Below are 115343 nucleotides of genomic sequence, written 5' to 3' on the forward strand. Positions count from 1 at the left end.
CCTCGGCTGCTCCTGGAGACCGCTATCTGATAGCTGGCCGACCGCCGCTCGATTGCTTTTCTGCATGCCGACCTCCATATCGTGCCGTGCCGGTGCATGACCGGCTGTTGCTGGATGCGCTGATGCCGGAATTGCCTGAAGTCGAAACTACGGTGCGCGGCCTAGCGCCGCATCTGGTCGGGCAGCGCATCCATGGGGTGATCCTGCGTCGGCCGGATCTGCGTTGGCCCATTGCCGAGCAGATCGAGCGCTTGCTCCCTGGAGCTACCATCACGCACGTCCGTCGACGTGCCAAGTATCTATTGATGGATACCGATGCCGGCGGGAGTGCGTTGCTGCATCTGGGCATGTCCGGGAGCTTGCGTGTACTGCCTGGAGACACGCTGCCGCGCGCACATGATCATGTGGATATCAGCCTGCAGAACGGGCGTGTGCTGCGCTTCAACGACCCGCGACGGTTTGGTTGCCTGCTGTGGCAATCCGACACGCAGGTGCATGAGCTGCTCGCTGCGCTAGGTCCGGAGCCATTATCGGAGGCATTTACTGGCGATTATCTCCATGCGCTATCGCGCGGTCGTCGCGCTGCAGTCAAAACCTTTCTGATGGATCAAGCAGTGGTTGTCGGCGTGGGAAATATCTATGCCGCTGAGAGCCTGCATCGTGCGGGAATCAGCCCCTTGCGCGAGGCTGGAAAGGTGTCGCTTGATCGATACCGGCATCTGGCTACTGCGGTGAAGGATATTCTGGGATACGCCATCCAGCGCGGCGGCACGACATTGCGCGACTTCATCAGCCCGGACGGGGCACCTGGCTATTTCGAGCAGGAACTAACGGTCTACGGCCGCGAGGGTGAGCCCTGCAAACAGTGCGGGCGGGCCTTGAAACACGCAACGATTGGACAACGCGCGACGGTGTGGTGCAGCAGTTGCCAGCGTTGAGGTATGGCAGCACCTTTTAAGCAGTTCCTGCTGCCTCCCGGATCAGATCGATCTTCGCGATCGATGTGCGGCCTCAACGGATAAGCAGCCGGCCGGGCGATCAATGGGTCCACCTTCGCAGTAACAAGATGCAAACGGCTAGTTTCCACACGTGCACCACGCCACAATCGATACGTCCTGCATTTGGAACTGCGTTATGCCCATGTCACGGCCTCTTTTGATTCCTTTGGTAGCTGGCGGGGCATTGGCGCTATTGCTTCCTGGCAAGGCACATGCGGATGAGTCCGCGAAAGCTGGCCTCGCGCCAGTAGAACGTATCCAGTTGCACAACGATGCAGTGGAGCTGAGCGTCACGCCGGCATTCGGTGGCCGTGTGCTGTCCTTCAGCCTGCGCGGGCACCCTAGTGTGTTGAAGATCGGAGCAGCAGTGGATCGCCAGCCTGCACCTACGGTGTCTGCCGGCGCAGGCGATGTTCCGTATCTCGGTCACGATGTGTGGGTGGGGCCGCAGAGTCAGTGGTGGTTGCATCAGCAGGTCAACCTCAAGCGCAAGGCCGCCGCCGCGGTGTGGCCGCCGGATCCGTATCTCTCGTTGGCCAGTACGCGGGCCGTTGTACGTGGACCGACCGAGGTGAGCCTGCAGGGCGAGCCCAGCCCGGTGACGGGCGTGCAACTGAGCAAGCGCATCGCCCTGTCTACAGCGCGCGCCGACACGGTTGAGGTGCAAGCCACGGCGCGCAATATCCGCAAGGATGCGATCGCCTGGGATCTGTGGTTCAACACCCGCGTTGCGGCGAATACGCGGGTCTTCGTACCGGTGGCCGATGCTGGCGATATTCGGGTGCAACCGCCGAGCGAGCCAGGGACGGTGCCGCCCGTGTTCGGTCACCATGCGGGAGTTCTGGCGTTGCGTGCCGACGTACGCGATGACGGCATGGTCCAGCGCGGCAAGGTGTTGCTGCAGCCATCGGCGGGCTGGATGGCCGGCTTTGCCGGTGCGCAGGTGCTGGTGATCCGCTTTGTACATCAGCCGTTGGCCGCGATCCATCCGGAACAAGGACAGGTGGAACTGTACCTGGAAGCCCCGCCCCTGCATCCCGACCAGGGCTTGCTGGAAATGGAGGTGCATGCACCGTATCGCCAGCTCGCGCCAGGTGCGCAGATGCAGGCGCAGGAGCAGTGGACGTTGCTGCAGTACAGCGGGCCGGACGATGTGCAGGCGCAGCGGCGCTTCCTGTGCAGCAAGGCGACAGAGCTGGCTTTGGACAATGCGTGCGACGCCGCAGCTGCGGCGCCTTGACGCACGCACGCGCGTCCACGCCGGGCTTGTGGCTATGATGTCGCCCAATTCCCGATCAGATCGATGCGCATGCAACGACGCCACTTCCTGAAGAATGCCGCTGCCGCCTTGGCCGCGCTCGGTTTACCGGCATTGCCGCAGTGGGCGTTGGCTGCCAAGGCCGTGGGGCTGCGTCGGCTCGGGCAGCCGCAACCATTCGACTATGCGTGGCTCAAGGGGCAGGCGCGTGCGCTGGCCAAGGCGCCGTACAAAAGCCACAAGCAGGTGCTGCCGGGGCCGCTGGAAGCGTTGAACTGGGATCAGTATCAGTCGATCCGCTATCGGCAGGACCACGCGTTGTGGGCCGACGGCAATGGCAAGTTTCAGGCGAAGTTCTTCCACCTGGGGCTGTACTTCCACACCCCCGTGCACATCTACGACATCGTCGATGGCAAGGCCCAGCAGCTGGCCTACGACCCGGCTGCGTTCGATTACGGCAGCAGCGGGCTAGGCGGCAAGCAGTTGCCGAAGGATCTGGGCTTTGCCGGCTTCCGGCTCAACACGCGCAAGGACACCGATCGCGACTTCTCGGCGTTTCTGGGCGCGAGCTATTTCCGTGCGGTGGGCAAGGAAGGCCAGTACGGGCAGTCGGCGCGCGGGCTGGCGATCGATACCGGCACCGGTGGACCGGAAGAGTTTCCGGACTTCATCGCCTACTACCTGGAGCAACCGGCCGACGACTCCGACACCGTAGTGGTCTACGGCCTGCTGGATTCGCCCAGTGTCGCCGGCGCCTACCGCTTTGCCATCACCAATGGCGACGTGCTGGTGATGGATATCGACAGCGCGCTATACCCGCGCAAGGCCATCGAACGGCTCGGCATCGGCCCATGCACCAGCATGTACCAGGTCGGCGAAAACGACAGCCGGATGGATTGGGACTGGCGCCCGGAGATCCACGATACCGATGGTCTGGCGATGTGGACCGGCGGTGGCGAATGGATCTGGCGGCCGCTGTGCAACCCGCCGCATCTGCGCTTCAACATGTTTGTCGATGAAAACCCGCGTGGGTTCGGGCTGTTGCAGCGCGACCGCAATTTCGACCATTACCAGGACGACGGCGTGTTCTACGAGAAGCGCCCGTGCCTGTGGGTGGAACCGAAGAGCGGTTGGGGCAAGGGCTCGGTGCAGTTGGTCGAGATCCCGACCGTGGACGAGACCTTCGACAACATCGTGGCGTTCTGGAACCCGCAGGCCAAGCCGCAGCCGGGACAGGAGCTGTTGATGGGCTACCGGTTGTATTGGGGCGCCCAACCGCCGGCCAGTTCGCATTTGGCGAATTGCGTGGCCACCCGCACCGGATTGGGCGGCATCGTCGGGCAGAAGCGCAGCCATTTTTCCTGGCGCTTTGCGGTGGACTTTGCCGGCGGCGACTTGCCTGGGTTGGTGAAGGATGCCAAGACCAAGGTCGAAGCGGTGATCCAGGTGTCGCGCGGCACCACGGAGATTGTCTCGGCGCGGCCGTTGCATGAGCTCAAGGGCTATCGGGCCATGTTCGACCTGGTGCCGCCGGATGACAGCATGCAGCAGATCGATATCCGCCTGTACCTGCGCGCCAATGGCAAGCCGCTGACCGAAACCTGGCTCTATCAATGGACGCCGCCGCCGGTGAGCGAGCGCAAGATCTATTGAGTGTGTGTCGGTGCGCACGCGAGTGCGTATCGCGCGGTTTCGTCTGCAGCGCGACGTCTTTGTAGAGCGATCCCGGGCGATCGAAGCTAGAAGCGAGGATGCTGCAGTGATCTCGGCGCGGTGAGTGGATCGCCGACATGCGTGCGTCTGCCGCGACGGCGACGGACCGTCGCTCTCCCAGCCATGCGTACGTGTTGCGCGGCGGAGGCGAGCAATGCCTGCGCCTGCCGTACATCTCGCCGATCAGGCCTGTGCTGACACCAGCGACCGACATGCGATCTCGGACATGCTGCGTCCGCCAATGCGCCCATGCACGCCGCGTCCTTATGTGTTGTGCGGCGCAGGAGAACAGTGCCTGCGCCTGCCATACATCTCGCTGATCAGGCCTGGCTGACACCAGCGACCGACATGCGATCTCGGGCATGCCGCATCCGGCGATGAGCCGTTGCACAGCGCGCCGATCAGGCTGGGATGACGCCAATGACCGACATGCGATTTCGGACATGCTGCGTCCGCCGATGCACCCATGCACGTCGCGTCCTGGAGTGATCGCCACACGAGAACCTGCGTGTCTCCAAAACGCTTGTCTGTGAACGCGTTTCCGGAGCGCAACCGAACTGCTGCAGGACGCGATCGCCGCCGTGGGGCGGTATCGCCGGGTTTAAGCACTCAGGCCGAGGTGGTGCCGCTGACCAGGTGCATGCGCGCACGGGGTCGTGCGCAGGCCAACTCCACGCGGAAGCAGGTGCCGTTCTTGCCGCTGGTGATGCGCAGCTCGCCCTGATGCGCCTGTGCGATCTGCGCGGCCATGTGCAGGCCCAGATCCACTTCCGGCACGGGGCGGCCGGCGGTGTGTACGTGGGTGGAGGCGTGCAGCACATCCAGCCGGCGTGGGTCGATGCCATCCAGATTGCAGACCTCGATGCGCAGGCGGCCCTGTTCGGTGACCGCGACCGCCTTGATCAGCGAACTCTGCTGCCCCTGCACCACCGCATTGATCATCATGCTGCCGAACATCTGCGCCAGACGCACCGCATCGCCATGCACGGGTTCGTCGATGGCCACGTGCGTGGACAGCACCTGGTTGGGATAGGCGGCGCGGGTTTCGTCGACGACCTGCGACAGCGCATCGAGCAGGTCGCTGCCGCTGCCGTAATCCAGCTGCAGCCAGTCGCGCTCGATGCCGCGCGCGAAATCGGAGGCGAAATCGATCAGTTCTTCCATGCGCTGCAGGCTGCGTTGCAGGCAGCGGATGGCGCCGCCCTGGCGCTGGTTGAGTGGGTCGATGGCGAGCATGTCCACCACCGCATGCATGGACTGCAGCGGATTACGCAGGTCGTGCCCGAGGATGCCGATGAACTCTTCGCGCAACCGCGCCGAGGCACCGGCGCGGCCCAGTTCGCTGCGTGCGCGCCGCGATTCCTGCGCGCTCTCTTCGGCGCGCTGTTCGGCCTGGATCTGCGCGGCCAGCAACTGCGCGAGCAACTCGACCTTCTCCACCAACTGCTGGTCCATGACCCGCGGTAATGGGTCCAGCGCGCACAAGGTGCCGAACACGCTGCCATCGTCGAAACGGATCGGCACCGAGACGTAGCTTTCAAAGCCATACAACCGCGGCGATGGGTGGTCGCGATAGACCGGGTCGTCGGAGGCATGCCCGAACCACACCGCGTTGCCCTTCACCCGCACGCTGTCGCAGAAGGTGGTGGCCAGCGGCAGCTCGTCGCCCGGCATCAGACCGAAGGACAACTCGTCGCGCACCTGGCAGGTGATCCAGCGCGCCTCGGTCACCCGCGCGACGGCGGCAAAGCCCATGCCGGTGAGGCGGGTCAGGATATTCAGCACATCGGGGACCGACGATAGCCGGCCAACACGCGCGATATCGGCGCGTAACTCGGGAGGAAGCGTACCCATGTGTGCCTCCCGACAAGTGGATGATCGCCAGTTTACAGGACTGCAGTTGGGCCTGGTTACGTGCCAAGCCACTGCAATCGATGTCAACGATACGCCTTGTCGGCTGGTGCCGGCGATGCCGCTGCGAATGCATGCCTGCATAGGTTTAGCGATGCGTTCGCAGCGTATAGCTTGGCGCCAATGCGCGCTGGCGATCAGGGATGCGGCTACGGATGGTGGCGGCGCTACCGCAGCTGCCCAACGGCGCTGTGACTCCGCTGCGCTGACCAAGGCGACGGGTGATTCGTGTGTTCGTGCCCCCCGCCATCTACCGCTTACGGCGACGCCACGCGACGTGTGGCGGAATGAGCGGGCACTACCCGGCGCAGGCCGGACGGACCGACGCTGCGGTGTCGCCAGTCGGCAGGATGCCGGTTACTCAGGCGTCGGCAGATGGCAGCGGCAAGGCGATTTGCAGTGGGTCGATGCGACCTTCGCCGCGCATGATCTTCTTGAACTCGGGGCGGCTGACCGACACGTAGCGCTCGTTGCCGCCGATCTCCACTTGCGGGCCGTCCTGCACCGCATGCCCCTGCGCGTCCACGCGCACGGTCATGGTGGCCTTGCTGCCGCTGTGGCAGATGGTCTTGATCTCCTCCAGCTCGTCGGCCCAGGCCAGCAGGAACTGGCTGCCTTCGAACAGCTCGCCGCGAAAATCCGTGCGCAGGCCGTAGCACAGCACCGGGATACGCAGCCGGTCGACCACCTCGCTCAACTGCCAGACCTGTGCACGGCTGAGGAACTGCGCCTCATCGACCAGCACGCAATGCAGGGCGCCCTGGGTGGCGATGTCGCGTTCGACCAGCTGCTGCAGTTCGGTGTCGCGATCAAACGCGCGCCCGTCTGCACGCAAGCCAATCCGCGATGCGACCACGCCGCTGCCGGCGCGGTGGTCGAGTTTGGGGGTCAGGATCAGCGTGCGCATGCCGCGTTCGCGGTAGTTGTGCGCCGACTGCAGCAAGGTGGTGGTCTTGCCGGCATTCATCGCCGAATAATAAAAATAGAGCTTGGCCATCGGGCGATTTTACCGGGCCGGGCGGATGCATGCAGCGCGCGCTATTGGTGAATGCTGCCGCGCGGCCCAACGCAGGCGGGCGAGGGCTGCTGCCGTGCCGCCGTACCTGCAGACCTGGTGCGACAGAACCATTCCCCTGCCGACCTGAATCCATCGCGCCGGCCAGCCCGGGGCCGCCCCGGTACAATGGCGCGCTCTGTCGGAAGCCTCTATGCACGGTCTCAATCCCCCGCAAAGCGCCGCGGTGCTGCACTGCGAAGGTCCCTTGTTGGTGCTGGCCGGTGCCGGCAGCGGCAAGACGCGCGTGATCGTGGAAAAGATCGCGCATCTGATCGCGATCGGCCGCTATCCGGCCAAGCGCATCGCCGCGATCACCTTCACCAACAAGTCGGCCAAGGAAATGCGCGAGCGTGTGGCCAAGCGCATTCGCGGCGATGGCGCCGATGGCCTGACCATCTGCACCTTCCATGCGCTGGGGCTGAAGTTCCTGCAGATCGAGCACGCCGCTGCCGGCTTGAAGCGCGGCTTTTCGATCTTCGATTCCGACGATGCTGCCGCGCAGATCAAGGACCTGATGCATGGCGCCAAGCCCGACGCGATCGAAGATGCCAAGAACCTGATCTCGCGCGCCAAGAATGCCGGCTTGTCGCCGGAACAGGCGATGGCCGCTGCACGCAGCAACCGCGAGAAGGAAGCCGCCAGCCTGTACGAGCGCTACCAGGCGCGGCTGACCACCTTCAATGCGGTGGACTTCGACGATCTGATCCGCCTGCCGGTGCAGATCCTGGAAGCCAACGAAGAGATCGTGATGGGCTGGCGCGAGCGCATCGGCTACCTGCTGGTGGACGAGTGCCAGGACACCAACGATGCGCAATATCGCCTGCTGAAAATGCTGGCCGGGCCGCGCGGCAACTTCACCTGCGTGGGCGACGACGACCAGAGCATCTACGCCTGGCGCGGCGCCAATCCGGAAAACCTGCAGCAGATGGGGCGCGATTACCCGGCGCTGGAAATCATCAAGCTGGAACAGAATTATCGCTGCTCCAATCGCGTGCTGCGCGCGGCCAATGCGCTGATCGCGCACAACCCGCACGAGCATTTGAAGACGCTGTGGAGCGACCAGGCCGACGGCGAACGTATCCGCGTGTGGGAATGCCGCGACAGCGAGCACGAGGCCGAAAAGGTCGCTGCCGAAATCTCGTTTCTGGGCACCGCCAAGCAGGTGCCGTGGAGCGATTTCTGCATTCTGTTTCGCGGTAATTTCCAGTCGCGGCCGCTGGAAAAAGCCATGCAGCTGCTGCGGGTGCCGTATCACCTCACCGGCGGCACCGCGTTTCTGGAGCGGCAGGAGGTCAAGGACGTGCTGTCGTGGCTGCGCCTGATCGTCAACCCCGAGGATGACGCGGCGTTTTTGCGCGCGGTGCAATCGCCCAAGCGCGAAGTGGGGGCGACCTCGCTGGCGCGGTTGGCCGAGCTGGCCAGTGCGAAGTCGGTGCCGATGTCGCGCGCGGCCGAATCGATGGGCGCATTGCAGCACCTGCCGCCGCGCGCGGCCAATGGCCTGAGTGCCTTTACCGATATTCTGCGCGACATGCGCGAGCACTCGGCGAGCATGCCGGCCGGCGAATTGGTGCGGACGCTGGCCGACAAATCTGGCCTGCTCAACGACCTGCGCAATCAATCCAAAGACGAAACCGGCTTCCAACGCCGCAAGCGCAACCTGGACGAGTTGGCCGAGTGGTTCGAGGGCGGCCCACGCGGCGCGAGCGCCAGCGATCTGGCCGCGCAGCTGGCGCTGTTGTCGCGCAACGACAAGGACGACGGCGGCAACCAGGTGCGCATGATGACCATGCATGCGTCCAAGGGGCTGGAGTTCCGCTATGTGTTCATCGTCGGCTGCGAAGACGGTGTGCTGCCGCACGAAGTGAGCCTGGAAGAAGGCAATCTGCAGGAAGAGCGCCGGCTGCTGTATGTGGGCATCACCCGCGCCAAGGAGCAGCTGTGGATGAGTCACAGCAAGCTGACGCGCAAGTTTGGCGAGCATGTGCGGCTCAAGCCGAGCCGGTTCTTCGATGAGATTCCGGCCGAAGAACTGCAGCGCGATGGTGCCGACCCGGTGGCCGATGCCGAGCGCAAAAAAGAGCGCGCCAGTGCCGGGCTGGCGGCGATCCAGGCGTTGTTCGATTAGTCGCGGCTGATCAAGCCACCGTGCTTGTCGTCGGGTGGGCGCGGCCGGTGCGTGGTTAGCGTTTGGCACCTCGGTCTGGCACGCGCCAGCGTATTGGCGGCGGTGTGCCGACCGTTCCAGGCGTGTCATGCGCTTCAATACGCGTGAGAGTGGCTGCTGTACGGATCCGCACACTGCCGCATTGCTAAGGGCGGCAGCGCAGTAACCAGTTGTCGAAAGCCTGGCGTTTGCTGCGCGCGGAATGGATTGTGACCGTCTACATTGATGTCGACATCGACATCGACATCGATATCTACTTCGACGTGCCAGGTTGGCGGCGCGTGTATGCATGGCGCGGTTCGTCTGCTGGATGATTGCCGGTCCCACCTGGCTGTAGCGCGCGCTGAGGCTTGCCAGCGCCACAACCGCACGGCAGTCTGGTTTTCCCTGCTGCAGGAGTGCGCTGTGACTGTCGTGATCGAAACCCCGCGCTTGCGCTTGCGCACGCTCGATCCCGAGCGCGATGCCGATGCGATATTGACGCTGGTCAACGACCCCGGCTTTATCGCCGGCATCAACGACCGCGGCATCCGTACCCGCGAGCAGGCGAGCGCGCATCTGCGCGAGTGGGCACAGGCGCATCACGACATGTACGGGTTTGCGCATTGGGCACTGGAGACGCGCGACGGGTCCACCTTCATGGGGACGTTGGGTTTGTTGTGCCGCCACACCTTGCCGGTGCCGCATCTCGGCTTTGCACTGTTGCCGGCCTATCGCGGCAAGGGCTATGTGCGCGAAGCCGGGCGTGCGGTGCTGGATTACGCACGCGATGGGCTGGGGCTGACCCAGCTGTGCGCGATCGTGTCGCCGGACAATGCCGCTTCCATCCGCGCGCTGGAAGCGCTGGGGCTGCACCGCGAGGGCCTGCGGGTGTTGAGTCCCGGCACCGATGCGCTGGCGTATTACACGATTAACCTCGCTCCCGCCGACATGGACAGCACCCCAGGTGTGCGGCACCCTGCCGGCCTGCCTCCGACTGCATAAGGACACCCGCATGCCGCTGCTGGTCAATGCCTATTCCACGTTGCGCGAACCGCGCTGGCCGGACTTTCTGCCCCACGACGCCGTGCAGCATCGCGACCATGCCGACCCGGAGCTGGCCAACCATCTGCATGGCTTTGTCGGCTACGTGAATCAGGCGGGCGACGGGCAAATGACCCAGTCGCGGTATCACCTGATGCGGCATGTGCAGCGGGTGCGGCAGCACTTCAGCTTCGAGGTCGACGACAGCGCGTTTGGCGATCTGGCGCAGTGGGCCGAGCAGGCCAATGCGGTGTGTTTTCTGGCCGATGGCAGCGTGCGCGACCCGCAGGGACGGGTGCTGATCAGCCAGGGCGAACCGGCGCTCGATGACCAAGCGCAGGTGCCGTACCCGCCGGACGCGCTCGAGCGGCGAGCGCATCATCTGGCGCAGCTGAGCGCACAGGGCATCCGCGTACCGCCGAGTTTGCCGCCGGTGGCCGGTGGGGGCGAAGCGCGGGTGCGCGATGCGACGGCGGTGACGCAACGGATGCTGGCGTTGTTTGCGGTGGCCTTGCGTGCGGAGATGCTGGCCGCCGGCGATGTGCCACCGGCGTTGGAGGAGGTGGAGACACGCTTGCCCGGCGTGACGGCTGCGCTGTCGCCGCAGGAGCACGCTTTCTTCGTCGAAGCGCACCCAGAAGCACAGATGCTGGCCAATTTTGGCTGGCGTTACGAAAGCCTGGCCGTGTTGCAGTGGGCGCTGGGCCTGGCCGACAGCTTGCCGCAGCCGACCGCCCTGTGCGACGTGCCGTTGGCCGCGCAGCGCGCGCTGGAGCATGCGCAGGCGCCTGCGCGCAAGTTGCTGACGCTGCGGCCGCTGCCCGAATTGCTGGATGCGTTGGACCTGCATCTGCGCCTGCACTGGGCCGTGCGCCAGGCCGGCCAGACCCAGCAGGCACCGCCGGCCGGCATCGTGCCCGGCGTGGTGTACGAGCGCCATTACGCGCTCAACTGGCTGCTGCACTTCGAAGATGCGGACTGGGACGAGGTGGATACGCCGACCTGAGCGGAGCGAGCACCGATCACGTCGGGGCTAAGAGCGGCTAACAAAACGTAGCGAGCAGTCGTCAGGTGGGTGTGGACGGCGCGGAGGAACCGGAGTGTACGGGTGGTACATGAGGATTCCGAGCACCGGCCGCGCCCGCCTGGCGGCTGCACAGTAGTTTTGTTAGCTGCTCTAAGCGTCCCTCAAGGGATGCATCCGCATGGCGTTGTGGCGTCGCGCCTGCCATGGCGTGTGGTTCTCACACGCGCCAGGCAAGCGCTGAACAACGCGTCCGTGTGTTCTCGATCAACACCGCTGGCCATCTTCACTACGCGCAAGCGCTTGATGTTCAGCAGGGAAGGCCGCCGCGTTTGAGCGACATCCCAGGTTCCCCGTCATGCCACGCGTTGTTCGGACCTTCCCTAGCCGAGGAAGGACATGGCATGGGTCAGCGAGCGGTCGGTTTGCAGATCCAGCACGCGGCCGTGCGCGTCATGGAACAGCAGATGGCCGGATTGCTCGCGCACCTTGACCGTGCTGCCCGCAGGCCAGTCCAGCGACGCAACGATGCCGCCGTCATGGTGGCGCACCACCAGATAGCGCGAGCCGTGCGGCCAATGCAGGCCAACCAGGAATCCCGCTTCAAGCGCCACCACGCTCGATGCATCCGGCGCGCCGAATGCGGCACTGTGTTCGTGCAATCGGGACTGACGGGCGCTGCCGATGTGCTGGTAGTGCAGGTAACTGTCGCCATTGGGATCGACGCGCACCTCCGTTTGCTGTGCGCTGCCGAGCCGATGCGCGAGCACAGGCGCTTGCGGGTCCACGCGCAGGGGATCGCGCGCTTTGAGGCGTCGCGCGGGCAGGCTGTAGGTCCAGTCCTCCAGGTGCTCGCCGGCCTGCACCAGATACACCTCGCAATCGCTGAAGAATCCCGCCGCAATCACCGGCCCGGGCAGGTCGCCGACATGCCACAGCACGCTGTGCAGATCCTTGTCGGTATCGACCACCAGCAGCCGGTTGTCGACCACGATGCTCCAGCCGATTCCGCTGTAGCTGGGCGCGGCGTACTGCAGTGCGAGCTGGCCAAGGTCGCGCACCGCATGGGTGATCAAATCCAGCCGATGCACGGTGGACACGCGCTCGCGGGGCGCGATTACCAGGGCGACCTGCCCGCTGTCGGCGATGACCACGCCAAAGGCAGGCGCCGGGTAGCGCCGCAGCAGGCGCCCGTGTGCGTTTACCACCGCCGCGCCGGCTTCGCCCAGGGCCAGCAGATAGCGGCGACCCGGGAGTGCAGCCACATCGTGGATGGCCGCCAGGCCGGCCTGCGGTGCCTGCAGTCGTAGCGGGGTGGCGCTGTCCCAGAGCTTGGATTGGCTGGCCGCGACGTGTGGTTTGAAGGTTGGAATATCGGCGCTGAGCAGGGGGTCCTTGGCCAGTTTCAGCAGCGTGGTCAGATCGCCGACGGACAGGCTGTTGCGGGCGAACGCATGATCGGCGGCAATCGCCGGCAGCAGTTGCCGCGCCAGCTGTTGCAGCGAGCGGTTGGGGGCAGCATCCACCAGCAGCGCGGCTGCCATGTCGCTGCGCGGTGCGGGATCGGCAGTGGGGTCTGCAAGCGCGGCGATGCGGTCTGCGTAGTGTTCCAGCGTGTCCGGCAACAGCTGCGCGCGCTTGACCAGCGCGCGTGCGTGCAGCGTGCTGCCGGCCTGTTCTGCGGCCAGCAGCCACTGCGCGGCCTGGTGGCGCGCGTTGTGCAACGGCCACACCGCGTCCACGGCGGCCAGCCAGTCGCCGGCTTGCACCAGCGCCTGGCCCCAGTCCAGCCGCAGCGCGTCGGCCAATGCGCGATCGGTACCTTGCAGCAGCTGGATGGCGGCGGCAAAGGCGCCATCGCGGCGCGCGACCTGCACCGCACGCGCGTGGTCGCCGGCCAGCATCAGCAGCCGGATGATCATCGCCGCCGACATGTCCCAGCCCAGCGCCAGCTCCGCGGCCTGTTTGTAACGGGCGTGCTTGACCAGATAGTCGAGCGCTTCCTGGCGCGCATTGAGCAATTCGGCCAGCACGAACACCGCACGATCGATCTGGCCCTCGCGGTCCAGCCGCGCGAAGGCGCTGCGATAGGTCGCGCGCAGATGCGCCTGCAGCTCTTCGCCCAGGCCGATGCTGGTGCCGGCCCCGCGCGTGCGCGACAGACTCAGGTCGCTGCGCCGCTGTGGCACCCCGAACGCCTGCCCCAGGGATTCGCCCAGGCCATCGAGCGGCAGCGCGTTGCGCAAGGCTTCGTCCAGAGCGCCGTTTTCGAACTGGCGCAGCATCCGGCGCATGTAGGCGCCCTGATGACGTCCGACCAGGCTGGCCATGCGTGAGGCAACCAGTGCGCGGGCCAGCCGCGTGCGCCAGGCCGATACCGATGCAGCGCCACGGCGTGCCGGCACGGTTGTGTTCTGCCCGGTGGCGGTGCCGGCGCCAGACGCTGCGGATCCGTTCGATGCCGGTGCGTGCTCGCGGCTCAAGGTGCGCTGAGCGCGCGTCAGCAGGCGTTGCCACAGCGTGGTGTTCTGCACGGCGGGGCGCTGCGTCTTCAGCGCGTGCAGGAATGCATCGCGCTCTGCGCTGGCTGGCGGGACGGCATTGCCCAGCAATTGCCGCAGCGGTTTGCCGCGCAGCCGGTCCACCTGCAGCGGTGGCTCGCTCGGGCTGCAGTCGTAGGGCATGTGCAGCGGGTAGCCAGACACGTCGATCGCCTCGGAAGGATCCAGCGCCACCGCGTGTTGCCACTGCAAGGCGATCACCTGGGCGCCATGGACCAGGCCGATATCGGCGGGGGGCAACTGCGCTGCCTCGGCGGCGGTCAACGCGCCCGAGAACAGGCCGCCGTGCACCTGGCACAGCGCCAGGCCGGGCGCCTGCTCGCAGACCAACGCACGCGGCGCGGCGAAGCACAGCACATCGCCGTCGGCAAAGCGCAGTGCCCGGCTACCCGGTTGCCAGGCGCAGACAAGCCTGGCCAGGCGTTGTTCCGGGTTGAGCCACGCTGCCGAGAACCACAACGCCGACACCATCTGGCTGCCGTGCCACAGCGGGTAGCGCACGCTGCTGCCCGCATTGTCCGTGCGCGCGGGGCTAGTCATGGCCGGGTTGCTCGGCCTGGCCTTGCACGACCATCAACGGGGTCAGCCCGCCATCGCCCAAGATCCACGCCTGCCCCTGCAGGGTCACCAGTGCGACCCGCGCGCCATCGCTGGACACTGCCGCAGCGCTGATCTCGCTGGCGGCGCGATGCAGTGTCCGCCGGCCGCTGGCCCCGATGGCGAGCAGCGCGCGACGATCGGCGCGCAGCACCAGCAGCAGGCTGTGCTGCGGCGCGTCCGGGTCGCCGATCAGGCCGATCGGTCGGTCGCCGGACGCCACGATCGCCTCGAATTCCTGAAAGCCGTCGGCCGGGCCCCCGTGCAGCACCCGGTAAGCCAGCGAGCGGTCCCCGCCGGCCTGACGGCTTGCCAGTTCGAGGGCGATGGCGCCACGCCATTGGTCCTCCTGGACCAGGTTGCGCAGCAACACGACCGGCGGGCGCGACCCCAGCGCCAGCTGCAGGATGAGGTCCTGCTTGCCGTTGCGATGCAGGCGCAGCACCCGCAGTTCGCCAGCGACATGGGTGGCGTAGATCGCGTGTTCGGCATCGCCTTGCGCCAGCGCCACCACCTGCCCGGCGAGCTCGCTGCCTTGCGCAACCCGCTGCCGCTGGTTGGTATCGCGCGTCCAGGTCATCAGCCGGCCGTGCTGGTCCCACAGCAGGAACCGCTGTGGCTTGCCGCCGCTGTTGAGCCACACGCATGGACGCAGCCGCACCTGGCCGGGTGCGGGGCAGAGGCTCTGCCCGCCGGCTTCGATGGAGCCGTGCATGCCATCGAGATTCCAGAACGCGGCCTGCTCCCCGAAAGCGACGATGCCGCCCACGTGCTTGTTCTGCGCCGTCAGGCACAGCGGCTGACCGCCCTGCGCCCATTGGTGGTAGCGCGGCGCCGCCCGTTTGGGGATGTCGGCGGGCTGCACCTTCACCATCGCGCTGCGGTAGCCGTCTGCCAGCAGCAGCGCCACATGGCTGCCGTCCGGGCTGAACAGCGGCGCGTGGCGCAGCGAAAACTTGCCTTTGACCACGTGGTTTGCGGTGTCGGCTTGGGCGGGGCGTTGCGTGTCGGTGAAGTGCCCAAGCAGCAGCTGCCTGGCGGCCATGCTGGCAGGCACCGGCAACAGGCTGCTGCGGGTGCCGTGGCGCGTTTGCAGCACCACCTGCAGATGCGCATCGGCCGCAGGCACGATGCTGGCCTGGTGGTGGAATGGCGCCGCACGCACCGGTTGCGCGCCGATCCACCAGCACTCGCTGGTGGTCGGCATCGCGCTTGCCCACTGCGTGGCCCAGGCCTGTGCGTGCTGCGGGCCGGCCGCCTCGAAGGTGCGGCCCTGCAGCAGCTGTTGCAGCCGGGCAGGGCTGTCGGCGTCGTGCAGGTCGCCGGGCAGATGCGCCAGGCCCCAGACAAAACGCGCATTGGCGGCCTGTGCACGGCGTGCCAGCAGGATCCACAACGCGATCTGTGCCAGACGCGGCGCGCCCCATTGCGCCGGACCGGCATCGAAGATCGCCACCAGGCGCGCATCGCGCGCGCGGGTCTGCATGCGGGGCACCAGGAACAGGTGCTCGGCATGCGCGGCGCGGCGCAGGAATTCTTCCGGCAGTGCGTCGGCCAGTGCCCACTCGCTCAGCAGCAGGTGGTCGTAGCTGCCGCGCCGACGCAGGTCGTCGATGCCGTCCGGTTCGCTGTCGCCATCGCGGCGGCGCAGGCTGTCGCGGCCGAGCAGGGGGTCCAGACGCAACAACCAGGTGCCGAGCTGGGAGGCGATGTCCGGGTCGAACCAGTCCAGCCACAGCCGCCAGGCCTGTAGCGGGGCGGGCACCTGCAGCGCGGCGCTCACGCGGCCTCCCAGCGCTGACGGATCTGCGCCACGACCTCGGCACGCGCCGGCAGCAACCGGTGCAGCGGCAGCACCAGCGCAGGTGATCGCAGCAGCAGCAGCGGCTGCGGCCCGTGTTGGTGGCGCAGCGCACGCTCCAGCAGTTCCAGCGGAAGCGCGGGGCGTTCGGCGGTGGGCAACCACAGGCCAGCGGCGTCCGCGCGCGGTGCCACGTACTGCACGCCGTTGGCCCAGGGCAGCTGCGGCGCAGGGCCGGTCAGCAGCAACGTCTGCGCGGTGGCGGTGACCAGCAAACCCGCGCCGTCGGGCAAGCGCGCCCATGCCGCCAGCAACGCGCGTGCGGCCTCGCCCACGCCGATCACTCCTTGCGGGGCGACCGGCAGCGGCTCGTCCTGCCACGACCAGGTCACGCGCCGCTGCCGATCTGCTCGATCAGGCGCGTGCGTTCGTGGGCCAGCTCGGCCGGCAGCGAGGCGGCCGTGAAGTTGGCATCGATCTCGCGCAGCAAGGCTTCGGCCATGGTGCGCAGGGCCGGATTGTGCTGATCCTGCAGGCAACACTGGGCCGCCTCCACCAGCCGCGCAGTGCGCGAGAGCGGTTGCAGGGCGGCTTGTTCGACGGCCGCGCGCAAGGTGGGATTGGCCGCGGCGGCCAGGGTGCCGCGCAGCAGGTCCTGCGCGCTGGCTTGCTGCGCGCGCGTGGGCAGCACATAGAACAGCGGCCACAGATCGGCCTCGCTGGCCTGGGTGCGTCCGGCCAGCACGCAGGCGGCGGCGATCAGCCGCTGGGTCTTGACCAGTCGGCGGTCCGACAGCTGCATGCCTGCGCCGCGCAATGTCCGGATCGCTGCGGCGAGCGCCGTGCGCGCGCCCTCCATGTCCACTGCACGTGCCTGTTCGCACAGCAGGTCCAGATCGGCCAGCCCGGCCACAGGCTGCAGCGGCGCACGCTCGGCCTGCCATCCGCCGGCCAGCAGCGCTTCGAGCTGATGGTCTGCCACCGGGTCGACGAACAGATGCAGCAGGAAGCGGTCGCTGAAGGCCGCCAGCGCATCGTCTTCCGGCAGCGCGTTGGCCGCGCCCACGCACAGGCGCAACGGGCAATGCAGGTCGGTCTGGCCACGCCGGAAGCGGCGTTCGTTGAGCAGCCCGAGCAAGGTGTTGAGGATGGCGGTGGAACCCAGGAAGACTTCGTCGAGGAAGGCGATGTCCGCTTCGGGCAACATCCCGGTCACATCGGTCTGCACGCTGCCCTCGCGCAGTTTGCGCAGGTCCACCGGGCCGAATAATTCAGCCGGTTCGGTGAAGCGGCCGAGCAGATATTCGAAGTAGCGGCCGCCCAGTGCGGCGGCGACGCGCCGCACCACCGCACTCTTGGCGGTGCCCGGCGGGCCGATGATCAGCAGGTGTTCCTGCGCCACTGCAGCGAGCACGATCAATTCGGCCAGCTGATCGCGCTCGATCAATCCGTTGGTGGCGGCCTGGACGGTGGCGCGAATGCGCGCGGCGGCGGGATGGGCATGCATGCGATCGGTCCTTCGAACAAAACGTGCGGCGCGGTGCAGGCACCGGTGACCGCCTGTGGAACGGGCAATGGAACGGTGGCGCATGGCATTAACGAGGTTGCCATGACCGTGCGGTTATCCTGTGACCTCACCGAGCCAGGGAGGCAATGCAATGACGATCGGCGAGTATTCGGAATTCTATCGCGGCAAGCGCGTGGTGGACTTCAGTGTGGACCAGCCCGCCAGCGGCGGCGACGTGGTGTACCGGCTGCGGCAGGAGTACGAAAGCGAAGGCAGCCAGGCGGAGTTGCTCGACACCCTGCTGGCGCAGGTCGACCCGGCCAGCATCCAGGCATTGATCATCGGCCCGTGGCGCGAATCCTACGAGGAAGGCCCCAGCGGCTATCTGCAGCGGCTGATCGAACGCCGTGACGAACTGACCGCGCTGCGCGCGCTGTTCGTCGGCGACATGGTCTGCGAGGACTGCGAGGTGTCGTGGATCATCCAGACCGACTACACCCCGCTGCTGGCCGCATTTCCGGCGCTGCAATCGCTGCGCGTGCGCGGTTCGTCCAAATTGGTGCTGACCCCGTGCACGCATATGCAGCTGCAGGAACTGGCGATCGAATGCGGTGGGCTGCCGTCTGCCATCGTGCAGGCGATCGCCGACTCCACGCTGCCGGCGCTGCAGCACCTGGAGTTGTGGCTGGGTGTGGAAGACTACGGTTACGACGGCGATCTGGGCACCTACCAGCGGCTGCTGGCAGCCATCGGCCCGGAGCGTCTGCGCTATCTGGGGCTGCGCAACGCCGCCAACACCGACGAATTGGCCACCTGGCTGGCCACCCAGCCGTGGCTGGGCAGCCTGGACACGCTGGACCTGTCGCTGGGCACCATCGGCGATGTCGGGGCGCGTGCCCTGGTCGAAAGCACGCAGCTGGGCCAGCTGCAGCGGATCGATCTGAGCCACCACTACATTTCTGCCGATTGGCAGGCCCGTCTGGCGACGCTGCCGGCCACGGTGATCCTGGAAGAGCACGAAGAGGAAGACGAAGACGAGCGCTACGTCGCTGTCTCCGAATGACGTGAGCGCGCATTGGGTGTTGGTGGGGCCGCAGGGTAGCCGCAGGATCGCCGCCCTACAGCAGGCATTGCAGGCGCAGGGGCAGCCCGCGGCGACGGTGTTCGACTATCTGCAGCTGCTGGACACCGCCGCGCCGTTGCAAGACTGGCTGGCGCGGCATCCGGCCGCGCTGGTCAAGCTGGAATCGCCGGGCGAAGCGCCGGCGTTGCATCAAGCGCTGATCGTGCGTGGTTGGCATTGCCTTGGACAGCCAGGGCCGGCACCTGCGCCATTGGCGCATGGCGAACTGGCGCATCAGCACCTGTGGCATGCCGGGTTTGCAGACCTGCTAGCAACCTTGCCGGCGGCGCGCTATCTCAATCCACCGGCCGATCTGCTGGCAATGACCGACAAACTTGGCTGCCAGCAGCGCTTGGCCGCGGCAGGGGTCAGCGTGCCGGCCCTGCTGGGCACGGTCGACAGCTACGCCGGCCTGCGCGAATGCTTGCAGGCCAGCGGCTGCACCCAGGCATTTCTCAAGCCGCGCTACGGCTCCTCCGGTGCCGGCGTGCTGGCGTATCGCTGGCACCGCGATGGACGCCAGATCGCCAGCGGTTCGGCCGAGCTGGTGGTGCAGGACGGCCAGGTGCGCGTGTTCAACGCCTTGCGCCAGCGCCGCTATACCCGCACCTACGAGATCGCGCCGCTGGTCGATGCGATCGCCGCGCAGGGCGCTTACCTGGAGCAGTGGATTCCCAAACCGCGCGCGCCCGGCCTGCCCGGTTATCACTACGACCTGCGTGTGGTCGCGTTTGACGGCGCAGCGCGGCAACGCGTGGCGCGTGCCAGTCGCGGCCCGTTGACCAATCTGCACCTGGGCAACCGGCGCCTGCCGGCGCAGGCCTGGCAGAGCGCCGACGTGGATGCGGCGGTAGCCAGCACCGTGGCGCAGGCGGCCAGCGTGTTTGCCGACTCTCGCATGATCGGTTTCGACCTGATCCAGCGCGCCGGGCGCTGCCATGTGCTGGAGGCCAACGGCTTTGGCGATCTGCTACCGGAACTGCGCTGGCAGGGGCGTACCACCTACGAAGATCAGGCGGCACTCGGCGCCGTTGCCGCCGCCCCTGGCATGACCGCCGACACGCGCCAGGAGGGTCTGCTGCATGGCTGAGCTGCTGCCGGACATGCGCGCCATTGTCGGTGCGCACGACATCGTGCTGATCACCTTGGATACGCTGCGCTACGACGCTGCGCAGCGCTGTTTTGCGCGGGGCGAACTGCCGGTGCTGGCGCCGTATCTGCCTGCCGACGGCTGGGAGCGGCGGCACACACCGGGCAGCTTTACGTATGCGGCGCACATGGCGTTTTTCGCGGGGTTTTTGCCGACTCCCGCGCGGCAGGGACCGCATCCGCGCCTGTTTGCGCTGGCCTTCGATGGCAGCGAAACCATCGTTGCGCAGACCCAGGTGTTCGCCGACAGCGGCACTATCGTCGATGGCCTGGCGCGCTGCGGTTACCACACGCTGTGCATCGGCGGCACCGGCTTCTTCAACAAGCGCAACGCGCTGGGCGCTCAGTTGCCCAGCCTGTTTCGCGAAAGCCACTGGTCGCCGGAGTTTGGCGTCACCGCCGCCGATTCGACCGAGCGCCAGGTCGCGCTGGCCTGCGCACGTCTGGGCGACCCCGCGCTGCGCGAGACCCGCTGTTTTCTGTTCATCAACGTTTCGGCCATGCATCAGCCCAATTGCCATTACCTGCCCGGCGCGGTGCGCGACGACCTCGATAGCCACTGCGCCGCGCTGCGCTATGTGGATGCCGCGCTGGCGCCGTTGTTTGCCGCACTGCGCGCGCGCGGCGGTGCGTTTGCCATCGTCTGTTCCGATCACGGCACTGCCTACGGCGAGGATGGCTACCATGGCCATCGCCTGGCCCACGAGGTGGTGATGACCGTGCCTTACGCCCATTTCCTGGTGACCCCATGAGCCTGCCTTCGTTGGCCGAATTGCTGCGCCAGCCGCCGTATCAGGCCTATTCGTACTCGTATCCGCACAAGACCAGCTACCGGCCGCTGCAGCCGGCCGTGCCGTTGTCGCAGGTCTGGGCCGACGAGCCCCGGCAGGCACTGTTTTTGTACCTGCATATTCCGTTCTGCTCGTACCGCTGCGGGTTCTGCAATCTGTTCGCATTGGCGCGGCCGGCGCCGGCGCAGGTGGAGGCGTATCTGGCGCAGATGGAGCAGCAACTGCACGCCACCGTGCAGGCATTGGGCACGCACCGCTTCGTGCGCTTTGCGATGGGCGGCGGCACGCCGAGCTATCTGGATCCGGCGCAATTGCAGCGCGTGTTCGACATGGTGGACCGCCACGCGACGATCGCGCTGGACACCATTCCGGCCGGCATCGAGGTGTCGCCGGAAACCGTCGATGCCGAGCGGCTGCGGGTCTGCCGGCAGGCCGGCATCGATCGGGTCAGCATGGGCATCCAGAGTTTCAGCGCCGCCGAAGTGAGCGCACTGGTGCGGCCGCAGCAGCGCGACACGGTGGAGCGGGCGATCGCCATCATTCGCGCCCAGGACATTCCAACGCTGAATCTGGATCTGATCTACGGCATCGCCGGGCAGACCGTGGACAGTTTCCTGGCCTCCATCGACAGCGCACTGCAGCATGCGCCCGAAGAACTGTATCTGTATCCGCTGTACGTGCGTCCGATGACCGGCTTGGGCCGGATCGAGGCCAAGAGCGGCGGGCGACGCAGCTTTGTGCTGCAACCCGAGCCGCTGGACGAGCGCCTGGTGCTGTACCGCGCCGGCCGCGACCATCTGCTGGCGGCCGGCTACACGCAGGTGTCGATGCGCATGTTCCGCGCCCCGCATGCACGCGACAGCGACGCGCCGGTGTACTGCTGCCAGAGCGATGGCATGGTGGGCATCGGCTGCGGCGCGCGCTCGTATACCGCCGGCCTGCACTACTCCAGCGAATACGGGGTGAGCCGGCGCTCGGTGGCGGAGATTCTCGAGCACTATCTGGCGCGCGATCCGGCCAGCTTCGCCTGCGCCGACTACGGCATTGCGCTGGATGCCGACGATGCCATGCGGCGGCATGCGATCCAGTCGCTGTTGGTGTTTCCGGGGCTGGACTGCGATGAGTTCCGTCAGCGCTTTGGCCGCGATTGCCTGGAGGCGTTGCCACAGCTGCAGGAGTTGCTGGCGTTAGGGCTGGCGCAACGGCACGGAGCGCTGCTGGCGCTCACCGCCGCAGGCATGGAGCGGGCCGACACCATCGGCCCGTGGCTGACCTCGGCGCCGATTGTCGAGCGTATGCAGCAGTACCAGGTCGGGTAAGCGGCCGATGCATCTGTCATTGCTCTATCGCGGCCGGCTGAGCAGCTGCAACTACGCCTGCGATTACTGCCCGTTCGCCAAGACCTACGACAGCCCCGCCGCGCTGCGTCGCGACGCGCAGGATCTGGCGCGGTTTGTCGGCTGGGCACAGGCGCAGACGCGGCCGTTGTCGATCCTGTTCACGCCCTGGGGCGAGGGCCTGGTGCGGCGGCATTACCGCGAGGCGATGGTGCAACTGAGCCAGCTGCCGCAGCTACGCCGCGTGGCGATCCAGACCAACCTGTGCACGGGCATGCGCTGGCTCGACGCGGCCAATCTCGACCGCCTGGCGCTGTGGTGCACCTACCATCCCAGCCAGGTGACGCGCGCGGCCTTCCTGCGGCGCTGCCAGGCGTTGCGCGACCGCGGCGTGCGCCACAGCGTGGGCATGGTCGCCGCGCACGCGCACATGGACGAGATCGAAGCGCTGCGTGCGGCCTTGCCCGACACCACGCCGATGTGGCTCAACGCCTTCGATCCGCGTCCGCCCGACTACTACACGCCCGAGCAGGTGCAGCGCTTGAGCCGGATCGATCCGCATTTCGGCTACAACCTCGCCCCGCCGCCCAGCTTCGGCGCGCCCTGCCTGACCGGCGAATCGGTGTTGTCGGTGAATGGCGACGGCACCGTGCGGCGCTGCCACTTCGTCGATACGCCGCTGGGCAATCTCTACGACGGCAGTTTCGCGACGCAGCTACGTGCCCGCAGCTGCCCCAATGCCCGATGCGATTGCTTCATCGGCTATGCGCATCGGCCGGACCTGCCGTTCCAGGCCGACTATGCAGGCGGCGTGCTGGAACGGGTGCCGGCGACGGCGTGAGCTGGCCACTGCAGACCGGTGATTCGTCCCGGAGCGGCTGATAGCCGCTGACGCGCGTTCTCCGGCGGAGTGGATGCGCGAAGGAACCGAAGTGCATACGTGACGCTGCATCGAAGACTGCGGCGTGCGCCCTGGCCTTCGCGCACGAACATGTCGATGGTCTGTTCGATGCGTTCGGCAAAACGGTCTTCGCTCCATGGCAGGAACAGCTCGGCCTGCAGGAACGGGTACACCGTGCAACCCAGCCGGATCAGACCGGCGCGGCTCATGCGGCGGTTGTTCTGGAAGCAGCACGCCACCCACGACGCGGCGGCGCAGTCGCTTCAATCCCCGCGTTTACTCGCCCAAGCGGGTACGCAGCTCGGTCACCTGCTCGCGCAGTTCCTGCAGCTGCTCTTCCAGACTCTGCACCCGCGCTTCCAGGGCGGCGGTGTCGGCGCCGCGTGGCGTGCTTTCGCGCGTTGCGGCTGCGGCCTGCAGCGCGTCGAGATCCAGCTCGCCACTGAGCAGATGCGCATAGCGCTCTTCGCGCTGGCCGCTGGCGCGCGGCAGTTGTACCGCCAGGCTGCGCTGGATCAGCCGGTCCAGGTGATGGCGCACGTCGTCGGTATCGTTGAAGCGGGCCAGCCGCTCGCTGCGCGCGAACAGCTCGCCCAGGGTCTGCGGGCCGCGCAACAGCAGCAGGCCGATCAGGGCCACTTGCTGGCGCGTCAGATCCAGCACGCTGCCCAGCCGGTGTTCGTAACGTTCTGCACGCGAGGAGAACTGCTGGCGCACCAGTCCCAGGGTTTCCAGCTGGCGCAGCGCGTGATGCACCACGCCGGTCTGCAGGTTCAGCACCGGCTCGCGCGCGGTCTTCTGGTTGGCGGCCACCTGCGCAGCGTTGACGGTGAGCGGATAAGCGTCCGGGGTGGTCGCTTCCTTTTCGATCAGGCAACCAAGCACGCGGGCCTGAGCGGCATCGAGGACGGGCGGTGGCGAGGTCTCTGTCATGGGTGGCTCCAGGGGCGATCAGCCCGCAAGGATATGCCGATCCGGCATCGGCGTTCTTCGGTCCCTGCGATCGTGCAGCGTGGCGCGTCGGTATGGACACGCCATTGCGGCGCCGGAGCCGGCAGCTGGCGCGCGCACAGGGACGCAACCAACGCCGCCATCCGGCCACCGGCCGTCGCACCGAAAACCCGGATCGACCAGGCCAGCGGCGGTGTGCCTCTGCGGCTCTCGAACGCAGCGCCTTCGGCAGCGGCGAGCGGTGCGGCGCGAACCCGCTAAAATTGCGCTCTTCATTACCGCTCCTGTTCTGGTGGATGCCATGCGCCCCTCGCTTTACGCACCGTTGTCCTTGCTCGCCTGCACCGCGCTGGCCTTGAGCGCCTGCAAGCCTGGCCAAGAGGAGATGGGCCAGCGTGCGCAAGCCGCTGCCGTGTCGGCCAACGCGGCAGCCAGTGCCGCTGCGGCGAAACAGGCCTCTACGCCCACTGCCAACACCGCCCCAGCCGGCGACGACAACCTCAACGCGGTGCTGTGGATGCAGCGCTCGGAGGAATACCGTGCGGTGGCCGAGCAGACCTACCGCGCTGCGGCGGACAAACTCGATACCGCGCTCAAGCAGCCCAATTGGGATGCGCTGGTGCCGGAAGAACGCGGCAATGCCGCTACCGGCCTGAAGCCGGCAGTGGTGCTGGACGTGGACGAGACCGTGCTGGACAACTCGCCCTACCAGGCGCGCCTGCTGCGCGATGGCAAGGAGTACGACGAATTGAGCTGGGACCAGTGGGTGGCCGAGAAGAAGGCCAAGCCGATCCCCGGCGTAGTGGATTTCGCCAAGGCCGCCAACGCCCGTGGCATCACCCTGATCTACATCTCCAACCGCGCCGTGCACCTCAAGGACGCCACCCTGGCCAACCTGCGCAGCGCCGGCCTGCCGGTGGCCGACGACAGCGTGTTTCTCGGCCTGGGCACGGTGGTGCAAGGCTGCGAGCAGAACGGCAGCGAGAAGAACTGCCGTCGTCAGCTGGCCGGGCAGACCTACCGCGTGCTGATGCAGTTCGGCGACCAGCTGGGCGACTTCGTCCAGGTGACCGCCAACACCAGCCAGGCGCGCGGCGCGTTGCTGCAGCAGTACCACGACTGGTTCGGCGAGCGCTGGTGGATGCTGCCCAATCCCAGCTATGGCGGCTGGGAGCCGGCGCAGTTCAACAACGATTATTCCCAACCCCGGCAGACCCGCCACGACGCCAAGCGCGCCGCACTGGAGCTTGCACGATGAGCCGTCCCCCCTTGCCGCTGGCCGCGCACGAGCGGCTGATCTTCGCGTTGGACGTGCCCAGCCATGACGAGGCGATCGCCTGGGTGGACCGCTTGGGCGACTCGGTGGCCTTCTACAAGATCGGCATGGAGCTGCTGGCGTCGGGCGAGTACTTCCATGTGCTCGATGCCTTGGCCAAGCGCAACAAGCGCGTGTTCGTCGACCTGAAGTTCTTCGACATCCCCGCCACCGTGGCCGGCACCATCCGCCGCCTGTCGCAATGGCCGGTGAGCTATTGCACCGTGCACGGCTGGCACGCCGGCATGCTGCAGGCCGCCGCCGAGGCCAACCAGGGCGACATGCAACTGCTGGCAGTGACCGTGCTGACCTCGATGGGGCGCCCGGACCTGGCCGCCATGGGCATCGACCGCGAACCGGTGGACGTGGTGGTGGAGCGCGCGCTGGCCGCCCAGGCCGCCGGCATCGACGGCGTGATCGCTTCCGGCCAGGAAGCCGGCCCGATCCGCCGCGCCACCGGCCCCGCCTTTTCGATCGTCTGCCCCGGCATCCGTCCCGGCGGCCCGGTCGGCGACGACCAGCAGCGCACCGTGGGCGTGGCGCAGGCCTTCACCGATGGCGCCGATGCGATTGTCGTCGGCCGGCCGATCCGCCTGGCCGCCGACCCGGCAGCGGCGGCCGCCGCCATCCAGGCTGAAATCCGCGTAGCGGTCGGACAGCACCGGGAATGACAACACGCGTGCCGTACGCCAGCGCATGCGCTGCTAACAAAATCAACAAGTTAACCAGGTAGAATTAAAGTGTTGCTTTAACGTTAAAGTCTGGTTAGCATGCCGCGTCCGATGTCAGTCGGAAGCTGTGCCACTCATTGTCCACCGGGCTTGTCCCGGTTTTCGAAGGGATCGGGCCTTGTGCCCGATCCTTTTTTTTGGCCGTCGCCCGGCGCAGATGCGCCGCTGCCACCCGACTGCGCACCGTGCTGGGGGCGGCGTCTTCGGCACGATCGCACGCAACTCCTGCATTGCCTCGCCAAGGGCGTGAAGCGCTCGCCCGGTACCGATCGCTGCAGCGGCGGGCGCTCACCGCACCGGCGCGGCCTTGCAATAGCGGTCGATGAACTGCTGGTGGGTCGGCATGACGTCCACGCAGTGGCTGATGGTCTGCGCCACGCTGGCCAGGAAGCCTTCGGCGTCGGTGTCCGGTACCTGGTCCACCAGCGGGTGGTAACCGGTCGGCAGAATGCCCTGGCCCACCATTACCTGCACCCAGCTGATCTCGGCGAACATCTCTTCGGCATTGCGATAGAACCGCCCGCTGTCGCGGAACAGGTCCAGCGTGGCCTGCAGCTCGGGGGTGATCGGCATGGTCCGGCAATGCCGCCAGAACGCGCTGTCGTCGCGCTCGGTGGCGTGGTAATGCAGCAGCAGGAAATCGCGGATGCGGTCGAACTCGAACGCCAGCCGGTCGTTGTAGCGCTGCACCAGCACCGGGCTGATGCCCTGCCGCGGAAACAGCTCCAGCAACTTGGAAATGCCGGACTGGATCAGATGGATGCTGGTCGATTCCAGTGGTTCCAGAAAACCGCTGGCCAGGCCCAGCGCGACCACATTGCGGTTCCAGCACTGCTTGCGCCGGCCGGTGGTAAAGCGCAACGGGCGCGGGTCGCCCAAGGGCGCGCCATCCAGGTTGGCGAGCAAGCTGGCGGCGGCTTCGTCGTCGCTGATGTGCGCGCTGGAATACACGTAGCCGTTGCCGGTGCGGTGCTGCAGCGGGATACGCCATTGCCAGCCGGCTGCGCGCGCGGTGCAGCGCGTGTACGGCGTGGGCGGGCCGATCTTTTCGCAGGGCACGGCCAGCGCGCGGTCGCACGGCAGCCAGTGGGTGAAGTCGTGGTAGCCGGTGTGCAACGCGTCTTCGATCAACAGGCCGCGAAAGCCCGAGCAATCGATAAACAGATCGCCGGCGATGACCTGGCCGGACGCCAGCTGCAACGACACCACGTGGCCCGACTCGGGGTGCAGTTGCACCTGCTCCACCATGCCTTCGATGCGGCGCACACCGCGCGCTTCGGCAAACCCGCGCAAGAAGCGCGCGTACAGCGAGGCATCGAAGTGATACGCGTAGGCGATGTTGGCCAGCGGCGAAGTGGCCGGCACATCGCCGGCCGAGGTCATGAACTTGCCGCGCGCCGCGGCCACGGTATTGAGCGTGTACGCGCCCAACGGCTGCGCTTTGCCGCGTAGCTGTTGCCTGATCCAGTATTGATGGAATGGCAGCAGCCCGAGCGGATGGCCGATCTGTGTGCCGAAACCATGGATATACGCGCTGCCCGGGCGTTGCCAGTCGACGAATTCGATCCCCAGTTTGAAGCTGCCCTGGGTCTGGCGCACGAACTCGGCCTCATCGATGCCGAGCAGGTTATTGAAGGCCTTGATGTGCGGCACGGTGGCTTCGCCGACACCCACGGTGCCGAGCTGCTCGGACTCGATCAGCTGCACGTTGAAGGTGGGGCCAAGCACGCGCGCGAAGGCGGCGGCCGCCATCCAGCCGGCGGTGCCGCCACCGACGATGACGATGTTGCGAAGTGGAGCGGGGATCATGCCTGCACGTTCCTGATCGAGAGAGGACGGACAAACGAACGGGGCCAGCTGGCCCCGTTGCGAAGACCACACGCGCAGCCGCACGCGTGTGGCGATGACGCTCAATCAGAACTTGGCGCCGACTTCCAACACCACGCTGCGCGGCACGTAGTTGATCTCGCCGCTGGTGTTGAGGCTGATATCCGGATCGAACTGCCCGTTGCTGCCGAAGCTGTTATAGGAATACGCGCTGTAGTTCTTGAAGTTGAAGGCATTGAGCAGGTTGACGCGCGCCGACATCTTGAAGTCGCCAACAACGGTGAACTCCTTGGTGGCCTGGAAGTCCACCGTGCGGTAGCCCCAGATATCGCCACCGACCAGGAACTTGCCGCTACCCGGCGGCGTGACGCCCACCTGCTGGCAGGTCGCACCATCGGGATCGGTGAAGCCGAAGCAGGCGATCGTGTTGATCGGCTCGGGCGTTGCCAGTACCAGCTTGGCACCCAGCGTCACGCCCCACGGGCCATCGATCGAGCCGGAGGCCACAAAGCGATGCGCGGACACCGCGTCGGATTTGACGAACGGATAGTCGCGAATGGTGGCCTTGTCGAAGCCGTAAGGCTCGTCGATGTTGCGGTTCTGGCGCGCGCTGGTGTGCGTGTAGGACAGGGTCAGGCCCCAACCGGATTCCTTGGTGTACGGCTTGTCGGCCGACAGCAGCACCTGGCTGTTGCGCTGCTCCAGGCCGTTGGTGCCCAGGATGGTGTTCTGATAGCCCGGCACCGGCTCGCCCCACGGCACATTGCCATTCTGGAAGTACGAACCATCCGGGTAGCGGTTGATCAAACCCATCGCAAACCCGTCGTAGCTCAGCACGCGCTGGAAGGTCACATCGGTCAACCAATCGCCCACCTGATTGGTGATGCCGATGCTGTACTGATCGCTGTACGGCGTCTTGAGCTTGTTGTTGAACATAAACAGCTCGGCGCTGCCACTGACACCGGGAATGGTGTTGAGCTGATCGATACCGTTGAGATAGCGCGGGTCGAATGCAACGCAGGAGCGATCTGCGCGATAGCACTGGCCTGACGCCGGATTTTCGAAATACACCGCGACCGGCGACAACGCCGCCTTGCTGGTTTCCAGTGCCAACTGTTCGAACAGATTGCGGTCGTACGAGCGCGCCGCACCGCCGTGCAGGATGGCGCTTTCATCGCCGAAGAAGTCGTACGAGAAGCCGAAGCGTGGCGCCCAGGCATCCTTGAAGTTCTTGCGGTTATTGCCGGTGCTGATGTAGTCGGCCACGTTGATGCCGCTGGGCAACAGGCGGTTGGCCCACGGTTGGCCCGGGTTTTCGGCATCGTTGGCGTAGAGCGCGGTGACAAAGTCCGGCGAGGTGACGAAGTTGGTGTAGGCCGGGGTGTCTTCGTAATCCCAGCGCACGCCGATGTTGATCATCAGCTTGTCGGTGGCGGCCCAATCGTCCTGCAGGTAGATACCGTACTGCTTGGACGGCGACACCACCGTGGCGCGCTGGCCCGGCGTGGTGTACGGCGCCACGAAGTCCACGCGGTACGGCGTGGACTCCACGCTGCCACCGTTGACGCGATAGCTGAACTGCGGGTTCACCGCCGCGGCGTCCTGCGAGGTCAGCTCGATGTCCTTGTAGTTCACACCCATCTTGATGGTGTGTTCGCCGTGCCACTGGAAGCTGGTGAAGGTCAGATCGTTCTGGATGAACCAGCCTTTTTGACTCTTGCGCTGCGCATTGAGGCCACCCGCCGAGCCGGTGGTCAAAAAGGTGCGCTCATCGATATCGGTGGAGCCGGCACGTGGCTGGAAATACGTATAGACGATGCCGTTGCCCAGCGTGCGCGGGGTCGGATTGTTCTCCGAATTCTCGGTGCCGACAATGACTTCGTTGAACCAGTTGTCGGCGCTGTGCTGCCAACGCAGATTGGTGCGCTTGTCCTTGTTGATCTTGTCGGTGGCCTGCGCCAGCGTATTGGTGCCGCCGACATTGGCGGTCTGGGTTTCGTCGCGGTAGATCGTGCTCAGCTCGATGCGATCGCGGTCGGTGGGTTCGAAATCGATCTTGCCGAAGAACAGGTCTTCTTCGAACGGCATGTTGGCCGGGCCATACTGGCTGGCCAGGTTGGACGGCAGCTGATTGACGAAGGTGGCCGCCTCTGCGCTGGGCTGCACGCTCTTGGGCGCAACGTTTTCCTTGCCCTCGTAGGCAACGAAGAAATGCATGCGGTCCTGGATGATCGGCCCGCCCAACGCAAACCCGTATTCCTTGGTCTGCGAGTCGATCTTGCCGTTGTCTTCCTCGTCGGGCCGCTTATCGCGCAGATCCTGATCTGTGTAGCGATAGAACACTTCGCCGTGCAGCTCGTTGGTGCCGGACTTGGTGGCCGCGGTGATCGCCGCGCCACTGATCTGGCCGTATTCGGCTTTGTAGTTGGAGGTGATCACCTTGTACTCGCCAATAGCGAGCTGCGGGAACGGATTGCCTTGCGTGTCGCTCTGGCCGGCGACGCCGCCACTGCGCACGTAGCTCTTCTGGCCCACGCCATCGATGTACAGATTGCCGGCACTGGCGTTGGACGCACCGCCGCGCAGCTTGGTGTTGCCGTTGCCGTCCACCTGAAACACCATGCCGGGCACTGTGTCTGCAAACTCCAGGAAGTTGCGCGTGGCTTGCGGCAACTGCTGAATCTGGCGCAGCGACACCGTGTTCCCCACCTCGGACGTCTTGACGTCGCGAATCATCGGCGCGCTGACCGTCACCGTCTCCAGCGTGGTCGCATCGCCGGCCGGTGCAGCCGTCTCGGTGCCCAGGTCGACAGTGGCGCTGGAGGCCACCGACAAGGTCACCGTGCGGCTGACGCCGTTGGACTCGACCTTGTAGGTACCCGGCTGCAACCCGACGATGGTGTAGTTGCCGTTCGCATTGACCGGCGCACGACGCACCGAGCCGGTGGCGATATTGGTGACGACGACTTCGCTGCCGCTCTGCGCGGAAGCGACCTGGCCGCGCAACGTGGCGTTGCTGGACTGGGCCATGGCCGGGGTAGTGGCGAACAACGAGGCGGCCAGGGCGCAGCACAACAGGCTGCGTGCCGGCAGGGTGGAGACGGTGCGGTGCTTCTTCATGACTTTCCCCCTCCCAGGGGTAAAGCGCGAACCAGTGGAGTGACTGGCGCGTCGAGGTTGGTACTTTGATGTGAGTGAGACGGGACAACGGGCAACGCAACAAACAACAGCAACTGCAAACAAAAACGGAAAAGGCGCAAACGTTGCGGGGCGCAGCGCGCAGTCAGTGCGCTATACGGGATGCGTCGCGGCATGCGCCGCACCGAACCAGTAAGCGTTACCAGTCCAGAACGGCGCGATCTCCGTGCGCGGGAAAACAGAAGCGTGCGACACCTGCGATCTGCACCAGTCGGTGGTGCAGATCGCGGGGCCGGCTTACCAGATGATGCGGGCGCTCATGAACAAGGTACGGGGCGGGGTGGAGATCGCGCCGTACTGGTTGATGCTCACGCGCGGGCTATACACGCCGGCATTGCCCCAGTCGATGGCGTACTGGTCGTAGTTGCGGAAGTTCAGCGCATTTATCAGATCGCCACGCACCTGCACGGTGAGTGCATCGGTGACATGCATGTCCTTGGACAACGACAGATCCAACTGGCGCGTACCGAAGATGTCGCCGCCGGCCAGGAACTTGCCGCCCGGTGCATCCACCGACACGATGCGGATGTTGTCCGATGTCGGGCCGCCGTACTGGTCGAACGACACCGCCTCGTTGCGCGGCGCCACCGTGGCCAGGGTCAGCTTGGCCGAGGCGCTGATGCCCCAGAACAGATCGTAGATGCCGGTGAGCACCAGCCGGTGGCGCGGCACCGAGTTCAGATCCAGGAACGGGTAGTTGGCGATCGTCGCCGCATCGAAGCCGTACTGATCGTCGTTGCCGCGGTTACCGCGTGCGTGCGAGAACGTGTAGGCGGCGGTCAGGCCCCAGCCGCTTTCCTTGGTGTAGGCCTTGTCGGTGGACAGCAGCAGCTGCGCAGTCTTGGTTTCGACACCGTTGTTGCCGATGATCAGGTTGCCGAAGCCTTGCGGCGGCTGGCTCCACGGCTGCGCACCGGCCTGGAAGAAATCGCCATTGGGAAAGCGATTGCCCAAGGTCAAGATCAAACCGTCCTTGCTGTGGATGTACGACACCGTCGCCGAGTTGCTCCACTCGCCCACGCGCGTGCGCAGGCCGAGCGAATACTGGTCCGAATACGGCGTTTTCAGATCGTTGTTGAGCAGGTCGATCTCGCCGTTGCGCACACGTGCATTGACCAGGCCGCCCAGGCTGTCCGGGTTGCTGACAAAGGACGGATTGAAGTTGGTGCAGGTGCCGGCAGCCGGGGTGCAAGCGGAGGATTCGACAAAGCGGACGGTGTACTGCGACAGCGCCGACTTGACCTGCTCCAGGCCCATGATGTCGAACAGATTGCGGTCGTAGCTGCGCCCGGCGCCACCGAACAGCACCAGCGATTCGTCGCCACGGAAGTCGTAGGAAAAGCCCAGGCGCGGCGCGAAATTGTTGTTGTCTTGTTTGCGATTACGGCCGTTGCTGATGTAGTCGTTGATGTTCACGCCACCCTTGGCCAGTTGTTCGGCATAGGTGGCGCTGACCGCCGGGTTGGTGCCGGGGCCGTTCAATGCGGCGATCACTTCCGGCGGGGTCACGTTGTCCAGGTAGGACGGAATCTTTTCGCCATCCCAGCGCACACCGATGTTCAACTGCAACTTGTCGTTGACGTCCCAATCGTCCTGCAGGTACAGGCCCAGCTGTTTGCTGGTGGTGGTCACCGACGGCGCGGCGCCGGCAAACGGCAGATTGAAGCGCACCTGGTAGGGAATGGGCGCAGTGCCCGCGCCATCGGTCACCGCGTAGTAGAACGACGGGTTGGCCGCGGAATTTTCGCTCTGGGTCAACTCCACTTCCTTGTACTTCACGCCCATCTTGATGACGTGGCTGCCGTGCCACTCGATGTTGTTGAAGGTCAGGTCGTTCTGGAAGCTGGGGCCTTTTTGTCCCTTGCGCTGAATCGCCAGGCCGCTGGTGGCATCGTCGTTGAGCAGCACATCGTCTTCGGCGATGCCGCGTGTGTACACGGTCTGGCTGCCGATGGTGTAGGCGGTTGGGTTGAACAGCACGTCTTCATACGACACCCGTGCTTCGTTGACGTAGTTCTCGCCAAAATGCTGCCAGCGCAGGTCGTAGCGTTCTTCGGAATTGAGATTGGTCTTGGCGGCGATGGCGGTGTTCTGGTCGCCCACGCTGTCGCGGCTTTCTTCGTCGCGCACCTTGGCGGTGAGCTCCAGGCGGTCGTTGTCGCCGATGTCCCAATCGATCTTGCCGAAGTACAGGTCTTCGTTGAACGGACGGGTGACCGAGCCCAGGCGGCTTTGCACGCCGGCCGGCAAATCGTCGCGCAGTGCGCTGAAGGCGTCCGGCACCGCAACCGGGTTGGCCGAGACTTCAAAGCCCTTGCCTTCGTAGCTGAAGAAGAAGTGCGCCTTGTCCTGGACGATCGGCCCGCTCAGCGCAAAGCCGTATTCGTCCTGGTGAGTCTTGCGCTTGTTACCGTCGGCGTTGGGCGCGCCGGCGCGCTCGTCGGCCTGGCGGGCGCGGAAATCGGTGTTGGTGGTGCGCCCGAAAATTTCGCCGTGGAATTCGTTACCGCCGGACTTGGTGGACGCCACGATCGCCGCCGACCCGACCTGATCGAACTCGGCCTTGTAGTTGGAGGTGATGACCTTGTACTCGCCGATCGCCAACTGCGGGAACGGGTTGCCCGCGCTCTGCTGCTGGCCGGAGACGCCGCCGAACAGATAGCTCTTCTGGCCCACGCCATCGATATAGACGTTGACCGCCGAACTGGCCTGCGCACCGCCGCGGATGCGGCTGTTGCCGTTGGCATCGGTCTCGAACTGCATGCCCGGCACGGTGTCGGCAAATTCCAGGAAGTTGCGCGTCAGCTGCGGCACCGTGTTGATCTGCTTCAACGAGATGTTGGTGCCCACCTCGGAGGTCTTGACCTCCTGCAGCGTGGTGGCGGTGACCTGCACCGCGTCCAGCGTGGTGGCGTCGCCGACCGGCGCCGTGGCCGTCGCATCGCCGCCGCCCAGGTCCAGGCTGACCGAGGAGGCCACCGACAGGGTCACGGTCTTTTCGGTGCCCGGGCCGGCATCCACTTTGTAGGTGCCCGGCGGCAGGCCGACCAGCGCATAAGTCCCGTCCGTACCGGTGGTCACTCGTCGCACCGCGCCGCTGGCGACATTGGTCGCGGTCACGGTGGTGCCTGCCTGGGACGTGGTCACCTGTCCGCGCAATGTGGCATTGCTGGACTGGGCCATCGCCGGAGCGGCGGACAACAACGAAGCGGCGAGGGCGCAGCACAACAGGCTGCGTGCCGGCAGGGTGGACACGGTGCGGTAGGTCTTCATGACTTTCCCCCTCCCAGGGGTCAGGCGCGTACCGGCAAAGTGGTCGGCGTGGCGCGGGTGGTGCGTTGTTTCAAAGACAGCAGAACGGCAACAAACAAACGACAGGCGTTATAAAAAGCATAAGAAACTGCAAAGAATTCGTGAAGATGCGACGTGGCGCATGGTGTCAGCCGCCAGGCGAGGCGCGCGGCGCGCTGGACGCACGCACGATCAGCTCAGGCACCATTTCCGAAAACGCCGGCGGCGCGGCATCGGCTGGCGGCGCGGGTGCATCCACCAACTGCTGGCCCAGCAGCAAGCGCAGCGCACGCGCGCCCAGCCCGGCGATATCCACCCGCATGGTGGTCAGCGCAGGCAGCACGTAACGCGCCATCGGCACATCGTCGAAGCCGGCCAGCGCGATGTCCTGCGGCACTTTCAACCCGGCATGGCCGAGCGCAAACAGGCAGCCCAGCGCCATCATGTCGTTGGCGGCGAACACCGCATCCGGATGCACGTCCTGCGCCAGCGCCTGGCCGGCGCGGTAGCCGGATTCTTCATCGAAGTTGCCCGGCAGCACCCACGGCTGCGCATCCGCATCCAGCGCCAGCTCGTCGCGATAGCCGCGCAGGCGCTCGTGCGCGTCGAAGTTGTCGGCCGGGCCGGCGATGAAGGCAATGCGGCGGTGGCCGCTGTCGCGCAGATGGCGCGTCATCACCCGCGCGCCGCCGTAGTTGTCGACATTGAGCACCGGGCGCTGGCTGGCGCGGCCGGCGCAGTTGAGCAGCACCGCCGGCAGGCCGCCGGGCAATGCGTCTTCGTGCACGCCCGAATCGCCCAGCGATGGCGACATCACCACCACGCCATCCACGCGCCCGGGCAGGCGTTCGAGGGCGCGCCGCTGCGCTTGCGGGTCGCCATGCGAACTGGACACCAGCAAGTGATAGCCCTGGTCGCGCGCCACCTGGTCGATGCCACGGATCAATTCGGAAAAGAACTCGCCATGCAGATCCGGCAACACCACCCCGATGGTGTGGGTGCGACGGCTGCTCAGGCTACGCGCAGCGTGATGGGGGATGTAATTCAGCGCCCGCGCCACCTGCAGCACGCGCTCGCGGACCGACTCGGCCACGTGCTGATGCCCGTTCATGGTGCGCGACACCGTGGCCACCGACACCTGCGCCTCGCGCGCCACATCCTTGATGGTGACGCTGCCGCCTTCCGAACGGGGCCGACTCATGGCGCTTTCTCCAAAACAAGGCGGTGGCGACCGTACGCCAGCACAGGGCGCACGGTCTGCTGGCGCAGAACGTTCGTGTCGCACAGGCTCATGAATGTCATCGGCCCCATCCGATGGCGACCTCGAAGCGAGATGGCGCGCACGCTAGCAGGAACTGCAAGCGCTTACATGATGCGCCGCACCATTGGGTCAAACATAGCTGGGACAAGGGCTGCGACCTGGTGGGTGGACAAAGTTGTCCGAATAAGACAACAGCAGCCAATGTCGGACACCGGCTGACATCGTGCAGGAAACCACGAAAACCTAACATCTTTGGTCCATACCTTTGCGTACGGCAGCGTCGCGCCTTGCCGCCAATGCATTCAGACAGCAAGATGCGCCGATCGATCAGGGGAACATCGTGCGCATGTCGCCATTTACCGTCCGCGCCGGCCGGTGTCAGTCCATTGCGTGGGTGCTGCTGGCTGCGCTGTGCATTGGCGGCTGCCAGCGCAACGACACTGCCGCCCCTTTGCCCGGTGCCAAGGCCGAGCCGGCCGCCGCGATGCAGTCGATGACCCTGCCGTTGCGCCGCAACGATCTGGTCGCCTATGCGCGGATCCGGGTGACGCCTGCGCAATACACCCAGTTGGAAGCGGCCTGGCGCAGCGGTGCCAGCCGCTGGCCGCTGACCGAGCTGCCGCTGCCCAACGAAGTCGGTGCGCTGCTGGGGTCGTTGTCGGCACCCGATGCCGAGCGCCGTCTGCAGCAGGCGTTCGACGCGCAGCTGGCCGGGCAGTCGCGCGGCATCGCCCAGGCCGCGCAGTCGCTGGGCCAGTTCGGCGTGCAGTACCTGCGCAGCCGTAGCGATTACCAGCCCGAGCAGCGCGCCCATTACGTGCAATTGGTCGACGCGCTGAGCGCCTGGGCGGCCACCGCGCCGCTGGCCGATCGCCCGCGCGCCAAGGCCAGCATCGCCGACCTGGTGGCTGCGGCCCGCGCCACTGGCATCACCTCCGACGCCGACCTGCAACGGCTGGGCATGGAAGAAAGCCTGCGCCGGCTGGGGCCGTTCTGGGCGGCATGCAAAAAGGTGCTGGAGCGCTACGACCTGTCGATCGACACCAGCCTGGATGCGCTGCGCACCGGCTTGATCAAGCAGGACGGCGATAGCGCCCAGGTGCGGCTGCGCTATCCGCTGGCGGCGCACGCCATCGACCTGACCGTGGCGCTGATCAAGCGCGATGGGCACTGGTACCAGCAGCAGACCCAGAACGAGATACAGGCGCTGCTCGACGCCATGCCGGCCAAGCCCTTACCCGATGCTGCGGCAGGCCCCGATACGGCGCTGCTACCGCCTGTACCGGCCCCAGACGCCGGGCAACGCCCGGCTGGGCGATAATGACCGCGATGCCAGAACAGAACCCCCTGCCGTTTCCGGACGGCCAGCCTGCCCCGACCACCCCGGTCGCTGCCGACCCCGGCGCGAGCGCGGCCGCCCTGCCGTTGCCCACCGCCGCCCCGGTGCCGCCGGAAGCATCGGCGTCGACAGCGCCGCTGCTGGCCACTGCACGTCAGGCCAAGCGCCCGTGGTGGGCGCGCCTGCTCGGGCGCCTGGCCGACCCGTGGCTGAGCCTGACCATCGAGCCGGAACCGCTCGCCCGCTACGACGACGGCACCCAGGTGGTTTACGTGCTGGAGGACTACGGTCTGTCCAGCGCCCTGATCCTGGACAAGGCCTGCCGCGAGGCCGGCCTGCCATCGCCCTTGGTGCCACTGCCGGGCGACCCGCTGCAGCGCAAGCGCGCCTACCTGGCGCTGTCGCGGCGTAGCAGCAGCAATTCGCTGATTCCCGAACAGCGCGGCGGCAAGACCCATTCCGACTCGCTGGCCAAGCTGCTGCAGGCGCATCGGGTGCGCGCCGATCTGGACGTGCATCTGGTGCCGGTATCGATCTTCGTCGGGCGTGCACCGGACAAGCAGAGCGGCTGGTTCGCGGTGTTGTTCTCGGAAAACTGGGCGCTGGTCGGCCGGTTCCGCCGCCTGCTGGCGGTGCTGCTCAACGGCCGCACCACCATCGTGCGCTTCGCCCCGCCGATCTCGCTGCGCCAGACCATGGCCGAAGGTCTGCCGCCCGAGCGCACCTTGCGCAAATTGCAGCGCGTGTTGCGTACGCATTTCCGCCGTATCCGCGAGGCGGTGATCGGGCCGGATCTGTCCACCCGCCGCCTGCTGGTGGACCAGGTGCTGGCCGCCGACTCGGTACGCGAAGCCATCGCCACCCAGGCCAAGCGCGACAACTCCAAGCCGGTCGATGCCTGGCGCAAGGCGCATGCCTACGCGTGGGAAATCGCCGCCGACTATTCCAGCCCGGTAGTGCGTTCGGCCAGCTTCCTGCTCACCCATGTGTGGAATCGCATCTACGCCGGCGTGCTGGTGCATCACCTGGACAAGCTCAAGCAGGCCGCGCCCGGACACGAAGTGGTGTACGTGCCCAGCCACCGCAGCCACATGGATTACCTGCTGCTGAGCTACCTGCTGTACGAACGCGGCATCGTGCCGCCGCACATCGTGGCCGGCATCAACCTCAATCTGCCGGTGGTGGGCACGCTGCTGCGCAAGGGCGGCGCCTTCTTCATCCGCCGCAGCATCCGTGGCAATGCACTGTATTCGGCGGTGCTGAGCGAATACGTCGCGCAGCTGGTGGCCGGCGGCTATTCGATCGAATACTTCGTCGAAGGTGGACGCTCGCGCACCGGGCGTCTGTTGCAGCCCAAGGGCGGCATGATCGCGATGACGCTGCGCGCTTATCTGCGTCAGCCGCGCAAGCCGGTGCTGTTTCAGCCGGTCTACATCGGCTACGAGAAGCTGATGGAAGGCAACAGCTATCTCGACGAGCTCACCGGCCGGCCCAAGGAAAAAGAATCCATCTGGGGCCTGCTGTGGTCGATCCCCAAGGTGCTCAAGCAGAACTACGGCCAGGTGGTGGTGAACTTCGGCGAGCCGATCGCGCTCAACGACGTGCTGGCCAAGCACGCCCCGGACTGGGACGGCCAACCGCTGCCGGAAGATGCAAAACCCAGCTGGCTGGCACCGGCGGTGGATACCTTGTCCACGCAGATCCAGACCCGCATCAACTGCGCGGCCGACGTCAACCCGATCAACCTGTTGGCGCTGGCGCTGCTGTCCACGCCCAAGCACGCGATGGGCGAGGCGGATCTGATCGCGCAAATCGAGTTGTGCAAGAAACTGCTGGCGGAGATGCCGTATTCGGACCGCGTCACGGTGACTCCGCATACCCCGGCACGCATCATCACTCACGCCGAAGAGATCAACGTGCTCACGCGCGTGTCGCACCCGCTGGGCGATGTGCTCAGCGTCAGCGGCGATACCGCGGTGCTGCTGAGCTACTTCCGCAACAACGTGCTGCATTTGTTCACCGCATCGTCGTGGGTGGCGTGCTGCTTCCAGAACAACCGCCGCATGAGCCGCGCTGGTCTGATCCGGCTGGGTCGCACGGTGTACCCGTTCCTGCAGGCCGAGCTGTTCCTGCCGTGGAGCGAAGACCGCTTTGCCGAACGCATCGAACAGACCATCGACATGTTCGTGCGCGAAGGCCTGCTACTCAATGTCACCGAAGACGACGGCGGCATCCTGACCCGCAACACCGGGCAGACCGATGAAGTGTTCCGTCTGCGCGCGATTGGCCACTCGCTGCAACAGGCATTCGAGCGCTATTACATCGCCATTTCGGTGCTGGTGAAGAACGGCCCCGGCGTGCTCGGCGCTGGCGAACTGGAAAGCCTGTGCCAACAGGCGGCGCAGCGTTTGAGCCTGTTGTATGCACCTGCCGCGCCGGAGTTCTTCGACAAGACCCTGTTCCGCAGCTTCATCCAGAAACTGCGCGAACTGCGCCTGGTCTGGCCGGACGAGAACAGCAAGTTGCTGTTCGATGAGCGGCTGGATGCATGGGCCAAGGATGCCAAGTTCATCCTCGGCCGCGAACTGCGCCACACCATCGAGCGGGTCAGCCCGGAAGCGGTGAAACCGGATGTGGTGTTGCCGCCGGAGTGAGGCGGCGGTCTTGGCGGTAAGAGCCGCGCGCGTGGCAAAGCGCGCGGCAATGCTTGGCGATGACGCACTGTTCCCGTTCGGTCGAGTTGGAAATGGTGCGACATCGCGCGCCGCAGTGCGGCCGCCGCAAATCGAACGCGGTGTTGCCGCTGAAGCGGGACAGCGCGGCAGAGACACGACACGCGCGCGGCATAGACAAAACACCAGCGCGGCATCAAGGCACCCCACCTGCAGCAACGACCCGGTGACTCCTTCTCCCACCGGGAGAAGGTGGCGCACAGCGCCGGATGAGGGTGCGGCTGCAGGCAACCATGCAGCCATGCAGCGCATCGATCCTCACTACACATCGATTCGCACCCTATCCAACGACCCGATGATTCCTTCTCCCACCGGGAGAAGGTGGCGCATAGCGCCGGATGAGAGTACGGCTGCAGGCAACCGTGCAGCCATGCAGCACATCACCCCTCACCACACATCGATTCGCTCCCTATCCCACGACCCGATGACTCCTTCTCCCACCGGGAGAAGGTGGCGCGTAGCGCCGGATGAGGGTACGGCTACAGGTAACCATGCAGCCATGCAGCACATCGCCCCTCACCAGACATAGATCCGCAGCACCCCACGATTTCACACAACAGTTGCGTTCGTTTCATCAGCCGCTTGCGCGCATGTCGATAGCATCGAACCACCTTTTACAGTGATCGAGCGCATCGCAATGCGGATGCGCTTGGCAGGAGATTCCATGCGCGCAGCCATCCATACCCAATTCGGCGATCCCGCCAAGGTGCTTGAACTCGGCGAGCGGCCCGTGCCGCAGCCCGGTAAGGGGCAGGTGCGCATCGCCATGCGCCGCTCACCCATCCACAACCACGACCTGTGGACCGTGCGCGGCAACTACGGCTACAAGCCGGAACTGCCGGCGATCGGTGGCAGCGAAGGGGCCGGCGTCATTGACGCCCTGGGCGAGGGCGTGGAAGGCCTGCAGACCGGGCAGCGCGTGGTCGCGGCCGGCGTCCACGAAAGCTGGGCCGAGTATTTCCTGGCCGATGCAGCCGGCGTGGTCCCGCTGCCCGACGCACTGGACGACGACCGCGGTTGCCAGTTGATCGCCATGCCCCTGAGCGCCCTGATGCTGATCGAATTCCTGCGCGTGGAAAAAGGCGACTGGATCGTGCAGAACACCGCCAATGGCGCCGTCGGCAAGACCGTGGCCATGCTTGCCGCCGCACGCGGCATCAACGTGATCAACCTGGTCCGCCGCGATGCGGGCGTGGACGAACTCAAGGCGCTGGGCATCGGCAATGCTGTTTCCACCGCGCAGGACGGCTGGCAGGACACCGTGCGCGCGCTGGCCGGCGATGCGCCGATCATCCGCGCCGTCGATTCGGTCGCCGGCAGTGCTGCCGGCGACTTGATGGGGCTGCTGGCCGAAGGCGGCGAGCTGGTGTCGTTCGGGTCGATGACCGGCGAGCCGCTGCAGATCTCCAGCGGCGATGTGATTTTCAAGCAGGCGACCGTGCGCGGCTTCTGGGGCAGTAAGGTGATGCAGGCCACAAAATCAGAGGACAAGCGCCGCATGATCGGCGAGCTGTTGAAGGCCGCCGTCGATGGCAGCCTGGTCTTGCCGGTGGAAGCGGTGTTCGACCTGAAAGATGCGGCCAAGGCGGCGGCGGCAAGTGACGAGCCAGGCCGGCGCGGCAAGATCCTGTTGCGTGCTGGCTGACAGGCGCGTGGCTTAGCAAAAAGAGTGTCAGGAGGTTCGGGGCTGGTCGTGATCGGAGCAGTCCGTGTGCGGCCGAAGTAGAGCAACTGCGGCCAGAGTGGAACAACGCGGCCAGGGTAGGAATCTGTGGCGACCACGACCGACGCCGCACTCGCTTTTGTACTCCAATCCGAATCCACACCCAACTGCATCTGCACTCAAATCCGGAACAGGGCAGGAGCAGCGCCGGGCAGCAGAAGGTGCAGCAGAAGGACCGAAATCGGGCCCCATGTCCGTAGACAAATTCAAACCTGTAAACCGATTCGAATCGCGCCCGTCCCCTCATCCGCCCCTGCGGGGCACCTTCTCCCGCAGGCGGGAGAAGGCAGTCCGCCGATCGCTGCTCTGAAGCCCCTCTCCCGCCTGCGGGAGAGGGGTTGGGGGTGAGGGGACGGCTTGCGAGGCACGGTGCGTCCACTCCGCGTGCTGCTTCACCACTGCTACAAAGTCGATCAGCCTAGGTCACGCCAGACCAGCGCCTGTAAAGGATCGCCGGACACCTGACACCGAAGCGCGGGTCCAAGCGCACCTGCCCTCGCAACGAAGGTCCAGGTCCGGGCAAAGCCCCCAACGCCTCAAGCGGGCTCGTCGGGCACCAGCTCCATTTCCAGCCGAATAATGCAGTCCTTGATCTGCAATTTGCGCTTCTTCAGGCGCTTCATCTGCAGCTCGTCTTCCAGGTTCGCGGGCATGCGCTGGATTTCGTCGTCCAACGCACGGTGCGTGCGTCGCAACTCGGCGATCTGTTCGACGATCTCGGCGGGTGAGAGGGTTTCCACGCCCCGAGCATACACAACCCCGGGCGACCCGCGTCACCCGCGCTTGCCAAGTGGCCGCAGGCTGCGACAATGCGTGTGCGTCGTTGGGGATAACGGCGGCGCGCCTCACCCCATCATTGCCGCGCGGCCACGGCCGTCGAGAAAGGAGTCTTTACGATGCGTTTGCGTTCTTCCCTGCTGGCCCTGAGCCTGCTCACCGCCGCCAACCTGGCCTCGGCCGCCGATGTGGCCAAGTACGACGGCTTTCTGTGCTGCAACCTGCGCACCGACGGCAGTTGGATCAGCGACAGCAACTACGCCGAAGACGGCAAGCGCGTGCTCCCCGTCGGCACCCCGGTCAGCGTCACCGGCTTTGGCCGTAACCGCGTCAACCTCAAGATCGCCGGCGAAAAGCAGTCCATCGGCAACGATTACAGCCGCGACCTGGACAACACCGCCTTCGCCGCCCGCTACATCGTCACCGCCGATCCCAAGCTCAAGCTCGCCACCTTCCCGCCGAAGATCCGCCAGGCCATCGTGGACGGCAAGCTCACCGGCGGCATGACCCGCGAACAGGTGCTCATGGCGGTCGGCTACCCGATCAGCAGCGAGAACCCGAATCTGGAAGCCTCGTTGTGGCGCTACTGGCGCGACAGCTTCGCCGAGTACCAGGTTCAGTTCGGCCCCAGCGGCAAGCTGGTCAAGGTGACCGCCGACCCGCAGTTGATGAATCTGGTCTGGGTGCCTTGATTTCACATGGCGGCCGTGTTCCGTGCGCGGTCGCCACTTAGCTGGTTCGTCATCGCGGCACCTCTGCAGATCACAGAGAGCGCACCGCGCTTCGACCAGCGTGCGGGACACCATTCAAGCAGACGCCCATGCCGTTTCTCTGTGGCCCAAAAAACTCGCGTTTCACCTACACAGGGAGCTTGTGTCCACATCTGGATCTGGCCTTGCGCTCTACAGCCCGCTCACTCGGCGAAGCGATTTTGGAATATGAGGCGCATTTCAACACCAAGATAGAACCGCTGGCTGAGCCATTCGAAGGAAATCCTGAGAATGTCGGAAAGTACTTCCACCTGATTGACCTCGATGACAGCGCAAATCGGATTGTCGACATTCATATCTTTCGTAAAAATAGCGAAATATGCGTCAAGCAGGATCTCGACTTCCCATTGGAACCCGACGATGTCGTTGAATTAGGTGGGCTGATCTGTTGATGGCTGTCAGCATCGCACGGTGCGCCCCAACAAAGCGCGCATCTTGTTTTGCAGTTAATGACCGCAATTTTTCTCAGCTTTCTATCTCAACAAAGATAGCGGAAACATCTTCTGTAACATTGCTGAGTGATGAGTGGATCTCGCCGAGTCCAGAGAGATCGTTTTCTAGTTGTGCTTCCTAGCAAGGAATTGGCGATGGAATTGGGCTTGATCATGCTGAGTTGCGAACAGAAGGCATGTTGTCGGTATTGCGAACAGACCAAAGACTTGCTTGCGGATGTCATCGTGTATCCGGGCATGGTTCTGATCTGCCAGCGTTGCCTTTGAGAAGGGCCTGGCGTTGTAAGCAAAGCGCTTGGGTTGGATATCACGATGTTTGAGTTCTCCTAGTAAGCAACAGGCATCTTCCGGCTGCAGTCGTTTATCTATCCTCCGATATAAGACGATCGGTGGATTTCGCCCTCATGAGAAGAGAACAAGTTAATGACAAATCCATACGACTCTTCGCCGATCCACTCAGCGATTTACTCGCTCAACGACACTATGGTAACCACAGCGCTGGAGCTTCCTGGACATCGAATCATCCGCAACCTGGGCTTGGTGCGCGGTATCACCGTGAGGTCGCGCTCAATCGTCGGCAACTTCTTCGGCAGTCTGCAGAGCTTGTTCGGCGGCAACATCACCATCTACACCGAACTGTGCGAACAGGCACGCTCGGAGACCTATCGCGACATGGTGCAGCATGCCAGGCAACTTGGCGCCAACGCCGTCATTGCGGTGCGCTACGACGCTACCGAGTTGATGGCCGGCCTGACCGAAGTCCTGTGCTATGGCACCGCAGTCGTCGTCGAGGCGCAGCATGCATAGCGGGTCAAGCATTCACCGAGGGGGCTCCGTGAAACTGCGGTGCGTGGCGGTGGTCGTCTTCGTTATGGCAACTTGGCTGCCGGCGGTGCAGGCCTCGAGCTCGTCCACCTTCATGTCCGAAGTCGGGAAAGTGTCGCCGGTATACGAGCGTCTGGCCAACTCTGCCGAGTCAGAGCGCCTTATCGATGAAGGTAGGAAGAGCGAGGTCAATGCAAGGTTGAAGCGACTGGTGCCGGAGACAAGCAAAAGCGCGTATGACGCGTTTGTCCTGTCCAATATCCTCTACCGAGCCGATGTCGCTGCCAGTGACGCCTACATGAAGCTCGCTGACGAAAAGCTTCCTGGCAATCCATTCATCATATTCGAGCGAGGTATGCGCGAACACCGCGCGGGACGCTGTGATATCGCGCTGCCTCTGTACGAAAAAGCCGCGAAACTGCTGCCAAGGTCGCAAGTGCCGGATCGCCTGTGGGCCTACATCACGCACTGCCGCCTCGTGCTTGAGGATGCACGCGGAGCTGTCGCCGCCTGGACACATGTGGACTTCAAGGAGAAACACACGGCGATCGAGAAATCGATGTATGACATCTTCTCGACGACAGATCCGGACGCCGAAAGAGAGCGCTTGATCACGTCCATCCGTGCAGGGGCAGCAGGTGACGTTTGTACGTTGATCAAACTCGACAAGAATTGGGAAATCGACTGGTGGAATGCGAAAAAGCAGCCCGAGTACCTTGCGTATGACATTGCACTTGTCAGGTCATTGTGCAGGAACGACAAGAAGATTCAGAAAGTTGCGGGGCTGTGTATCGACGCGGTGGACCTCGATGACGATAAATTCAGACGCCTTATCGCCTCGGCGGGTTATTGGGGAGAGGGTGCCCGGTTGCCGGAAGATCCGATAGCGAGCTATACGTTGATCAGTCAGTTGCAGAAACGAAAGATGGCGACGGCGGACGAGATCTTCCAGCGTTACGGCGCGGCGCTGGAGCAGCGCTACAAGCGGATGCCCTCCGATCGTTCGACGCTGGATCTGCTGGCGTTTCTGTACAGCGCGACAGGGCGAAGCAAGCAACTCCAACCGATAGACCTGTACGGCTGGAAGACACTGAAGATCGAGGCCTATGCGCTGAGCTATCTGAAAGGCCTGACCGAGGCAAACGCCGGGTACTCCGCTGCGCTTGCGCAGGCCGCACGCGACTTCCCCAATAGCGCCGAAATTCAGCGGCTCAACCTTGTGCTACATGCTAAGTCCGACGATAAGGTGACGTATTTGATGCGTTATGTTGCAGCGCAGTTTCCGAATGTGCAGGAGCATCTAAGCGGGCGCTATCGGCTCGATGATTTCATGGCGGCGTTGAAGAACGAGCTGAAGGTCTCGGCTCCAAAAAAGTAGCGGCGCAGGATGCTTTATCGTCTGGGCCTGTGCGCCGTCTGGAGCCGCCGGCGCCAGGTATGAATCGCCTCAGATGACTATTAGTGGTCCCTCGTGGCATGGCTGGGACGTGCACGCGTTGCAAGAAAGCGGAGGTGAGCTCACCCCTTCAGAAAGCGACGCTGTGCATTTTTCAGCAGTGGGCAAGACCCGACCAAGACTGCCTTACGCTCAACTCTCAGGGCAGGCTCCGGCTACACGACTTGGCGGGACGCCTGGATGTTAGAAGATACAGATCGCTGACCGCCAAGGCGCTAAGCTTCTGTATCGGCCAACCAGGCGCCACACAGCGAATCAACCATGCAGCGAAATCTGGATCTGTATCCCAAAGACGATAACGGCGACACCTTGTGGCACATTGCGGAGCAGGGCGTGGATCTTTCCAAGCCACGCGAGGTCGCGTTTTCCGTGGTGTTCCCGAGCAAAGAGTCCGCACTGGAATTTTCGGTGACGTTGCTGCGCTTTGAGCAAAAGGTACGTTGCTGCCATTACCCGGAAAACACCGCGTTTCCGATGGATGTCACGGTGTATCCGACCATGGTGCCGACATACAAGGCGATTTGCGCGTTCGAGGAGGAGTTGGCGACAGAAGCCAAGCCCTTGGGTGGGTTGAACGATGGATGGGAATTTTCTGTAGACACCAAAGACGTCTGATGTGCGCGGCAGGTGCGTTGGAGAGCGCGGCGTGCGGGCTCTCCAACAGGTTGGGCCACATCAACGCGATGATTGCGGGACGCGGCGCAGCTGTGACACGTCGTAGCCCATTGCCGCAATGCGCGCGAGCGCCTGCTGATAATCGGCATCGGAGACCTGCGGGGTCCGTGCCATGTACCAGACGTAATCGCGCTTGCTGCGCGCCACGATGGTCTGGGTGTAGTCGGCATCGCGCCAGGCGATGACATATTCGGCCTTGAACGGCCAGAGGAATTGCATGCTCCATAGCGCGCCGTTGCCATTCTCTGCGACTTGGCCGATCGGGTGCATGGACTTGAGCGGGGCCTGGAAGCTGCCTTTGCGGAAAGTGAAGGTGGTCTGGATACGGCCATCCTGTCGCAGGGCATAACTCTCTACTGCGTCGTAGGCTTTGCGTTCTGGACGGGTTGGAATATGTGCGATGACATACCAGTCGCCCATGAAGCGCGGCACGTCAACGCTGTCTGCGCGGGGCAGTGCGGCGCGCGGCTCGCTGCCGCTTGCATTGCCGTAGACCGCAAGGGTGAGTAAGAACAGCATCGACGCCTGGCGCATGGCAACCTCTCTCAACAGTCTCAGTGCAGAGGCATACGTTGCGACGATGCGTGTGGATGCAGCGTGCAATGCGCTGCCTATCGAAAGGCGCGTTGGGTTCCCGTTGGTTGACGGGCTCTACCCTTGCAAGGACGGCTCGGACGCATTGAAGAATGCGATGGCTGCGATGGCTGCGGTGATCACGGGCGGTAGCAGGCAGGTTTGCACGATCTCCCACATCGGCTCGACAGCTGGCTCGCGAGTGTGACGATCAGGTGCTATGCCGGTGCGAGGTCGGGAGCGAGCTTAGGGCAACGCTGCATAAGTCTTGTCATCCAGGCGATAGCGTGAGGCCATGGACGTGAATCGCTGGCTTGCGAGGCCCTGGAGTTTCTGCTTTCGCGGGAATGACTGGCGCGGGGGACTTGATGAGCGTTGCCTTACAGCGACTGATACGTCACGAGCAGTCATCAGATGGATGTGAACGGCGTACTCAGCACTGGAGTGTACGGGTGGTTGGTGCCGCGCCGAGGACCGGCTGAGCCTGCCTGGCCATCAGCCGATGTCGTTCTGTCAGCCGCTCTGATGCGCATTCGGCCGGCGACCCCATGATGGACAGACAGCAGCGAACTTGATCGCCACCGCCATCTCACCAAGGCGAGACAGCATCTTTTCCGTACGGATAAATCGTCGCGATCGTTCCGTCCCCCAGATGTTCCAGCGGTGCCATCTTGATGTTGCGCAGATGGGTCTGGCCGCCCGATACCACCGCGTCGTGATAGAACAAATACCAATGGCCGTCGAACGCGCAGATGGAGTGGTGGGTGGTCCAGCCGATCACCGGCTGCATCAGTACGCCCTGGTAGCGGAATGGGCCATACGGCGAGTCGCTGGTGGCGTAGCAGATCAGGTGCGTATCGCCGGTGGAATACGACAGGTAGTAACGACCGGCGTGGCGGTGCAGCCAGGGGCCTTCGAAGAAGCGACGGTCGAGGTCGTCGGCGCGTAGCGGGGCGCCGTGTTCGTCGAGGATGACGATCTCGCGCGTGGGTTCGGCCAGTGCGGTCATGCTCTCGTGCAGCCGCGCCACGCGCGGGCCCAGTGCGGGCGCATCGCCCACCGGTTCCTGGTTGGTCTGCGCGTAGACGTTGTCGCGGTAGTGCTGCAGCTGACCACCCCAGATGCCGCCGAAGTACAGGTAATGCGCGCCATCGTCGTCGGCGAACACGGCCGGGTCGATTGAGTAGGTGCCGGCGATCGGTTCGGCTTCGGCGATGAAGGGGCCGTGGGGTTGATCGCCGACTGCCACACCGATCTGGAAGATGCCGTCGGCGCGCTTTGCCGGGAAATACAAATAGGTCTTGCCATTGCGTTGCGCTGCATCCGGTGCCCACATCTGGCGCTGGGCCCACGGCACGTCGCGCACGTGCAGCACTTCGCCCAGGTCTTCGACCGGCGCGTTGGGATGCGCCATGCGAAAGACGTGGTAATCCTCCATGCCGAAATGCGAGCCGTCGTCGCTGAAGGCCACGCCGGCATCGATGTCGTGCGAGGGATAGATGTACAGCGCGCCGTCGAAGACGTGCGCGGACGGGTCGGCGGTGTAGAGATGGGTGACCAGCGGTGCGGAAATGGCGGTGCGCGCCAGCGCCTGCAGTGTGGCGGCTTGCAGTTCATCGGACATGCGCGGACCTGTGCATGAGGTGGAAGGAAGGGGTTAGGGCGACGCGAGCGGAGCGGCCTGACGGCGCACGCCCAGTTCGCGTTCGATGCGGGATTCCAGCGGCTTGTCGATCTCGTAAAACACCAGCAGTGCGGTGCCGAGCAGGAACGGGATGGACGCATACACGCTGATGGCTAGCCGAATGCCGTCGGTGACCGCGCCGCTTTGCTGCGGCAGCGCGGCGTCGTAGCCATAGATGGCAAGCAGGCCGGCGACCAGTGCACCGCCGACGCTCAGGCCGATCTTCAGGCCGCACAACATCGCCGAAAAAATGATGGCGGTGGCACGGCGGTGGTTCTTCCACTCCGAGTAATCGGCCACGTCGGCAATCATCGCCCACAGCAACGGGATGGTGATGCCATAGAAAAAGCCGTGCAGCACATAGGAGCCGAATACCCAGCCGATGGCAGTCGCCGGATAGACATAGAACGCCAGCAGAAACAGCGTGGAAATCAGCAGCGCCCCACCAAACACATTGCGCTTGCCGTAGCGGTCGGCCAGGCGTTTGGAAAACCCGATGCCGACGATCATGGCCAGGATGCCGCCGGCACTGAACACACTGAACGCTGAGGTTGGCGCGTCTTGCGGCCACTGCAAGGCGCTCATGCCGGCGCCGGTCAGCACGCTGTTGATTGCGGCAATAAACCGGTTGAATCCGGCGGCATCGAGAAAGTGAGTCAGCGCGCCCGCGTCGAGGGTGTACTTGAAGTAGTAGATGTACATCCCGCCCTTCATGGCGAGATTGATGAAGACCAGAATAGTCAGCGCCAGCATTACCAGCCAGGGTTTGTTGCGTACCAGGTCGGTGAGGTCCTGTCGCACGCTACTGCGTTGTTCGGTGATCGGCAGCACGCGCTCGCGGGTGGTGAAAAAGGTGATCAGAAAGCACAGCGTGCCGACCGCGGCGAACAACCCCATGGTGTTGCGAAAGCCTTGTGCCTTGTCGCCATTGCCCAGGATCAGCACCAGCGGCAGCAGCAGGACCTGGATGATGAATTGCGCAAACGTCACCGCCAGAAAGCGATACGCCGACAGGCTGTTGCGCTGCTCCATGCTGCCGGTGAGCACGCCGCTCAGCGCCGAATACGGCAGGTTGTTGGCCACGTAGACCAGCATCAGCAAGGCGTAGGTGGCAAATGCGTAGGTGATCTTGCCGTGCTCGCCCAGCGCAGGTGTATTGAAAGCTGCCAGCGACAGTGCGCCAAACGGCAGTGCGGTCCACAGGATCCACGGGCGGAATTTGCCCCAGCGGGTGCGGGTGCGATCGGCCAGGATGCCGATGATGGGCGTAAACACGAACGCGCCCAGCAGGCCGACCACGAAGATCAACGTGGCCGCCGCGCTCGCCGGGATGCGGAATACGTCGGTGTAGAAGAACGCCAAAAACGTCACCAGCGTCTGGAAGATCAGATTGGCAGCCAGGTCGCCCAGGCTGTAGCCGATCTTTTCGCGCACGGAGAGCTGCTGTGATCGATCGTTCATGAGGTGAGGCAGGCTCGAAGAGTGCTGCGGAAAACGCCGCGGCGCGCGCTACGCCGCTGGCCGCGATCCCTCTGGATCGCGGTTGCAGGCGCAGTGCCTGAAGTGTCGGGCAAAACCTCGTGCGCCGTCGTGCAGGCATGTTGGACGGCGCGCGGCAGACGGAGTGCACGCGAATCACGCGTGCACTCCGAATACCCGCTACACCCGGCAGCCAGCGGCGAGCGCGTCTCGATGGACACTGTCAAAACGTGCCGCGGATGCCGAGCATGACGGTGCGCCCGGGCTCGTACAGATCGTAGGTAGCGTTGGGCCACGCATAGGTGGTGCGCAGCGGCTCGTCGGTGATGTTGGTGACGTTGAGCGTGATTTGCGGCTTGGAAGGCAGCCAGTCCAGCGCGTAGCTGGCCGACAGATCCAGCTGGCCGCGTGCATCGGCATTCAGGCGTGCGTACGGGATGCCGTTCTGGTTGGCGCCGGAGATCACCATGTCGTCGTTCCAGGTGTAGGAAAGGCGCACCGAGGCGGCGTTCTTCTCCCAGTACACGGTGCCGTTCCACAGATTGGGCGCCACACCGACGGCCACTGCCGGGATGCCTTCGCCTTCCGAGGATTGGGTGACATGGGTGTAGTTCACGCTGAAGCCCATGCCGTCGACCAGCTTGTCCAACGGCTGCACCCAGATCGCTTCGGTGCCGCGGATGTTGAGCACGCCATCGGCGTTGACCTGGGTCTGCACGTCCACCGTGGCGGCATTGGGGCCACCGCGCTGGTCCAGGCCGGCTTGCTGGATCGGCAGCAGGCTCTCGTAGGGCACACCAAGATCGTTGAAGGGAATGCGCCGCACGCCATTGACGGTGAAGCCGCTGATGCGCTTGTTGAACAGCGTCAGGCCCACATAGCCTTCGCCGCCGGTGTACCACTCGCCGCCGAAGTCGACATTGGTGGACAGATACGGCGCCAGGTTCGGATTGCCCTGGGTCGCGGTCTGTGCGGACGGGTCGCTGAAGTTGGTATTGGGCAACATCGCGCTCGGGTCCGGGCGCGTGAGCGTGCGCGAGCTGGACAGGCGCAGCACCACGTTGTCGGCCACATCCCAGGCCGCGTTGAACGAGGGCAGGGTTTCGGCGTAATCGGAATCGAGCACCTGCACGCGGCGGATGCCGTTGATGGTGACCGGGCCGGTGATGGTCTGGTCGGTGGTGACGTAACGCACACCGGCGTTGAAGCGCAGCGTGCGGTTCCACACTTCGGTTTCGGCGTTGGTTTCGATATAGAAACCCAGGTTCTTTTCGCGGATGCCGCCGGCCGAGGCGCCGGTGTTGGCGGAGTTGGTTTCCGGGGCGGAATCGCGTAGCGCGTAATAGTTGGTGTCGCCCAGGAAACGGTTGAAGTCGGCGGTGATGAAGCCGCCCGGGCCGGGCCGCAAGTAACTGGCCAGGGCCGCATTCGGGACTGCGGAGCCGGGGCCGCCGTTGCACACGTTGCCGCCACCGCCGCGACACACCACCTGCTCCCAGGCAATGCTGTTGTCGAAGCCGCGAATGGTGCGCTCGGCCTGGTCGTATGCGGCGCCGATCTTGATGTTGCGCTTGTCTTCGCCGAACTGCAGATCGGCACGTCCACCACGGGTCTGGGTGACGCGTTTTTCGTTCTGGATATTGACCCGTCCGCCGCTCCAGCCCCAGCCCAGGTTCGGGTCGTTGAGATCCAGCGGGCTGCTGATCGACGGGCGGTCGCCGCCTTGGTTGCGGTAATCGACGGTGGTGAACGGCGAGGTGACCAGGATGCTGGGCGACTCGCGATCCAGCCAGCTGCGCGTGGCGTTGGCCTGCACGTTGAGCTTGATGTCCTGCTCGGCACCGAACAGCAGTTCGGCACCGGGATTGACGCTCCAGAACTTGACCTCTTCGCGGTACGGGCGCGCTTCCAGGAAATACTGCGCGTTGGCAAAGGTGGCGCTGGTGACCACGTTGTTCTGATCCAGCTGCATGCCCAGCGGGATCATGTTGCCGTTGCGGCCGATCAGATTCATGCTGATCCGCTCGGTGGTGCGCTTGGCTTCGGAATACAGCGTGTCCAGGTAGAAATGCATGCTGTCGGAGGGGCGCCATTCCAGCGACATCACCGACGCATCGCGGTCGCGATCGCCATTCATGTACACGCTGCGGCCCAGGCGCGGAATCAATGCATCGCTGATCTGGTCGATGCTCAAGCCGGGGTTGCGCGCCAGCAGCCATGCCGCGTCGATGGTTTCGCCGGTGGTCAAGCCGCTGCCGGCGGTGGCCGGCACGCGGTCGGGAATGCGCCAGTTGCCGCCGCCGTTGACGTTGCAGGCCGCCGGTTGATTGGTCGCCGGCGTGCCTGCAGGCGGGGTGAGCCCACATTGGGTGTAGGTGAGGCCGGGGTTGGTCCAGCCCACGCTTTCGAAGCCGCGCACGCCCAGCTTGCTGCGCACCGAGGCCACGCCGAACAACGCGCCGAGCGTGCCTGCTTCGTTGGTCCAGCTGCCCATGAAGGCGCCACGCGGGGTGGTCTTTTCGCTGGTGCTGTTCCAGTCGGCCTGCGCCTGGTAGGTGAAGTGCACGCCGGGGCGATCGAACGGGCGCGCGCTGCGCATGTCCACTACACCGGAAACGCCGCCTTCGAGCATGCTGGCGGTGGGCGTCTTGCTCACGGTGAGCTGGGTGAAGAATTCGGTGGGAAACAGGTTCAGATCGACTTCGCGATTCTGGTTCTGCGCATTCAGACCGATCGAGGCGGTGGCGATGCTGGCGCCGTTGAGCGTGGTCTTGGTGAAGCTGGTGCCCAGGCCGCGGATGGCGATGTTGAGGCCTTCGCCATTGACGTCGCGCGAGAGCTGCACGCCGGGGATGCGGTTGAGCGACTCGGCGATATTCATGTCCGGAAATTTGCCGATGTCCTCGGCAAACACGGTGTCGGCAAAGCCGACCGAGTCGCGCTTGGCATCGGTGGAAAACTGGATGCTGCGTCGGTAGCCGGAGACGGTGACGGTGTCGAGCTGGGTCACTGCGTCATTGTTGCCGGCCGTGGCCGGTGGCGTTTGCGCGGCGCTGTCGGCGTCGGTGGACTGTGCCCAGGCGGCAGTGCTGGTCATGCCCAGCAGGATGGACCCCAACGCGCAGGACAACGCGGTTCGTGCGTAGCTGTTCTTCACCGTATTCCCTTCCCTAACAGGTGAGCAGATGTCCCACGCATCGCCCCTGCGTAGGGAGTGCCGCTGCCCGGAATCGGCGCGACGATGATGCGATGGGGGAGACGGGCGATCAGTGGCGCTGGATGTTAGCGCTACCAAATTCAGAACATCACGCTGCAGGGCAGCATAGTTGCCGGGGCATAGCGAAGCGGCGCTGCCATGACGCTGCACCGCGAGCACGCAACGCCGACGGGCGGTCGCCGCGTGCTGCACTGCGCGATGGATTCCTGCGTGCAGCGTGGTAATGGTAGCGCTATCACCCGTGGCGCAAGGCCACCTTCGTGCAGGTGCAGTGGTCGATGAATCGAATCGGACAACGCGCAAGCGACATGCTGCTTGCGCCCTTGCTTGCCGCGATGCGCAGCAGGTATCGCGACAACGCAGGCGACACGGTTGCGCGCGTGCAGGAGCCTTGCCCATGAGCGATGCGCCTGCGGCCGATGCTGCCGGCCCCGGAGCGCGCCTGGGCCGGGTGCGCTGGCGCGTCTGCGCGCTGCTGCTGGCAGCGACCACCATCAACTACGTGGACCGCCAGGTGCTGGGCGTGCTTGCGCCGTTCTTGCAGACGCAGATCGGCTGGAACGAGATCCAGTACGGTTACATCGTCACTGCGTTTCAGGCGGCGTATGCGCTGGGCCTGTTGTGCAGCGGTGCGGTGATCGACCGCTTCGGGACGCGGCTTGGCTATGCGTTGGCGATCGGGGTGTGGAGTCTGGCGGCGATGGGCCACGCGTTGGCGACCAGCGTGGTGGGCTTTGCGATTGCGCGGTTTTTCCTGGGGCTGGGCGAGTCCGGCAACTTTCCCGCCGCGCTCAAGACCGTGGCCGAATGGTTCCCGCGCCGCGAGCGCGCGCTGGCCACCGGCATCTTCAATTCCGGCTCCAACATCGGTGCCATCGTCGCGCCCTTGCTGGTGCCGGTGATCGCTACTGCCTGGGGCTGGCAGGCGGCATTTCTGTTTACCGGCATCTTGAGCGCTACCTGGCTGGTGGTGTGGTGGTGCAGTTACCACGCGCCCGAGCAGCAACCCGGTCTGTCGAGCGCAGAACTTGCGCACATCCGCAGCGATGCACATGAGCCGGTGCAAGCGCGGTTGTCGTGGCTGCAGGTGCTGCGGCATCGCCAGGCCTGGGCGTTCGTGCTGGGCAAGTTCATCACCGACCCGATCTGGTGGTTCTTCCTGTTCTGGTTGCCTAAATTCCTGCATGCCGAGTACGGCCTGAGTCTGCTGCAGCTGGGTGCGCCATTGATCGTGATCTTCGTGCTGGCCGATATCGGCAGCATCGCCGGTGGCTGGGTTGCCGGGCGCTTCATCGCGCGCGGCTGGAGCGTCAACCGTGCGCGCAAGACCGCGATGCTGATCTGCGCCGTCTCGGTGGTGCCGATCGTGTTTGCCGCACGCGCAGACAATCTGTGGCTCGCGGTGGGTCTGATCGGCCTGGCCACCGCTGCACACCAGGGCTGGTCGGCTAATCTGTTTACGCTGCCCTCGGACATGTTTCCGCGGCATGCGGTGGCCACCGTGGTGGGCATCGGCGGATTTGCCGGTGCAGTGGGCGGCATGTTGATCGCCACGTTCATCGGGTTTCTACTGCAGGCGACCGGCAGCTACGTGCCGGTGTTTCTGATGGCCGGTTCGGCCTACCTGCTGGCATTGGCGGTCGTGCATGCTCTGGTACCGCGGCTGCAGCCGGCGCAGCTGCCTGCGGCCACCGCAACGCCTCCATCTTCCTGAGGAATCACCATGTCCCTGCACACCGCGAGAATCGCACTGTTGCTGGCAGCAAGCATCGCATCGGTGGCGCAAGCCGCGCCGCTGGCAGCGGGCGCGTCCAAGTTTCTGGGTAGCGCCTACAGCCCGCAACAGGCGCAGGGCTTTGCGCAGTACTGGAACAAGCTCACCCCGGAAAACGGCGGCAAGTGGGGCACGGTGGAGACAGTGCGCGACCAGATGGACTGGCGCACGCTGGATACCGCTTACCGGTTCGCAAAAGCCAACGGCATGCCGTTCCAGATGCATGTGATGGTGTGGGGCAATCAGCAGCCGGAATGGATCAAGACCTTGCCCCCGGCCGAGCAGCGCCGCGAGATCGAGCAGTGGTTTGCGGCCGTGGCCCAGCGCTACCCGGACATCGACCTGCTGGAAGTGGTCAACGAGCCGCTCAACGACCCGCCCAGCAAGGCCGATACCGGCGGCGGCAATTATCTGCAGGCGCTCGGCGGTGACGGCGCCAGCGGCTGGGAGTGGGTACTGCAGTCGTTTCGGCTCGCGCGCCAGCACTTTCCGCATACCAAGCTGATGATCAACGACTACAGCATCACCAACAGCGCGCAGGCTACGCAGAAGTATCTGCAGATCGTGCGGTTGCTGCAGCGCGAACAGTTGGTCGATGCCATCGGCATCCAGGAGCATGCATTCGAGACCACGCCAAACGTGGCGATGTCGGTGCATCGCACCAATCTGGATGCATTGGCCGCCACCGGCTTGCCGATTTACATCACCGAATTCGATCTGGATGGGCCAAGCGATGCGCAGCAGCTGGCCGATTACCAGCGCGTGTTTCCGATCTTCTGGGAGCACCCGGCGGTGCGCGGCATCACGCTGTGGGGATTCCGCCCCGGCCTGTGGCGCGATAAGGAAGCCGCCTACCTGGTGCGTGGCGATGGCAGCGAGCGCCCGGCGATGACCTGGTTACGCGATTACGTGGCTGCCCATCCCGGCACGCCTGCGCCCTGACGCGCGCGTTGCACGACCCATCTCAACTGTTCGGTGCCCGACCCCATGCCCACCTCCTTGCCGCTGACCTGGCACGACGACCGCCTGTTGCCAGCCGACCCCGGCACGCGGGCGATTGCGCGCCGGTTGTATGCGCAGATCGCCACGCTCCCCATCATCAGCCCGCATGGCCATACCGACCCGGCCTGGTTCGCGACCAATGCCGCGTTCGCCAATGCCACCGAACTGTTGCTGGTGCCCGATCACTACGTGTTCCGCATGTTGTATAGCCAGGGCATCGATCTGGATGCGTTGGGTATCCCGCACGCCGATGGCACGCGCGCACCGGTGGACCCGCGCGCGGCATGGCGCGTGTTTGCTACGCACTACACGTTGCTGCGCGGCACGCCGTCGGCGGTGTGGCTGAATCATGTCTTCCACACCGTCTTCGATCTGCGCATCCGCCTGGATGCTGGCACTGCCGATCATTACTACGACCACATCACCGCCGCGCTGCAGACACCAGGCTTTCGTCCGCGTGCGCTGTTCGAGCGTTTCAACATCGAGGTGATCGCCACCACCGAATCGCCGCTGGACACGCTGCAGCATCACGCGACCATTCGCGACAGCGGTTGGGCCGGCCGTGTGGTGACCGCGTACCGCCCGGACCCGGTGGTGGACCCGGAGCATGAGCAGTTTGCCGGTGCGCTGCAGCAGTTCGGTGTGCTTACTGGAGAAGACGTGCTGACCTGGCCAGGCTATCTGCGCGCGCATCGGCAACGCCGCGCATTCTTCGCAGCGCACGGCGCGACCTCCACCGATCATGGACATCCCAGTGCCGCCACCGCCGATCTGTCGCCGGGCGAGGCGCAACGCCTGTTCGACACCGTGGTGCGTGGCGCTGCAACGCCGGAACAGGCCGAGTTGTTCCGCGCACAGGTGCTGACCGAAATGGCGGCGATGAGCCTGGACGATGGCCTGGTGATGCAGCTGCATCCGGGCTGCTTCCGCAATCACAACCGGCCATTGTTTGAGCGCTACGGGCGCGACAAGGGCGCCGATATTCCGATGCGCACCGACTATGTGCATGCGCTCAAGCCATTGCTGGATCGCTACGGCAATGATCCGCGCCTGCGCCTGATCGTGTTCACGCTGGACGAAACCAGCTACAGCCGCGAACTGGCACCTTTGGCCGGCCATTACCCCTCGCTGCTGCTGGGCCCTGCATGGTGGTTTCATGATGCGCCGGAGGGCATGTGGCGCTTCCGCGAGCAGACCCTGGCCAGCGCGGGCTTCTACAACACGGTGGGTTTCAACGACGACACGCGTGCATTCCTGTCGATCCCGGCCCGCCACGATGTCGCGCGGCGGGTAGACAGTGCGTTCCTGGCCAAGCTGGTCGCCGAGCATCGCTTGGAGGAAGACGAAGCAGTGGAGGTGGCGATGGATCTTGCGTATCGGCTGCCCAAACAGGCTTACAAGCTGTGATGCAACCGCAGCGCTGCGTGTGCGGCAGTGATACGACGCAGCAGCGGCGTGCAACGTCGCGTCATACGCAATGCGGGGGGGGGCTGAGGTCATGACCAACGTACAGTCGCCACGCGCTGCAACGTGGAGCAATGCCATGCGCGTTAGCTGCACCAACATGATCTGCACCGTCATGATCTGTGCCGGGCTTGCACTGCCCACCCTCGACGCCACCGCACAGACCAGCGCACCGCGCGAGCGGGTGTCGCTCAACGGGCAATGGCGCTTTCAGCGCGACGACCCGCCGGGTAATACGGTGGTACTCGATTACGACGCGCGCCCGCAGGTGATCCGCAGCGAAGACGGCAAGGTGGCCGATGCGCGCCCGGATCAGGCGCAGCAGCTGCGCACAGCGGCCAAGGACGTGCTCAAGCCGTGGATTCTGCCAACCGCCAACGCCCTGATCGCCGACCCGGCGCAACGGCATCGACGCCCGCCCGGCAATCCCGGCAACGACGTCGCGTATGTGCAGCCGCAGTTCGACGATAGCCGCTGGCAAACCGTGGATCTGCCACACGACTGGGCCATCGCCGGGCCGTTTCTGGTCGATGGTCCGTACGGCGGGATGGGGCGTCTGCCGAGTTGGGGCATCGGCTGGTATCGCAAAACCCTGGACATTCCGGCCAGCGATCGCGGCCGCTCGCTGTTTCTCGATCTCGATGGTGCGATGTCCTATGCCACGGTCTGGCTCAACGGCAGGCTGGTCGGCGGCTGGCCTTACGGCTACAGCTCCTGGCGTGTGGACCTGACGCCGTATGCGATTGCCGGCGCGCGCAATCAGCTGGCGATCCGTCTGGACAATCCACCCGACTCGGCGCGCTGGTATCCCGGTGGCGGGCTGTATCGCAATGTGTGGCTGACCAAGACCGCGCCGCTGCATATCGCACAGTGGGGCACGCAGCTGACCACACCGCAGGTGTCGGCCGCATCCGCACAGATCCAGCTGGCCGTGACGCTGGATAACGCTGCGCGCACTGCGGCGCAGGCGCAGGTCAGCACCGCCATCTACGTGCTCGACGCGGCAACGGGCAAACGCAGTGGCGATGCGGTCGCGCAGATTCCCGCAGCGCAGATTGCCGTGCCTGCCGGCGGCAGCGCCCGCGTGCAGGGCAGCGTGCAGATCGACGCACCACGCCTGTGGGGCCCACCGCCGACCCAGCAACCGCATCGCTACGTGGCGGTGACCGAGGTGCTCCAGCGGGGGCAGGCGGTGGATCGCTACGAAACCCCGTTCGGCATCCGCAGCGTCGTGTTCGATGCGGACAAGGGGCTGCTGGTCAACGGCGAGCATGTGCCGATTCGCGGGGTGAACAACCATCACGATCTCGGCGCGCTCGGTGCCGCGTTCAATGTGCGCGCCGCCGAGCGGCAGTTGCAGTTGCTGCAACAGATGGGGGCCAACGCCATCCGCATGAGCCACAACCCACCCGCACCGGAGCTGCTGGAACTCACCGATCGCATGGGCCTGCTGGTGGTGGACGAGGTGTTCGACAGTTGGGAGATGAAGAAGACGCCGCTGGATTTCCATCTGGTATTTGGGCAATGGCATGAGCCGGATCTGCGCGCGATGTTGCGACGCGACCGCAACCATCCGTCGGTGATGCTGTGGAGTGTCGGCAATGAAGTCGGCGAGCAATACACCGGGCAACAGGGCGCCGCCATCGCGCGCACGCTGCACGCCATCGTGCATGACGAAGATCCGTCGCGGCCGGCCACGGTCGCGATGAACTACGCTTCGCCGGACATGCCATTGCCGGCCGCGCTGGATGTCATCAGCCTCAACTACCAGGGCGAGGGCATCCGCGATGCGCCGGAGTTTGCAGGCACCGAGCGCATCCGCAAACCGCCGCAATACCCGGCATTTCATTCCGCATTTCCGCACAAGGCCATTGTCAGCAGCGAAACCGCATCGGCCCTGAGCAGCCGCGGCGTGTATCTGTTTCCGGTGAGCCCGGACATCAGCGCGCCGGTGCGCGACGGGCGCGGCGGCGACTCGGTGGCGCATCAGGTCAGCGCCTACGAACTGCATGCGGTGGACTTCGGCTCCAGTGCCGACAAGGTGTTTGCGGCGCTGGACCGGCACCCGTATGTCGTCGGCGAATTCGTCTGGACCGGCTTCGACTATCTGGGCGAGCCCACGCCGTATTACAGCTCGCGCAGTGCGTATTCGGGCATCTTCGATCTGGCGGGGTTTCCCAAGGATCGCTACTGGTTGTATCAGGCGCGCTGGCGCCCGCAGCTGCCCATGGCGCATCTGCTGCCGCACTGGAGCTGGCCCGGCCGCGAGGGCCAGGTGACGCCGGTGCATGTGTTTACCTCCGGCGATGAGGCCGAGCTGTTCGTCAATGGTGTCTCGCAGGGGCGCAAGCGCAAGCGCGCGCTGCACTACCGGCTGCGCTGGGACGAGGTGGTGTACCAGCCCGGCGAGCTGCGTGTGCAGGCCTACAAGGACGGCAAGCCGTGGGCCAGCGACCGCGTGCAGACCGCCGGCCGCGCGGCGCGCCTGCAAGTCACGCCCGACCGCAGCCGCATCGACGGCGACGGCCGGGATCTGAGCTTCGTCACCGTGCAATTGCTGGATCGCGACGGACGTCCTGCGCCCACCGCCGGCGACCGCCTGCGGTTTCGGATCGATGGCCCGGGCGAACTGGTCGCCACCGACAACGGCGACCCCACCAATCTGGAGTCGTTCGCTTCGCCGCAACGCAACGCCTTCAACGGACTGTGCCTGGCGATCGTGCGGGCGAAGGCCGGCGCACGCGGCACCATCACGCTGCATGTCGAATCGGACAGCCTGGACGCCGCGCAGGCGCAGATCGTGGCGCAATGATGGGATTGCGCATGACCTGTCGCCTGCAGCACCTCACCTTGGAACCTGCCATGCACACGCACCTGCCCACTCTTGCAACCCTGTTGCGCATTGCCATGGTGGGCATCAGCGCGATCGCCGCCCTGCCCGCAGCCGCGCGTTGCGACACCGCCGCCACATCGCTCAAGCACGCGTATGCCGACGGGTTCTTGCTCGGCACTGCGGTCAATGCCGACATCGTCTCCGGCAAGGACGCCGCGGCCGCCGCATTGGTGGCCTGCCACTTCAACGCGGTCACCCCGGAGAACGTGATGAAGGCCGAGGTCGTTGCGCCGCGCCCGGGCGTCTTCGACTTTCGTGCTGCAGATGCGTTCGCGGACTACGCGCAACGCAATCACCTGTTTGTGGTGGGGCATACGCTGGTCTGGCACAACCAGACCCCGGACTGGTTCTTTGTGGATGCCCAGGGCAAGCCCAATAGCTCGGCCGCGCAGATCGAGCGCATGCGCGCGCACATCGCAGGCGTGGCCGGGCGCTACGTCGGCAAGGTGCAGGCCTGGGATGTGGTCAACGAGATCATCGACGAAGATGGCAGTTACCGTTCCACCAACTGGGTGCAACGCGTGGGCAATGGCGACACCGTGGTGCGCAATGCGTTTACCTTTGCGCAGCGCTATGCGCCGGACGCGGAGCTCTACTACAACGACTTCAACGCATGGCGGCCGGCCAAGCGCGACGGCATCGTGCGCATGGTCAAGATGCTGCAACAATCCGGTATCCGTATCGACGGTGTCGGCATGCAAGGCCACTGGGGGCTCGACTATCCCAGCCTGCGCGATATCGAAGACGCCATCGACGCCTACGCCGCGCTCGGCATCAAGGTCATGATCACCGAGCTCGATGTGGACGTGCTGCCGCTCACCAAGGAAGGCCAGGTTATCGGCACCGGGATGGCACACAAACAGTTCCAACTGCCAGAATTCAAGCGCTTTCTGGACCCCTACCGCGATGGGCTGCCGCCTGCTGTGCAAGCGCAATTGCGCGATCGCTACGCGGAGCTGTTCGCACTGTTCTGGCGCAAGCGCGACAAGCTTGCGCGCGTGAGCGTGTGGGGCGTCAGCGACGGCATGTCGTGGAAGAACGATTATCCGGTGCCAGGCCGCACCAATTACCCGCTGCTATTCGACCGCAATCACCAGCCAAAACCGGCGCTGGATGCGGTGTTGGCGGTGCCTGCGAGTGCTGGTCGATAGTCGCGTTCGCCAACATGCACGGGGACCCTGCCGCCGCATGATGGCATGATGCACTCACCTGGATTTCCGGACTTCCCGATGCGCTTGCCGTCCTATCTGTTGTTGGCCGTTCCGTTGTTGGCGATTGTCGCTGCCTGCACCAAGAAGGATCCGCCGCCGCCGCGCTTCCCAGCCATCGGGCATGTGGAAACGTTCGATCGCCGCTTCGGCGAGGTGGTTGCCGCAGACGCGCGGATCGAGAAGCTCACCGAAGGCTTCACCTGGTCCGAAGGCCCGGCATGGGTGCGCAATGGCGGCTATCTGTTGTTTACCGATGTGCCGGAAAACAAGCTGTATCGCTGGTCCGAAGAGGCCGGCCTGTCGGTGTTGCTGTCGCCCTCGGGCTATGTGGGCCCGGAGCAGGCCACGCTGCGCGAGGCCGGTGCCAACGGACTGTATGCCGAGCCCGATGGCACCGTGTTGCTGGCCGACTCCGGTACCCGCATCGTCGCCAGGCTCGACCCGGCCACACGCAAGAAAACACCGCTGGCTACCAGCTTCGAAGGCAAACGTTTCAATAGCCCGAATGATGTGGTCCGTCGCACTGACGGCGTGGTGTTCTTCACCGACCCACCGTACGGCTTGAAGGATCTGAACGACTCGCCGGTCAAGGAGCTGCGTTTCAACGGCGTCTATCGGCTGGACACCGATGGCAGCGTACATCTGCTGGACGACAGCCTGAGCTTTCCCAACGGCATTGCGCTCTCGCCCGATGCGCGCACCTTGTACGTGTCCAATTCCGATCCGGAACGGCCGATCTGGATGGCGTACGCGCTCGACGCGCGTGGCGCGGTCACCAGCAAGCGTGTGTTCGCCGACGCCTCGGATCTGGTGGGCAAGGACTCGCCAGGACTGCCGGACGGCATGGCGGTGTCCGCCGACGGTCACCTGTTTGCCACCGGCCCCGGCGGCGTCATCGTCTTCAACCCGGCCGGCCAACGCCTGGGCCGCATCGAAACCGGCGAAGCCATCTCCAACTGCGCCTTCGGCAACGACGGTCACATGCTCTACATGACCTCGCACGCGATGCTGGCACGCGTGCGGGTCAAGGCGCTGGGGTTGCAGTTTGTGCGGTAGCACCTATCGGGCGACCAAACCTTGGCCCATCCAGTCGCCGCTCTTGTAGGAGCGGCCCTGGCCGCGATGGCGCGTTACCCATAGCCCTGCATGACAAGTCGCTTTCCCTTCAAGCCACTCCTGCGATTCGACTCGGCTGTCGCCCACGCTGCTTAGCGCATGGCTTCTGCGTCACCCAACATCAACACATCATCCAACTCCGGCCCACCACCCCGGTTGCCGCTGCCCGCAACGATGTAGAGATCGTCGCCGACTGCTGCGGCCTGGGTGCCGTGACGCCCTTGCGGAAGTGCGGCCAGCGCTGTCCAAGTAGATTTAGCCGGGTCGTAGGCTTCTACCTCGTCGTGCGCTTTGACCTGACGCATACTCTCGCCACCGATGATCAGCAGCTGGCCATTGCGCACGATGGCGGCGGTGCCCGCACGCTGTGTCGGTAAGGCCGCCGGCGCGACTGACCATGTGCCGCGTTGAATATCGTAGATGTCCACTTCCGGAATCGTCTGCGCCAGGGTGTTGCCGCTTTCATGCGCAGACCTGCGCCCACCGGCGGCATACAGCTTGCCGTCGATCACTGCCGCATGAAAATGGTCGCGTGCGTGCGGCGCGTCGGCCAGCTGCGTCCACTGCTGGGTCTTGGTATCGAAGGCGTCCAGCCACGGCACATAGCCGCTCATGTGCCCGCGCGTGTTGCCGCCCACCAAATACAGCACGCCCTCATGCGCAACTGCGCCTGCCGCGCCACGCCGACGGTGTGCGGGAATCTCTGGTCCCACCTGCCAGGTGTCGGTCTGCGGATCGTAAATCAGCAGGTGGGTCAGCGAGGCTTCCTCCGGGTAATCGCCGGTAAATCCGCCTACAAAATACAGCTTGCCCGACACCACCACTGCTTGCGCGTGGCTCACCATCAGCGGTGGCGCACTGCCTTGCGACCAGCGACGTGTTCGGGTGTCGAAGATATCCAAGGGCCGCTGGTCGCGCCCGCCGATCAGATACAACCGCTCGCCGATGGCAACCATGCTGTTTTCGTGACGTGCATGCGGTGTGGTATCGGCGTGGATCTGTTTCCAACTCTCGCTTGCACCGATCTGATTGTGCGATGCCCGCTCTACAGCACACGCGTCCTCGACCGGCAGTGCAAGGAGCGGCGCGGCGAACGCGACGGCGGTGATGACGGCGAGTGCTGACAGTTTCAAGGCATGTTCCCTCCGATGACAACGTGTGATCGAGTGTATCGACACGACGATGCCACGTCTTCGCTGTGAGCAGGCTGATCCATAGATGATCAATCGCGGTTCGATGGGTAATTCGACGTGGTCAACCTTTCGCGAGCATGCAGCAGCGCGGGTTCGCGTCGCCGCTTCAGGCGGCTGCCATTCAATCGACGACATACGCGGTGCACCGCAGGCTTGCGGCAATCCTCGGCTGATCTGCTGGGTCATCGCGCAGCACCGACGCATGGCACTAGGGAGTACGCGTCATTCTTCGACGATTAATTGATTGGCGTTGCGCGGGCAGTCGCTGCAGCGCATGTAGCACAGACAGGTCAACGATAATCGACCGCTACACGTCTTCACGTAGGCTGCATCGCAGATGCGAACACTACCGGTCACGCTTCCTGTCAGGACTCTTCGCATGGCGCGCACCGCTACGACGCACACGGTTGATCTCTCACCGCCAAAGAATGTCGCGCAGGCGGCCGCACGCGGCCTGAAGCTACGTGAGCAGCATGGGCGTGGCGGCACCGCGATTGGTGTGGCGCGGGCACGCGATCTGTCCGCGCAACAGTCGCTATCTGCACAGACGATACGGCGCATGCATTCTTACTTCGCACGTCACAGCGTGGACAAGCAGGGCAAGGGCTGGGCAGATGCCAAGGCACCTTCGGCCGGCTACATCGCCTGGCTGCTGTGGGGCGGCGATGCCGGGCAACGCTGGGCAGAGCGGGTGTTGCGACAGCTGGACGCGCAAGCCACCACCAAGACGGCCACCCCATCGAAGCGGAGAACCAGCGGTACCGCTGCCGCAGGCAAGAAGGCAGCGACCAAGACAAGCGCAGCCAAGAAAGGCGCACCTAAAAAGACCGGCAAGAAGGCCGTAGCGAAGAAGGCCGCCACTAAAACGACGGCAAGTAAGAAAGTAGCTGGCAAAAAGAGCGACGCGGGTTCTGTCGTGAAGAAGGTTGCAAGGAAATCAAGCGAGAACACAGCCAGCAAGAAGACAGCCAGCAAGAAGACAGCCAGCAAGAAGACAGCAGCCAAGAAGGTGGCGACTAAAAAGGCTGACACTCGCAACCGCGTTGCAAAGAAACGTGGTACTGCGCGTAGTGCAAAGACGAGCGGCACGAAAAAGGCCGCGCCTTGGACCAAGCCCAATCCGGTCAAAAAGTCGGCCTCAACGTCGCTGTCCTCTACCCAGAAAGCCAAAGCCAAAAAGCGCGCCAAGGCAGCCGGCCGGCCGTATCCGAACCTGGTCGACAATATGGCAGTGGCCAGCAAGCGCAGCAGCACCAAGCGTGCGACTAAGTCGGGCACCACGAAGAAAGCGGTGGCAAAGAAATAGCCAAAGCCAGCGGATATCCGCCATCGGGTCACGCTGCGTCAGCGTCAGAAGCGTGGCCGCAGCGGAGTAGCGTTGCGGCCTTATCAAGCCAGGCGGCCGGCAAGCGTTGCCAGCAATCGTCACCTGGGCATTAATGGCGGGCTCGGCGCGGCGCACCTTCAGCGGCCGTATGCGGCATACCGATCCGAGCACCGACCCTGCCTGTTCGCCGACAGCGCACGCGGCCTGCCAGCCGCGCTAGGGCACGGATCGGTGCCGCTTGCTATCGCCGCGGCATCGGTCCGAGCAGTATTTCACCTCGTCCCAGACCTTCTCCCACTTCTTGCGCCAACGGAATGGCCGCCCGCATTGCAGGCAAACCTTCTCCGGCAGATCCTGCTTTTTTTTCATTGCCATGTCGATGGTGGTAACGCATGTCGTCGTGAACACGGAGGTCGAGCATGTCACAGCGACACGCAGCGCCGAAACCCATACGTGATGCGTCTCGCCTGGCGTGCCTCAGATTCATCGCGGACGTGTCGGTCCGAAATCCAAGATCACCTGCCTTGATATAGTGCAGGCCAATCTTCCAGCGCAGATGCTGCCGCACAACACAGCCGCTGTGCATCATTTCAAGATAGGGACGTGTGTGAAGCTATTCCTCCTCGTGTCGTCAGCGCTTCTCTACCTTGTCGCGCTATGCCTTCCCGTGCTGCATGGAGGAGGAGATGACATCGGCGGTCTGGTCATCCTGCTGTTCGGCTGGATGCAGGTCTTCGACGGTCAATGCGTTGCCTGGATGAGCAATCCGCTGTTTTTCATCGCCTGGCCCTGCTATTTCCTCAAGATGTACCGGATGGCGTCGGCCTTGATGCTGTCGGCTTGCCTCATCGGGCTGGACACCTTTCGTGCCACGAAGTTTGCAAAGAACGAAGCCGGGCACGAGGTGCTGATCGATCACGTCGGTGTGGCGTTCTATGTGTGGGAGTTGAGCTTCCTGGCGCTGCTTGCGCTGGTACTGATACATCTTTCAGAATCCAGGCGTCAGGTCGCAGTAGGTTAAAGCAACCACTGGCGTTTGAACGCCGATCATCTGCAGGCAGGAGTCCACGATGAGCACCCAGAGCAACGTAGTTGACCAAACCATCCCAATCCTGCCCAGCCGCTCGATTGCGCAGACGCTGACGTTCTATCGGCGGCTCGGCTTTGAGGGCGATGCGCATCCGCATGATGCGGGATACGCGATCATGCGGCGTGGCGCTGTGGAGCTGCATTTCTTTGCGCATCCGGATCTCGACCCGGCCGCCTGTTATGCGGGCTGCTATCTGCGGGTGGGTGATGTGGATGAGATCTACGCAGCGATGCAGTCGGCGGCACTTCCGCAGCGCGGTATTCCGCGGATCGACCCGGTGGGCGACAAGCCCTGGGGCATGCGCGAGTTTGCGATTGTGGATGAGAGCGGCAATCTGCTGCGGATTGGTCAGGTCATTGCAGCCGGGTGACCGGGCAGGGATTGACGACGCTGGAGCATCGGATTCGACTCCCGTCGACAGCGCTCGACTGCAATGCTGACGCTGGTGCCGCGTTAGATTGTATGCCCGCTGATCTGCCATCGCGTCAGGCGGTGGCGCATTGGGCATTGCACCGCGTTCAAACAGGTGGCCGAGACATCGTCGCCGAAATCGCGCCTAACTCTCCGCTAGATAACACGCATTGCGACAAGCGCTTTCTCCACGTCGTGCGGTGTCGCGGCACCCAGCGCTGCATATGCGGTAGTCAGCGCTGCAGAAAACCGCACATCTGCAGACAAGACTGCGAACACGACATCCAGCTTGAGAAACAAGGCGATATCGTGGCCGGCATCGCCGGTTGCTTCTCGTCCCAGCGCGCTGAGCGCCTCGCTCAAGGGGTCGATCAGCGCAGTGCCATTGTGCGTCTGCCTGCGAACGAACTGCAGCCACGCGGCCAGCGGCAGGCAGAGGCGATCGATCGGTTGGCCTGCAGCGAGCGCGTCGCCGATCGTGGAGAGCAGCCGCACGGGAAGTTTTTGCGAGCCGTCCCAGGCGATCTGTGCCAATAGATGGCGGATGGCGGGATTGCGGAACCGCGCAAGGATGGCATCGCTGTAGCGCTGCGCGTCGAAGCCCGACATGGGCTGCAGGGTGGGGGCGATGTCCTCGCGCATCAGTGCTTCGACAAAAGCTGCCAGTGGCGGCTGACGCATGGCGTCGGCCACGGTGTCTCGCCCCAGCAGACTGCCCAGGTAGGCCAGTGCGGAGTGAGGTGCATTGAGCAGGCGCAGCTTGGCGCGCGCGTAACCGGCGATGTCGTCGCTCAGTACGACACCGACGCGCTCCAGCGCAGGACGACCATTGCAGAAGCGATCTTCGACAACCCACTGGGTGTAACGCTCGCGCTGGATAGGCCATGCGTCGGACTGACCGAGCTGCGCCTGCACCTGCTGGCGCACCGCATCGTCGGTGGCAGGGGTGATGCTGTCGACCATCGAACGCGGAAAGCTGACGTGCTGGTCGATCCAGGCTGCAAGCGCGGGATCGTGCTGGCCTGCAAGCGTCACCACCGCGCGACGCAGCAGGCTGCCGTTGTCGGCCAGGTTGTCGCAACTCAGTGCGGTGAACGGTGCGATGCCGCGCTGCATGCGCTGTTGCAGGCCGGCCACCAGATAGCCGATGGCGCTGCGGGGTGTGGCAGGGCTGGCGATGTCGTGCACGATGTCGGGGTGGCTCAGATCCAGCGTGTCGCCCGCCAGGCAGTAGCCTTTTTCGGTGATGGTGAGCGTGACCAGGCGCACCGCTGGGTCGGCGAGGCGTGCGAGCACGGCGGCGTGTTCGTCCGCAGCGCACAACACTTCGCGAATGGAGCCGATGACGCGCAGCTGCGGCGTCTCGTCGAGCAGGGCGAGTGTGTAGAGACCATCCTGCGGACGCAAAGCGTCGCGCACCTGCGGGCTGTGCAACGAGACGGCGCTGATGGCCCAACTTGGGTCGGTGGCAAGCAGGTCATCGATGTAGACCGCCTGATGCGCGCGAAAAAATGCGCCGGCGCCCAGATGCACGATACCGATGGTGGTGGCTGCAGTGTCGTAGCCAGGGGTGATGACAGTGTGCGGTAGCGCGGCGAGTGTGCTGCGTGACAAGCGTGGCGTTGGCATATGGGTTTCTGCGAGACGTGTTGCCTGGAGAGGGTGCTTGGGGCCGTACCCTCACCCCAACCCCTCTCCCGGTGGGAGAGGGGCGAATGCATTACTTTTTGTCGATGGTGAAGGCTTTTTTGGCGCGGATGTCGCTGCTGGAGGCACCAATCTGCACTTCATACGTGCCCGGATCCACGGCGTACGACTTGCGCTGCTCGTCGTAGATACGCAGGTCGGTCTGTGGGGTGATGGTGAAGCTCACCTCGCGGTGTTCGCCCGGTTGCAGGGTGATGCGCTGGAAGCCGCGCAGCTCCTTGCCGGCACGTTCGCGTTGCGGTGCGAGTGGGTGCAGGTAGAGCTGCACCACTTCGTCACCCGCACGTTGACCGGTGTTTTTCAGGGTCATGCTGGCGCGTAGCGTGCCATCGGCTGCGACGGTGTTGCGATCCAGGCGCAGGTTCGAATACGCAAATTGCGTGTACGACAGGCCATGGCCGAACGGGTACAGCGGTGTGCCGTTGAAATAGCGATAGGTGCGGCCGCGCATGGCGTAATCATCGAAGGCCGGCAAGCGCTCGTTTTCCTTGTAGAACGTGATCGGCAGGCGACCGCCGGGATTGGCTTGACCAAACAACACATCGCCCACCGCGCTGCCGCCGCGTTGGCCGGGATACCAGGCCAGCAGAATTGCGGGAATGTGTTGCTGCGCCCAATCGATGGCCAGTGCCGAGCCGGTGGTCAGCACCATCACCACCGGGGTGCCGGTGGCCTGCAATGCCTGCAGTAAGTCACGCTGCGGTTTGGGCAGGCGGGTGTCGGTGCGGTCGCCACCGGCAAAGCCGGGGTAGTTGACGTCCATCTCTTCGCCTTCGACATCGCCAGTGAGCCCGCCGACGAACACCACCACCTCCGCGTTACGCGCGGCGTCCACGGCTTCCTGCAATGGTGGTTTGGCGCCGGGCATGCGCCAGGCCAGACGCACCCCGGCATCGCGGGTGGCTTCGTAATACTCCACGCGCAGGTCGTAGGCCTTGCCGGCTTCCAGGTGCACGCTGGCGTTGCCGCTGCGCATGCGCGGTGCATCGCTCCACTGGTCGATCAGCAACTTGCCATCCAGCGATAGCCGCACGCCATCATCGGCAGCGATCTGCAGTTCGTAATCGCCGGTGACCGGCGGCAACAGCTGGCCGTGCCAACGCACGCTGAAATTATCTTTATCCAAGGCCTGCCCGGGCTGCAGTTCGCCACGGCCCAGCGCGTCGTCGGTCGGCGCATTGCGGTCCCAGCGGAACGCGATACGCGGGTCGATGCGAGTGAGCACCGGTTGCCCGGTCAAGCTGCGTCCCTTGAAGTACTCACCGGTCAATCCGTTTTGTTTGGCATCGGCGGCTGGACGCAGATAACGCGCGTCGATCGGCGCGGCAGCATTGGGGTCTTCGCGTCCTTCCACCAGATCGCTGCCGCGTGCATACACCACCTGCGCCTGTGGCGCCGCATCGCGAATACCCTGCAGGATGGTGACCGGCGCGGCAGGCGTGCCGTAGTAATTGCCCAGCAGCGACATCGGGTCATCGGCGGTGGGGCCGACCACGGCGATGCGTTTGAGCGTGGATTTGAGCGGCAGCAGGCCATTGTTTTTCAGCAGTACCAGCGATTCGCGCGCGGTGCGGCGTGCCAGTGCATCGTGCTGCGGCGATTGATTGGCCGATGCGGGAATCTGCGCCCAGGGCACCTTGGCCGGTGGGTCGAACATCCCCAAGCGCATGCGCGTGATCATCAAGCGCTTGAGCGAGGTATCGATGGTGGCTTCGTCGATCAACCCGGCGCGCACTGCCTTGGGCAATGCCGCATAGGTGTCGCCGCAATCCAGGTCGGTGCCGTGTTTGACGCCCAATGCGGCAGCAGCCTCTGGCGTGGGCACGATCTTGTGGTTCTGCCAGATGTCGCGGATCGCCGCGCAGTCGCTGACGATATAGCCATCGAAGCCCCAGTCGTTGCGCAGGATGCCTTCCAGCCGCGTGCTGGCCGAGGCGGACTCGCCGTTGACGCGGTTGTAGGCGCCCATCACCGCGGCCACATGGCCTTCCTGCACCAAGGCCTGAAATGCCGGCAGGTAGGTCTCATACAGATCGCGTTCGCTGGGATGTACGTCGAAGTGGTGGCGGTCGGCTTCCGGGCCGCTGTGCACCGCGTAGTGCTTGGCGGTGGCATCGAGCTTGCGATATGCGCCCTGCTGCGCCTGCAGGCCTTGCACGAAGGTCACGCCCATGCGCGCGGTGAGAAACGGATCTTCGCCGTAAGTTTCCTGGCCGCGGCCCCAGCGCGGGTCGCGGAAGATGTTGATGTTGGGCGACCAGAACGTGAGCCCTTGGTAGCGCTTGTGCTCGCCGCGCGCCAGAAAGGCGTGATGTTTGGCGCGCGCTTCGTCGCTGATCGCGGTGGCGACCTCGGCCATCAGCGGGGTATCGAAAGTGGCGGCCAGCCCGATGGCCTGCGGAAACACCGTGGCGCCACCGGCGCGCGCCACGCCGTGCAGCGCTTCGTTCCACCAATCGTAGGCGGGCACCTGCAGGCGCGGGATGGCCGGCGCGGCGTTCTGCATCTGCGCGGCTTTTTCGTCCAGCGTCATGCGCGACACCAGGTCGGCGGCGCGCGTCTCGAACGGCAGTTGGGTGTCCAGATACGGCGGCGGTGTGGCCGCCTGGGTAGTAGTGCTTGCGACGGCAATCGCCAGCAGCAGGCCGGCGACCAGGGCGCGGCGCGGGCCGGTGGTGAAACGGGCAGGGTGCGAAAGCATGGTCAGTCCTCCTTGGTGCGGTCCGGTTCCAACCGGGCGAAGGGCCCGATCATGCTGCCGACGAAGCCGCCGGCCTGTGCGGTGCTGAGCATGCCGGCGTCGTCGTCGCGGCGCAGCGATTGCCAGCCGGCGCCGGTGGCGTCGTAGTCGAAGCTGTACGCGCCACCATCGCCACTGATCTGCAGCCGCAGCTGCGTGGTGGTGGCCGGGATGCGGGTACGCGCCAGCGTGGTGGTGGTGGCGCCGTCGCGCTTGTCGACAAACACTTCCAGTGCAGCGCCGTCGCGGCGCACGCCCAGCGCATACCACGCGTTGGCGTTCTGGAACGCGGCCAGCCCGGCCTGCACGCCGGCCTGCGTAGGCACCGCCAGCGCGGTGCTGGCATGAAAGCGCGTGTGTTGCTGGCGACGCGCCACAAACGCAGGCGTGCCGCTGCCTTGCAGGCCCTGCGTAGTTGCATGCAGGGTCAACCAACCGGCGCGTGCCTGCGTATCGGCCACCGCGCGTTTGGGTACGCGCAAGCTGAGCCATTCGCGCTGCAAGGTGGCGGCAGTGAAGTCGTCGTGCCAGGTGAAGTTGCCGGACAGCGGTGCCTGATTGACAGGCGACTTTGCCCCAGCAGGTGCGTTGGCGATGGAGGGAATCGGCGACCCGGCGGGCAGGATCGACGGCCAGCCATCGCGCCACTGCACCGGCAACAAGAACGTTTCGCGCCCGGTGTTATAGCGCTCGCCGGAATACGGCCGGCTGGCCAGAAACACCGCCCACCATTGTCCGTCGGGTGCTTCGACAAAATCGGCATGGCCGGCATTGCTGATCGGATGCGCACGCTCGGCAGGCAGGTCGCGTTGGGTGAGGATGGGGTTGTGCGGCGAGGGCGCATATGGCCCCCATACGTTGCGGCTGCGCAGCACCACCTGCGAATGTTGCGGCCCGGTGCCGCCCTCGGCGCATGACAGGTAGTACCAGCCGTCGCGTTGATACAGGTGCGGTCCTTCGATCCAGATCGGCTTGCTGGCCAGGTCAACGCCGCCGTTGAGCAGCACCTTGCGCGGGCCGGTGGGCTGATTGGTGGCGATGTCGAAGCGCTGCATCCAGATCGCGCGGTGGCCTTCGTACAACGGTGTACCTTCCGGTGGGCCGTTGTTGAGCAAATACGCGCTGCCGTCGGTGTCGAAGAACAACGACGGGTCGATGCCATCGATGCTCGGCAACCATGTGAGCGCCGACCAGGGGCCGGACGCGCGTTCGGCGCTGGCGATGAAATTGCCGCCGCTGTCCACCGACGTGCCCACCACGTAGAAGCGCCCGTCGTGATGCCGAATGCTGGCGGCGAACATGCCGCGCGAGACGCCCAGGCCGTCGTAGTCGAGCTGGTCGGCACGCTCGACCACATGGCCGATCTGCGTCCAGTGCACCAGATCGCGGCTCTCGAACACCGGGATCGCCGGAAAATACGCAAACGTGGAATTGATCAGGTAATAGCGCTCGCCCACGCGGGTGATGCTGGGGTCCGGATAGAAGCCGGCCAGGATCGGATTGCGGTACTGACCAGCTGCCAGCGGCGTGGCGAACAGCGCATCGTCGCCGCGATAATCGAACCAATCGAAGGCGACATCGGCAGTGATAGCGGCGCTGGCCTGCGCCTGCGCCACACCAGGCGCAAGCGCTGCCATCAGCAAAGTAAGCGCTGCCGGCAACAGGCGCATCACCAGTCCCACATCGCGCCGTCTTCCAGGCGTGCAATCGGCAATTGCTTGGGCACATAGGGATACTTGGCAGCGAGTTCTTCGTCGATGTCCACGCCATGCCCTGGGGTTTCGCCGCAATGCAGGCGCCCGTCGCGGAACACGTAGTCGTGCGGGAACACCGCATTGGCTTCGTCGGAATGGAACATGTACTCCTGGATGCCGAAGTTGGGCACCCAGGTGTCGAAGTGCAGCGCCGCGCCCATGCACACCGGCGACAGATCGGTGGCGCCGTGGAAGCCGGTGCGCACCTGATGCAGGGCGGCAAAATCCGCCAGCCGCCGCACATGGGTGATGCCGCCAGCGTGGACAATCGTGGTGCGGATGTAGTCGATCAGTTGCTGCTCGATCAGGTGCTTGCAGTCCCAGATCGAATTGAACACTTCTCCCACCGCCAGCGGCGTCACCGTGTGCTGGCGAATGATCTCGAAAGCGCGCTGGTTTTCCGCAGGCGTGGCATCTTCCAGCCAGAACAGCCGGTACGGCTCCAGATCGCGGCCCAGGCGCGCGGCTTCGATCGGTGTGAGCCGGTGATGCGCATCGTGCAGCAATTCGATTTCATCGCCGTGGTCGTTGCGCAGTTGTTCGAACAGTTTCGGCACCACACCGAGATAGCGCGGCGTGGACCACACGGTTTCGGTGGGCAGTTCGCTCTCGGCCGGCTCGTAGGGCTTGCCGCCGCTGGAAATGCCATAGGTCTTCTTGATGCCGGGCACGCCGCACTGGGCGCGGATGGCGATAAAGCCCATCTCGCGGAAGCGTCCCACTTCGTCGCTGGTTTCGGCGATATCGCGGCCGTTGGCGTGGCCGTAGACCAGCGCACCTTCGCGCGAGCGCCCGCCAAGCAGCTGGTACAGCGGCATGCCGGCCATCTTGCCCAGGATGTCCCACAGCGCCACGTCCACCGCGGCAATCGCGCTCATCGTCACCGGGCCACGGCGCCAATACGCACCGCGATAGAAGAACTGCCAGATGTCTTCGATGCGGCCGGCGTCGCGGCCGATCAGGTTCGGCACCAGGTGTTCCTGCAAATATGCCGCCACCGCCAGCTCGCGGCCATTGAGCGTGGCATCGCCCAGCCCGGTGATGCCCGAGCGGGTACGGATCTTCAAGGTGACGAAATTGCGGCCCGGGCAGGTGACGATGACGCGCGCCTCGACGATCTCGCGATCGCGGGCTGAGCCTTGCAGCGGAGCAGGGGAGACGGGGGTCTGTGACATCGTGGTCTCGCTCATGGGGAAGAGGCGGTAGTGATGGGGAGTTCGAACGGACCGGCGGGCAGGCCGCTGCGGTCGTACAGCGTGCACACTGGGCTGTCGGCCCAGCAGTAGCGCACGCGCGTTGCGGTGATGCCGGAAGGAATGCGCAGGCTGACTTCGCGGCCCTGCAGCGTGGCGCTGGTGTAGCGGCAACTGTTGGCTGCCGCGGCGCAGACTTCAAAGCCGATCGGCGCGTCGTTGCCATAACTCAGCAACGCCGCATCCACGTCGTCGAAAGCGATGCGGATACTGTCGCCATCGCGACGTGCGCTGCGCGACACCGGGCCGGACGGCGCAATCGTCTCGCCATACACCACATGCCGCGCTGCACGCGCCAGGCGCCGCCCAAGTTCCTGCTTGTTGGCCGGATGGATGTCGTAGCGGTCGCCGATGTCGATGGCCACTGCCAGGCCGGCATGCGCATCGTCTGCAACGAAGCGGCGCTGCGCCTCGCGCAACTGCGCCCAGCCGCTCTCCGCAGGTTGCGTGGGCGGCGCGCCGTAATTGGCCAGCTGCACAACCAGCAGCGGCAGCTGCGCGCCGAAGCGTGCACGCCAGTCGCGCTGCCACGCCTGCAGCAGCGCCGGGTAATGCACCGCGTCGCCGGCATTGGATTCGCCCTGATACCACAGCACGCCACGCAGCCCGAGCTGGCCAAGCGGGGCGATCATGCCGTTGTACAAGGTGGTCAGCCCGGCCGCCGACGACCACGGCGCGCGTGGCGGTGTGCCCAGTTGCGGCGACACGATCTGGTACTGCCAGGGCGCATCCAGCGGCAACGTGCTGCCATCGCCAAACTGCAGTGCACGCGATGACGCATCGCCCAGCAATCCACCACGGCGATAGGTGTTGAGCACGTTGAGCACGATGCTGTTGCGCCCGGCATGCAGGTGGCCACGCGGCAGCGTGTAGCGTCGCGGCTGATCGGCACCGTAACTACTGCCTACGCCGCGTCCATTGACCCAGGTCTGGTCCAGCTCGTCCACCGGCCCCAGCAACAGGGTTGCTTCCTGCGCGGCCTGCGCTGCGGTCAGCTCAATGGTGGTGCGGTACCAGACCATGCCGTTGAAACCGACCAGCTGCGGCACGCCCCAGTCGTCCCATGCGCCCAGCGCCGCAGGAGCGGGTTGCCACGCGCCCGGCGCATCCGGTTGCCATGGTGTGCCGTCGCCATGCGCACGCCACCAGGTTTCCCACAACGTGCCCCAGCGCGGCGCGGCATCGGTCGGGTTGGTGGCGTAACGCGCCAGCACGTCCAGCGCCGGACCATCGTCGCCTGCCGCACGCAATGCCTTGTCGCCGATCCAGGCCTGCATCTGCGAGCCGCCCCACGAGGCGTTGATCAAGCCCATCGGCACCGCGACGGTCTTCTGCAATTCGCGTGCGAAGTAGTAACACGCCGCAGAAAAGTCCTTCACCGTTTCCGGCGTGGTGAGCTGCCACGCCGCCTCGCCACCGAAGTGTGTCTGTGGCGTGGGGCTGGATTGCGCCGGCACCTTGAACATGCGGATGCTGGGGTGATCGGCATCGGCAATTTCGCTGCGCGCATCCAGCGAGCGATGTACCTGCAATTCCATGTTGGATTGGCCCGAACACAGCCACACATCGCCAATCACTACATCGCTCACCTGCTGCGTCGTGCCGTTGGGCGTGCTCGCCTGTAAACGGTACGGACCACCGGCCGGGTGTGCAGGCAGGCGCGCCTGCCAATGGCCATCACGGTCGGCGCGTGCCTGCACCTGCTGCGCATCCAGCTGCACGGTGACGCGTGCGCCGGGCGCCGCATCGCCCCAGACCTTGATCGGTGCATCGCGCTGCAACACCACATGATCTTGAAAGAGCGCATGCAGCAACGGTGCATCGGCAGCTTGCGCAGCGTTGGATAGCATCGCCGCAGACAGCAGCACCGCCAGGGTCGTCATCACGCGCGTGCTCATTTCGGATTTCCTGGTGCGTAGGGAAATTTCAATGCCTGGTAGTACGCCAGCGGATGCGCAGGCGGCACCACGCCGGCCGGCAATGCGCGCCCTGAGACGCTCTGAAAATAGGCAATGCTGGCATCGCGCCACCACTGTGCTTCGTCCTGCTGGATGGCTAAAAAATCGCCCACCTGCTGGTAGCGCGGCGCATCGATCTTGCCTGCCAGGCCTTGCCAGGTCGCACGCATCGCACGCACTTCGTCCACGCCATGGTCGTAATGCCACACCAGCTCATCCCATAGCGGCCGCCCGGAGGCCATGCGCCGGTCCCACGGCACATGGTGGAACCACAGCAGGGACTGCTCGGGCACGCGCTGCATATCGCCGAACACACGCGCCACCGGCGCGGCGTATTGCGCCACCGCATTGCTGCCGCTGGCGCTGCGATCGAAGCCAATGCCGTTGCGATCGGCGCGGTGGTAATACACCGGGTCCCAATCCGGCCGCTCGCTGCCCGCATCCCACGGCGCCGGCCCGTAGTGATGGCCGCGCCCCATCAGGTGGTGCAGCCCGAGCGGGGTCATGTAATCCACCACCGCCTCGCGCGAGCGCAGCATCATGCCGACCACCGGTGTTACCACCGCAGGGTCGTTGGACAGGGTCATGCGCACCCAGTCCTGCGCGATGGCCTCTGGCGACAACGCCGGATCCCAGGCCAACCGCCCGTAGGCGTACCAGTTGGCCTGATCGAAAAGCGAGCCGCTCCAGTTGCGATCCGCCCCGATATTGGCCACGCCGGCAATGCCGGTGAGGCGCGGACGCTTGCCAGCGTTGAATAGCGTGCCGTCCACCGTTTTTGCCACCGTCGAGCCCTTGCCGCGCGCATAGGTATCGGCCTGCAGGGTCTCGGCAAACAGCGTGCCCAGATACGCCAGATGGGTGGAAAAGCCCAGATACTCCTTGGTGATCTGAAACTCCGGCATCAGCGGTGTCTTGTGCATCGCGCCGAACAACGGATGAAACGGCTCGCGCGGTTGAAAGTCGATCGCGCCATTTTTGACCTGCACGATCACGTTGTCGCGGAAGGCGCCGTCGAGCGGGACGAACTCGCTATACGCCTGCTTGGCGCGGTCGTCCGGCTGCTCGTGCGAATAGACGAACGCGCGCCACATCACCACGCCGCCGTGCGGCGCCAGCGCGTCGGCCAACAGGTTTGCGCCATCGGCATGGGAGCGCCCGTAATCCTGCGGTCCGGGCTGGCCTTCGGAGTTGGCCTTGACCAGGAACCCGCCAAAATCCGGAATGCGCGCGTAGATCTCGTCGGCCTTGGTCCGCCACCACTGCTGCACCTGCGGGTCCAGCGGGTCGGCGGTGTGCAGGCCGCCAATCTCGATCGGCGCACTGAAGCGCGCGCTGAGAAACACGCGGATGCCGTAGGGACGAAACACCGTGGCCAGCGCCGCGGCCTTGTCCAGATACTGCGGAGTCAGGCTCCAGGCTTTGGCATTGACGTTGTTGAGCACGGTTCCGTTGATGCCCAGCGATGCGTTGGCGCGCGCATAGTCGGTGTAACGCGGGTCCAGGTAGCCGGGCAGGGTCTGCCAGTTCCACAACGATGCACCGGCATAGCCGCGCTCCACCACGCCATCCAGGTTGTCCCAATGGTTGAGCATGCGCAGCTGCAAGCGCGGCGATTCGCGCACGTTCAGCGCGGTGATCGGTTGGCCGGTCTGCAGCAGGCGCAGGAAATGAAAGGCGCCATACAACGCGCCGACATCGCTGCCGCCCACGATGGCGGTGGCGCGATGTCCATCCACGCGCACCGTCTGGATCAGATACCCCTCACGGCCCAGATCGCCGGTTTTCAGCTGTAATGCGGCGATTTGCGGTGCGTTGGCGGCGCCTAGCAAGAGTGCGCCATCGGCCGTCACCGTGGTAGCGCTCTGCAGCGCGTGGCCGAGCAAGCCCTGCACGCCGCGCGCCAGCTCATCGCGCGCCGCATGCAGGGTGGGCGAATCGCCGGCAACCACCAAGGTCCGTGCGCTTGCCTGCAACTGCGCGGCGTCGCGCACGCTCTGGTAGCGCAACCATAATTCGTAGCCATCTTCGGCCTGTACCGGTGCCGCCGGTAGCAGCACAGCGCCCAACAGCACCAGACACATCAGCGCCAACGCACGCACGCTTGCGCGAGTGCGTCCCATCGGCCAAGCGCTCATGCCGTACGCTCGGATGCGGCAACAGCGGTTGCGCGCATCACCCCGATCTGTCTGCTTCCCGGTACCATGACGTGCATCCTCATGCCCGCACCCGCTGCACGTGCACCGGCAGCAACACGCATGCATCCGCCAACGTTCGTTCGCACTTGAAGAGGCCACGCTTGGAGAAGGTCAGGAAATCGGTCCGCCGCACCAGCCGCGCGACCACCATCGACGAGGTAGCGGCGCTGGCAAAGGTGTCGCCGATGACCGTTTCGCGTGTGGTCAACAATAACGGCAGCGTGCGCGATGCCACCCGCGAGCGCGTGATGCGTGCGGTCGACAAACTCGGCTACACACCCAACCTCGCCGCAAGTGCGCTGGCCGCTGCGCAGAGCACGCGCATTGCGCTGATCTACAGCGACCCCAGCGGCGCGTATCTGCGCGAGTTGCTGCTGGGCGTGCTGCGAGTCGCCTCGCGCACTTCGATCCAGCTGGTGATCGACTGCTGGGACGATCTGGACGCCGATGCCGAACGCAAGGCCGCGCGCAAACTCGCCAAGGGTGTGGCCGGGGTGATCCTGCCGCCGCCGTTGTGCGAATCCCGTGCTGCGGTGCTGGAACTGGTGCGCGCCAAGGTGCCGGTGGTAGTGATCGCGTCCAATCATTTCAGTCCCGACGTGGCCTGTGTGCGCATCGATGAATTTGCTGCGGCCAAGGAGATCACCGAGCATCTGATCGAGCAGGGGCATACCCGCATCGGCTATATCGCCGGACACCCCAATCTGTCGGCCAGCACGCGGCGTTTCGAAGGATTTCAGGCCGCGCTTGCGCAAGCCGGGCTGCGTCTGGACAAGCATCTGGTGCAACCGGGCGACTACACCTACCGCTCGGGTCTGCTGGCGGCCGAAAAACTGCTGGCCCGCAAGCGCCGTCCCAGCGCGATCTTCGCCAGCAACGACGACATGGCCGCTGCGGCCATCTCGGTGGCGCATCGGCGTGGGCTGGACGTGCCACGCGATCTGTCGGTCGTTGGCTTCGACGACACCTCCGCCGCCACTGCCGTCTGGCCCGAACTCACCACCGTGCAGCAGCCCATCGCCGCCATGGCCGATGCCGCGCTGGACATCTTGTTGAAGACGATTCGCGCCAAGGAACGCACGTCGAAGATGGTCGATCATGTGGTCGCGCACCTGCTGGTCAAGCGGGATTCGGTGGCCGCACCGATCGCAATCGGCCCGGCCGAGTAAAAGCGGCTAGCGCACCACGGTGTCGCTGCAAGGTGGGCGCTAGCTGGGGTGTGCATGTCTCACGTGTGTTGTGCGGTTGTCGGTGCAGTGATCCCCTGACTAGAGCACCACGTTGTCAGCCATGTCGATACGTCGCGCGGTCACGTGCATCGCGTAGTGGCAATGCACGCAGTTGCCGTACACGCGCGGCGTCATACGACGCGCGTGCGATGGCAAACATCAACGCGTCAGGTACTGATTGATCAGGTTTTCGTAGGCTTCCTGGCGGCCGCTGATCTGGGTCGGCACATTGCCGGCCGCATGCTTGGCCACGTCCACCAGCGTGCTGGATCCATTGGCGAACGCCGCACCGGCGCCGCTGTCGAAGCTGGCGTAACGCTCGGCACGCCAGGTTTCCAGCGGCGAGGAGGTCAGCAGCGCATTGGCCACTTCCAGACCGCGCGCAAACGCGTCCATGCCGCCGATATGGGCCATGAACAGGTCCTGCGGGTCGGACGATTCGCGACGCACCTTGGCATCGAAGTTCAAGCCGCCCGGTGCCAGCCCGCCCTGCCGCAGCACTACCAGCATCGCGCCGACGGTGTCGTACAGGTCGGTCGGGAACTGGTCGGTATCCCAGCCGTTCTGCGGGTTGCCGCGGTTGGCATCGATGCTGCCGAGCAGGCCGGCATCGGATGCCACCTGCAGGTCATGCTCGAAGCTGTGGCCCGACAACGTCGCATGGTTGGCTTCGATATTGAGCTTGAAATCCTGGTCCAGGCCATGCTGACGCAGGAAGCCGATCACCGTGGCGCTGTCGAAGTCGTACTGGTGCTTCATCGGCTCCATCGGCTTGGGTTCGATCAGGAAGTTGCCCTTGAAGCCGATCGCGCGGCCGTAGTCGCGTGCCAGGGTGAGGAAGCGCGCCATGTTGTCCTGCTCGCGCTTCATCTGCGTGTTGTGCAGGCAGGCATAGCCTTCGCGGCCGCCCCAGAACACGTAGTTTTCGCCGCCCAATTCCACGGTGGCATCGATCGCAGCCTTGACCTGCACCGCCGCGCGCGCCACCACGTTGAAGTCCGGGTTGGTGGATGCGCCATTCATGTAGCGCGGGTGCGAGAACAGGTTCGCGGTGCCCCACAGCAACTTGATGCCGGTGTCGGCCTGGCGCTGCTTGGCGATGCCGACCATGTGGGTGAGGTTGCTTTCGTATTCGCCGATGTCGTCGGCATCCGGCGACAGGTCGATGTCGTGGAAGCAGTAATACGGCACGCCGAGCTTGGTGAAGAATTCGAACGCGGCATCGGCCTTGGCTTCGGCGCGCCCCAGCGCGGTGTTGCCCGCATCCCACGGATACGCGCGCGTGCCCGGGCCGAACGGATCGGCGCCGTTGCCGCAGAAGCTGTGCCAGTAGGCCACGGCAAAGCGCAGATGCTCGGCCATGGTCTTGTCGCCGATTTTCTTATTGGCGTCGTAGACCTTGAACGCGAGCGGGTTGTCGGAGTCGCGGCCTTCGAAGCCGATCTTGCCGATGCCGGGGAAATATTCCTTCGCGCCGATGAAAACGGTGTTGCTCATGGGGTGGACTCCTGCAAAAAGGGGGGCGTCACGGGGGAGAGGGATGGCATCAACACACAGCAGTAATGGAACGCGCAACGGCCGGTGGCGCCGCGTCGCTGCAGCACATACCGTCGGTCTGTGCGTGCGTGTTCTGCTTCGCAACCCAAAAAATGTTAGCGCTACCAAAAAGCCGAATGAAAAAAGCCGCGCCATACAGCGAAGCCCAAGGTGTCATGCCGATCCCAGCTGAAACGGTCCTGCGGACTTTACCCAGCCCGCCGCCGAAAGGCTTGCTGCGCTGCGAGATGCGGACTGTTCCGTGGCAGCCGGATGTGGGGATGCCGGTGATGTGCGTTGGCGTGCTGCCCTCACCCGCCCTTCGGGCACCCTCTCCCGCGTGCGGGAGAGGGGACCAGCAGGAGAGGTCACTGCCGGGGGATGGCTAGGTGGGAGGCGCTCCCCCGTAGACGAGGGCTTGCTCCCTTCCCCCGTGTACGGGGGAAGGTGCCCGAAGGGCGGATGGGGGCGGCCACCGCAGGCACGACCCAATCCTCCGGGCAGCTACAATGGGCGGCTTATGACCGCTGTCCTGCCGCTGCCGCAACCCCTGGCCGACCCCGCGCCGCGCGACCCGCGCCAGCGGTTGCAGCGTGAGCAGCTGCGCCTGGGCAAACGGCTGCAACGCCAGGTGGGCCAGGCGATCGCCGATTTCGGCATGATCGCCGCCGGCGACAAGATCATGGTGTGCCTGTCCGGCGGCAAGGACAGCTACACCTTGCTGGACATGCTGTTGCACCTGCAGCGCAAGGCGCCGGTGCCGTTCACCTTGGTGGCGGTGAATCTGGATCAGAAACAGCCCGACTTCCCCGCCCATGTGCTGCCGGCCTACCTGCGCGAGCTGGGCGTGCCATTCGACATCGTCGAGCAAGACACCTACTCGGTGGTCAGCCGGGTGATTCCGGCCGGCAAGACCCTGTGTTCGTTGTGCTCGCGGCTGCGGCGCGGCGCGCTGTATGCCTATGCGCAAGCGCATGGGGTGACCAAGATCGCGCTCGGCCATCACCGCGACGACATCGTCGCCACGTTCTTCATGAATCTGTTTCACCACGCGCGGCTGGCCGCAATGGCGCCCAAGCTGCGCAGCGACGACGGTGCGCATGTGGTGATCCGCCCGCTGGCCTATGTGCGCGAGGCCGACATCGCCGAGTACGCGCAGGCGCGGCAGTTTCCGATCATCCCGTGCAACCTGTGCGGCAGCCAGGAAAACCTGCAGCGCCAGCAGGTTGGCCGCATGCTGCAGCAGTGGGATCACGAGCAGCCCGGCCGGGTCGAGCAGATTGCGCGCGCGCTCGGCGACGTGCGCCCCGAGCAACTGGCCGACCGCACGCTGTTCGATTTTATGACTTTGGGCCGTGCGCCCGACACCGCCGCATCCGCGCACGATTCCACCGCCTGGTTCGCCACTGGCGATACCACACACGACAGCGACTGACGCGCCCACCCGGTCGCCGTCGGTCTTCCACCTCCACGTTTCTCTTCTTCGGTCTTACGCATGTTCTTTCGCAATCTCACCCTGTTCCGTTTTCCCACCACGCTGAATTTTTCCGAGATCGAGACGCTGCTGCCGCAGGTGCAGCTCAAGCCGGTCGGCCCGCTGGAAATGAGTTCGCGCGGTTTCATTTCGCCATTCGGCCGCGACGAACAGGAAGTGCTCTCGCACCGCCTGGAAGAGTTCTTGTGGCTCACCATCGGTGGCGAGGACAAGATCCTGCCTGGCGCGGTGGTCAACGACCTGCTCGAGCGCAAGGTCGCCGAGATCGAAGAGAAGGAAGGCCGCCGCCCGGGTGGCAAGGCCCGCAAGCGCCTCAAGGACGATCTGATCCATGAGCTGCTGCCGCGCGCCTTCGTCAAGAGCTCGCGCACCGACGCGATTCTGGACCTGCAAAACGGCTACATCGCGGTCAACACCTCCAGCCGCAAGAGCGGCGAGAACGTGATGAGCGAGATCCGCGGCGCGCTCGGCAGCTTTCCGGCGTTGCCGTTGAATGCCGAAGTCGCACCGCGCGCCATCCTCACCGGCTGGATTGCCGGCGAGCCGCTGCCCGAAGGCCTGAGCCTGGGCGAAGAGTGCGAAATGAAGGACCCCATCGAAGGCGGCGCGGTGGTCAAGTGCCAGCATCAGGAACTGCGCGGCGACGAAATCGACAAGCATCTGGAGGCCGGCAAGCAGGTCACCAAGCTGGCGTTGGTGCTGGACGACAATCTGTCGTTCGTGCTCGGCGACGATCTGGTGATCCGCAAGCTCAAGTTCCTCGACGGCGCCCTGGACCAGCTCGAACACAGCGACGACGACGGCGCACGTGCCGAACTCGATGCGCGCTTTGCATTGATGAGCGCGGAAATCCGCCGGTTGTTCCTGCTGCTGGAAACCGCGCTGAAGTTGAGCAAGGCGGAGTAATCCGTACGACGCCAGCCGCAGTTGTCAGCGCGGCTGGCGCTGCATCCCAGCGTGCGGCGGATGCCTCGCGCACCGGTTCGCACTGCGTGGCACGCAGTGCGCTGACCGCACCGCGTGCGCATCCGGTGCCTGGCATTCTGCGCTGCAGGCGTGTCATGCAGACGGGCAGCCACGGTGTCCACATCGCGTCCGATGCAGGCAGTCATCCGGCCTCACGCACGCATCCATGCCAATGCCTCCGGCGTCTCACCACCTGACACATCGCAGCGCTATCCTGTGCCCATGTTCAAGCCCGTCCGCCGCCTGATTGCGCCGCCCTCGCAGGTTGTCCAACGCGACTGCGTGCGCGTGCAACTGGAAGGCCGCGAGATCGATGTGCTGCGCGTGCGCGACTCACGCGCGCGGCGCATCAAACTCAGTGTCGACGAACGCGGTGCGCGGCTCACCTTGCCGCTGCGGGCCAGCCTGATCTCCGGCGAACGGTTCCTGCATGCGCATCTGGATTGGCTGAGCACGCAGTTGTCGCGGTACCAGCAGGTCGATGCGTTTCCTGCATTGGAACGCGGTGTGCCCGGGCTGCTGCCGTTGCGTGGCGTCTTGCTGCCGCTGCACTGGCACGAGGGCCGTTACACGCGCATCGAAGTCGATGAGGCTGGCGCGCATTTCCACGTGCCGTCCCGGTTGGGCGACGCCGGTCTGCGTCGCACGCTGAAGGAATTCTATGAAGCGCAGGCACGCGCCGACGTCGGCCGCTGGTTGCCCACCTATCTGCCCGGCTTGCCGCGTCCGCCCACGCGTCTGCGGCTCAAGGTGATGTCGTCGCAATGGGGCTCGCTCGCGCCGGATGGCTCGATGGCGCTGGATCTGGCGCTAGTCCTCGGGCGCCCGTCGGCGTTCGAATACGTGCTGGTGCACGAGCTCTGCCATCTGCTGCAGGCCAATCACTCGCCCGCGTTCTGGGCCGAAGTGGAACACCGCTTCCCCGCCTGGCGCGACGAGCGCAGCTACTTCCACGAACACGGCCGCCAACTCAAGGCCCAGCTACGGCGGTTGTTGCAGGGCGAGTGACGCACACGTCGTTGCGGAAATCACGCCTGCCGCAGCCGCGGCAATCATCAGTACGCGTGTTGAATCCCGCAATGGCTCAGCAACAGGGCCGCCGCCTGCCGATCACGCGTGATGGCACTCTTGGTTAGCGCCACGCGTACGACGCAGCCCTGGCAAGTTGCCGGCAGGCCTGCGCTGACAACCACGCAAAGTGCGATGTCAGCGCACTCTCCGCTGCCGCCGCGCCTGCATCCAGCGTGCCACCCGACGTCCAGTGCTCGGCGTGACACGCCATTGACCACACCTGCTGCAACAGCAGGCGATCATCGGCAGTCAAGTGTGGCGTCGCGTGCACCGTGTCGAAAAACGTCCACGGCGCGTTCCATAGAGCGAAGGATTCAATCGCAGTGACCACACGGATGGGATCTGCCATCGCGTCAGCTTATCTGCGTATCGCGCATGCCTGCATCACGGCTGCGGCAGCGTCGCCAAAAACCCGTTGATCACCGCCGCCACCGCCTGCGGTGCTTCCATATGCACATGGTGGGTGCCGGGCAGCACGTGCAGGCGGGCGTCCGGCACCATAGCCACACGGTGATCGCGCAGGGTGTCGGAGAAATACGGCTGCCCCGGCGTGGCGAAGATCGCCTGGGTGGGGCACACGATGGCGGCCAGCAACGCGTCGATCTGCGCTTCGGTCATGCGGATGGCGGTGGGCAAGGTCAGGCGCGGGTCGGTGCACCAGCTGTAGCCGCCTTCGACCACGCGCAGGCCGCGTTCCACCAGCAAGCGCGCCGCCGGCTCGGTGAGTTGATTGGCCATCATGCGTGCGCGCACCGGCGCGTCCATCGAGCTGAAGACACGCAGCGGCCGCTGCGGCAGGGTACGGGTCGAGCGCACGGAGTCGCGCAGTCGCTCGGCGGTGCTTTCCACCGGTTCGGCCAACGCACCCAGCGCTTCGATCGCCACCAAGGCCTCGATGCGCTCCGGCGCGGCGGCGGCCATCAGGCTGGCGACGCCGCCACCCAGCGAGTGGCCCAGCAACGTGAAACGGTCCCAACCCAATGCATCGGCCACCTGCAGCAGGTTATGGATTGCGCTGCTCAGCGTGTATTCCGCAGCCGTCGGCAGCCATGCACTGTGGCCGTGACCGGGCAGGTCGAGCAGCACCAGATCCAGATCGGGCGCGCGCAGATGCGCACTGAGCGGGACAAAACTGGCGGCGTTGTCGAGCCAGCCGTGCAATGCCAGCACCCGGCGTGGCCCGCGGTCTGTGTTGCGCAAGCCGGTGACACGCCCGATGGCCAGCTCGCACGCAAACGGCTCCAACCTCATGCGCGACGCGCCAATGCGGCCAGTGCCTGCGCGTGCGACGGGGCAGCGTTGAGGCAGGGGATGTAGCTGAGCGTGGCGCCGCGCTCGGCCAGCGTTTCGGCAAAGCCCAGGGCCACTTCTTCCAGCGTCTCGAGACAATCGGTGGCAAAGCCCGGGCACACCAGATCGAAGCTGCGTACGCCGCCTTCGGCCAGCGCCCACAGCGTCGGTTCGGCATACGGCTGCAGCCAGCGCTCGGCACCGAAGCGCGACTGGTAACCCATCTGCCACTCGTCCGGGCCCAGGCCCAATGCGGTCACGATTGCCTGCGCGCTGCGCTCGCATTGCTGCGGATACGGGTCGCCAGCATTGGCCACGCGTTGTGGCAGGCCGTGGAAGGAAAACATCAGCTTCTCGCTGCGTCCGTGTACCTGCCAGTGCGCGCGGATGGAATCGGCGATCGCCGCCACCCAGCCGGCGTCCTCGCAATACTCCTGGATCACGGTCACGTCGATCTCCGGTGCGCTGGGCCGCCACGCATCCACCACGTCCTGGATCGAGGCGGTGGTGGTGGTCGAATACTGCGGATACAGCGGCAACACCACGATGCGCTTGATGCCGCGCGCGCGCAGGGCATCGAGCGTCTTGCGCAGGGCCGGTTCGCCATAACGCATGGCCCATTCCACCTGCCAGTCGGGCATCGCGTCCTTCAAGCCATCGGCCAAGCGGCGGGTGTACACCGCCAGCGGCGAGCCGTCGGGCAGCCACACTTTGGCGTATTTTTCCGCCGACTTGGGTCCGCGGATTGGCAGGATCACCCCGTACAGCAGTGGCTTCCAGAACAGCGGCGGGATCGCGACCACCCGGCGGTCGCTGAGGAACTCGGCCAGGTAGCGGCGCACGGCCGGGGCGGTCGGCGATTCGGGGGTGCCGAGGTTGACGACCAGCAGGGCGGTATCGGAGGTGGTGTTCATGCGCGCCATTCTGGCAGAGCCGGGCAGGACTGCCGAGGACAGCGCATCAATCGTCCCGATCTGCGCCGTCTTGCCGCCGGATGCGCTCACCACCGATTCATTGCACCAGCACTAACGTCGCGGCATTGCTATCTTTGACGGATCGTCCTTTGGAGCTTGTCATGCCTCGTTTGTCGCGTCTGGCCCTGTTGTTGTCGCTGACCTTCGCCGCCGGCCACGCCGTCGCCGGCCCGGAAGAGGACCAGCGTGCGCGTAACGCAGTGCGGGTGCTCAACGAGATAATGAAAATTCCCGAGCAGTCCATCCCGGACAAACTGCTCGACGAGGCGCGCGCCATCGTGGTCATCCCCGACACGCTCAAGGCCGGCCTGGTGATCGGCGGCCGCCGCGGCCACGGGTTGATGTCGATGAAGAACGCCGACGGCAGCTGGTCGCAGCCGGTGTTCGTCAAGCTCACCGGCGGCAGCATCGGCTTCCAGGCCGGCGTGCAGTCCTCCGACGTGGTGCTGGTGTTCCGCAACGACCGCAGCCTGGACAACATCGTCAACGGCAAGTTCACCCTCGGCGCCGATGCCGGCGTGGCCGCAGGCCCGGTGGGTCGCAACGCCGCTGCCGCCACCGATGGCCAACTCAAGGCCGAAATCTGGTCGTGGTCGCGCGCCCGCGGCCTGTTCGCCGGCGTGGCGCTGGATGGCGCGGTGCTGCAGATCGACGATGCCGCCGACCTCAACGCTTACGGCGGCGGTGCCACCCCGCGCATGATCTTCGAAGGTCGCACCAACGAGCGCCCGTCCACCGATGTAATCGCCTTCCGCGACCGTCTGGAAGAGGTCACCTACACCGCGCGCGCCAATCGCAGCAGCGATGGCGACAGCGATGAGACCGCACCGCCACCGCCGGCGCGTGCGCCAAGCGTTGCCCCGGCAGCGCAATCGGCCCCGCCGCCGCCGGCCAACGAGGCCAGCACGGTCCCGATGCAGCCCAGCACCACGCCGCCTCCGCAGCAGGGGTTCCAGTCGGTGTCAGATGGCGAAATCCGCACCGAATCACTAGACGGCAACCGCTAAGCCGCTGTCATCCCCCTGCGCGGTGCGCTGGGGTATCCTGAGTCTTCCTTCTTTTCAGCAAGCGAGCAGATCATGGGCGGTTTCAGCATTTGGCACTGGCTGATCGTGCTGGTGATCGTGTTGCTGGTGTTCGGTACCAAGCGTCTCACCAGCGGTGCCAAGGATCTCGGCAGCGCGGTCAAGGAATTCAAGAAAGGCATGCACGACGAAGACAAGCCGGCCAGCAAGCTCGGCGACGAGTCCCGCACTGCCGAGCAGGCGCGTGAGGCGCAGGCCGAACGCGACCGCGACGCACGCTGATCCGGAGCAGCGTCGGTGTTTGACATAGGTGTTGGCGAACTGACGCTCATTGCGATTGTCGCCTTGGTGGTGCTCGGCCCCGAGCGCCTGCCCAAGGCCGCGCGCTTTGCCGGCTTGTGGGTGCGCCGTGCGCGCATGCAGTGGGATTCGGTCAAGCAGGAGCTCGAACGCGAGCTGGAAGCCGACGAACTCAAGCGCAGCCTGCAGGACGTGCAGGCCTCGCTGCGCGAAGCCGAAGGGCAGTTGCGCAACACCCAGCAGCAGGTCGAAGACGGTGCGCGCGGTCTGCATGAGCAGGCACGCGGCCTGCACGACGAGCTCGGCCGCGATATCGACATCCGCACCAGCGCCACTCCGGTGGCCGCACCGCTGGAGCTGCCCGCCAATGCGCCGGTGGTGCTAGAGCCGGGCAGCTTGCAGCCGCATGCGCACGTGCCGGGCCCGTCCCCGGTCATCGCCCAGGCGCAGCCGATTGCGCCGGCGCCTCGGCAGACGCTGGTGCCGGCACCGCACGGCAGCCTGGCCTCCACGCCAGTGAACGTGCAGGGCACGACCGCCTCAACGACCGCTGATAGCAGCACCCAGGAGAAGGCGCCTTGAGCCTGTTCGACGACGCACAGGCCGAAAGCAGTCTGATTGAGCACCTGGTCGAATTACGCGCCCGTCTGGTGCGCGCACTGATTGGCCTGGGCGTGGTGTTGCTGGCGCTGCTGCCGTTCTCGCGCGCGATCTACTCCTGGCTGGCCGCACCGTTGGTCTCGCAGCTGCCGCTGGGGCAGACCATCGTTGCGGTCAATCCGGCCGGCGCGTTCTTCGCCCCGCTCAAGCTCACCTTCTTCGTGGCGGTGTTTTTCAGCGTGCCGTGGCTGCTGTATCAGGCCTGGGCGTTCGTGGCGCCGGGCTTGTATCAGCGCGAGAAGAAACTGGCATTTCCGTTGCTGGCCTCGGCGGTGGCGCTGTTCTACATCGGCTGCGCGTTCGCCTACTTCCTGGTGTTGCCGGCGGTGTTCCACTTCCTGACCACGTTCAAGCCGGACGTGATCGCGATTACTCCTGACGCCACCTCGTATCTGGACTTCGTGCTGGCGATCTTCTTCGCCTTCGGTGCCAGTTTCGAGTTGCCGGTGGCGTTGGTGATCCTGGTGCTGATGGGCTGGGTCACGCCCAAGCAGCTCAGCGAAGGCCGCGGCTATGCCATCGTCGGCATCTTCATCCTGGCCGCCGTACTCACCCCGCCAGACGTGGTCTCGCAGCTGATGCTGGCCATCCCCATGTGCCTGCTTTATGAGCTGGGCATCATCGCCTCGCGCGCTGTGGTGCCGAAGGAAAGTTAGGTGCCAATGGACGCGCAGCGTGTAATTGAAGAATCCATTCCCATGCTTGCCGACGTTCTCGGCAGCATTGGTCTGCATCAACACGGTACGCCTCTCGACTTCGCAAGACTTCGTGAGCCGTTTAGCTCGTGGCTCCAGCAGCAAGCCGTGGCACAAGAAGATTTCGCTTTCCTCGTGTCGATTGTTGCAGCTTTCATCTCTGAGTACCTAATCCATCAATCTGGCGCGCAACGCTACGTGGCCGGCGAGCAAATTTTGCTCAGACTACCCATTCAGTCGGGTGTCGCTAGCGAGTTCGACCCTTACGCTACCGCCGTTGGTCTCGTGCGCGAACGTCACAGCTTGGCCACGTTTCTAGCTACGGTACGCACCTAACCAGTCATCCAAGTGGACGGTTTCGCCGCCGCTTAATTTCAGCGTTAGGGCCGCAATTGAGTTTGTCGCGATGCACATTCTGCTAGACATTCTATTTTCGTTGTTCGTAGCCGCTACGCTCGGCTTCTGGGCGCTGTTCTTTCTTGTGGTTTTGCCACGGATTCACGAGCGCGGTTTAATCGTCAAACATAGGTCGCGCTTCGGCTTTCTCTGCTTCAAGTGGCCTTTCGAGGAACTCGAGGCTTGTGCGGAGAGCTTGCAACCACAGGAGCGATCAAGGTGGTTCAATCTTTATCTACTCCGGGCCTGGTGGTTGGTGCTCGTTTCGCTTGTTGCGCCTGGCCTCTTTCTCCTTTGGGCAGTTCTCGCGTGAGAGCGGCCCCAACTACTCGCTCAAGCGGACACATCAATCGTTTCGCCATTGATGCTGCCGCTTAGCTCAGGCGCTAGATAAAATGGAAAGCTCCCAAAAAGCTTCCGTGAAGGACATGGCCATTCTGTGCAGTCTCGCTGAGTTACCCGACGGCTCGTTTAGGGTAATTCTCGATGATGCCCGCAAAGGCCAGGAGCTTGCTACATGGGTGTCAGACAGCCTTTTCACCTTCAAGGACTATCCACCTGGTTGCCTCAACAACTTGGCGTCTGTTTCTGAGGCAGAGCTTGCAGACTTTGGTTACAACTTGCTGGTGCGCTTGCTTGCGAGTAATGGGCTTGATGCCTAGCAGTTCATTCAAGCCGCCAGCGTTTTGTAGGACCTGCAACTCAGGCAATAGGTGTTTTTGCTGACTTCATTGTCACCTCATAATCCGCGCCTATCTTCGCAGTCATGGAGAATCCCTATGATCTGCCTTGGCTCATTGTCGGCATCGCGACCGGAATTTTTTCAGGTTCGTTGCGCTCTGTAGCCAGGTTCCGTCTGCTGAGTCAGGTGCTTGTTCTCTGTCTTGGCACGTTGCTGTGCTGGCGCCTGACGACTCTGTCAGTCGCGTGGGCATACGAACATCCATTCAACCCCAACGATGGAGCAGCAAGGTCAATTGCTTATCTCTTCGGCTGGATCTTTGGTCTTGTATTTTTGATCTTGCCGAGCTTCGTTATCACGCTGTTGGCAAGCACTTTTTATATGCGTCGTAAAAGGCGAGCGATATAGCGACAATTGTGCCGCACGATTGCGGGTGGTGGTCGCTAACCGTGGTGGTGCATATGTATGCAATCGATTTTCTATAAAGTGCGATCGCGCCCAGGTGCGCTCCTACGGTTCTGCTGGATCGGGCGGCAACACATCTGGACGCGAGGGCGGCGTGGGCCCGATCAGGTGGACCGACACTGCGCAGACCGATCGAATTTCGTAGGAGCGCACCCGGGCGCGACGGGCGTTACCGGGAAAGCCTCGTCGCGCCCAGGTACGCTCCTACGGTTCTGCGGGATCGGGCGGCAACACATCTGGACGCGAGGGCGGCGGAGCTCGATCAGGTGGACCGACACTGCGTAGACCGATCGAACGTCGTAGGAGCGCACCCGGGCGCGACGGGCGTTACCGGGAAAGCCTCGTCGCGCTCAGGTGCGCTCCTACGGTTCTGCGGGATCAGGCGGCAAACACATCCGGGCGCGAGGGCGGGGTGGGCTGTGCGGTGGCGCCTTCGTGGGTGAACATCTGCTTCCACGCGGCGTAGACCGAGCCGGCGAAGACCGGCATCAGCACCGCCATCAGCAGTAGCTGCGCCAGCCACATCGCTACGGTTTGCCCGGCCACCAGGCCGACGATCAGCGCGACGATCATCACCGCGAAATAGATCGCGAAGATGGCAATGAAGGCCAGCACGAAGAACACCAGCATCGCCGGCAGGTTGTGCAGGCTGGCGCGCAGGCTTTCGCGCAGCGCATGACCGCCGGTGCTGCGGTCGAACATCACCTGCGGCGGCATCACAAACAGCGCCAGCGTCATCGCCGCAAACGTGGCGATGGTCAGCAGCAGCCACAGCAGGATGCGCCCGGCCGGCAGGCTGGCGGCAAGCTGCTCGATCTGCACCGGGTCCGGCTGCGCGCCGGACTGGCTGATCTGGTTGATCTTGAGCATCACCTCGGACAACTGCTGCAACCCGTTGGCGCCAATCATCGCCAGTAGCAGCACGCCCAGCAGCAGGCCGGCGATCAGCTGCGGCAGCAGCGACACCAGTAGATGCGGCGCGCGGCCGTCCTGCAGGCCATGCAGCAGGTGCGATGGCTTGGCGATGCGGCCCTCGTCGACCTCGCGGATCGCCCACAGCATGCCGCCCATGAACAACGGGCCTGCCAGCACCAGCAGGAATTGCAGTGCCGGGCCCAGCAGCGGCACCAGCACCGACAGCGACACCACCAGCGAGGCGGCCACGCTCCAGATCACTCCCAGCGAGCCAAGCGCCAGCGGCGCCCGCTTCAGCAGCGAGAAACCGGTCAACAGCCATTCTGCGCCGGCAGACGCCGGCACCTTGCGAATTTCGCTCATTCCCATTCCGGATCGATACGCACCGGACCATCCGGCGTAACGCGATTATCGCTGCTTTTGCGTGTGCGCGGCGGGATGAGCGTTCACTGTTTGCAGGCCGCGGGCGTGATGCACGAACCGGCGCAGCAGCTTGCGGGCGACCGGAGCGGCGGTAACCTCGCGGGCGACCGTGCGGGCGCAGTGGCCGTGGCGGGCAATGCACTCGGCACGCGCGCGCACGTAGCCGCGCATATGGTGGGTGGCGAACTCCGGGTGGAACTGCACGCCCCAAGTGGCGCGGCCCCAGCGAAAGGCGTGGCAGCGGTCCTGACGCGAATGCGCCAGCACGATGGCACCGTCCGGCGCGCGCACGACCGTCTGCAGGTGGGTGGCATGGGCCGGAAACTGCGCCGGAAGGCCCGCAAACAACGGGTCCTGTTCGGCCGGCGGGTGCAGCTCCAGCGCGATGGTGCCGGACTCGCGGCCGGCCGGGTTGTAGTCGACTTCGCCGCCCAGCGCGTGGGCCAGCAGCTGATGGCCGTAGCAGATGCCCAGTAAGGGCTTGCCGTCATGGGCGGCGTCGCGCAGCCACTGGGCACTGCGCTCGCTCCAGTCGGCACGGTCGGTGACGAAGGCGGCCGAGCCGCTGATGATGATGCCGGCAAAGCGGCCGCGGTCTGGCAGGTCGTCGCCATTGGCGACATCGATCACCACGGTTTCGTGTTCGGCCAGCCCGGCCGCCACGCGGATCCAGTGCGGAAAGCGGCCGTATCGCTTCATCTCCGGCACGGGGTGACCGGTTTCGATGATCAGGAACGGCAAAACGGACATGCGCGACAACCCGGACACGACAGATGCCCCCGATTGTAGGCGGCAGTGGCGCGTTTTTTTCAAGCCAGGGCCCACTGCGGACGCTGTGCGTGATTGCCGATTGCCATGTGCTGATGCCCTCGCGGCCGGGTAGATGGAATGGCGATGGTGGTGGCTGGCGGCCATCGCACATCTTCGATATCGGCAGGCAGGCCCACGACTGGATTGCCGCAGCGTCCTCACCCTTGCAGTCGGAGCATGCCGTGGGGCGCTTGAACGGGAGACGGACGGGGCGCTGCAAGGCGCAGCCCTGGGTGTTTCAGCGCGTTGGTCAGCGGCGTGGTCGGCCCGTCCCGATATTGGCAGGCCGGCAGGCGGAGCATGATTGGACCGCCGCAGCGTACTCAAGCCTGCGGTCGGCGCATGTCTTGGGGTGCTCACACGTGCGGCGGACGCGTTGCTGCACTCCTCAGCGCCATGGCTGCAGCGGGCTCTTCAGCCAAGTGATCGGGCGATACCGATGATCGGCGGCAGCACACGACTGGACCGCTGCAGCGCCCTCAGCGTGGTAGTCGGAGCGTGCCTTGGGCGCTAGGAACGGGACAGCGACGGAGTGTTGTCACGTCTGCTCCCGGGGCGTGGTAGCGTCTTCGCCAACGACGTGCGTCGGGGCTGTAACGGGTGTCGAGCGGTTTTTGTAGGGGTTCGTTCTTGCTGGTTGAGTGTCGTGGCCTAAACGCCGGCGTACCAGGTGGCGGTCCTGCGTGCGTGCGCTTAGCAGAGTGCATATCCGCATGCGTCATGCCGCTTCTCCGCGCTCGGGCGGGCACATCAATGCCGCCGTCGGTCTACCCAGAATCGGCGCAGCTGCTCCCGAACATGCACAAACGACCTGCGTCGCTGGCGATCACCCGCTTATTCTCGGGGCGGCAGCACCGACAGCACTTCTTCGATGGTGGTCAGGCCGGCGGCGACCTTTTCCAGCCCGGTGCGACGCAGGGTGCGCAGGCCGTCGCCGCGGGCGGCCTGGCTGAAGCTGGCCAGGTCGGTGTCGGCGCGGATCAGGCTGCGCAACCGCGGGCTCACCGGCAGCAATTCGTACAGGCCCACGCGGCCGAGATAGCCGGTGCGGCGGCATTCCAGGCAGCCAACCGGGGCGTGCACGTTGAGCGTCTCCGGCAGCGCTTCGCCCGGTTCGCGGATCGCCGCCCAGTCGTCGTCGCTGAGCGTGTGCGGGCGCTTGCAGTGCACGCACAGCGTGCGCACCAGGCGCTGTGCCAGCACGCCGTTGAGCGTGGAGGCGACCAAGTAATGCGGCACGCCCAGATCCAGCAAACGGGTGATCGCCGACGCCGCATCGTTGGTGTGCAGCGTGGACAGCACCAGATGCCCGGTGAGCGAGGCCTGCACCGCCATCTGCGCGGTTTCCAGGTCGCGGATTTCGCCGATCATGATGATGTCCGGGTCCTGCCGCAGCAGCGTGCGCACGCCGCTGGCGAAATCCAGGTCGATGTTCTGCTGGACCTGCATCTGGTTGAATTCCGGCGCGATCATTTCGATCGGGTCTTCCACGCTGCACACGTTCACATCCGGCGTGGCCAGGCGCTTGAGCGTGGAATACAGCGTGGTGGTCTTGCCCGAACCGGTGGGGCCGGTGACCAGCACGATGCCGTGCGGGCGCTCGACCAGCGCGCTCCAGCCGGCGGCTTCTTCGGGGCTGAAACCCAGTTGCTCGATGCTCTTGAACGCCGAATCCGGGTCAAAGATACGCATCACGCATTTTTCGCCGAACGCGGTGGGCATCGTCGACAGACGCATTTCCACCTCGCGCCCACCCGGCGAGCGGGTCTTGATGCGGCCGTCCTGCGGGCGGCGGCGCTCGGCCAGGTCCATGCGGCCGAGCACCTTGATGCGGCTGACCACGGCGGTCATCACCGACGGCGGTACTTCCAGGACCTTGTGCAGCACGCCGTCGATGCGGAAGCGCATGCGCCCGGCTTCGCGGCGCGGCTCCAGATGGATGTCGCTGGCCCGCTGCTCGTAGGCGTATTGCAGCAGCCAGTCGACGATATGCACGATGTGGTGATCGTCGGCATTGACGTCGCCGGCGCGGCCCAGTTCCACCAGTTGTTCGAAGCTGGGCAGGCCTGCTCCCGGCTCGGCACTGCGCGCATCGCCACGCGCGCCACGCACCGATTGGGTCACGCCGAAGAACTCCATCGTGTAGCGATGCAGGTCCAGCGGGTTGATCAGCGCCAGCTCGATGCGGCGGCGGCTCAGGTGCTGCACGTCGGCCAGCCACTCCAGCGCCAGCGGCTCACTGGTGGCGATCAGCACGCGCTCGGCATCCAGCGCCAGCGGCAGGATGCGGTGGCGGCGCGCATAGGCATGCGAGACCACGCCGGTGACGGCGGCGACATCGATGAGGGTGGGGTCGATGCGCAGATAGCGCAGCCCGGTACGGGTGGCCAGCCATTCGGTGAGCCGCTCCAGGCCCAGCTCGCCGGCCGGTGCCTGCGCGGCATGCAGCTTGAGGTTGGCCAACAGCACCAGCGGATGTACTTCGCTGGCGTTGCGTACGCCCGCAGCGGAGAACTGCACGCGTTCGTGTTCGTGCGGTACCACCATGCCATCGGCAAGCAATGCAGCAGCCACCGGGTCGAACATCAGCCGGCCGCGCGGCAGGATCGTCGCCGCGCTGTCCGGGTCGGCGTTGCGCCGCTGTTCCATGCTGGTGGTTCCCCTGCCGCGATGCTCCCGCGGCAAAGCGCCGCGGGTGGGCCGGTATACTAGCGCACCCCTTTCGCACGGCCCTTGCTGCATGTCCGATTCCCGCCGCGTTCCAATCACGTTCCAGGGCCTGATCCAGACTCTCAACCAGTACTGGGCCGATCAGGGCTGCGTGCTGATCCAGCCGCTGGACCTGGAAGTGGGTGCGGGCACGTTCCACCCGGCCACCTTCCTGCGCGCGCTAGGCCCGGAGCCGTGGAATGCCGCCTATGTGCAGCCCTCGCGCCGTCCCACCGACGGCCGCTACGGCGAAAATCCCAACCGGCTGCAGCGGTACTACCAGTACCAGGTGGCGATGAAGCCCAACCCGGACAACATCCAGGACCTGTACCTGGGCTCGCTCAAGGCGCTGGGCATCGACCCGCTGGTGCACGACCTGCGCTTTGTCGAAGACAACTGGGAGTCGCCCACGCTCGGCGCCTGGGGCCTGGGCTGGGAAGTCTGGCTCAACGGCATGGAGGTGACCCAGTTCACTTATTTCCAGCAGGCCGGGGGGCTGGAGTGCAAGCCGGTGCTGGGCGAGATCACCTATGGCCTGGAACGGCTGTGCATGTATCTGCAGAGCTGCGACAACGTCTACGACCTGGTGTGGACCTACGGCCCGGACGGCAGCCCGGTGAGCTATGGCGATGTCTATCACCAGAACGAAGTGGAGCAGAGCGCCTACAACTTCGAGCATGCCAATGTGGAAGAGCTGTTCCACCGCTTCGATGCCTGCGAAGCCGAGGCCAAGCACCTGATTGAGGTCGGCCTGCCGCTGCCGGCGTATGAGCAGGTGACCAAGGCCAGCCACGCGTTCAACCTGCTGGATGCGCGCCGCGCTATCAGTGTGACCGAGCGCCAGCGCTACATCCTGCGCGTGCGCGCGCTGGCTCAGGGCGTGGCGCAGGCGTATCACGCGCAGCGCGAGAAGCTGGGGTTTCCCGGCGTCAAACGCTGATGCTGTTGCCTTCCCCCCCCCCCGCTGGCGGGGGAAGGTGCCCGTAGGGCGGATGGGGGCAGCATGCCTTCGCCGCCGGCTCACACCCCTCATCCGGCGCATCGCGCCACCTTCTCCCGCTTGCGGGAGAAGGACATCATCAAGCCACCTTTCGTCGGTTGACGAACGAAGGGAAAACCAAGGTCCGACGCAATGACTCAGATGCACCCCCTGCTGATCGAACTGGGCACCGAAGAGCTGCCGGTCAAGGCGCTGCCGGGCTTGGCGCAGGCGTTCTTCGATGGCGTGCTGGCCGGGCTGGAAAAGCGCGGCATCGCGGTCACCCGTGGCGATGCCAAGCCGCTGTCCACCCCGCGCCGTCTGGCGGTGCTGCTGCCGGGCGTGGCCACCGAGCAGCCGGAACAGCGCTCCGAAGTACTGGGGCCGTATCTCAATATTGCGCTGGATGCCGATGGCAACCCGACCAAGGCACTGGCCGGTTTTGCCGCCAAGGCCGGCATCGACTGGACCGTGCTGGAGCGCACCAGCGACGCCAAGGGCGAGCGTTTCGTGCATCGCGCAGTGACGCCGGGTGCGCAAACCGCCGCGCTGTTGCCGGAGATCCTGCGCGAAGCGATTGCCGCCATGCCCATCCCCAAGCCGATGCGTTGGGGCGCGCATACCTACGCCTTCGCGCGGCCGGTGCAATGGTTGGTGCTGCTGTTCGGCACTGAGGTCATCCCGGCCGAACTGTTGGGCGTGCGGGGCGACCGCATCACCCGCGGCCATCGTTTCATGCACGAAGGCGAGGTGTCGTTGTCCGCGCCGGGCGATTACATCGACGCGCTACGCAGCGCGCATGTGTTGGTGGATGCCGATGCACGCCGTGCTCGTATCGTCGAAGAAGTCCAAGCGGCCGCCAAACAGGCCGGCGGCAGCGCGCGCATCAGCGACGACAACCTGGAGCAGGTGGTCAACCTGGTCGAATGGCCGTCGGCGGTGCTGTGCAGCTTCGAGCGCGACTTCCTGGCGGTGCCGCAGGAAGCGCTGATCGAAACCATGGAGATCAACCAGAAATTCTTCCCGGTGCTGGATGACGGCGGCAAGTTGACCGAGCAGTTCATCGGCATTGCCAACATCGTCTCCAAGGACGTGGCCGAAGTGGCCAAGGGCTACGAGCGGGTGATCCGTCCACGGTTTGCCGATGCCAAGTTCTTCTTCGACGAAGACCTCAAGCAGGGGCTGGAAGCGATGGGCGCAGGCCTTGCCGGCGTCACCTATCAGGCCAAGCTGGGCAGCGTGGCCGACAAGGTCGCGCGCGTAGCCGCTCTGGCCGAGGCGATCGCGCCGCAGGTCGGCGCCGACCCGGCGCAGGCACGCCGCGCTGCGGAGTTGGCCAAGAACGATCTGCAATCGCGCATGGTCAACGAATTCCCGGAATTGCAGGGTATTGCCGGGCGCCATTACGCAAAAGCCGCTGGCGAGCCGAGCGAGATTTCGCTGGCCATCGACGAGGCTTACCAGCCGCGTTTTGCCGGCGACGACATCGCGCTGTCGCCGCTGGGCAAGGTGCTGGCGATTGCCGAGCGTCTGGATACCTTGGCCGGTGGCTTTGCGGCCGGGCTGAAGCCGACCGGCAACAAGGACCCGTTTGCGCTGCGGCGTAATGCGTTGGGCTTGGCGCGGACGGTGATTGAGTCGGGGTTTGACTTTGATCTGAAGAAATTGCTTGCCGAGGCCAGGACTCAGATCAATCTCCAAGCAAGTGCCCGGCACTTACTCAAGACAGAAACTGCTGTAGCCAAGGCTAAAGAAGCCGGCGCCGCCTTATCGCAATCTGTCGAAAAAGACGCGCACACCGCGCTTGCGCAGACCAGCCAGGACGGCGAAATCTTCGACTTCATCCTCGATCGCCTACGCGGCTACTACGCCGACAAGGGCGTACCGGCAACGCACTTCAATGCAGTCGCTGCATTGTTCTCGGTCGCGCCCGAGGGCGCTCCTACAGGGCTCGTAGGAGCGCACCTGGGCGCGACCCACGGCTCCCTCTACGACTTCGACCGCCGCATCGATGCCATCGGTATCTTCGCCACGCTACCCGAGGCCGAAGCGCTGGCCGCGGCCAACAAGCGCATCCGCAACATCTTGCGCAAGGTCGACGGCGAAATCCCCGGCGACATCGACACCACGCTGCTGCGCGAACCGGCCGAAGAAGCGCTGGCCGAAGCGGTGGAAGCGGCCATCGGCGACACCGGCGATGCGCTGCACCGCCACGACTACGTCGCCGTGCTCGCTCGGTTGGCCCGCCTGCGTCCGCAGGTGGACGCGTTCTTCGACGGCGTGATGGTCAATGCCGAAGACCCGCAGCTGCGTGCCAACCGCCTGGCGCTGCTGAAGAAGCTCGGCGACCGCCTCGGGAGCGTTGCCGCCATCGAGCATCTGTCCAGCTGATGTCCACCGCTGCCGGCGCGACGCAGTGGCAACGTGCCCAGGACGCGCTGGCCCGCCGCGACATGGTCGCCGCGGCCGCAGCGTTACAGGCAGTGTTGGCGGTGGAGCCGACGCATGTGTCGGCCCGGGTGCTGTTGGCCGGCACCGTGCTGGCGAGCGGCAAGATGCGCGAGGCGGTCACGCAGCTACGCTTGGCCGCGCGCGATGTGGGCGACGATGTGACGCTGCGTTGCCGTGTGGCGCAAGCGCTGCTGCGCGTTGGCGAACATCGGCCGTTGCATGCGCTGCTGCGGCATCCATCGGTAGTGCAGTGTGGCGATGGCGCGACGCTGGCCTTGCTGGCGCATGTGCATCAATCCCTGGGCGAACATCCCGAGGCGCTGGCGATGATGCAGCGCGCGCAGGCCTGCGGATTCGATGGCGCGGATTTCCGCTTTTTCCTTGCCGTGCAATTGCAGTTCAACGGGCATCTGGATGCGGCAGCGCAGGCGCTGGAACAGACCTTGACGCAGCAGCCCGGCTACGGCCGTGCGGCGCTGACGCGTGCACGCTTGCGCCGCCAGAGCGCGACCAGCAACCATGTCGCGCCACTGCGCCAGCAGTTGCAGCGCGCTGCACCCGGTAGCGAAGACCGGGCCGGGCTGGCATTCGCGCTGTACAAGGAGCTGGAAGATCTGGGCGAGACCGATGCCGCCTGGGAGGCGCTGCAGCATGGCAATGCGGTCATGCACGCACGCCTGCGCCACGATGCCGAAGCCGAGGCATCGCTGTATTCGCAGTTGGGCGCCTTGGCCGATCAAGGCGTGTTTGCGGCCCAGCCGGCTGATGCTGCACCCGGTCCGCAACCCATCTTCGTGCTTGGCCTGCCACGTTCGGGCACCACGGTGCTCGAACGCATGCTAGGTAACCATTCGCAGATTGTCTCTGCGGGCGAACTGAGCGACTTCGGCCATCAGTTGCGCTGGGGCGCGGACCAGGCCGGACGCAGCCTGCTGGATGCGGGCCTGTTGCAGGCGCTGCCCACGCTGGACTACGCACAGGTCGGGCAGCGCTATCTGGAGCAGACGCAGTGGCGCGCGGGGCCGGCGCGCTGGTATATCGACAAATTGCCTGCCAATGCAGTGGCGATCGGGCCGATCGCACGGGCGTTGCCGGGTGCACTGATCGTGCATCTGGTGCGCGAGCCGATGGCAGTGTGCTTTTCCAACTATCGCGCGCTGTTCGGCGATTCCTATGCTTATAGCTACGACCTGCAGACACTGGCGCGTCATTACCAGGCGTATCACGGTTTGATGGCGCAGTGGCGCGCTGCGCTACCTGGCCGGGTGATCGATGTGGACTACGCGCAGATGGTGCGCGATCCATCTGCGGTGCTGGAGCAGTTGATGACGCGCTGCGGGTTGGCGATAGAGCCCGGGCAGATCGACATCACCCGCAATGCCGCAGCGTCGGCCACGCTGAGCAGCGTGCAGGTACGCGAGGGTGTGCATGGGCGCAATGTGGAAGCGTGGCGCCGCTATGCAACGCAACTGGAGCCGCTGAGGCAGGCCTTGTTACATATGGGCATGATCGAAACAGGCGCTACGCGCTAAGCCCAGCTGACAAGCGAATGCACTCACCGTCAGGTGGGCAGCCTGCTGTTTGATTCCCTTTAGCCCACTGCCACGTTGGCAGGTGCGATGTCCGCGCTGCTTGCGGAACCGCTGTTGGCGGGATGGATGTCACGTAAGAACCTGCGTGGATGGATGCACGGCGTGTCGTGCAAGCGATGACGGAATCGCGCCCTCATCCCACGTGTTTGGCAACATGTCTGCCAAGGCGAGTGCGACCAGACCTGGCCTCCATCGAGACAGCGTTCAAGCGATGCTGGTCGCTGCTCCAAGTCCAATCCAGGCGCATCCGCGTCGGCGGGGATGCCCCAAAAAAAAAACCGGCAGTCGTGATGACTGCCGGCCGTTGGTCACAACCGATGACTCACTGCGCGCCGAAGCGCCAGTTCAATTCCAGCATGTACGAACGGCCATAGCCGGTGTAGTTGAAGATGTTGTAGTACGGGTAGTCGGTGTAGGTGCGATCACGCGGTGGGCGGGTGTCGGCGAGATTGTTGACGGTTGCAGTCAGCGAGATGTCGTCGTTGATCGCATAGTCCAGCGTCGCATTGAAGGTGGTCCACGCTCCGACCTTGCGTGCGCCTTCCACCGCATAGCCATCGGTACTCTGCTGCGCGAGGAGGTTAGGTGTACGGCCGTAACGCTGGCCGAACAAGGTGGTGGTCCATGCATCCTTCTGCCAGGTGACCGAGGCATTGGTGATGCTGCGGAACTCGGTAGAGAAGAACGGCTCGCTCAGCAGGTCGCGCACCGGGTCTTGCGGGAACTGCTGGCTTTCATGCTTGAGCGTCAGGTTGTATTGCGCGTCGAACACAAACAGGCCCCAGGATTCGGTGGCCAGGTTGTAGGTCGCCTTGGTCAGCACACCGGAGATTTCCTCGCTGGAGATGTTGACCGGGTTGATGCGGATGTTGCTCAGACGATTGGGTACCTGCGCATCGGCGGCGGTACGGTCGATACGCGACAGCGCGTCCACGCAGGTCGGCGAGTTGATGTCCAGGGCGCCGAGCCGGCAGGCCGATTCGTTTTGCAGCAATGTATCGGTGCTCAGGTCGCTGACCTTGTCATCGATCTTGATGTTGTAGTAATCGGCATTGACGCTGAAGCGTGCGCTCGGCGACCACACCACGCCGGCGCCCCAGGATTTTGCGGTGATCGACTGCAAATCCGCATTGCCGGACCGACGGCCCTGGATGGTGGCGCCGGCATAGGTGCAGTCGGCAATCGGCACGCCGGGTTCTTCGACCGCGCAGCGGTAGTAGTCGTTGACGCCCTGGAAGAAGCCGCTGTCGCCAGCGAACGAGAACGCCATGTCCGGTGCCTTGAACGCTGTGGCGTAGTTGCCGCGGAACAGCAGCGAATCGATCGGGCGGAATTCCAGTGCGGCCTTGTAGGTGAACTTGGAATCGCCACCGCCACCCTGGTTCTTGTAGTCGTCGTAGCGGCCGGACAGATTGGCGGTGAGGGTGCTCAGGATCGGCACCCGCATTTCGAAGGCCGCCGCCCAATTCTCGCGCTTGCCGCTGCCCTGGGTGCCGGTCAGCTGGTAGAAGTCGCCGGCAATCACGCGCGGGTCGGTCGGATTGGTCCAGTACTGATTACCGGCCTGCAACACACCGGCGACGCCGACCGCACCGGCCGGCAGGTTGAACAACTCGGTGTTGGTCAGCTGCAGGTTGACGTTCTGGGTCCAGGTCCTGGACTTGGTGCGGATTTCATCGTTGAAGCTGCGGTATTGCGCCGGCGTCAACGCGCGATAGAAGTTGGCATCGTTGGGCGAATAGATCGGGTAGCCGGCGAAGTCGCCCTGCGACGCGCCAAGAAACTGTTCGCGGAAGAAATCTTCGATGCGGTCGGCCAGCGGCCACTGCTGACGGCTGTCGATCCGATACTCCGAGCGTGCGTAGTACGCATCGTAGGTCCAGTTGCTGGCACCCAGGCCGCCTTTCAGGCCGAGCGCGATGTTGTAGGAGTCGGCGGTCTGGCGGTTGTTGTTGAAATCTTGATTGCCGGTTTCTTCAGGTGCAAAAACGCGTTGATAGCTTTCGAGCTGCTGGCTGTTCTGATTGTAGAAAAGGCCACCGGTGTCCGACGAGGTCTGCCAGAAGCCGGGTCCGCTATTGACCTCGACGTTGGTGCGATTGAGTAACAAGGTCGAGTACAGCTCGGTGTTGTCGTTGAACGCATAGCTCAGGTTGGCATAGCCGCTGGCGCTGCGTTCCTTGTTGAGGATGCTGGCGTAGCCTGGTACTGCGCGGCTGCTGCAGAAGTTGCCGCGGTTGGCGCGGTTGTCGTATTGCACCGACCCATTGAACAGCGCCCCCAACGCCGCGCAGTTGTCTGCGCCGGGGTCGACATAGGTGGCCGGGGGGCCGGCGACGTTATGCAGCGCGATGCGTGAGCCATAACGCAGCGTCGGGTCCGGATTGTCGTTGGTGGAATCGAAGTCGCGGCGCTGATAGCCGTAGATCGGATCCTGATTGTTGAGCTGCAGGCCCCAGACGATGTTGGCGCCGCCGATCTCGTTGCCGCCGGTGAGCTGAAAGCGCTGGTTGTTGCCGCCACCGCCGTCGTAGGTGCCCATGCGGTAATTCATCTGCACGCCGTCCATGCGCTTTTTCAGGATGATGTTGACCACACCGGCGATGGCGCTGGAGCCGTAGATCGAGGACTGGTTACCGGGCGCCACGTCGATGCGCTCGACCATGCCCACCGGCACGCTGGCCAGATCGACGAAGTTGCTCTGGCCGTTGTAGAGCAACGGGTAGTCGGCCATCGGCCGGCCATCGATCAGTACCAGGGTGAAGCCGGGATCCAGGCCGAGCAGGCTCAGCGATTTGGCACCCGCGGTGAAGCCGTTGCTGAACTGGCTATCCTGGACCGCGCCGGTGGCCATCGGCTGCGAGCGCAGCACGTCGTAGACGTCTTTGAAGCCGCGGCGCTGGATGTCCTGGGCGGTGATCGAAAACACCGGAGTTGCGGTTTCGACCTGGGAACGGGGGATCAACGATCCTGTCACCGTCACCTTGTCCAGTTGAGTCACTTCACCTTGCTCCTGTGCCAGTGCAAGCGATGGCATGGTCAGGGCGGTGCACACGGCGGTAACCAGCAAATGACGCTTCATGAAACGAACCTCTCTCTCCAAAGGTATGAACGGGCGCGCGGCAATCGGGGGGCCGCGCGCAATGGGTGTCAACGGAACGTTAACAACGTACCGACTGTACCCAGTCCCGTCCGGTTCCGTATAGGCGTGTTTGCGCAGATTTTTTGTCCCTTCACGCCTAGGCTGGGTATCCTTTGCCGATGCTTAAAGCCGTCTTTGCTCTCTCCCTGCTGTGCACCCTGTTCGTTCCGCTGCAAGCGATTGCCCGGGCGACCATCGACAAGATCGAGATCAAAGGGCTGGACGACGGCGACGATGCCGAGATGATCGAGAACATCGAGGTCTCCCTGTCTCTGTATGAGGCCGTCGGCAAAGAGCAGGGCGAGTCGCGATTGGAGTACCTGCTGGCGCAGGCGGAGCGGCAGACGCGCGAGGCGCTGGAGCCGTTTGGTTACTACTCACCGACCATCGAACTGGCCGCGCCGCGCAATGGCGACAAGGTGACGGTTGTGATCACGGTGGACCGTGGCGAGCCGGTACGGGTACGCACCTCGCATATCTCCATCACCGGCTGGGCCGAGCAGGACCGTTATCTGGGGCAAGACCTCAAGCAGTTCGAGCCGCGCGAAGGCCAGGTCTTCAGCCACCCGCAATACGAAGCCAGCAAGGTGCGCATCACGCGGCGTCTGGCTGAGCGTGGGTACTTCGACGCCGACTTCACCCAGCGCCGGGTCGCGGTAACGCGTGCCGAGCATGCCGCCGACATCGACCTGAATTGGGATAGCGGCCGTCGCTACGACATGGGCAAGGTGCGCTTCGACTACGACTACTTTCGCGATGGCCTGTTCGATCCGCTGGTGTATTGGGACGAGGGCAGCTACTACCACGAAGGCAAACTGGATCGGCTGCGCGAGTCGCTGACCAAGCTGGATTACTTCAGCACCATCGATATCCAGCCCAAGCCCGAAGACGCCGATGCCGATGGCCGCGTGCCGGTGGACGTCAAGCTCACCCGCGCCAAGCGCACCGTCTACACCTCCGGTCTGAGCTACGGCAGCGAGAGCGGCGCCGGTGTGCGCGGCGGCGTGGAGCGGCGTTATGTCAATGCGCGTGGCCACAAGATGGACACGCAGCTGGACTACGCGCAGAACCGCAAGAGCCTGACCACCAGTTACCGGGTGCCGGCGTTCCGCTGGCTCGACGGCTGGTACACCGCCTCGGCGCGCCTGTACGACGAGCAGACCGAGTACATCGACCTGCGCAACGTCAAACTCACCGGCAGCCGCAGCGGCCAGATCAACGAGCGCTGGAGCGCGATTGCCTCGATCAACGCCTTGCGCGAGCGCTGGCGGTTCAGCAGCGGCAACGATTTCGAAGGTGCGGTGTACGAAACCTCCACGCTGATCTATCCGCAGCTGCAGGCCAACTACATCAATGTCGACGACCGACTGTTTCCGCGCAGCGGTGTGTCGGGCCAGGCGCTGATCCGTGGTGGCGCCGAAGGTGCGGGCTCGGACACCAATTTCGGCCAGCTCTATGGGCAGCTGCGCTGGTTTTTGGGCGCAGGCGAGAACGGGCGGGTGATCCTGCGCGGCGAAGGCGGCACCACCTGGACCAGCGATCTGGTGGCGATGCCGCCCAGCCTGCGCTTCTTTGCCGGTGGCGCCAACAGCATCCGCGGCTACGCCTTCCGCGAAGTGGGCCCACGCACGCCCAGGCCGGACGAATTTGCGCTGGGTGCCAAGAACGTGGTCACCGGCAGCGCCGAGTACGAGCATTACCTCAAGGGCGGCCCGTGGGGCGGAGCGGTCTTTGTCGATAGCGGCAGCGCCTTCGACGACCGGCCCGACTGGCATACCGGTATCGGCTTCGGTCTGCGTTGGCGGTCGCCGGTGGGGCCGGTGCGCGTGGATATCGCACACGGCTTGAACGACCCCGACTCGCAGTTTCAGCTCTATATCGATATCGGGGCCAACCTGTGAGCACACCCACGCCACCTGCCGTACCGCGCCGCGCGCGTTTTTATCGCCGGCGTCGGTTCTGGGTGGGCTCGGGGCTGACCGTGCTCGGGTTGGTGCTGCTGGCCCTGATCGCGCTCTATTGGTTGCTGCAGACCGTGGCCGGGCGCGACGTGTTGCTGGCGCAGGTGGTTGCGCGCCTGCCGGTGGGTGCCAGCTTCAGCTACGGCAGTGTCGAAGGCCCGGTGGCCGGCCCGCTGACCTTGCGCAATGTCGACTTCACTTATCAGGACATCCACTTCACCGCCGAGCGTGTGTATCTGGAGCCGGATCTGCGCCCATTGCTCGGCCGCAAGCTGCAGCTGGACGCGGTGCAGGTCAGCAACGCCACGTTGAATCTTGGCAAGAGCGACGAACCGTTCAAGCTCCCCAGCTGGCCCGAATCGCTGCCGCAGATCAACGTGCCGCTGGCGATCCAGGCCGACAAGATTGCAGTGGATAACCTGCGCATCACCCAGTTGCAGCAGCCGATGATCGTGCTGCACAAGATGCAGGGCGGGCTGGAAGTGGCGACCGGCGAACTGCGCACGCGCGATCTGGTGATCGACACCGACATGGGCGACTTCCGCCTGCATGGCGATTACATTCCCAACGACGCTTACCACGCCGATCTCACTGCCACCGCGGTGCTGCCGGCCGCGCGGGGCCGCACGCCGGCCAGCCTGGGCCTGGTCGCACGCGGTGACCTGGACAAGATGGAAGTGGCGATCGCCGGCCGCGCGCCGGCACCGCTGCAGGCCAGCCTGGTGTTCACCGGCCGCAACGACCCGACCTGGGCGTTCAAGGCGGTCACCGAGGCACTGGATACCTCGTTGCTGATTCCGGCCGCCGCTGGCGCGACCAACGCACCGGCCACGCCGATCGCAGTGAACCTGACCGCGTCCGGCAAGGGCGGCAAGGCCGATCTGCAGGGCAGCGTCAAACAGGGCGCGCTGAGCGCGACCTTGCAGCCGTCTCACATCAGCTTGCAGGAGCAGGTGTTGACCGTCGAACCGTTGGTGATCGATACCTTCGAAGGGCGCACCCAGCTGCGCGGCACCGCCGATTTCCGCGATACCCAGAATCCGAGTTTCCGCTTTGCGGTCAATGCCAAGGGCCTGCGCTTCACTCCCGCGGTCGACCCGGCCACCCCCGATGCGCCGGTGGTGCCGGTGGAATTGATCGACGCGCGCCTGGGCGTGGCCGGCACCCTGAAGGCGTGGGCCGCAATCGGCCGCGCCACCGTGGAGCGCGACGGCCAGCAAGCCGCGCTAGTGTTTGACAGCCGTGGCAACGACCAACGCGCGCAGCTCAAGCAGGTGCAGGCCACCACGCCGGGCGGCTCGCTGGATGTCACCGGCGAGGTGGGCTGGGCACCGGAGCTGCAGTGGGATGTCACCGCGCAGCTGGCCAAGTTCGACCCGGGCTATTTCGCGCCGGGCTGGAACGGCAATCTGTCCGGCAAGATCGCCTCCAAGGGCCGGCAGTTGCCGGCGCCGGCCGGTGGCGTGTCGCCGGGCTTCGAAGCCACGGCCGATGTTCCCAGCCTGACCGGCCAGCTGCGCCAGCGCGCGCTGTCGGCCAACGGCAAGTTTGCCCTGCGTGGCGAACAGGGCGAGGGCGAACTGCAACTGTCGCTGGGCAATAGCCGCGTCACTGCCAAAGGCAAGGTCGGCGACCAGCTCGATATCGCCGCACAACTGCAGCCGCTGCAACTGGACGACGTGCTGCCTGGCGCCACCGGCACCGTGCGCGGGCAGTTGCAGGTCAGCGGCCGCCGCGATGCGCCGGACATCACCGCCGACATCGCCGGCAATGGTCTGCGCTGGAACACCTATACCGCGCAGAGCATCAGCTTGCGTGGGCGCCTGCCGTGGCGCGGCAGCGATGGACAACTGGCGCTGCAGGGCACCGCCATCGAAGCGGGCGTGGTGCTGGACAGCGTGCGCGTGCAGGCACGCGGCGCGGTGGAAGCGCTGCGTCTGGATGCCGATATCGCCAACAGCATGGCCAGCGTCGCGCTGCAGGGCGATGTGCGTCGTAATGGCGCGCGCTGGCAGGGGCAGGTCGCCACGTTGCGGATCGCACCGTCGAAGGGCGATGCCTGGGCGCTGCGGCAGCCGGCGCAGTTCAGTACCGACGGCGCGGCCTTCACTTTGTCCGACACCTGCCTGGGTGCGGCCACCGGCGGTGCGCTGTGCGCCAGCGCCAACTGGCCGCACGAGGGCATGGTGGTGCATGGCGACGCGTTGCCACTGTCGTTGGTGCAACCGTGGTTGCCCAAGCAGGAAGGCCGGCAGATCTATCTGCGCGGTGAGCTCGCACTCGACGGCAGCTTCAAGCCGCACGGCAATGCATGGGAAGGCAGCTTCCGCATCGCCTCGCCCGAAGGCGGTATCCGCCTGGGAGAAACCCGCTACGCCGCGGTGGCCGGCAACCCCAATCGCGGTGAGTTGCTGCGCTACGACCAGTTCAGCATGCAAGCCGATTTCACCCCGCAGCAGATCCAGGGCAAGCTCGGTGTCGGCTTCCAGGGCGCAGGCTTTGTCGATGCCAAGTTCAACACCGGCTGGGACGCGTACGCGCCGCTCAATGGCGAGCTGTATCTCAACATGTCGCGGCTGTACTGGCTGGAGCTGGTGGTGGCCGATGTGGTGCGGCCCAAGGGCCTGGTCGAAGGCCATGTGAGCCTGCGCGGCACCCGCGACAAACCGCTGCTGGGCGGCGACGCCACCCTGAGCGATTTCACTGCCGAATACCCGTCGATGGGCCTGACCTTGAGCGAGGGCAAAGGCCGCTTCGACGCCTTGCCGGACGGCTCGGCCAAGATCACCGCCTCGGCCAAGTCCGGCGAGGGCACGCTCACCGTCGATGGCGGGCTGTCGTGGTTCGGCACCAGCACCCCGTTGCTGCTCAACATCCGCGGGCAAAACGTGCTGGCCTACAACACCAGCGAGTTGCGCATCATCGCCAACCCGGACATGCAGTTCGGCATCGTCGACAAGACCATGCAGCTGCGCGGCAAGGTCACCGTGCCCGAAGCCGATATCGACCTGGAGCGCCTGGATCGCGGCACCTCGGTGTCCGAAGACGTGGTGGTGCTGGACCCAGTCGACCCGGAGGTCGCTCCGTCCTCGCCATTGGATATGGACCTGGCCATCGTGCTTGGCGACAAGGTCAACATGAGCGGTTTCGGCCTGAAGGGCGGCCTGAGCGGGCAGATGCAGATCCGCGCCCGCCCGGGGCGCGAAATGACCGCCAATGGCGGGCTGGATGTGCGCGGCCGCTACAAGGCCTATGGCCAGGATCTGACCATCAGCCGCGGCCAGCTGACCTGGAACAACAACATCGTCTCCGACCCGCGCGTGAGCCTGCGCGCCGAACGCAAGATCGGCGATGTCACCGCCGGTATCGACGTCAGTGGCCGCGCCGAATCGCCACGCGCCGATGTGTGGTCGGAGCCGGCGATGTCGCAATCCGAAGCGCTGTCGTACCTGGTACTCGGCCGCGGCCTGTCCACCGCCAGCAGCGACGAAACCCAGCAAGTCAGCGCCGCCTCGGCTGCACTATCGGCCGGCAGCAGCCTGATCGCCTCGCAGATCGGCGCCAAGCTCGGCCTGGACGAAGCCGGCGTCAGCCAATCCAGCACGCTCGGCTCAGTGGTGGGCTTCGGCAAATACCTCTCGCCCAAGCTGTACGTCGGCTACGGGGTCTCGATGATCGGCGGCGGCTCGGTGCTGACGCTCAAGTACCTGCTCAGCCGCGGCTTCGATGTGGAAGCCGAATCCAGCACGGTGGAGACCAAGGGCTCGGTGAATTGGCGGCGGGAGAAGTAGAACCGCTGGGAGGGGCGAGCGGCTTGTAACTTGCGCTCGCCCTGCGCATGCCACCGGTTCTGGTTGCCGAGTAACGAAGCAAAACGCTCCGGCCTGCACGCACCTGACGGGTCGATCACCCGCATCAGGCCGCCAATGCGACAGGCAATTGCATAGCCGGGTGGTTGGAAAGTGGATGTGTCGCCAATATCGCTGAGGCATTCCACAACCTTGGCAATCGGTCGCACTGCGTTGCCAGGCGGACCAGCCGCGTATTCGCGCCCGCACGAGTGGATGCGGTACGCGTTGCCGCCGACAGGCATCACACCAGACTTCGTGTGCCGTTGCCTGTCGACTTGGCGAAGCAGGACCGCCGCGGGACTGCATGTGATGCTCCCGGCGATGGCTGCCTTGCCCCAGCCAGGACCGTTCCGGGCCATGCCGGATTGGCTATCATGCGAAAGACCCGGTGAGTGCATGCGTGCCTGGATTACATTCCGGTCCGGCATTGCCCTTGCTCCGGTCGTCCCTATGCTCAAGGAATAGCATGACTCAGGTTTTACGTGCTGGTGAAAATACCCAGCTACCTGCCACGGCAGGCGAAATTGTCATTTCTCACCAAGGTGCTGCCAACCTCGACATCAATCTCACGGCGTTTCTTGTCGATGAGAGCGGCAAGATTTCCAAAGACAGCGACATGGTCTTTTTCAACGCCGACCGGCATCCTTCCGGAGCCGCGATCTATCAATCGCCGGTGCAATCCGGTTCGTCCATCCAGCATCGACTTTTGTTTGATCTTGCGCTGCTGCCGCCGGGAATCGCACGCATTGCAGTGACACTCAGCGAGGATGGCAGCAGCGCAGGCTTTGCATCGGTAGAGCAACTTGTCGCGAAGGTTACGGTCAATGGCAACGTCTTCGAGTTGATGCCGGCCACATTCGCTACCGAGAAAGGCATCATCGTACTGGAGATGTACCTGCGCAGTGGCCAAGCCAAAGTGCGCTCGGTGTGGCAGGGCTTTGCCTCAGGTCTGAAGGGGCTATGCGATCACTATGGCGTCAGCGTCAGCGATGAACCTGCAACTCCCGCCCCCGCTCCGGTGTCAGTTGCCAAGGTGACGTTGAGCAAGAGCGACGAATCCCATCGCATTTCGCTGGCCAAGGGGCCAAGCCGTCCAGAGAAAATCGTGGTGAAGGCCACCTGGATCGATAATGGCGACGGCCTGGATAACGATGATCTGGATCTGCGGGTTGGCATCCTGTACCCGGATGGCCGCATGGGCATCATCCAGGCACCCGATAAGGCCGGATCCCTGTTGTCGGCGCCGTATGTGTTTCATACCGGAGATGTGGTGAGCGCGAGTGTGTCCGCTCCCGGCACCGAGAAGGTTGAAGTCAACCCGGACATCTCCAAAAAGTTGGGCGGCAAGGTCGGACTGGTCTTCAGCGTTTATTCTGCGATTTCCAACGGTGCCGTGTCGGTCGCCTCGCTCAAGCCGCAAATGCGTATTGAGTATGGCCAGCACGTCGTGGAGTGCGCGTATGCCTTCGAGCACGACGAGGATTACGGGATTTACACGTATGTCATCGGGTTGATTGATATCGATGGCGACACGATCGATATCCGTCCCGCCGGCGTGACCTCCGCTGATGGCAGCGAAGAAACGCCCTGGCTTTCGCGCAAGCTTGATTGCCTTGTTCTCAGCATGGATGGTCCTCCGGTGTTCAAGGGACAGCCGCCCAGCAAATGGGGCAAGAAACGCTACGTGTGAGAGGTCCGGCATCGTCAGAGGTGGCGCTTGAGCAAAGCGCCAACGCGTACGTCCAAAGATGCATTGCTAACCCTGCTTCGAACGGCGCGCCATCTGACCGCTCTTCATCAGCAACATCGCTCGTTCCTTGGCGATATTGCCGAGTGAAGCCGCGACGGGACGGGCCGCTGAGCACATGTAATTTGTTCTGGAAGCGACAGGAGTCAGTGCCGTGACCCGTCTTCGTGCTTACGCAGCGCGCCAGGTCCGGGCAATGGTTTGGCGGTGCTTGATCGTGTCCATGATCCACAAAACCAGTGCGCCGAGGGCGGCGACTTCACTGAAGACGAAAATGACCGCCCCCATTTTGAATATCGGCAATAACAGCAGAAGGCTCCAGCCCTTGAGTTCGAACGCAAGGCGGGCGCGTTGCATGTAGCGGCGCACGGCAAGTATCAGCCCAGGTATCAAGACAATGCTGCCCAGGATGCGTTGGCCGCCCAGATGGATCAGCAGCATGCCAAGGCATACCAGCAGAGGAATGAAGGCCAGTCGCCAGAAGATGGCCTGTCGGCTGGATCGCACATTCTCGTCCTGCGACTGCCAGCCTATCAGCGCAGCGAAACCGAACCAGCTCAGCCAGGCGAAGACGGTGGCTATCGCCAGACCAAGCGAGAGATTGACCGCGTCCATACGTCCGCTGGACAGGGTGAGCAGCAGGGTGAGCAGACCGATCGCCGTGCCTACCAGCGCACTACGTGCCAGTCCGACCAGCAGGCGCGGAAGGTTGGCTTGTCCGGCTTGGTCCAATGCCGACCAGAACGCCACACGTCGCAGGTTGAACTGCGCAGGCAGCGGTTCGCGTGGATGACCGAAAGCTGCAAGGAGCTGCAGCACCTTGGCGACCTTGCTGGGCAAGAGCGCGGCACCCAACAGCCGGCTCCAGGAAAAGGCGCCTTGCAACTGACCGACCAGGGAGCGCGCCTGGCCGGTAGAGGATGCCAGTCGCATGCGCTGGATCAGGTGCCAGTGCAGGGTCTGCTCGCCCGCCGGCTCCAGCAACCAGTGCTTGTGCATGCGCTGGCGCAGCTCGCCGAGCGCCAGAGCATCGACCCCGCTCCCCACTTGGTCCCAGTCGAAACAGCGGACCAGCAGCTCACAGTTGTCCTCGTGCATGCCGGGACGGGACTGGAACAAGCGGTTGGCGAGTGTATGACCGATGAGCGGCTTGTGTTGAAGGGACCACAACGCTGGCTGCGCCCGCAGCCAACTCGCCAGCGCGGCTGGCGTTAGGGTGCAGGCCTGGACCAGGATGTCGTGGACGGTGGCGGTGATGTCGACCCGTGCAGGCGGAGCGGTGACGTCGACGTGAACGGGAGTTGGCCTAGCCTCCGGCCTTGCTGCCATGTCGTCGCCGGCCGGAATCGCAGGCGCGGTCTTGGGTGTGGGCGGGTCGATCACCCACTCGATCGCAATCGGCGATGATGAAACATCGTCATCACCATGCAGCGATGCGGCCGCGTCCCGTCGTGACGTCCGTGCGCGTCGCCAGGCCAGCGCAGCCTGATATGCCTCATGCAGTTGCTGGAAGCCTTGCGGATCCTCATCCGGGCGAGTCACTTTCAGGCGTGCTGCGTAGGCCCGCTTGATGGCGCGCTCATCTACATCTTCGGCCAATCCCAGCGCGTCCAACGCCCAACTCACGCGCGTGCTTCCAGTTCGTCCAGTGCCTGCGCAAGTTCGTCGCGGTGGCGTTCGATGCGTCGCAGATCCTGGCTCTCAAGCACCTCCCGGAACTGCACGATCCACTGCTGCACCAGATGGCGCGCGTCGATATATTCCTCATAGACGCGCTCGGTACGTGCCATCAGTGCGATATTTTGCTGCTGGTCGCGTGGATGTACCTTGAGAGCCTCCAGTGCCTGCAGCCGCCGCGCGATTTCTTCGCGATCAAGCAGCCCGGGGTTCTGTTCCAGCACCAGTTCGTGGCGCCTGCCGGTGGCATCTTCGATCACCTCCACCTGTAACAGCCCATCGACATCATAGGTAAAGCGGGTGAGCACGCCTTGCTCGCTGCGTGCGCGCCTGGGATCCAGGGGAACGCGTATTTCGCCCAGTTTGATGTTCTTTTCCACCATGGGATTTTCACCCTGGTAGACATCGATGATGACATGGGTCTGCTGCTCGTTGATCGGATAGAAACGGTCCTCGCGGCTCACCGGCACCACGCTGTTACGCGGGATGATGGGATGGAAATAGCCGGAGCGCACCTTGCCATCGTTGCCCTGACGCGCCACCTGGGTGCCCAGCGTGTACGGGCACACATCGGTGAGCACCACTTCGCGCAGGCTCTCGTCGCGGCTCTTCAGGCCAGCAGCCACCAACGCACCCAGCGCGATCGCATGATCCGGATTGACGTGCCGCAGCGGCAGCCGGCCCAGCATGCGGGTGGCCAGCCGGCTGATCATCGGCATGCGCACCGCGCCGCCCACCAGCACGATGTCGTCCAGTTCCGATGGTTTGAGCTTGGCATCGCGCAAGGCGCGCTCGATCGGAGTGCGCATCCGCTGCAACAGCGGCTCGGCCAGCTGCGCAAAGCGCGCTTCGTCGATCTCCCAGGCATAGCTCTGTCCAGCCATGCTCAGGTTGATGGCACCTTGCGCCTGCGTACTCAATTCGCGCTTGAGCTGTTCCAGGCGGCGGCGCAGCTGCGCACTATCGCCGGGTGCGAGCTTGGCAGCATCGAGACGATGCTCGGCACAGAAGCCTTCCACCAGCACCTCGAGAAAATCCTCGCCGCCGAGAAAGTTGTCGCCAGCACTGGCGTGCACTTCGACCACACCATCGAACATTTCCAGCAGCGACACGTCGAACGTGCCACCACCCAAATCCAGCACCAGCACGCGGCCTTCGCCGCCACGTTCCTGCAGCCCGTAGGCCAGCGCAGCAGCGGTGGGCTCGTTGATCAACCGTTCGACGCGAATACCCGCCAGTTCGCCGGCCACGCGCGTGGCCTTGCGCTGCGCGTCTGAGAAGTACGCCGGTACGCTGATGACGGCTTCTTCGATCTTGCTGCCTAGCGCCGCTTCGGCATCGGCAATCAACGAGCGCAGGATCAGCGCCGATAATTCTTCGGGGCGGAAGCTGCGCTCACCCAGCTTGGTCTCGCGCGGGCTGCCCATCCAGCGTTTGAATGCCGCCACACTCAGATGCGGATGTGTCACCAGACGCTCGCGCGCCGGCTGGCCGACCAGCAAGCTGCCGTCATCGCCGATGCTGATCACCGACGGTGTCAACAGGCTGCCGTGCGGATTGGCGAACAGTCGCCCGCCCTCGGCATCGTGCACGCCGATCAGTGAGTGTGTGGTGCCGAGGTCGATACCTACGATCATGAGCAGATCCTTATGTCTCTTCAGTGCAGAAGATTTATTGGTGCCCATGCAGGCGACGATGCTGCGCATCCTGGATCAGCGAGACCACCCAGAGCAGTAGCGCGAAAATCGTGCCAGGCCAGGCACCCGCCTGCGATACCAGCAAGACCGGCGTGCCGAGGCCCACAAACGTGAGCATGGGCATGATCGCCGATCGTGAATCGGCCTCCATGCGTCCTGTGAGGCGGAAGACGGCGATATACGCAAGCGCTGCGCTGCAGGCGGCTCCCCAACCGCCGGTGCGCATGACTGCCAGGATGACGATGCTGGCTGTCGGTATCGCCCAGCGGTGCGCAATGCGCTTGCCGTTGCTCGAGAGGATGGTACGTACCTGCCAGCGC

General features: G+C 64.8%; 82 protein-coding genes, 1 other RNA gene and 1 pseudogene (1 of these 84 running past the window's edge). 48 read left to right on the plus strand and 36 right to left on the minus strand.

All coding sequences use genetic code 11. From position 1 onward, the window contains the following. The first annotated feature begins 122 nt into the window (after positions 1-122). From mutM to VC212_RS21490, 3 genes are all read left to right on the plus strand, one after another. Complete coding sequence (mutM, locus tag VC212_RS21480) at positions 123-938, plus strand: bifunctional DNA-formamidopyrimidine glycosylase/DNA-(apurinic or apyrimidinic site) lyase (protein ID WP_323526897.1); 816 nt, start codon at positions 123-125, stop codon at positions 936-938. Between the two features lie 196 nt (positions 939-1134). Next, on the plus strand, positions 1135-2238 hold the full coding sequence (locus VC212_RS21485; RefSeq protein ID WP_323526898.1) for a DUF4380 domain-containing protein: 1104 nt from the start codon (positions 1135-1137) through the stop codon (positions 2236-2238). A 69-nt stretch (positions 2239-2307) separates the two neighbouring features. Further along, positions 2308-3909, plus strand: a complete 1602-nt coding sequence (locus tag VC212_RS21490) for a glucan biosynthesis protein D (RefSeq protein ID WP_323526899.1) — start codon at positions 2308-2310, stop codon at positions 3907-3909. A 669-nt stretch (positions 3910-4578) separates the two neighbouring features. On the opposite strand, the gene VC212_RS21495 is transcribed toward VC212_RS21490, so the two are convergent. Both VC212_RS21495 and VC212_RS21500 read right to left on the minus strand, forming a co-directional pair. Further along, a complete protein-coding gene (locus VC212_RS21495; RefSeq protein ID WP_115514365.1) occupies positions 4579-5823 on the minus strand; it encodes a GAF domain-containing protein in 1245 nt (414 codons plus the stop codon). Between the two features lie 418 nt (positions 5824-6241). Then, entirely contained in the window at positions 6242-6877 is a 636-nt protein-coding gene (locus tag VC212_RS21500; RefSeq protein WP_055854611.1) for a thymidine kinase, read from the minus strand. A 211-nt stretch (positions 6878-7088) separates the two neighbouring features. On the opposite strand from VC212_RS21500, the gene VC212_RS21505 reads away from it, so the two are divergent. From VC212_RS21505 to VC212_RS21520, 4 genes are all read left to right on the plus strand, one after another. Further along, a complete protein-coding gene (locus VC212_RS21505) occupies positions 7089-9065 on the plus strand; it encodes a UvrD-helicase domain-containing protein (RefSeq protein ID WP_115514364.1) in 1977 nt (658 codons plus the stop codon). Positions 9066-9274: 209 nt separating this feature from the next. Further along, on the plus strand, positions 9275-9418 hold the full coding sequence (locus VC212_RS21510; protein ID WP_323526900.1) for a hypothetical protein: 144 nt from the start codon (positions 9275-9277) through the stop codon (positions 9416-9418). Positions 9419-9491: 73 nt separating this feature from the next. After that, complete coding sequence (locus VC212_RS21515) at positions 9492-10088, plus strand: GNAT family N-acetyltransferase (protein WP_323526938.1); 597 nt, start codon at positions 9492-9494, stop codon at positions 10086-10088. Between the two features lie 10 nt (positions 10089-10098). After that, positions 10099-11133: a DUF4272 domain-containing protein gene (locus VC212_RS21520; protein WP_323526901.1), complete on the plus strand. Its 1035-nt coding sequence runs from the start codon at positions 10099-10101 to the stop codon at positions 11131-11133. A gap of 35 nt (positions 11134-11168) precedes the next feature. Here VC212_RS21520 and VC212_RS21525 read toward each other — a convergent pair. The 5 genes from VC212_RS21525 to VC212_RS21545 form a co-directional block, all read right to left on the minus strand. Continuing rightward, a non-coding RNA gene (locus VC212_RS21525) (sX9 sRNA) lies at positions 11169-11244 on the minus strand. Between the two features lie 290 nt (positions 11245-11534). Beyond that, complete coding sequence (locus VC212_RS21530; protein ID WP_323526902.1) at positions 11535-14252, minus strand: bpX6 domain-containing protein; 2718 nt, start codon at positions 14250-14252, stop codon at positions 11535-11537. Next, positions 14245-16092, minus strand: a complete 1848-nt coding sequence (locus VC212_RS21535; RefSeq protein ID WP_323526903.1) for a hypothetical protein — start codon at positions 16090-16092, stop codon at positions 14245-14247. Before VC212_RS21535 ends, VC212_RS21530 begins: the two co-directional genes overlap by 8 nt. Further along, the gene (locus tag VC212_RS21540; protein ID WP_323526904.1) at positions 16089-16502 is read right to left on the minus strand and encodes a hypothetical protein; all 414 of its coding nucleotides are present in this window, start codon (positions 16500-16502) and stop codon (positions 16089-16091) included. The genes VC212_RS21535 and VC212_RS21540 overlap by 4 nt, the downstream gene beginning before the upstream one ends. Next, positions 16499-17617: an AAA family ATPase gene (locus VC212_RS21545; protein WP_323526905.1), complete on the minus strand. Its 1119-nt coding sequence runs from the start codon at positions 17615-17617 to the stop codon at positions 16499-16501. Before VC212_RS21545 ends, VC212_RS21540 begins: the two co-directional genes overlap by 4 nt. Before the next feature lie 151 nt (positions 17618-17768). Between VC212_RS21545 and VC212_RS21550 the strand changes: the two genes are divergently transcribed. Genes VC212_RS21550 through VC212_RS21570 form a run of 5 tightly spaced genes read left to right on the plus strand, consistent with a single transcriptional unit; the run spans position 17769 to position 22858 of the window. Beyond that, on the plus strand, positions 17769-18680 hold the full coding sequence (locus VC212_RS21550) for an STM4015 family protein (protein WP_323526906.1): 912 nt from the start codon (positions 17769-17771) through the stop codon (positions 18678-18680). Positions 18681-18699: 19 nt separating this feature from the next. Further along, positions 18700-19830, plus strand: a complete 1131-nt coding sequence (locus VC212_RS21555; protein WP_323526939.1) for an STM4014 family protein — start codon at positions 18700-18702, stop codon at positions 19828-19830. Then, positions 19823-20641, plus strand: a complete 819-nt coding sequence (locus tag VC212_RS21560; RefSeq protein ID WP_323526907.1) for an STM4013/SEN3800 family hydrolase — start codon at positions 19823-19825, stop codon at positions 20639-20641. The genes VC212_RS21555 and VC212_RS21560 overlap by 8 nt, the downstream gene beginning before the upstream one ends. Next, complete coding sequence (locus VC212_RS21565) at positions 20638-21999, plus strand: STM4012 family radical SAM protein (protein ID WP_323526908.1); 1362 nt, start codon at positions 20638-20640, stop codon at positions 21997-21999. The genes VC212_RS21560 and VC212_RS21565 overlap by 4 nt, the downstream gene beginning before the upstream one ends. Positions 22000-22006: 7 nt before the next feature. Continuing rightward, positions 22007-22858 carry an STM4011 family radical SAM protein gene (locus tag VC212_RS21570; protein WP_323526909.1) on the plus strand — a complete coding sequence of 284 codons (852 nt, stop codon included), beginning with the start codon at positions 22007-22009 and terminating at the stop codon, positions 22856-22858. A gap of 134 nt (positions 22859-22992) precedes the next feature. Here the strand turns inward: VC212_RS21570 and VC212_RS21575 are convergent. After that, positions 22993-23169 (minus strand): annotated as a pseudogene (locus VC212_RS21575) (hypothetical protein); the annotation flags it as partial. 25 nt (positions 23170-23194) lie between these two features. Beyond that, positions 23195-23851 carry a YceH family protein gene (locus tag VC212_RS21580; protein WP_055854651.1) on the minus strand — a complete coding sequence of 219 codons (657 nt, stop codon included), beginning with the start codon at positions 23849-23851 and terminating at the stop codon, positions 23195-23197. A 310-nt stretch (positions 23852-24161) separates the two neighbouring features. Between VC212_RS21580 and VC212_RS21585 the strand changes: the two genes are divergently transcribed. Both VC212_RS21585 and pyrF read left to right on the plus strand, forming a co-directional pair. After that, a complete protein-coding gene (locus VC212_RS21585; RefSeq protein WP_323526910.1) occupies positions 24162-25127 on the plus strand; it encodes a 5'-nucleotidase, lipoprotein e(P4) family in 966 nt (321 codons plus the stop codon). Further along, on the plus strand, positions 25124-25855 hold the full coding sequence (pyrF, locus tag VC212_RS21590) for an orotidine-5'-phosphate decarboxylase (protein WP_323526911.1): 732 nt from the start codon (positions 25124-25126) through the stop codon (positions 25853-25855). The genes VC212_RS21585 and pyrF overlap by 4 nt, the downstream gene beginning before the upstream one ends. Positions 25856-26203: 348 nt before the next feature. On the opposite strand, the gene VC212_RS21595 is transcribed toward pyrF, so the two are convergent. The 4 genes from VC212_RS21595 to VC212_RS21610 all read right to left on the minus strand — a co-directional run bounded on the left by VC212_RS21595 (position 26204) and on the right by VC212_RS21610 (position 35432). Beyond that, the gene (locus tag VC212_RS21595; RefSeq protein WP_323526940.1) at positions 26204-27802 is read right to left on the minus strand and encodes a tryptophan halogenase family protein; all 1599 of its coding nucleotides are present in this window, start codon (positions 27800-27802) and stop codon (positions 26204-26206) included. Between the two features lie 27 nt (positions 27803-27829). After that, positions 27830-30862 carry a TonB-dependent receptor gene (locus VC212_RS21600; protein WP_323526912.1) on the minus strand — a complete coding sequence of 1011 codons (3033 nt, stop codon included), beginning with the start codon at positions 30860-30862 and terminating at the stop codon, positions 27830-27832. A gap of 315 nt (positions 30863-31177) precedes the next feature. Further along, the gene (locus VC212_RS21605) at positions 31178-34213 is read right to left on the minus strand and encodes a TonB-dependent receptor (protein ID WP_323526913.1); all 3036 of its coding nucleotides are present in this window, start codon (positions 34211-34213) and stop codon (positions 31178-31180) included. Positions 34214-34379: 166 nt separating this feature from the next. Then, positions 34380-35432: a LacI family DNA-binding transcriptional regulator gene (locus tag VC212_RS21610; RefSeq protein ID WP_115529324.1), complete on the minus strand. Its 1053-nt coding sequence runs from the start codon at positions 35430-35432 to the stop codon at positions 34380-34382. A gap of 406 nt (positions 35433-35838) precedes the next feature. Between VC212_RS21610 and VC212_RS21615 the strand changes: the two genes are divergently transcribed. The 3 genes from VC212_RS21615 to VC212_RS21625 all read left to right on the plus strand — a co-directional run bounded on the left by VC212_RS21615 (position 35839) and on the right by VC212_RS21625 (position 41208). Beyond that, positions 35839-36813, plus strand: coding sequence for a hypothetical protein (locus tag VC212_RS21615; protein WP_323526914.1), 975 nt, complete (start codon positions 35839-35841; stop codon positions 36811-36813). Then, positions 36813-39485 (plus strand): glycerol-3-phosphate 1-O-acyltransferase PlsB, encoded by a 2673-nt coding sequence (gene plsB, locus VC212_RS21620; RefSeq protein WP_115554999.1) that lies wholly within the window; start codon positions 36813-36815, stop codon positions 39483-39485. The genes VC212_RS21615 and plsB overlap by 1 nt, the downstream gene beginning before the upstream one ends. A gap of 742 nt (positions 39486-40227) precedes the next feature. Next, positions 40228-41208, plus strand: coding sequence for a zinc-binding dehydrogenase (locus VC212_RS21625; RefSeq protein WP_055854676.1), 981 nt, complete (start codon positions 40228-40230; stop codon positions 41206-41208). 614 nt (positions 41209-41822) lie between these two features. On the opposite strand, the gene VC212_RS21630 is transcribed toward VC212_RS21625, so the two are convergent. Then, positions 41823-42026 carry a YdcH family protein gene (locus tag VC212_RS21630; protein ID WP_055854679.1) on the minus strand — a complete coding sequence of 68 codons (204 nt, stop codon included), beginning with the start codon at positions 42024-42026 and terminating at the stop codon, positions 41823-41825. A 156-nt stretch (positions 42027-42182) separates the two neighbouring features. Here VC212_RS21630 and VC212_RS21635 point away from each other — a divergent pair, with 156 nt between their 5' ends. The 5 genes from VC212_RS21635 to VC212_RS21655 all read left to right on the plus strand — a co-directional run bounded on the left by VC212_RS21635 (position 42183) and on the right by VC212_RS21655 (position 46181). Next, a complete protein-coding gene (locus tag VC212_RS21635) occupies positions 42183-42755 on the plus strand; it encodes a hypothetical protein (RefSeq protein WP_055854683.1) in 573 nt (190 codons plus the stop codon). A gap of 128 nt (positions 42756-42883) precedes the next feature. After that, positions 42884-43225 carry a hypothetical protein gene (locus VC212_RS21640; RefSeq protein ID WP_153066608.1) on the plus strand — a complete coding sequence of 114 codons (342 nt, stop codon included), beginning with the start codon at positions 42884-42886 and terminating at the stop codon, positions 43223-43225. A 483-nt stretch (positions 43226-43708) separates the two neighbouring features. Then, positions 43709-44092 carry a YbjQ family protein gene (locus VC212_RS21645; RefSeq protein ID WP_055854686.1) on the plus strand — a complete coding sequence of 128 codons (384 nt, stop codon included), beginning with the start codon at positions 43709-43711 and terminating at the stop codon, positions 44090-44092. 43 nt (positions 44093-44135) lie between these two features. Further along, complete coding sequence (locus VC212_RS21650; protein WP_055854689.1) at positions 44136-45488, plus strand: hypothetical protein; 1353 nt, start codon at positions 44136-44138, stop codon at positions 45486-45488. Positions 45489-45827: 339 nt separating this feature from the next. Then, positions 45828-46181: a ribonuclease E inhibitor RraB gene (locus VC212_RS21655; protein ID WP_055854692.1), complete on the plus strand. Its 354-nt coding sequence runs from the start codon at positions 45828-45830 to the stop codon at positions 46179-46181. A gap of 60 nt (positions 46182-46241) precedes the next feature. Here VC212_RS21655 and VC212_RS21660 read toward each other — a convergent pair whose 3' ends face one another. From VC212_RS21660 to VC212_RS21675, 4 genes are all read right to left on the minus strand, one after another. Beyond that, the gene (locus VC212_RS21660) at positions 46242-46775 is read right to left on the minus strand and encodes a lipocalin family protein (RefSeq protein WP_055854696.1); all 534 of its coding nucleotides are present in this window, start codon (positions 46773-46775) and stop codon (positions 46242-46244) included. A 628-nt stretch (positions 46776-47403) separates the two neighbouring features. Continuing rightward, positions 47404-48438, minus strand: a complete 1035-nt coding sequence (locus tag VC212_RS21665; RefSeq protein WP_055854699.1) for a glycoside hydrolase family 43 protein — start codon at positions 48436-48438, stop codon at positions 47404-47406. 33 nt (positions 48439-48471) lie between these two features. Then, a complete protein-coding gene (locus tag VC212_RS21670) occupies positions 48472-49959 on the minus strand; it encodes an MFS transporter (RefSeq protein WP_055854702.1) in 1488 nt (495 codons plus the stop codon). 241 nt (positions 49960-50200) lie between these two features. Next, positions 50201-53134, minus strand: a complete 2934-nt coding sequence (locus VC212_RS21675; RefSeq protein WP_055854705.1) for a TonB-dependent receptor — start codon at positions 53132-53134, stop codon at positions 50201-50203. Between the two features lie 457 nt (positions 53135-53591). Here VC212_RS21675 and VC212_RS21680 point away from each other — a divergent pair, with 457 nt between their 5' ends. From VC212_RS21680 to VC212_RS21705, 6 genes are all read left to right on the plus strand, one after another. After that, positions 53592-54908, plus strand: a complete 1317-nt coding sequence (locus VC212_RS21680) for an MFS transporter (protein WP_055854708.1) — start codon at positions 53592-53594, stop codon at positions 54906-54908. Positions 54909-54917: 9 nt separating this feature from the next. Continuing rightward, complete coding sequence (locus VC212_RS21685) at positions 54918-55910, plus strand: endo-1,4-beta-xylanase (RefSeq protein WP_055854711.1); 993 nt, start codon at positions 54918-54920, stop codon at positions 55908-55910. 45 nt (positions 55911-55955) lie between these two features. After that, positions 55956-57377, plus strand: a complete 1422-nt coding sequence (gene uxaC / locus VC212_RS21690; protein ID WP_055854713.1) for a glucuronate isomerase — start codon at positions 55956-55958, stop codon at positions 57375-57377. A gap of 172 nt (positions 57378-57549) precedes the next feature. Beyond that, on the plus strand, positions 57550-60246 hold the full coding sequence (gene galB, locus VC212_RS21695; RefSeq protein ID WP_323526941.1) for a beta-galactosidase GalB: 2697 nt from the start codon (positions 57550-57552) through the stop codon (positions 60244-60246). A gap of 50 nt (positions 60247-60296) precedes the next feature. Then, a complete protein-coding gene (locus VC212_RS21700) occupies positions 60297-61478 on the plus strand; it encodes an endo-1,4-beta-xylanase (RefSeq protein WP_323526915.1) in 1182 nt (393 codons plus the stop codon). Positions 61479-61556: 78 nt separating this feature from the next. Next, positions 61557-62594 (plus strand): SMP-30/gluconolactonase/LRE family protein, encoded by a 1038-nt coding sequence (locus VC212_RS21705; protein WP_323526942.1) that lies wholly within the window; start codon positions 61557-61559, stop codon positions 62592-62594. 152 nt (positions 62595-62746) lie between these two features. Here VC212_RS21705 and VC212_RS21710 read toward each other — a convergent pair whose 3' ends face one another. After that, the gene (locus VC212_RS21710; RefSeq protein ID WP_323526916.1) at positions 62747-64033 is read right to left on the minus strand and encodes a kelch repeat-containing protein; all 1287 of its coding nucleotides are present in this window, start codon (positions 64031-64033) and stop codon (positions 62747-62749) included. A 193-nt stretch (positions 64034-64226) separates the two neighbouring features. Between VC212_RS21710 and VC212_RS21715 the strand changes: the two genes are divergently transcribed. Then, the gene (locus VC212_RS21715) at positions 64227-65153 is read left to right on the plus strand and encodes a DNA-binding protein (RefSeq protein WP_323526917.1); all 927 of its coding nucleotides are present in this window, start codon (positions 64227-64229) and stop codon (positions 65151-65153) included. A 237-nt stretch (positions 65154-65390) separates the two neighbouring features. Here VC212_RS21715 and VC212_RS21720 read toward each other — a convergent pair whose 3' ends face one another. Then, positions 65391-65549: a DUF2256 domain-containing protein gene (locus VC212_RS21720; RefSeq protein WP_323526918.1), complete on the minus strand. Its 159-nt coding sequence runs from the start codon at positions 65547-65549 to the stop codon at positions 65391-65393. Positions 65550-65781: 232 nt separating this feature from the next. Between VC212_RS21720 and VC212_RS21725 the strand changes: the two genes are divergently transcribed. Continuing rightward, complete coding sequence (locus VC212_RS21725; protein ID WP_115514711.1) at positions 65782-66195, plus strand: hypothetical protein; 414 nt, start codon at positions 65782-65784, stop codon at positions 66193-66195. A gap of 49 nt (positions 66196-66244) precedes the next feature. Beyond that, positions 66245-66634, plus strand: a complete 390-nt coding sequence (locus tag VC212_RS21730) for a VOC family protein (protein WP_115554983.1) — start codon at positions 66245-66247, stop codon at positions 66632-66634. A gap of 197 nt (positions 66635-66831) precedes the next feature. Here VC212_RS21730 and VC212_RS21735 read toward each other — a convergent pair whose 3' ends face one another. The 6 genes from VC212_RS21735 to VC212_RS21760 all read right to left on the minus strand — a co-directional run bounded on the left by VC212_RS21735 (position 66832) and on the right by VC212_RS21760 (position 78210). Beyond that, positions 66832-68304 carry a mannitol dehydrogenase family protein gene (locus VC212_RS21735; protein ID WP_323526919.1) on the minus strand — a complete coding sequence of 491 codons (1473 nt, stop codon included), beginning with the start codon at positions 68302-68304 and terminating at the stop codon, positions 66832-66834. 91 nt (positions 68305-68395) lie between these two features. After that, positions 68396-71083, minus strand: a complete 2688-nt coding sequence (locus VC212_RS21740; RefSeq protein WP_323526920.1) for a glycoside hydrolase family 3 C-terminal domain-containing protein — start codon at positions 71081-71083, stop codon at positions 68396-68398. Between the two features lie 2 nt (positions 71084-71085). Beyond that, complete coding sequence (locus VC212_RS21745) at positions 71086-72792, minus strand: glycoside hydrolase family 43 protein (RefSeq protein ID WP_323526921.1); 1707 nt, start codon at positions 72790-72792, stop codon at positions 71086-71088. Then, positions 72792-74051: a D-mannonate dehydratase ManD gene (gene manD, locus VC212_RS21750; RefSeq protein WP_055854770.1), complete on the minus strand. Its 1260-nt coding sequence runs from the start codon at positions 74049-74051 to the stop codon at positions 72792-72794. The genes VC212_RS21745 and manD overlap by 1 nt, the downstream gene beginning before the upstream one ends. Positions 74052-74062: 11 nt before the next feature. After that, complete coding sequence (locus tag VC212_RS21755; RefSeq protein ID WP_055854734.1) at positions 74063-76027, minus strand: sialate O-acetylesterase; 1965 nt, start codon at positions 76025-76027, stop codon at positions 74063-74065. Continuing rightward, complete coding sequence (locus tag VC212_RS21760; protein ID WP_193552649.1) at positions 76024-78210, minus strand: alpha-glucuronidase family glycosyl hydrolase; 2187 nt, start codon at positions 78208-78210, stop codon at positions 76024-76026. Before VC212_RS21760 ends, VC212_RS21755 begins: the two co-directional genes overlap by 4 nt. A 176-nt stretch (positions 78211-78386) precedes the next feature. Here VC212_RS21760 and VC212_RS21765 point away from each other — a divergent pair, with 176 nt between their 5' ends. Next, positions 78387-79454 carry a LacI family DNA-binding transcriptional regulator gene (locus VC212_RS21765; protein WP_055854741.1) on the plus strand — a complete coding sequence of 356 codons (1068 nt, stop codon included), beginning with the start codon at positions 78387-78389 and terminating at the stop codon, positions 79452-79454. Between the two features lie 219 nt (positions 79455-79673). On the opposite strand, the gene xylA is transcribed toward VC212_RS21765, so the two are convergent. Then, entirely contained in the window at positions 79674-81011 is a 1338-nt protein-coding gene (gene xylA / locus VC212_RS21770; RefSeq protein WP_115559807.1) for a xylose isomerase, read from the minus strand. A gap of 559 nt (positions 81012-81570) precedes the next feature. On the opposite strand from xylA, the gene ttcA reads away from it, so the two are divergent. The 3 genes from ttcA (at position 81571) to VC212_RS21785 (ending at position 84519) form a co-directional block, all read left to right on the plus strand. Continuing rightward, positions 81571-82485: a tRNA 2-thiocytidine(32) synthetase TtcA gene (ttcA, locus tag VC212_RS21775; RefSeq protein ID WP_055846656.1), complete on the plus strand. Its 915-nt coding sequence runs from the start codon at positions 81571-81573 to the stop codon at positions 82483-82485. Between the two features lie 60 nt (positions 82486-82545). Continuing rightward, a complete protein-coding gene (locus tag VC212_RS21780; RefSeq protein WP_055846659.1) occupies positions 82546-83451 on the plus strand; it encodes a recombination-associated protein RdgC in 906 nt (301 codons plus the stop codon). Between the two features lie 282 nt (positions 83452-83733). Then, complete coding sequence (locus tag VC212_RS21785; protein WP_055846662.1) at positions 83734-84519, plus strand: SprT family zinc-dependent metalloprotease; 786 nt, start codon at positions 83734-83736, stop codon at positions 84517-84519. Positions 84520-84966: 447 nt separating this feature from the next. Here VC212_RS21785 and VC212_RS21790 read toward each other — a convergent pair whose 3' ends face one another. Continuing rightward, complete coding sequence (locus VC212_RS21790; protein WP_055846669.1) at positions 84967-85833, minus strand: alpha/beta hydrolase; 867 nt, start codon at positions 85831-85833, stop codon at positions 84967-84969. Continuing rightward, positions 85830-86795, minus strand: coding sequence for a ferrochelatase (hemH, locus tag VC212_RS21795; RefSeq protein ID WP_055850152.1), 966 nt, complete (start codon positions 86793-86795; stop codon positions 85830-85832). Before hemH ends, VC212_RS21790 begins: the two co-directional genes overlap by 4 nt. A 152-nt stretch (positions 86796-86947) precedes the next feature. On the opposite strand from hemH, the gene VC212_RS21800 reads away from it, so the two are divergent. The 7 genes from VC212_RS21800 to VC212_RS21830 all read left to right on the plus strand — a co-directional run bounded on the left by VC212_RS21800 (position 86948) and on the right by VC212_RS21830 (position 91012). Beyond that, a complete protein-coding gene (locus VC212_RS21800; RefSeq protein ID WP_055846670.1) occupies positions 86948-87853 on the plus strand; it encodes a YSC84-related protein in 906 nt (301 codons plus the stop codon). A 72-nt stretch (positions 87854-87925) separates the two neighbouring features. Further along, positions 87926-88153: a Sec-independent protein translocase subunit TatA gene (gene tatA / locus VC212_RS21805; protein ID WP_055846673.1), complete on the plus strand. Its 228-nt coding sequence runs from the start codon at positions 87926-87928 to the stop codon at positions 88151-88153. Positions 88154-88168: 15 nt separating this feature from the next. Next, positions 88169-88753: a Sec-independent protein translocase protein TatB gene (gene tatB / locus VC212_RS21810; protein ID WP_323526922.1), complete on the plus strand. Its 585-nt coding sequence runs from the start codon at positions 88169-88171 to the stop codon at positions 88751-88753. After that, complete coding sequence (tatC, locus tag VC212_RS21815; protein ID WP_115554973.1) at positions 88750-89487, plus strand: twin-arginine translocase subunit TatC; 738 nt, start codon at positions 88750-88752, stop codon at positions 89485-89487. The genes tatB and tatC overlap by 4 nt, the downstream gene beginning before the upstream one ends. A gap of 6 nt (positions 89488-89493) precedes the next feature. After that, entirely contained in the window at positions 89494-89862 is a 369-nt protein-coding gene (locus VC212_RS21820) for a hypothetical protein (protein ID WP_323526923.1), read from the plus strand. 455 nt (positions 89863-90317) lie between these two features. Further along, entirely contained in the window at positions 90318-90584 is a 267-nt protein-coding gene (locus tag VC212_RS21825) for a hypothetical protein (protein ID WP_323526924.1), read from the plus strand. 104 nt (positions 90585-90688) lie between these two features. Further along, positions 90689-91012, plus strand: coding sequence for a hypothetical protein (locus VC212_RS21830; protein WP_153066801.1), 324 nt, complete (start codon positions 90689-90691; stop codon positions 91010-91012). 435 nt (positions 91013-91447) lie between these two features. Here VC212_RS21830 and VC212_RS21835 read toward each other — a convergent pair whose 3' ends face one another. From VC212_RS21835 to VC212_RS21845, 3 genes are all read right to left on the minus strand, one after another. Then, on the minus strand, positions 91448-92347 hold the full coding sequence (locus VC212_RS21835; RefSeq protein ID WP_115514316.1) for a BPSS1780 family membrane protein: 900 nt from the start codon (positions 92345-92347) through the stop codon (positions 91448-91450). A gap of 45 nt (positions 92348-92392) precedes the next feature. Beyond that, positions 92393-93157 carry a glutamine amidotransferase gene (locus VC212_RS21840; RefSeq protein ID WP_115584631.1) on the minus strand — a complete coding sequence of 255 codons (765 nt, stop codon included), beginning with the start codon at positions 93155-93157 and terminating at the stop codon, positions 92393-92395. An 894-nt stretch (positions 93158-94051) separates the two neighbouring features. Then, complete coding sequence (locus VC212_RS21845) at positions 94052-95866, minus strand: GspE/PulE family protein (RefSeq protein ID WP_323526925.1); 1815 nt, start codon at positions 95864-95866, stop codon at positions 94052-94054. 91 nt (positions 95867-95957) lie between these two features. Between VC212_RS21845 and glyQ the strand changes: the two genes are divergently transcribed. The 3 genes from glyQ (at position 95958) to VC212_RS21860 (ending at position 100888) form a co-directional block, all read left to right on the plus strand. Next, positions 95958-96866 (plus strand): glycine--tRNA ligase subunit alpha, encoded by a 909-nt coding sequence (gene glyQ / locus VC212_RS21850; RefSeq protein WP_055846691.1) that lies wholly within the window; start codon positions 95958-95960, stop codon positions 96864-96866. A 192-nt stretch (positions 96867-97058) separates the two neighbouring features. Continuing rightward, positions 97059-99296, plus strand: coding sequence for a glycine--tRNA ligase subunit beta (gene glyS, locus VC212_RS21855; protein WP_323526926.1), 2238 nt, complete (start codon positions 97059-97061; stop codon positions 99294-99296). Continuing rightward, positions 99296-100888: a sulfotransferase gene (locus VC212_RS21860; RefSeq protein ID WP_323526927.1), complete on the plus strand. Its 1593-nt coding sequence runs from the start codon at positions 99296-99298 to the stop codon at positions 100886-100888. The genes glyS and VC212_RS21860 overlap by 1 nt, the downstream gene beginning before the upstream one ends. Before the next feature lie 382 nt (positions 100889-101270). On the opposite strand, the gene VC212_RS21865 is transcribed toward VC212_RS21860, so the two are convergent. Next, positions 101271-103970 (minus strand): TonB-dependent receptor, encoded by a 2700-nt coding sequence (locus VC212_RS21865; protein WP_323526943.1) that lies wholly within the window; start codon positions 103968-103970, stop codon positions 101271-101273. A 239-nt stretch (positions 103971-104209) separates the two neighbouring features. Between VC212_RS21865 and VC212_RS21870 the strand changes: the two genes are divergently transcribed. From VC212_RS21870 to VC212_RS21880, 3 genes are all read left to right on the plus strand, one after another. Next, entirely contained in the window at positions 104210-105991 is a 1782-nt protein-coding gene (locus VC212_RS21870; RefSeq protein WP_115514311.1) for an autotransporter assembly complex family protein, read from the plus strand. Beyond that, positions 105988-109842 carry a translocation/assembly module TamB domain-containing protein gene (locus VC212_RS21875; protein ID WP_323526928.1) on the plus strand — a complete coding sequence of 1285 codons (3855 nt, stop codon included), beginning with the start codon at positions 105988-105990 and terminating at the stop codon, positions 109840-109842. The genes VC212_RS21870 and VC212_RS21875 overlap by 4 nt, the downstream gene beginning before the upstream one ends. Before the next feature lie 526 nt (positions 109843-110368). After that, a complete protein-coding gene (locus VC212_RS21880; protein WP_323526929.1) occupies positions 110369-111592 on the plus strand; it encodes a TerD family protein in 1224 nt (407 codons plus the stop codon). Positions 111593-111820: 228 nt separating this feature from the next. On the opposite strand, the gene VC212_RS21885 is transcribed toward VC212_RS21880, so the two are convergent. The 3 genes in view from VC212_RS21885 to VC212_RS21895 are tightly spaced (at most 34 nt apart) and all read right to left on the minus strand, a layout consistent with a single transcriptional unit that may run on beyond the window. After that, positions 111821-113275 (minus strand): hypothetical protein, encoded by a 1455-nt coding sequence (locus tag VC212_RS21885; RefSeq protein ID WP_323526930.1) that lies wholly within the window; start codon positions 113273-113275, stop codon positions 111821-111823. Then, complete coding sequence (locus VC212_RS21890) at positions 113272-114963, minus strand: molecular chaperone HscC (protein ID WP_323526931.1); 1692 nt, start codon at positions 114961-114963, stop codon at positions 113272-113274. Before VC212_RS21890 ends, VC212_RS21885 begins: the two co-directional genes overlap by 4 nt. 34 nt (positions 114964-114997) lie before the next feature. Beyond that, positions 114998-115343: the end of a J domain-containing protein gene (locus VC212_RS21895; RefSeq protein WP_323526932.1), read on the minus strand. It continues 1313 nt past the right edge of the window; 346 of the gene's 1659 nt are visible here — the last part of the coding sequence; its start codon lies beyond the right edge, outside the window; the stop codon is at positions 114998-115000.

This window comes from Xanthomonas sp. WHRI 8932A (assembly GCF_035012785.1).
GTDB lineage: Bacteria > Pseudomonadota > Gammaproteobacteria > Xanthomonadales > Xanthomonadaceae > Xanthomonas.

Bases quoted from the DNA above. Each gene is read 5' to 3' on its own strand.
- VC212_RS21655 (WP_055854692.1), top strand. From the start codon at position 45,828: ATGCAGCGAAATCTGGATCTGTATCCCAAAGACGATAACGGCGACACC.
- VC212_RS21570 (WP_323526909.1), top strand. From the start codon at position 22,007: ATGCATCTGTCATTGCTCTATCGCGGCCGGCTGAGCAGCTGCAACTAC.
- VC212_RS21840 (WP_115584631.1), bottom strand. From the start codon at position 93,157: ATGTCCGTTTTGCCGTTCCTGATCATCGAAACCGGTCACCCCGTGCCG.
- VC212_RS21785 (WP_055846662.1), top strand. From the start codon at position 83,734: ATGTTCAAGCCCGTCCGCCGCCTGATTGCGCCGCCCTCGCAGGTTGTC.
- VC212_RS21870 (WP_115514311.1), top strand. From the start codon at position 104,210: ATGCTTAAAGCCGTCTTTGCTCTCTCCCTGCTGTGCACCCTGTTCGTT.
- VC212_RS21735 (WP_323526919.1), bottom strand. From the start codon at position 68,304: ATGCCAACGCCACGCTTGTCACGCAGCACACTCGCCGCGCTACCGCAC.
- VC212_RS21755 (WP_055854734.1), bottom strand. From the start codon at position 76,027: ATGAGCACGCGCGTGATGACGACCCTGGCGGTGCTGCTGTCTGCGGCG.
- VC212_RS21705 (WP_323526942.1), top strand. From the start codon at position 61,557: ATGCGCTTGCCGTCCTATCTGTTGTTGGCCGTTCCGTTGTTGGCGATT.
- VC212_RS21825 (WP_323526924.1), top strand. From the start codon at position 90,318: ATGGAAAGCTCCCAAAAAGCTTCCGTGAAGGACATGGCCATTCTGTGC.
- ttcA (WP_055846656.1), top strand. From the start codon at position 81,571: ATGACCGCTGTCCTGCCGCTGCCGCAACCCCTGGCCGACCCCGCGCCG.
- VC212_RS21830 (WP_153066801.1), top strand. From the start codon at position 90,689: ATGGAGAATCCCTATGATCTGCCTTGGCTCATTGTCGGCATCGCGACC.
- VC212_RS21760 (WP_193552649.1), bottom strand. From the start codon at position 78,210: ATGGGACGCACTCGCGCAAGCGTGCGTGCGTTGGCGCTGATGTGTCTG.
- VC212_RS21490 (WP_323526899.1), top strand. From the start codon at position 2,308: ATGCAACGACGCCACTTCCTGAAGAATGCCGCTGCCGCCTTGGCCGCG.
- VC212_RS21605 (WP_323526913.1), bottom strand. From the start codon at position 34,213: ATGAAGACCTACCGCACCGTGTCCACCCTGCCGGCACGCAGCCTGTTG.
- VC212_RS21680 (WP_055854708.1), top strand. From the start codon at position 53,592: ATGAGCGATGCGCCTGCGGCCGATGCTGCCGGCCCCGGAGCGCGCCTG.
- VC212_RS21550 (WP_323526906.1), top strand. From the start codon at position 17,769: ATGACGATCGGCGAGTATTCGGAATTCTATCGCGGCAAGCGCGTGGTG.
- hemH (WP_055850152.1), bottom strand. From the start codon at position 86,795: ATGGCGCGCATGAACACCACCTCCGATACCGCCCTGCTGGTCGTCAAC.
- VC212_RS21530 (WP_323526902.1), bottom strand. From the start codon at position 14,252: ATGACTAGCCCCGCGCGCACGGACAATGCGGGCAGCAGCGTGCGCTAC.
- VC212_RS21800 (WP_055846670.1), top strand. From the start codon at position 86,948: ATGCCTCGTTTGTCGCGTCTGGCCCTGTTGTTGTCGCTGACCTTCGCC.
- VC212_RS21600 (WP_323526912.1), bottom strand. From the start codon at position 30,862: ATGAAGAAGCACCGCACCGTCTCCACCCTGCCGGCACGCAGCCTGTTG.
- VC212_RS21635 (WP_055854683.1), top strand. From the start codon at position 42,183: ATGCGTTTGCGTTCTTCCCTGCTGGCCCTGAGCCTGCTCACCGCCGCC.
- xylA (WP_115559807.1), bottom strand. From the start codon at position 81,011: ATGAGCAACACCGTTTTCATCGGCGCGAAGGAATATTTCCCCGGCATC.
- VC212_RS21740 (WP_323526920.1), bottom strand. From the start codon at position 71,083: ATGCTTTCGCACCCTGCCCGTTTCACCACCGGCCCGCGCCGCGCCCTG.
- VC212_RS21610 (WP_115529324.1), bottom strand. From the start codon at position 35,432: ATGAGTCGGCCCCGTTCGGAAGGCGGCAGCGTCACCATCAAGGATGTG.
- pyrF (WP_323526911.1), top strand. From the start codon at position 25,124: ATGAGCCGTCCCCCCTTGCCGCTGGCCGCGCACGAGCGGCTGATCTTC.
- VC212_RS21720 (WP_323526918.1), bottom strand. From the start codon at position 65,549: ATGGCAATGAAAAAAAAGCAGGATCTGCCGGAGAAGGTTTGCCTGCAA.
- VC212_RS21580 (WP_055854651.1), bottom strand. From the start codon at position 23,851: ATGACAGAGACCTCGCCACCGCCCGTCCTCGATGCCGCTCAGGCCCGC.
- VC212_RS21545 (WP_323526905.1), bottom strand. From the start codon at position 17,617: ATGCATGCCCATCCCGCCGCCGCGCGCATTCGCGCCACCGTCCAGGCC.
- VC212_RS21890 (WP_323526931.1), bottom strand. From the start codon at position 114,963: ATGATCGTAGGTATCGACCTCGGCACCACACACTCACTGATCGGCGTG.
- VC212_RS21505 (WP_115514364.1), top strand. From the start codon at position 7,089: ATGCACGGTCTCAATCCCCCGCAAAGCGCCGCGGTGCTGCACTGCGAA.
- VC212_RS21860 (WP_323526927.1), top strand. From the start codon at position 99,296: ATGTCCACCGCTGCCGGCGCGACGCAGTGGCAACGTGCCCAGGACGCG.
- VC212_RS21660 (WP_055854696.1), bottom strand. From the start codon at position 46,775: ATGCGCCAGGCGTCGATGCTGTTCTTACTCACCCTTGCGGTCTACGGC.
- VC212_RS21615 (WP_323526914.1), top strand. From the start codon at position 35,839: ATGTCGCCATTTACCGTCCGCGCCGGCCGGTGTCAGTCCATTGCGTGG.
- mutM (WP_323526897.1), top strand. From the start codon at position 123: ATGCCGGAATTGCCTGAAGTCGAAACTACGGTGCGCGGCCTAGCGCCG.
- manD (WP_055854770.1), bottom strand. From the start codon at position 74,051: ATGTCACAGACCCCCGTCTCCCCTGCTCCGCTGCAAGGCTCAGCCCGC.
- VC212_RS21835 (WP_115514316.1), bottom strand. From the start codon at position 92,347: ATGAGCGAAATTCGCAAGGTGCCGGCGTCTGCCGGCGCAGAATGGCTG.
- VC212_RS21565 (WP_323526908.1), top strand. From the start codon at position 20,638: ATGAGCCTGCCTTCGTTGGCCGAATTGCTGCGCCAGCCGCCGTATCAG.
- VC212_RS21625 (WP_055854676.1), top strand. From the start codon at position 40,228: ATGCGCGCAGCCATCCATACCCAATTCGGCGATCCCGCCAAGGTGCTT.
- VC212_RS21880 (WP_323526929.1), top strand. From the start codon at position 110,369: ATGACTCAGGTTTTACGTGCTGGTGAAAATACCCAGCTACCTGCCACG.
- VC212_RS21685 (WP_055854711.1), top strand. From the start codon at position 54,918: ATGTCCCTGCACACCGCGAGAATCGCACTGTTGCTGGCAGCAAGCATC.
- VC212_RS21790 (WP_055846669.1), bottom strand. From the start codon at position 85,833: ATGAGGTTGGAGCCGTTTGCGTGCGAGCTGGCCATCGGGCGTGTCACC.
- glyS (WP_323526926.1), top strand. From the start codon at position 97,059: ATGACTCAGATGCACCCCCTGCTGATCGAACTGGGCACCGAAGAGCTG.
- galB (WP_323526941.1), top strand. From the start codon at position 57,550: ATGATCTGTGCCGGGCTTGCACTGCCCACCCTCGACGCCACCGCACAG.
- tatA (WP_055846673.1), top strand. From the start codon at position 87,926: ATGGGCGGTTTCAGCATTTGGCACTGGCTGATCGTGCTGGTGATCGTG.
- VC212_RS21665 (WP_055854699.1), bottom strand. From the start codon at position 48,438: ATGTCCGATGAACTGCAAGCCGCCACACTGCAGGCGCTGGCGCGCACC.
- VC212_RS21520 (WP_323526901.1), top strand. From the start codon at position 10,099: ATGCCGCTGCTGGTCAATGCCTATTCCACGTTGCGCGAACCGCGCTGG.
- VC212_RS21730 (WP_115554983.1), top strand. From the start codon at position 66,245: ATGAGCACCCAGAGCAACGTAGTTGACCAAACCATCCCAATCCTGCCC.
- VC212_RS21640 (WP_153066608.1), top strand. From the start codon at position 42,884: ATGCCGTTTCTCTGTGGCCCAAAAAACTCGCGTTTCACCTACACAGGG.
- VC212_RS21500 (WP_055854611.1), bottom strand. From the start codon at position 6,877: ATGGCCAAGCTCTATTTTTATTATTCGGCGATGAATGCCGGCAAGACC.
- VC212_RS21485 (WP_323526898.1), top strand. From the start codon at position 1,135: ATGCCCATGTCACGGCCTCTTTTGATTCCTTTGGTAGCTGGCGGGGCA.
- VC212_RS21845 (WP_323526925.1), bottom strand. From the start codon at position 95,866: ATGGAACAGCGGCGCAACGCCGACCCGGACAGCGCGGCGACGATCCTG.
- VC212_RS21715 (WP_323526917.1), top strand. From the start codon at position 64,227: ATGGCGCGCACCGCTACGACGCACACGGTTGATCTCTCACCGCCAAAG.
- VC212_RS21700 (WP_323526915.1), top strand. From the start codon at position 60,297: ATGCACACGCACCTGCCCACTCTTGCAACCCTGTTGCGCATTGCCATG.
- VC212_RS21745 (WP_323526921.1), bottom strand. From the start codon at position 72,792: ATGCGCCTGTTGCCGGCAGCGCTTACTTTGCTGATGGCAGCGCTTGCG.
- VC212_RS21560 (WP_323526907.1), top strand. From the start codon at position 19,823: ATGGCTGAGCTGCTGCCGGACATGCGCGCCATTGTCGGTGCGCACGAC.
- VC212_RS21820 (WP_323526923.1), top strand. From the start codon at position 89,494: ATGGACGCGCAGCGTGTAATTGAAGAATCCATTCCCATGCTTGCCGAC.
- VC212_RS21495 (WP_115514365.1), bottom strand. From the start codon at position 5,823: ATGGGTACGCTTCCTCCCGAGTTACGCGCCGATATCGCGCGTGTTGGC.
- glyQ (WP_055846691.1), top strand. From the start codon at position 95,958: ATGTCCGATTCCCGCCGCGTTCCAATCACGTTCCAGGGCCTGATCCAG.
- VC212_RS21710 (WP_323526916.1), bottom strand. From the start codon at position 64,033: ATGACCCAGCAGATCAGCCGAGGATTGCCGCAAGCCTGCGGTGCACCG.
- VC212_RS21780 (WP_055846659.1), top strand. From the start codon at position 82,546: ATGTTCTTTCGCAATCTCACCCTGTTCCGTTTTCCCACCACGCTGAAT.
- plsB (WP_115554999.1), top strand. From the start codon at position 36,813: ATGACCGCGATGCCAGAACAGAACCCCCTGCCGTTTCCGGACGGCCAG.
- VC212_RS21645 (WP_055854686.1), top strand. From the start codon at position 43,709: ATGACAAATCCATACGACTCTTCGCCGATCCACTCAGCGATTTACTCG.
- uxaC (WP_055854713.1), top strand. From the start codon at position 55,956: ATGCCCACCTCCTTGCCGCTGACCTGGCACGACGACCGCCTGTTGCCA.
- VC212_RS21670 (WP_055854702.1), bottom strand. From the start codon at position 49,959: ATGAACGATCGATCACAGCAGCTCTCCGTGCGCGAAAAGATCGGCTAC.